Genomic DNA, 99,041 nt, shown 5'->3' with positions numbered 1-99,041 from the left:
TCCGTTACCGAAAGCCCCCCAACCTTGTTGGGGGGCTTTYGGCATTCCTGGGGACATTCGCCGACCGCATTTGATAACGCTGCGGTAACGTCCCCCCGGTTCCCCTATGGCAGGTCCTTCGCCTGCGTAACGTGGCCCGGGCAGATCCGTTGGGATCGTGCCGTGCGGTGCGCGTCCTCCCGGATCACCCGAGGTGACGAAGGGAATCTGTGGTGACGAGCACGATGTCGAAACAACGTCCGGTAGTCAGGGCGGCTGTCGCCTTCGCGGGCATGATGGTGGCCGCCGGCTCCCTGGCGGGGTGCACGAAGACCGACACGACCAGCGGCGGATCACTCCTCCAGCAGCTGCAGGACAGCGGAACGGTGACCGTCGGCTTCGCCGGCGAGGCCCCGTACAGCTTCGAGCAGGACGGCCAGCTGACCGGCGCCACCGTGGCTCTGCACCGCGAGATCTTCAAGAACCTGGGCATCGACAACGTCGAGGGCGTGAGTACCGACTTCGGGGCACTCATTCCCGGGCTGCAGGCCCGCCGCTTCGACGTCGTCAGCGCCGGAATGTCGATCCTGCCGCAGCGGTGCGAGCAGGCAGCGTTCAGCGAGCCGGAATTCAACTACACGACCGCGCTGATGGTGCCCAAGGGGAATCCCGCGAAGCTCACCGACATGCAGTCGGTGCAGCAGAGCGGGGTGCGGATGGCCGCGATGACCGGGGCGATCGAATCGGACTACGCGCAGCAACTCGGGATCGATGCGATGCAGGTGGCGTCGCCGCAGGACGGAATGGACGCCGTCGCCAACGGGCGAGCCGATGTCTTTGCGCTCACCGGAATCTCACTGAACTGGCTGGCGCAGAACAACCCGCAGGCCCCGGTGGAAGTGACCAGCTCGTTCGTCGCCGAGATCGACGGGGTACCTCAGGTCGGTGCCGGAGGCACGGTCTTCCGCAAGGAAGACACCGAGTTGCGCGACGCGTACAACGCCGAGCTGGCCAAGATCACCTCCGACAAGGACAAGTACCTGTCCATCGTCGGACCGTTCGGATTCACCGCGGAGGAACTGCCCGATCCGAACCTGACCACCGCCAAACTCTGCGGCGGGGCCRGCTGATCGTCGGAGAGGTCTGCTGCCTGTGAAGGAGAACATCGACGCCTTTCTGGACGCGTGGCCGAGCATCCAGGAAGGGATCGTTGTCACGCTCCAACTGACGGCGGGCGGTGCCCTCCTCGCGTTCGTCCTCGCGCTCGCGCTCGGGCTGGCCGCCCGTGCGCACAACATCGTGATCAGGGGATCGGCGCGCGCGTTCATCGAATTCTTCCGGGGCACTTCGCTGTTGGTGCAGCTGTTCTGGTTGTTCTACGTGGTTCCGCTGTTCGGCTACCTCATCGACCCGGTGCTCTGCGGGATCCTCGCGCTCGGGCTGAACTACGGCGCCTACGGAGCCGAGGTGGTTCGGGGCGCGATCAACTCGGTGCCGCAATCGCAATGGGAGGCGGCGACAGCGCTGGACTTCAGTCACTGGCAGCGGTTGCGCCGGGTGGTCTTCCCGCAGGCCTGGGCCGAGATGATTCCTCCGTTGACCAACCTCCTGATCCAGCTCCTCAAGGGCACAGCGCTCGCGAGCTATATCCTTCTGCAGGACTTGACCTTCGAGATCGACCAACTCCGGCAGACGACCGGAAACACGCTCTTCGCGTTCGGCGTCGGGCTCGTCATCTACTTCGTCATCGGCTACGTGCTGACACTGGTGATGAACGCGCTGGAGGTGCGGGCGAAGAATCGCCTCGGCACTGGACCGTCGCTGCGTGAGATCTTCAGCCTCGCACCCACCGATCCGCGGGGACTGGAGGCCGCGAAGCAATGAGCGTCCAGTGGAGTTGGGACCGAGCGTTCGAGGCTCTGCCCGTGCTGCTCGAGGGTTTCAAGATCACCCTCATCGCCACCGTTCTCGGGTTCCTGATCTCCGTCGTTCTCGGTCTCGTCATCGCCTTGATCCGGCAGGCCGCGCCGCGATGGGTGAGTGTCCCGGTCCGCGCGATCAGTGAATTCATCCGGCTGACCCCGCTCGTCGTGCAACTGCTGTTCGTGTACTACACGTTCACGGGACTGTCGCCGCTGCAGATCGGTGTCGTCGTACTCGGAATCCACTATTCGACGTACATGGCCGAGGTGTACCGGGCGGGAATTGAAGCGGTGCCCGTCGGCCAGTGGGAGGCGGCGCGGGCGTTGTCCATCGCGCCCACCCGGACGTGGCGTGCGATCATCCTGCCGCAGGCCATCCGTCGCGTCGTCCCGGCGCTGGGCAACTACGCGGTGTCGATGTTCAAGGACACCCCGTTCCTCTTCGCCATCACGGTGGTGGAGATGGTGACGGCCGCGCAGCAGTTCGGCGCCCGACATTTCCAGTACCTCGAACCGTTGACGCTGGCGGGTGTGATCTTCCTGGTCGCCAGCTACCCGACGTCCCTGCTCATACGGCGATTGGAGAGACGTCTTGCCCGATGACGCGAGCACAGCAACCCCGATGATCCGATTCGACGACGTAGTGAAGCAGTTCGGCGACCACGTCGTGCTCGACCACCTGGACTTCCAGGTCGCGCGCGGTGACCGGGTGACCCTGATCGGTCCGAGCGGATCGGGGAAGACGACCATCCTGCGACTACTCATGACCCTCGAGAAGGTGAACGAAGGCGTCATCTGGGTGGACGGGGTACCTCTGACGCACGAGGAGAAGGGAAGCAAACTCGTGCCGGCGTCGGAGAAGTACGTGCGCCGGATACGACGCCGGATCGGCATGGTCTTCCAGCAGTTCAACCTGTTCCCCAACATGAACGTGATCGAGAACATCACCGAAGCGCCGATCCACGTGCTCGGGCTGGACAAGGCCGCGGCCGTGACGAGGGCACGCGAGTTGCTCGAGACGGTCGGTCTGTCGGACAAGGAAACCGCGCACCCGACGCAACTGTCCGGTGGCCAGCAGCAGCGAGTGGCGATCGCGAGAGCGCTCGCCATGGACCCCGACATTCTGCTGCTCGACGAGGTCACGTCGGCGCTGGATCCCGAGTTGGTGGCGGACGTCCTCGACGTGCTGAGGAACGTCGCGCGCACCACCGACATCACGATGCTGATCGTCACGCACGAGATGCAGTTCGCGCGGGACGTGTCGAACCGGGTGATGATGTTCGACGCCGGGCGGGTCGTGGAAGAAGGCGACCCGGCGACGATCTTCACCGCGCCGAAGAACGAGCGCACCAAAACCTTCCTGAAGGCCGTACTGGCCGAATGATTCCCGGCTAGCTCGAACTGGTCGCGAGTTCGGTCTCCTCGGTGGCGGCGCGTCGGGCCAGCCGGCCCGCCATCCACGCGCACACCAGCAACTGCAGTTGGTGGAACAGCATGAGCGGCAGCACGATCAGGCCGATCGGCTGGCTCGCGAACAGGACGGTGGCCATCGGAAGTCCGGTGGCGAGGCTCTTCTTCGACCCGCAGAACGTGATCGTGATCTGGTCGGCGCGGTCGAAGCCGAGTCGCTTCGACCCGAACCACGTGACGGACAGGACCACGGCGAGCAGCACCGCGCACACCGCGAGCAGAGCCAGGAGTCGCCCGACGGACAGTGTGCCCCAGATGCCCTCGTTCATTCCCTCACTGAATGCGACGTAGACGACCAGCAGGATCGATCCCCGGTCGACGAGCTTGAGCGGTGCGCCGTGCTTCTTCACCCAGGGACCGATCCACCGCCGCACCGCCTGGCCGGCGATGAACGGGAGCAGGAGCATGACGAGGATGCCGATCGCGGAGGACCCGTCGAAGCCTGCCCCCTCGCTCGTCATCAGCAATGCCACGAGGAGCGGTGTCACGAAGATGCCGAGGATGTTGGAGAACGAGGCGCTGACGATGGCGCCGGGCACGTTGCCCCGGGCGATCGACACGAAGGCGATCGACGACTGGACGGTCGACGGCAGCAGGCAGACGTAGAGGAGGCCCAGGTACAGCGGTTGGGTCAGGATCGTCGGGACCAGCACGCGCGCAGCGATTCCGAGTAGTGGGAAGATCACGAACGTCGCGGCGAGGATGGTGATGTGGAGACGCCAGTGACGCAGGCCGTGCAGCGCCTCCTGCGTGGACAGTCGGGCGCCGTAGAGGAAGAACAGAATTCCGACGGCAACCTTCGTGGCCCACGTGAACGCGGTCAGGGCCGTGCCGTCCGCGGGGATCAGGCTGGCGATCCCGACGGTGATCAGGATGCCGAGAATGAACGGATCGAGTCTTCTGAGCAGCGGGATCTTCGTCAGCATGGTTCGACCGTAAGGAACGCGCGGATATTTCGAAAGACGATAGTCGCGTTTACTGTAATGCCGAACCGTGATAACAATGGGTGATGTTCGATCCCGTTCATCTGCGGAGCTTTCTCGCGGTCGCGCGCACCCGCAGTTTCACGGCCGCGGCCCGGCGCCTGAACCTGCGGCAGTCGACGGTCAGCCAGCACGTGGGAAAGCTGGAACTGGCCGCCGGGCGCCGCCTGTTTCTGCGGGACACACATTCGGTCGAACTGACCGCGGACGGCTCGGTGATGGTCGGTTTCGCGACGTCGATACTCGAGCGGCACTCGGACGCCGAGCGCTACTTCACCCAGTCCGGTGTGCGGGGACGCGTCCGGTTCGGGGCGTCCGAAGATCTGGTTCTGCACGAGCTACCTCATATTCTGGGCGAGTTCCGCCGCAGCCATCCGCTCGTCGATCTCGAACTCACAGTGGCGTTGAGTGAAGTGTTGTTCCGGCAACTGCACGAAGGCCGGCTGGACCTGGTGTTCGGGAAGCGGCGCAGAGGAGACCGGCACGGCGAACTGGTGTGGACCGACCGGTTGGCGTTCTTCGCGGCCCCCGACTTCGTTCCGGATGCAGAGGGGCCGGTGCCGCTGGTGACGTATCCGCCGCCGTCGATCACGAGGGAAGCGGCGCTCGACGTCCTGGAGAAGTCCGGGCGCGGTGCGCGGGTGGCCTGTGTGACGGACAGTTTGAACGGGTTGCGGGCCGCGTGTCTTGCGGGTCTCGGCGTCGTGTTTCACGCGGAGACCCTGCCGCCCGCGGGACTGGCGCCGGTGTGGATGCGTTCGCGCGACGAGTGGGGACCCGCCGTCGACGTCGAATTCGTGCTGGAGGCCCGCCGGAGTGTTCTCAGCGAACCGGAGCAGGCGCTGCGCGCCGCCATCCTCGAGAATGCGGATCGACTGCGCGCGTGACCTCGGCGGGAAAATCGCCCCCACCGAGGCCGTCGAACTGTCAGAAGATGAGCACGGACAGCGCGGTGGACAGCACCAGGCCGGACACCACGGGCACGAAACACTTCCTGGCGAGTTCGAGGACGGGCACACGGGCGAAGCCGGCCACCGCGATCAACGACGACCAGACGACGAGCGTTCCACCGCCGGACCAGATGTTCCCCATCTGACCGATCGCGGCCAGAGTTGCGGGGTCCATCCCGACGGCAGGCCCGAGCGCGCCCGCGAGTGAACCGGTGAGCGGCAGCCCGGTGAATCCGGAGCCCTCGAGGCCCGCGATCATGCCGATGGCGAGGATGCCGAACGACGTGACGAACGCGTTCTGCGGCAGGTGGGACTGCGCGGCGTTCACCAGGTCGAAGAGCAGCGTCGGGCCGGTCGCATCCGCAGGAAGCCCGAGAATGGCGGCGGAGAAGTCACCGTTGCCGATGAAGAAGAATCCGGCGATCGGGATCACGATGCCCATGGCCTTGAATGCGAAGACCAGACCGTCGATCAGGTGCTCGGACGTCGTCTCGAGGAAACCCTTCTTGTCGTTGGTCGCGGCCGCGGCGAAGAGGATGAGCGCGGCGATGCCGCCGACCATCGCCGCCGCGTCGCCGCCCTTGAGGTCGGGCACCAGATCGGTGAACTTGCCGACCATGAGGTAGACGATGAACGCCAGATACGCGGTGGGCACCAGTACTGCGAAAGTCTTTGCGGCGCGGATGCTCTTGAACGTGTCGTCGATGACCTGCCGGGCGGAGGCCGTGACGGGTTCGGCGAGGACCGCCGTCGACGTCGGGGGAGCGGCACTCGTCGCCGCTTCGGCCGGTGCACGATCGATCGCGCCGCCGCCGGTGGGGGTAGCACCGGCCTCGGGGGCGTCGCCGCCGGGCTTGCCGAAGTCGCTCTCCGCGCGTGCCTCCCAGTCGGTGAGCAGTTCCGGTGCGGGGCGGCGCATGTGCCTGCGCTGCGTGAAGTAGGCGATGAGGAGTGCGGTGAGACCGACTATCAGGGACATCACCAGGGCGCGGTCCGCGACGACGTCCGGATCGACTCCTGCCGACTTTGCCGACAGGCCCGGCGCCACCTTGATGATGTAGTCGGACGACAGCGCCATGCCCTGCCCGCAGATCGCGATCGCCATGCCGACCGCCATCGGGGGAAGGCCGGCGCGGATGGCGACGGGGATGAGGACGGCTCCGATCAACGGAMCCGCGGGGGTTGGCCAGAAGAACAGCGAGATCGTGTAGGTGACGACGGCCAGGACGATGAAGCTGCTGGTGCCGCCGCGCATGACGCGCCGGAACGGGGCGACCATCAACCGGTCGGCTCCCATCTGCCGGAGGGCGCCGAGCATCGCCGTCACCAGCGAGATGATGAGGAAGATGTTGAACAGCTCGCGGGCGGCGACGAGGCTCGCGTTGAAAATCGACGCGAGACCGGTGACGAGGCTGTCGGAGAACACGAAGGCGGTCAGGAACGTGCCGATGACGGCGGGGACGACGATGTTCTTCCGCATGAGCATCGTCCCGAGGATGACGATGATTCCTCCGAGATACACCCAATGTGCGGCGGTGAGACTTACATCCACGGTGCGCCCCTTCGAAATAGGTACAGACTAGTGGCACTAGTCACAGTGCAGTGATACTGCGCGGGGCGTTTTCCAGGGTCAACGTCCAGAGTGCACATCGATAACCAGCGTATTTGTGCATTGTGCCCGGCATTTTTCGCCGGGATTGCTTGTTGTCACGCGCAAGTAAAGGAATGCTCGGCAGAAGCCGTTTCACGGAATCCTGTGTTCATAATTAGGCTTGCCTAACCAAATTTGGCGAGCGGGGCGCGGCAAGGGATCCCGGCGAGAACGGGCATCGCCGGAACGCGAATTCTCGGATGAAAGTGGACTCTATGAACACGGCGGTCGGTCAGGCTCAGAGTGCAACCGCGGGTGACGAACGCGGACCCGGCACGTCGCCCGCGCTGGCGGCGCTGCTCGCCGGAACGTTCGTCGGCACGGTCAGCAACAACATCGTCAACGTTCCGTTGAACGCGATCCTCACGGACTTCGACGCCGGTCTGGGCAGCGGCATCTTCGTCGTCGTCGGATTCCTCCTCACGTTCGCGGCGACGATGCCGCTGGCCGGGTGGATCGGAGACCGGTTCGGGCGCAGGCGCGTGTACTGCGCCGCCCTATTGGGAACCGCGGTCTGTTCGCTCGGCGCGGCGCTCGCGCCGTCCCTGCCCGTGCTCGTGCTGTGGCGGTCGCTCGGCGGGATCGCCGCGGCCGCGTTCGCGCCCGCGGTCATGGGCCTGATCGCGTGGTTGTTCGGGCCCGCACGGCGAGCGCGCGCCGTCGGCGCCTGGGCTGCGGTGAACGGGATCGGGCAGGCCGTGGGCCCGTCCATGGGTGGAATCGTCAGCGACTGGTGGGGCTGGCGGTGGGCGTTCGTGTTACTGGTGCCGGTCGCCCTGATCGGGTACGCCGCGACCCTCCGCTACATCCCGCGCTACCCCGGCAAGGAGATGCGGCTCGACGTGATCGGAGCGTCCACCGTCACACTCGGCGCGGTCCTGCTGATCCTCGGCCTCACGACCGTCTCGATGGAGCAGGTGCCCGCCTGGGTCAGCATCACGACCATCGGCGGCGGAGTCGTCGTCACGGCCGGGTTCGTGCTCCACTGCCGGCGGGCGGCGAACCCGTTCGTGCCCATCGACCTGGTGATCGAATCGCGGTTCCTGCGTAGTGCGCTCGCTGCCTTCACCCAGATGTTCGCGCTGGGTGCCCTGCTGCTCGCGCTTCCGCTCTACCTGACGGGCACGGGCAGTTCGACCACGCAGGCGGGGCTGATGCTCTTCGTGCTACCGGTCGTCATGACGTGCGTGGCGCCCGTCGTCGGGCGTCTCGTCGACAGGATCGGGGCCCGGGTGGTGATGCGAACCGGTCTGGCGGTGTTGGTCAGTAGTCAAGTGGCCCTGGCGATCACGTTGTCCGCGGACGTCCGGAACCCGGTCGCCGTCGGCGCCGTGCTCCTCGTCGCCGGAGTGGGGATCGGCATGGTCCAGACACCCGCCGCGGCCGGTTCGACCCGATCGCCCGCCGGGGCCGTCGGAACCGGCCTGGGACTGTTCAACCTCATCCGCTTCGGTGGCTCGGCCGTGGGCGCCGCCTGGGTGGGCGTGGCCGCGCACCTGTCGGCCGATCCGTACGGACTGCTGTTCGCCGTGGCGGCCGTCGTCGTGCTCGCCGGACTGGCCGGGACGTTCGCCGGCGAGAACCCGGTGGCCGGCTGAGGGCTAGCGGGTCACGATCTCGTGGTTGACGGTGTCCTGCACCTGGGAGAGCAGATCGAGACGGAGAGCCAGCCACAGCGTGAACTGGTTCTCGGGTTCCCGGATATCCATGCCGATGAGCCGAGACGTGCGATCGAGCTTGGCGATCATCGTGTTCCGGTGGATCCGGAGGCGCCGTGCGGCGGCGTTGATGTTGCCGCCCTCCTCGAGGTAGGCGAACAGCAACTCCTCGGTGTCGGCATGCGAACTCGACGCCCGAAGGGGACCGAGAACGTCACGGATGAGCCGTCGGCTCTCGTCGGTGTCGGTGGCGCGGGCGAGCACACTGAACCCGCGAAGGTCGTTGTAGGCCACCGAACCGGACAGTCCGAGCCGCTGGGCGATGCCCAGGGTGATGCGGGCCTCGCGGTAGCTTTCCCCGACATCGCGGGCACCCGCCGCGGGACGTCCGTGGGCCACCGGAATCCGCTGACCCAAACGGGTTTCGAGATCGAGCGACATGGCGTGGGCGTACTCGCTGATCTCGGATTCGACACCCGGCGTGTCGACGGAGCTCAACGATCGGATCACCACGAGCACGTCGCCGATGACGGTGACGTGCGAACGTACGCCCGGACGCGGCAGGACGCCGGCGGCGTACCGTGCCAGCCGGACCATGCTCGCGCCGGGTCGTCCCGACGCCCGGTCGACGAGACCGGGGGCGACGAACACGATGTAGTGCAGGTCCAGATCGATCTCGTGCAGCGCGGCCCGGGTGCGCAGGTCGTGGTCGTTGGCGAAGTTTCCGTGCACGAGGGCCTGGACGAAGTCTCCGCGCGCCCGCTCCTCGGCCTCGTCCACGCTCCGCTGCCGGAGCATCTCGGTGCCGATGATCGTTCCGGCCTGTTCGACGACCACCCGGTGCTGTGCGATGTCGTGTCTGCGGGGGTTCGCCCCGGGGACGACGACCACGATCCAGCCCTCGTAGCGGCCGGCGAGTTGCATGGCCCCGGCGACTGCCGTCGTGGGCGCGAACAGTCCCTCCGGATGCTCCAGGCGGAACACGTGAACGTTGTGCATCCGTGCCGGTGGTGATTCCTCGAGGCGCGGCAGGGCGTCCGCGAGAGCCTCCAGCAGGGCGACGGTGCCCGCGTCCTCGACGTCCGGGAGGCCGGCGTGCGCGAGGAGGCGTCCGCGGACGTCCAGGGCGACGGCGACGTCCGAGGTCAGCGTCGCGACCTCACGGATCAGCATCGGCAGGCCCGCGCCGCGGTGCAGCAACCCCGCAAGCGACTGGTGCACGGTGAGGGCGTAGCGCATCACGTGCGCTTCCTGGGTGAGTGCGCGCTCGGCGAGGAGCCGGTTGAGTGCGGTGAACCCGACGGGAAAACCCAGCTCCACGACCGTGAGTCCGGTCGGCCAGACCGTGCCCACGGGCGCCGACCCGTCGACGAGAAGGACCCCGGCGCCCCGCGCCACCAGCGACTCGAGTTCACGTCCGTGCGCGGACAGCGTCTCGGGCCGGGTGTACACAGCGACCTCGGCGAGGGAATCGGGCCTGCTCAGCACCTCACCCCACGGCAGGCACCACGTCACCGGACCGCTCAGGGCGTCCGTGCCGGACAGCAGCCGGGCCGACGCGAGCAGGGGCTCTTCCAGCAGGCCGCGTAACGACAGTCGCTCGTCCTCTGCGGCCGGTGTCGTGGTGTCGTCCACTGCGGACCCTCCTCGGGTGGTCGAGAAGTGCAGTATGGCGGAGCGCACGCCTGCACTGCCTATGCACTATGCCCTGATTTCGCCGAGAGTGCCGGATAGTTTGACCATGGTTCCTCCGGCGATGCCGGTGATAGAAATCGGTGYATCACTTCCTCCCGAATACGCAACGGAGAAGACAATGCATCAGGTTCACCGAATCACCCTCGACGACGCACTCCCACTGCTCGCCGCGGGACGCGCGAAGGCCGAGGAAATCGGCGTCAAGCAGACCCTGTGCGTCTGCGACGACGGCGGCAACGTGCTGGCTCTGCACCGACTGCCGGGAGCGCGCCTCACCGGCGTCGACATCGCGATCGCCAAAGCGTTCACCGCCGCCGGCCACGAGCGGGCAACGCACCTGTTCAACGAGGCTCCCGACGGTCCCGCGTTGCCCGGGAACGAGGCATTCGGCATCAGCCAGATGCTGCCGGGCAAGTTCGCGGTGTTCGTCGGCGGATTTCCCCTCGTCTTCGACGGCCAGATCGTCGGCGGCATCGGCATCAGCGGCGGAAACGGCAAGCAGGACAAGGCGGTCGGTGCGGCGATGCTGGCCGAGTTCGAAGCCCTCGCCGCAGTACCCAGCTGAACGTCCACGATGTGCCGACAACGTGCACATCGAAACCCTTCCAACGCAGTCACTTCGACCGTGGTCGGGCAGACCGGGAGTCGATAACGTCGAGTTCACTCCAGTCGGAGCATCCCCAACCAATCTCATACTCGAGGAAGACGAGGCACATCATGACCGAACTTCTAGGCAGGGACGATTTCCGCGCAGCTCTGGAGAACGCGATCAAGGGCCGCGAGGCGAAGAACGCGTCGTTCAGCAAGGCGTGGGCCGAGGGCAAGCTCGAGAAGCACCATTTCGCGCGGTGGGCGGAGAACCACTACCACTACGTCGGACCCTTCGCCGACTACCTCGCGAACATCTACTCGAACACCCCCGACACCTTCACCAATGCAAAGGATTTCACCCTCCAGAACATGTACGAGGAGGAACTGGCCGACATCCGGCACACCGACCTCCTCATCAAGTTCGCCGAGGCGTGCGGCACCACGAAGGAACGCGTCGAGGACCCGTCGAACATGAACGCGATCACCCGCGGTCTGCAGTCCTGGTGCTACGCGGTGTCGCAGCGTGAGCACTTCGTCGTGGCCACCGCCGCACTCGTCGTCGGACTCGAGTCGCAGGTACCGAGCATCTACAAGAAGCAGATCGTTCCTCTGCGTGAGGTGTACGGGTTCACCGAGGACGAGATCGAATTCTTCGACCTGCACATCACGTCGGACGTCGTGCACGGTGAGCGTGGATACCAGATCGTGCTCGACCACGCAGATACCCCGCAGCTGCAGCAGCGTTGCCTGCAACTCGTGCAGTGGGGAGCCGAGATGCGCTTCTCGTACACGAAGGGGCTCTACGACACGTACGTGGCAACCGACCTCGAGCTCGCGACCGCCTGACCGTGCGCAGGGAGGGGCCCGCATCGGGCCCCTCCCGACGCAGGCATCTCGCCCGACAGGAGAGAACGATGGAGACGAACTGGACCCGGCTGGTCACCGTCCGTGAGCTCGGCCGCCGCCGAAAGCTTCGCGTCGAGGTCGGCGACACCGCGGTCGCCCTGTTCCAGGCCGACGACCGGATCTACGCCTTTCGTGATCTGTGCATCCATCAGGATCGGTCACTGGCGAAAGGCACCCTGCTGCACGGGCGGGTCATCTGCCCAGGCCACCAGTGGGCGTTCGACCTCGACACCGGCTACGAGGAAGACCAGGACCTGTGCCAGCCGACCTACGCGGTGAAGGTCGAGGACGACGTCGTCTACGTGGATCTCACCCGCAGCCCCGATTACGCCGAGACCGCGACTTCGCCGGCCGAAGTCGACTGAGAGAGCGAGTGACCCCATGACGTTGAACACCATCGTCACCATCGGCGCCGGCCAGACCGCTGCCGTCGCGGCGCGCACCCTGCGACGCCGAGGATTCGACGGCAGGATCCTCCTCGTCGGCGACGAGTCGCACGCGCCGTATCAGCGGCCACCGCTGTCCAAGGAATTCCTTGCCGGGCAAGAGGATCGCGAATCGTTGATGCTGCTTCCCGACGCGTGGCGAGACAAACAGAACGTCGAACTCCTCACCGGCACGACGGTGACCCGGATCGACGCGAGCGGTGGTTCGGTCGAACTGTCCGACGGGCGAAGCATCGCGGCCGACGCGGTACTGATCGCGACCGGCGGCAGACCGCGCACGATGCCGGTGAACGGGCCTGCGCCCGAACGGGTGCACTACCTGAGGACGATCGACGACGCCGAACGGCTCGCCGCCCACCTTCGTCCCGGCGTCGGTCTGGTGCTGATCGGCGGAGGCTTCGTCGGACTCGAAATTGCCGCCACTGCGACAGCCCTGGGCGCCGAGGTGACCGTCTTCGAAGCGGACCAGGTGCCACTCGCTCGAATCCTCGGACCCGAGATGGGCGACGTCTGCACTCGATTGCAACGGGAGAACGGAGTCACCGTCCGCGGCGGCGTCCGGGTCGACACCGTGACGACCCAGCCGGACGGCGTGCTCATCGCGCTCGAGGGCGGAGAGGTGATTTCGGCCGACGTCGTGGTGGTGGGCATCGGGATCGTCCCCAACGTCGAGGTCGCGCGGGCCTCCGGACTTGCCGTCGACGGCGGAATCCTCGTGGACGCGCAGGGGCGGACCTCGACTCCACACGTCTACGCCGCCGGCGACGTGGCAGCGCGATTCTCCGACGCGGCAGGCAGGCACGTTCGCGTCGAACACTTCGACAACGCGAGCAAGCAGGGGGCGGCGACCGCGAACCTCATGCTCGGACGCGTCGGGGTGGTGGACCCCGCGCACTGGTTCTGGTCCGATCAGTTCGGCAAGAACATCCAGTTCACCGGCGCGGCCCGCTACACCGACCTGGTATTTCGCGGCAGCGCCGACGACGGCGAGTTCACCGCCTTCTATCTGGACAGCGGTGTTCTGCGCGGCGCCTTCACGCTCGACCGCGGCGACGAGATCAGCGCGGCCCGAGAACTGATCGGCCGGTCGATCGCGCCTGCCCGGTTGGCGGACGAGGACGTCGACCTGTTCGACCTGATGGACGATGACGAGGAATTGGTGACGGTGTCATGATCGAGGGACTCAATCTCATTGACGGGCAGTGGGTCCCGTCGTCTTCCGGCGCGACGTTCGAGCGGCGCAATCCCGCGGATCACGACGACGTGATCGGCGTGTTCCCGGATTCCACGGAGGCCGACGTGGATGCCGCCGTCAGCGCGGTGGCCAAGGCGGCGCCGCAGTGGGCCGCGACGCCCCCGGAACGCCGCGCGGCAATCCTGGAAGCGGCGGCCGCGCACCTCGAGGCGCGGGCAGGCGACCTCGTCGACGAACTCGTCCGCGAGGAGGGCAAGACCCGGACGGAGGCGACCATGGAAGTCGGTCGCACACCGATGAACCTGCGCTTTTACGCGGGCGAGGCGCTCCGCACCACCGGCAGCACGTACCCCACCCCGGGGGAGGGACTCGTCATCACCCTGCGCGAACCTGTSGGAATCGTCGGGGCGATCACCCCCTGGAATTTCCCGCTCAACATTCCGTCGCGCAAACTCGGACCGGCGCTGGCCGCCGGAAACGTCGTGGTGTTCAAACCATCCGAACTCACCCCGCTGATGGGACAGCGGCTGGTCGAGGCGCTGCTGGCCGGGGGGCTTCCGGCCGGTGCCCTCGCCCTGGTCCAGGGTTCCGGTCGCGCCGGCGGCGCGGTCGCGGCGGACGAGCGCGTCGATGCCGTGACGTTCACCGGCTCCACCCACGTGGGCCGTGCGATCCACGCGGCGGTGGGTCCGTCTCGCCGCAGCCAGCTCGAGATGGGCGGCAAGAACCCCGTCGTGGTCCTCGGCGACGCCGACGTGGACAAGGCGGCCGCACTGATCGTCAAGGGCGCCTTCGGATTGTCCGGGCAGGCGTGCACGGGCACCAGCCGGGTGATCGCGGTGGACGAGATCCACGACCGGTTGCTGGACCGCGTGGTGGAACTCGCCGAAGGGATCACCGTCGGCCCGGGCGCCGAACCGGGTGTGGGCATGGGAGCTCTCGCGAGCAAGGCGCAGCTCGCCAAGTTCCTCGAGTACGTGCAGATCGGCCGCGACGAAGGAGCCGAACTGGTTTGCGGCGGAGCAAGTCTCGACAGGGGGAACGGCTATTTCGCTGCTCCGACCGTGTTCGCCGGTGGCAGCCCTGACATGCGGGTGGTCACGGACGAAGTGTTCGGACCACTGCTGGTCTTCCTGCGGGCGTCCGGCTTCGACGATGCCGTCGCGCTCGCGAACGACACCGAATTCGGGCTCAGCGCGGGAATCGTCACCAACGACGTAACGAAGGCGCTTGCGTTCGCGGGCCGTTCCGAATCGGGCCTGGTGAAGATCAACCAGCCCACCACCGGCATGAGCATGAACGCTCCGTTCGGCGGATACAAGGCCTCGAGCACGCAGACCCACAAGGAGCAGGCGGGTGACTCGATGATGCAGTTCTACCAAGCCGAAAAGACCGTCTACCTCAGCCCTTCGGCCTGAGACCTACCTGTCGACAGAGGGAGAAGACCATGGAATTCACTCGCGTTGCGCGCTCCGGACAGGTTTCCGAAGGCATCGTGCGCCGCTTCTTCGCCGGTGAACACGAGTTCGCCGTGGCCCGCCTGAACGGGAAGGCCTACGCCACGTCCAACTACTGCACACACCTGGACTGCCTGCTCTCGTCCGGGAAACTCGTCGACGACGGTATCGGATGCTCCTGCCACGGAAGCGTGTTCGATCTGGAGACCGGGGAACCCGTGTGCCCACCGGCGACGGTGGCCATCAAGACCTACCCGGTCGAGGAACGTGACGGCGAGATCTTCGTCGGCGTCGACCCCGACGACACCAGTTCCATCCCGCGCCGGCGGGCCGCGCGGGGGTGCATGAAGTGAACCCCCGACCGTCCACTCTCTCCGCCGACGGCATGGTCTCGTCCAGTCATCCCGCGGCGAGCACGGTAGGTGCCCGCGTTCTGGCCGACGGAGGCAACGCCATCGACGCGACGCTGGCCATGGCCGCGATGACCTGGCTGACGTTGCCGGGGCAATGCGGAATCGGCGGTGACGCGTTCGCCGTCGTCCGCGAACCGGACGGATCGGTGTGGACGGTCGGGGGCAGCGGCTTCGGGCCCGACGGCGGTGACGTGGACTTCTACACCGAACGTGGGCTGCGGTCGATTCCCCTCGACGGGGCGCTGGCGGTGGCGGTTCCCGGGGCGCCGGCCGCCCTCGGCGCGTTGCACGCGGGTGGCGCCACCCGCTCGCTGATGGACCTCTGGGCACCGGCGGTGTGCGCGGCGGAGAAGGGGCTTCCCTGCTCGGCCAAGACCCGCGACGACGTGCGAGAGGCGCAGACCGCGATCGCCGCCGACCCCGGACTGCGTGCGGTGTACCTCCCGGACGGCCGGTTGCCGCAGGTCGGGGAGCGGCTGCCGCAGCGCGACCTGGCCCGGACCATCGAGGCACTGGCGCGCGACGTGCACGGTTTCTACACCGGCCCGTTCGCTCAGCAGGCGGTTGAGGCGCTCCGCGCCGGTGGGGCGCCGTTCGGCGGGGACGAGTGGGCGGCAGGCGCCGACGTGCGACGGGAGTTCGCGATCAGCGGGCACTACGCCGGCGCGGTCGTTCACCAGACGCCCCTGCCCACCCCCGGATGGATGGTGCTGCAGCAGGCGGCGCTGAACGACGGCGTCGTCGGCTTCTCGCCGTGGCTCACCGCTCCGGCCGTCGATCGCATGGCGCGAGCGGCCCGTCTGGCCTTCGAGGATCGGTTCGCGACCTGCGGCGCCGGCAACGACGGGTGGCGGGCCGTGCTCGAGCCGACCGCGATCGGGGCGGCGAGAGACAGGCTGGACGGCCGCCGGGCGTCGTCGGGCGCCTTCAGCGTGAGCGCCGGTGACACCACCTCGACCGTCGCGGTGGACTCCGACGGCCGCGCGGTCAGTTTCATCCACTCGCTCGCCTTCACGTTCGGCGCCAAGATGACCGTCCCCGGCACCGGAGTGGTGCTGAACAACCGATTCGGCCGCGGGGCCTATCTGATCCCGGGGCATCCCAACGCCGCGGCGCCGCGGCGTAAACCGCTGCACACCCTCAACGCGTGGGTGATCACCGATACGTCCGGGAATCTCCTGCACGTCGGGAACACCCCGGGCGGGGACGGGCAGGTGCAATGGAACATGCAACTGATCTCGCACCTGCTCGATCACGGACTCGACCCGGCGGAGGCCGTCGCGGCGCCCCGCTTCACGGTCTTCCCGGGCAGTGACGCCGATGTGGTCGGCCGCCCGGCGGAACTGCGGTGCGAGTCCCGCATTCCGGAGGAGGTGCGCACGGAGTTGGAGAGCCTGGGTCACGACGTCGCACTGCAGGGTCCGTGGGCCGCCGGTGGGAGCGCGCAGATCATCTCCCTCGACGCAGCGCGCGGCCTGCTGTCCGGCGCCGCCGACCCCCGCCAGGAAGGAATAGCACTCGGTGTCTGAGCAGGAATCCGTCGCCGCCGCCCCACGGCCCCAGGGCCGCTACATTCCCGCGGTCGTGCACGACGGGATCGCGTACAGCGCCGGGATGACGCCACGCCGCGACGGTGTGCTCACGGTTACCGGCGTCGTCGGACGGGACCTGGACATCCCGCGGGCCCGGGAGGCGGCCGGGTTGGCGGCGAGGAACGCGATCACCGCGATAGCCTCGGCCGTCGGCGGCACGGCGGCGATCTCCCGGTGCCTGCGCATGAGCGTCTTCGTCGCCTGTACCCCGGACTTCCGTGAGCTGTCCGCGGTGGCCGACGGCGCGTCGGACGTGCTGGTCGAATGCCTGGGGGCCGACGCTCTGCCGGTGCGCAGCGCGATCGGCGTGTACGCCCTGCCGTCCGGCGCACCCGTGGAGATAGAGCTCACAGTGGCTGTCCGTGCATAGACCCGCACCCGGCTCCAGGTGTTAAATACTTCTTGTGTCTATGTTGTATTCCGCCGCGGAGCAGGCCTATCGCGAGGTCAAGGAGCTCATCCTGTCGGGCGGTCTGCCCGGCGGTGAGCTGATCAGCGAGGGCGAGATCGCCGGGCGCATGGGGCTCAGTCGTACCCCGGTGCGCGAAGCCTTCCTCCGGCTCGAGTCCGAGGGCTGGATGCGGCTGTACCCGAAGCGGGGCGCGCTCATCGTGCCCGTCGCGGACGGCGAGGCGGAGCACGTGGTCGACGCCCGGCAACTCGTCGAGACGCACAGCGTCCGGGTGCTGGCCGACCAGCCACACGCCCGCGAACTCCTCGTCGCCCGCCTGCGCGAGAACCTCGTCGAGCAGCGGGAGATCGCCGAGCGCGGCGACGTCGCCGCCTTCAGCGCCGCCGACGCCGACTTCCATCGGATGATCGTCGAGGCGGGCGAGAATCCGCTGCTCGCGACGTTCTACTCCAGCATCCGCGAGCGTCAGCGACGCATGACGGCACACTCGATCACCCGTGACCCGGGACAGCTGCCCAGGATCATCGCCGACCACGAGCAGCTGACCGAACTCGTCGAAGCGGGTGACGCCGCCGGGTTCGACGCCGCGGTGCTCGTCCACATGCGCCAGGTCCACGCCCTCAACCCGAGAGGAGTTGCGCGATGACCGTCGTCCGCGAATCCCCGATCGAGGTGCCGGAGACCCTCGCGTCGCCGCGCGCCTGGCTGCTGGTGGCCGCGACCATGTTCGCGGTCGCGTGGGGCGGCAACGAATTCACGCCGCTCCTCGGCATGTACCGCGCCGATCACGGTTTCTCGCCGGTCACGGTCGATCTGTTCCTGTTTGCCTACGTTGTCGGAATCGTGCCCGCCCTCCTCCTCGGCGGACCACTGTCCGACCGGCTGGGCAGACGGCCGATCCTGCTCCCGGCACCGTTCCTGACGATCGCCGGCTCCGCGCTCCTGGCCCTCGGCGCCGACTCTGCGGCCATGCTCATCGTCGGCCGCGTCCTGTGCGGGGTCGCGCTCGGCCTCGGCATGGCCGTCGGCGGCAGCTGGGTGAAGGAACTGTCGACCGCGCCGTGGGATCCCGCGGCCACGGACGGTGCCGGTGCGCGACGGGCAGCGATGAGCCTGACCGGCGGATTCGGTCTCGGCGCGGGCGTCGCCGGCGTCCTCGCGCAGTGGGCGCCGCTGCCGAGTGTCCTGTCGTACGTTGTGCACAGCGCGATCGCCGTCGCCGCTGCCGTCGCACTGTGGCGAGCCCCGGAGACCCGCGCGGCCCAGCCGGTCTCCGAACGAGTCTCGCTCGCCCGCGACCTCGCGATCCCGTCCGCCGCCCACAAGCGATTCCTGTTCGTGATCGCGCCGCTCGCACCCTGGGTGTTCGGCACTGCGGCCGCCGCCTACGCGGTCCTGCCGTCGCTGATGTCCGGGAACACCGGTGGGCTGCCGCTCGCGTTCTCGGCGCTCATGTGCATGGTCGGCCTCGGGGCGGGATTCGCGATCCAGGCGCTCGGACGCAAGATCGACACCCCCCGCAACGCGCGTGCCGTCGTGGTGTCACTCGTCGTCGTCCTCGTCGGAATGGGCGTCGCCGCCGTCGCCGCGTCGGCGCTGACCGTTCCGCTCGCGCTCGCCGCCGCCGTCGTGCTCGGCTGCGGATACGGCATGGCCATGGTGTCGGGACTGCAGGAGATTCAGCGGATCGCGGGCCCGAACGACCTCGCCGGACTGACCGCCGTCTTCTACTCGCTCACGTACCTGGGATTCGGGACGCCGGCCGTGATGGCCTACCTGTCCGAGACGTTCCCAGCGGTGACGTACCCGAGAATGTTCCTCTTCGGGACGATGCCGCCGGCTGTCTTGCGCTCGCACTCACCAAGTGGCGCGCGCACCTGCCGAACCCGGAGTGACCGCAACTCACATCGGCGGCAGAGTCTTCTCGCCGAGCCAGGAATCCCACAGCAGGCGCAGCGGCTCGTCGGTGTAGTGGGTGGCCAGGTCGGTGAACTGCTCGCTCGTGACGGTGGAGTGGCGATGGGCCAGGGTCCACTGCCGCAGCAGCCCGAAGAACTTGTCGTCGCCGAGCCGTCGTCGCAACGCGTGGAGCGTCAGCGCGCCGCGCTTGTAGACGCGGTCGTCGAACATCAGCTGCGGTCCCGGATCGGCGATCACCAGGTCCTGCGGCTTGCGGGCCAGGCCCTGATGCGCCTGCTGTGCGAGCTGGTGCGCCGAAGGGCCGCCCGAGTTCTCCGACCAGATCCACTCCGCGTAACAGGCGAAACCTTCGTGCAGCCAGATGTCCCGCCACTGACCGAGTGTCAGGCTGTTGCCGAACCACTGGTGGGCGAGTTCGTGCGCCACCAGACGTTCGTATCCGCGCCGGCCCGTGCAATGGTTGGCACCGAAAATCGACAGTCCCTGCGCCTCGAGCGGGATCTCCAGCTCGTCGTCCGTCACGACCACCGTGTAGTCGGCGAACGGGTACGGGCCGAACAGTCGGGAGAACACGTCCATCATCTGAGGCTGCCGGCCGAAGTCCACGTCGAACGTCGGACGCAGCCGCGGCGGGTGGACGGCGAACATGGGGACTCCGGCGGAACCGAGGCTTCGGCGTTCGTACGGCCCGATCTGGATGGTGGCCAGATAACTCGCCATCGGCTCGGTCTGCTCGTACACCCACGTCGTCTGGCTGGCCCGCGTCTGCCTGCTCACCAGCGCACCGTTGGCCACCGTGTAGTACGGCGAATCGGTCGTGATCGCGATGCGGTAACTGGCCTTCGAACTCGGGTGGTCGTCGCACGGGAACCAGGACGCCGCCCCGTTGGGCTGGCTGGCAACCAGCGCGCCCTCGGACAACTCCTCCCAGCCGACCTCACCCCACACACTGCGGATCGGTTTCGGCGAACCCCCGTACTGGACGGTGAGCACGAGGGCGCCGCCCGCGGGGATCGCCTGCGCGGGCGTGACGACCAGCTTGCCGTTCCGATGCAACCACTTCGTGTTGCGGGAACCGTTGGTCGCGACCTTCGTGACGTGCAGATTGGACGCCAGATCCAGGGCGAACCGGGAGCGGGCCTCGGTGGTGACCGCGGTGATCGTGGCCTTGCCTGCCAGCCGGTTGCTGTGAACCTTGTAGGTGAGGTCGAGTTCGTACCGGGACACCCGGTATCCGCGGTTTCCGTTCTGGGGGAGATACGGGTCGACCGGCTCGTCGATCCCCTTGTCAGCCTTCACGTGGCCGCCCAGGGGGCGATCGGATTTCCCTGCCACCGCGTGGACGGCGGCACGGTGTCGCCGCGCATGACGAGCGAGGCCGGGCCGACCGTGGCGCCTTCGCCGATCCGGGCGGCGGGCAGCGCGACACAGTGCGGGCCGAGGGTGGCGCCGGCTCCGAGGATGACGGTGTCCATGGACATGATCCGATCATGGAACAGGTGAGTCTGCACGACACACCCCCGTTCCACGGTCGCGCCGTCGCCCAGCGTCACGAGATCCGCCTCGGGCAGCCAATAGGTTTCACACCACACACCCTTGCCGATGGTGGCTCCGAGGCCCCGCAACCAGACGTTGAGGACGGCGGTGCCGGTGGCGGCACGGGCGAACCAGGGTGCGGCGACCGTTTCCACGAAGGCGTCCGACACCTCGTTCCGCCACACGAACGAACTCCACAACGGGTGCTCGATCTTCCCGATCCGACCCACCACCAGCCACTTCGCGATCACGGAGATCAGCCCGGCGACCGCGCCCGCGACGAGGAGGACGACACCGCTCGCCAGCGCCGCGAGCCAGAAGCCGATGTGGTGAGCCAGCACCTGCAGCGCGAACAGCACGCCGAGGCCGATTCCGAACGTCACCGTCACCGGGATGAGGCGGCACGTCTCCACGACCGCGCGGGCGATCTTGAGCCGGACCGGGGGACGGAACGTGCGGGAGGCGTCGGTGTCGCCGGGCGCCCTGCGGAGGCGGACCGGGGGACTGCCCAGCCAGGAGGAACCGGATTTCGCCTTCGACGGCGTGGCCGAGAGCACCGCGACGAGACCGTTCTTGGGCACGCGCCGACCCGGACCGGTCATCCCGGAGTTGCCGAGGAAGGCGCGCTTGCCGACCTTCGCGTGTTCGATGTGCATCCAGCCGCCGCCGAGTTCGTAACTCGCGATCATCGTGTCGTCGGCGAGGAATGCGCCGTCCGCCACGGTGGTGAACTTCGGCAGCATGAGCACGGTCGACGCTTCCACGTTCTTGCCGATCCGGGCGCCGAGCAACCGCAGCCATCCCGGCGTCAGGAGACTCGCATACAGCGGGAACAGGAACGTGCGGGCGGAGTCCATGAGTCGTTCGGTGGCCCACACCTGCCAGCCGATGCGACTGCGGACCGGGTGGTAGCCCTCACGCAGCCCGATGGACAGCAGCCGGACGGACACGACCGTGAGGACGGCGAATACGGCGAGGCTGACGAGCGTCGCGACGGGAAGGATCACCAGCGACTGGAGTACGGCGGATCCGATCGTGCCGGCGTCGCGGATCCACCAGCCGATGACCACGATGCCGGCGACGAGGGCGAAGATCGGCAGTCCGGCGATGAGCATCGACGTCACGCCGAACGCGGGAACCCAGTAGGCCGCGCGGCGTGGAGTCTCCTCGGGCCACGGGTGGACGGCCTTGCCGACCTTGACCGCCGGTGAACCCGCCCAGTGCTGATTGGCCTTGACGCGTCCGAACACGGCGGAACCGGCCTCGACCTCGGCGTTGCGCCCGATGGTGGCGCCGGGAACCAGCGTGGACCGGGCGCCCACCGACGCACCCGGACCGATCTTGATGGCGCCGATGTGGACGACGTCGCCGTCCACCCAGTGCCCGGACAGGTCGACCTCGGGTTCGATGGAGCACCCGTCGCCGAGCTCGAGCATGCCGGTGACCGGCGGGAGCGTGTGCAGGTCGACGCCCTTGCCGACCTTCGCGCCGAGCGCCCGCGCGTAGTAGAGCATCCACGGCGCGCCCGACAGGTTCGCGGCACCGCTGGCCTCGGTCAGGCGCAGCGCCACCCACAGCCGCAGGTGTTCGCTGCCGCCTCGGGGATACGTTCCCGGCTCGAGTCCGCGCAGCAGGATCCGCGAACCGATCACCGAGATCGCCATCCGGCCGACCGGGCTGATGAACGCGAAGAACGCGAGCAGAATCCACCACCACGACACCGTGGGCGCCCACGGCACCGTCGTGAACCAGGAGAAGACGTTGTTCGCGATGGCCAGCCACGTGACCCACTGCAGGCCCGTGAGCGTCGTCAGGGGAACGGTCGCCGCGATCTGCGCGAGCTGGCTCCGACGCGGAGTCGGCGTGACGAGGCGGGGTTCGGCGGCGTCGATCGGCGCCAGCTCGTCGAGGTATTCCGCGAGCGAACCGAGCCGCGGATGGTCGTACAGTTGCGCGACCGTCACCTCGGGGAACCGTTCGCGCAGCGCCGTGACCAGCTGGGCCGCCGAGAGCGATCCACCGCCGAGCTCGAAGAAGTCGTCGTCGGGGCCCGTGATCTCGGCACCGAGAATCGCCGTCCACAGCCCCGCGACCCAGGCCTGCGTGCCCTCGAGACCCAGTTTCTCCGCGGCGTCGTCGACACCCGGCGGGGGCCAGGGCAGGGCGTTCCGGTCGACCTTGCCCGACGTGCGGGTGGGCAGTTCGTCGACCAGGACCAACCGGGGAACCAGCGCCGCCGGCAGCTGCTCGGTGAGCGCCGCGTGCGCCGCCTTGAGGTCGAAGTCGGGGTTGGTGCTGACAAGGTAGCCGACGAGTACCTGGTGACCGGCTCCGGTCCGGCGGACGGCAGCGGCGGCGCCGCCGACGCCGGGAAGGTTCTGCAGGGCGTTGTCGACCTCGCCCAGTTCGATCCGCCTGCCACCGAGTTTCACCTGATCGTCTGCGCGACCCTGGAACAGAAGTCCGCGGCGGTCGAGGCGGACGAGGTCGCCACTGCGGTATGCGCGATCCCAGCCGAGTGTCGGCATCGGTGCGTACTTCTCGGCGTCTTTCTGCGGGTCGAGGTACCGGGCCAGGCCGACACCGCCGATGACCAGTTCGCCCACCTCGCCCTCGGGGACGGGTTCACCGGTCGCGTCGACCACTGCGAGGTCCCAGCCGTCGAGCGGGAGGCCGATACTGACCGGACTCTTGCCGTCCATCAGGGCGCCGCACGCCACGACGGTCGCCTCGGTGGGCCCGTACGTATTCCATACCTCGCGTCCGTCGACGGCGAGACGCTCCGCCAGTTCGGGTGGGCAGGCCTCGCCGCCGAAGATCAGCAGGCGCACGGCCTCGAGGGCCTCGGCAGGCCACAGCGACGCGAGGGTCGGCACCGTCGAGACGATGCTGACGTCGCGCGCGACGAGCCACGGGCCGAGGTCCATGCCGCTGCGCACCAGGGATCGGGGCGCGGGAACGAGGCAGGCGCCGTGACGCCACGCGAGCCACATCTCCTCGCAGGACGCGTCGAACGCGACGGACAGTCCGGCCAGCACCCGATCGCCGGGCCGGATCGGGTCTTCCTGCAGAAACATCCGGGCTTCGGCATCCACGAACGCCGCCGCATTGCGATGGTTCACCGCGACACCCTTGGGGGTGCCGGTGGAACCGGAGGTGAAGATGATCCACGCGTCGTCGTCGACGGTCGGCGGACGGGCGCTCGGCGACTCGGCCCTGTCGGGGGCGGTACCTGCGGTGATCCCGGTGCCGGTGATCACGCACCGGACCTGCGCCTCACCGAACACGAGTTCGGCGCGTTCCTCGGGGTCGTCCGCGTCGACCGGCACGTAGGCGGCGCCGACGGCGAGCGTCGCCAGGATTGCGACGTAGAGCGAGCAGGATCCGGACGGCATTCGGATTCCGACGCGATCGCCGGCCCCGACTCCCGATTCGGCCAGGACCTCCGCGGTCTGCCGGATCTCCTCGAGCAGTTCCTGGTAGGTGAGCGACGTCGAGCCGTCGTCGATCGCCGGGGCTTCGGGGTTCGCCTCGGCCGTCGCGAACAGGATGTCGACGAGTGTGCGCGGCGCCGGTGCGAATTCACGGCGGAGGAATTCCCGGGGTATACGGAGCGACAGGTCCGAATCCGTCGGCGACTGGAGAGACAATCCAGAATTCCTTCTCTGAGCGGGTGGTGGTGCGTACGGCTCGTTATCTCACGATCAAGTGGCCAGATGGTGAACAGTTGGTGGTTCGTAGGGCTTCGTCGTCCATTCTTCACCCGCAGGTGCCGGTTCTCTCACCGCACGTGTCGAAGTTCGTCCCTCTTCTTCGTCGTCTGGTCAGAAGGAGCACCCGAGTTCCTTCTTTTCGAGGAAGGATGACCCCATGTACTACCTGGCATTGCTGGCGGACGAGAAGAACGCCACCGAATGGGCACCGGACAGTCCGGAGTTTGCGGTGGCCGTTGCGCGCCACCAGGCGTTCACGGAGAGAGCGGGCTCCGCGATCGTCGGAGGGGGTGCCTTGTATCCGAGCGCGGAGGCGGCGACCATCCGGAACGAGGGCGGCCGGGCGCTGATCACGGACGGTCCGTTCGCGGAGACCGCGGAGGTGATCGGTGGTTTCTACGTCCTCGAGGGACCGGACCTGGACGAGGTGCTGAATGTGGCGCGGCACATCCCGGAGGCGATCATCGAGCTGTGGCCGATGTTCGAGTGGATGCCCGTGACCGATCAGACAGGCTGCTGGATGGCGCTGCTCCGCGAACCGGTGGCGGCGGCGGTGGCGCCGGGCACACCCCAGTGGGACGAGGGAATGGCCGAGCACGAGAAGTTCGGTCGGCTCGCCGGGTCCGCGGTGCGTGGCGGCGGGGCCCTCTATCCGCCGGACTCCGCGACGACGATCCGCGTTCGCGACGGGGAACTCCTTCTCACCGACGGCCCCTTCGCCGAGACAGCCGAGGTCGCGAACGGCCTGTACGTGCTCGCAGCCGAGGACCGGGAGAGTGCGATCGCGTTGTCGGCGAAGATCCCGGTGACGCCGAAGGGCTGCGTCGAACTCCGGCAGATCGTCGCCTACGCCGAGTAATGGACGGCGACACGCTGAGCCGCGTCTTCCGGGAGGAGTCCGGTCGGGCGCTGGCGACCGTGGCACGGATGGTCGGCGACCTGTCCCTCGCGGAAGATGCGGTGCAGGAGGCGTTCGCCGAGGCGATCCGCAGCTGGCCGGAGGCGGGACTGCCCAAGAACCCGGGAGCCTGGATCACGACCGTCGCCCGCAACCGGGCACTGGACCGGTTGCGCCGGGAGTCGTTGCGCGGCGACAAGGAGCACGATGCGGCGCGGCTCGTTCCCCCTCCGGACGAGGAAGAGGTGTGGCCGGTGCGTGACGACCAGTTGCGGCTCATGTTCACGTGCTGCCATCCTGCGCTGTCCCCGGAGTCGCAGGTCGCGTTGACTCTCCGCCTGGTGGCCGGGCTGAGGCCGGCGGAGATCGCCCGGTTGTTCCTCGCCCCGGAACCGACCGTGTCCCAACGGCTCAGCCGAGCGAAGTCGAAGATCCGGACGGCCGGTATCCCCTTCCGGGTCCCGCCCGACCATCTGCTGCCCGAGCGCACCCCGCAGGTACTCGCCTGCATCTATCTGGTGTTCACCGAGGGCTATTCGGCGACGTCGGGCGACACCGCGATCCGCGACGAACTCTGCGAGGAGGCGCTGCGGCTCGGCCGGTTGCTGTGCGAGCTGATGCCGGACGAGGGTGAGGCGTGGGCGCTGATGGCGCTCATGCTGTTTCACGACAGCAGGCGTGCTCAGCGAACGGACGACGCGGGTGATCTCGTCTCACTCGAGGAGCAGGACCGTCGGCGTTGGGACCGGGCGAAGATCGCGGAAGGCGTCGTGTGCCTGCGGGCCGCACGGCGCAGGGGAAGCGGTCCGTACAGCGCGCAGGCCGCGATCGCGGCCGCCCACGCGACGGCGCCGAACTGGACGGCGACCGACTGGAACGCCGTCGTCGCCGGATACGACGAACTCGGCACGTACGGTGACTCGCCCGCCGCCCGTCTCAATCGCGCTGTCGCAGTGAGCTTCCGGGACGGCCCCGACGCCGGCCTCGCCGAGTTGGACGCACTCGCCGGGGAGCCGAGGCTGGCGCGGACGCACACCGTGCACGCGACCCGCGCCGACCTGCTGCGCCGAGCGGGCAGGCCCGCCGAGGCGAGCGCGGAGTACCGCGCCGCGATCGGTCTGGCGGCGAACGACCCGACCCGGCGATTCCTGGCGAGGCGGCTCGCGGAAGTGGACAGCGAGAACAGTGCCCGCTAGATCCGCCCGCGAGGCTGGTGCTGGGTGATGCAGTGGATGCCGCCGCCCCGCGCGAAGATCTGCCGGGCATCGACCGTGACGACGCGGCGACCGGGGTAGACGCTCGACAGGATGTCGCGGGCGAGGGCATCGTGAGGGTCGTCGAAGCCGCATGCGATGACGCCGCCGTTGACGACGAGATGATTGATGTAGCTGTAGTCGACCCAGCCCTCCTCGTCACGCAGGACCGTCGGGGCAGGCACCTCGACGATCCGCCACGGCGCACCTGAACGGTCACGGCTGTCGGACAGAACTTTCAGGATCTCGGCGGACACCTCGTGGTCGGGGTGGGATCGGTCGCGCTGGGAGTGCACGAGAGCCACCCCGGGTGCGGGTAGCGCCGCGACGATGTCGACGTGCCCCTTGGTGCCGAACTTCTCGGAATCTCGCGTGAGGCCGCGGGGGAGCCAGACGACGTGCTCGGCGCCGATCGTGCGCGCGAGTTCCGCCTCGACTCCCGCCGCGTCCAGGCCGGGGTTGCGCAGCGGGTCCAGTTGCACGGTCTCGGTGACGAGCACGGTTCCGCGACCGTCGACCTGGATCCCGCCGCCCTCGTTGACCATCGACGACGGGACCGGCTGCGCACCGGACCACCGGGTGACGGCCGCGCCGATCGACCGGTCGCGATCCCAGGTCGCCCACTCCTGTTGTCCCCAGCCGTTGAACGTCCAGTCGACGGCACCGAGGCGGTCGTCCTCGTCGAGGACGAACGTGGGTCCGATGTCGCGCATCCAGGCGTCGTCGAGGGGAACCTCGACCACATCGATGTCCGCGGACAAGTACTGCCGGGCGACATCCCGATCCGCCGGATCGACGACCATGGTGACCGGCTCGAATTCGGCGATCGTGTGGGCGACGGCCGTCCACGCGGTTCGCGCCTCGTGCGCGTCGTCCGCGGTCGCGGTCATCGAGGCCCCGAGGGGCGGGAACGCCATCCACACCCGTTCCTGCGGTTCGGTCTCGCTCGGCATCCGCCAGGTCATGACCGGGTCTCCGCGGCCGATACCGTCGTCGGAAGTCCGTAGGGGTGCTCGTGGTCCACGGGATCCGTCAGCCGGGTGTACGTGTCCGGCCTGCGGGTGGTCAGGAACGGGAAGAGATCGAGCCAGTCCTTCCGCTGATCGAGGTCGAGATCGGCCACCAGGACCGCCTCCTCGTCGCGGGGAGCAGACACGAGCACGCGGCCGTACGGGTCGGAGATGAACGAGGAACCGTAGAAGTCGATGCCGCCCTCGTTGCCGCAGCGGTTCGGGACCACCATGAATGTGCCACTGGTGATGCCGTTTCCGACGATCACGTGCTGCCAGATCGGCTGGGTGTCGAAGGACGGGGCGCTCGGCTCCGACCCGATAGCGGTGGGGTAGACGAGGATCTCGGCGCCGCCGAGCGAATACATCCGCGCGACTTCGGGGAACCATTCGTCCCAGCACGTCGGCAAACCGAGTGCGGCACCGTCCAGTTCGCCCGGGCGGTAGACGGGGTAGGCGTCGTCGGCGGGACCGCCGCGGAAGTAGGTGTCCTCGTAGTAGCCGGCGCTGACCGGGATGTGCAGCTTGCGGGTCCGGGAGAGCAATTCACCGGACGGGGCGACGAGGATCGCGGTGTTGAAACCGAGACCGTCGGGGCCGTCGGCTCGTTCGTAGAGGGAAGCGTGGACGCAGACCCCGTGCCGGGCAGCGGCGGCGGCCGCGAAACTGTACGTGGGGCCGGTCGTGAGGTGCTCGGCGTCGCGGCCGGGGGCCCCGGTCGCGCGGGTGTCGGCGGGGTACTTCGACAACGTGAGTTCCGGCAGGAACACCACCGCAGCGCCGAGTGCGGCTGCCTCGCCGATCGCGTCGGTCAACGCGGTGCGCAGTGCGTCCGCATCGGGTCGCCAGCGGTGCTGTACCAGTCCGACCCGCAGCGGTGTGCGGGCGGATTCGGTGAAGCGCGCCGGTGAGGACGGTGCTGGCAGTGCGGTGATCGTGCGAATGGTCATGGTTATTCCTTCGGTGTGGGTGTGACGGGGGTGTCGGCAATGTGGTGGGTGGGCTCGGACATCACGACGTCGATCGCGCCGAGCAGATGGGAGCGGGCGTCCTCGGTGGAGATCTCCTTGCAGAGCCACCGCCCGGACAGACCCTCGACGAGGGCCGTCATCGTGATCGCGGTGGGCTGGGGGTCGAGCGAGCGGGAGATCTCGCCGGTGACCTGCGCCTGGGCGATCGCGTCGGCGATCTCCGACACCCACGCCGCGGTGGTCCGCGCGAGGGGCTCCCGCAGCGCCTCCTCGTACACAGCGGAGGCGCGTAACTCGTTCCAGGCCAACGAGTTCTCTACGACCTCGGGACGGTCCTGGATCTCCCCGAGGAGGGAGCGGGTGAGGCGGTCGCGAGCGGAGTCGCCGGATCCCTCACCCTCGCTGCGGTAGGCGCGGGCACGGTCGTTGATGTAGTTCAGGGCGGCCTCGAGGAGGCCGATGCGATCCTTGAAGTGGTAGTACAGCAGTCCCGGCGACACGCCCGCGACCTCCGCGACATCGTTGACGCGAAGCCCGCGAATGCCTCGTTGGGCAATGGCCGTCGCGCTGGCCTTCAGAATCGCATCGCGTCGCTCGCTCATCGGTGAATCTCCTTCGGTTCGTGCCGCCCTAGGACCTCGGCGCCTCGACCGGGGCCACATGTTCGGGCCACAGTCGCAGCGCGGCGAGGTAGCCGGCCACGGCGATGGCCGACGATCCGACAAGACTGACATCGACACCGTGCGCGATGTCGGCAAGGGGCCCGGAGTACAGCGACGTGTCGACGGCGAGGACGCCGAACACGGATCCGGCCGCCCACGGGATGACGGCGCGCAGGTTCCAGCCGCCGGTGAACCAGTAGCGCCCACCCCTGCGGCCCAGATTGAAGACCTGGAGGTCGACGGCGTCGTACTGCCCTCGCCGCGCAACCAGGAAGCCGGCGACGTTGATCGCCACCCACGGCGCGGCGAAACCGTTGAGCACCAAGGTCATCGCGGTGATCGAATCGACGGCGTCGACGACGAACACGCCGATGTAGAGCAGGGCGACCGCGAGCGCCGACGTGATCAGCGTGGTGTGGACGCGGCGCAACCGGGGGATCAGCGCTTCCAGATCGAGACCGCTGGCGTAGACGTTGAGGACGCCCTGGCCGAGTCCTCCTGCGAGGGCGACGAGGACGATCGGCAGCACGTACCAACCGGGCGCCTCCGCCACCAGGTCGGCAACGTAGGAGTCGCTCAGCGTGGTGAACGTCGACGCGGTGAACGATCCGAAAGCCGCGGTCAGGAACAGCCCGAAGAAGATGCCTGCCATGGTGGCCGCGACGATCGTACGGTCGCTGAACCGCACCCGGGAGATCCGCCTGCTGTAGTCGCCGAGTGTCGGGGCGTACGACAGCGGACCGCCGACGGCGAGCACCACGGCCAGAATCCAGGTGGGCCAGAACCCGCCGAGGAGATAGTCGCCGCTGCCCGACCCGCCGTCGAAGCGACCCCCGAACGCGAACACACCGAGCAGGAGCAGCGCGGCAACGACGGGCAGCACGAACTTCTGGAGCGCGACCACCGTGCCGTGGCCGAACAGCGCGACGGCCACGATCTCGGCGGCGATGATGCCGTAGCCGAGGGCGAGCATGCCGTTGTCGACCGGTGTGCCGAGCAGGCGGTGGGCGGCGGCGATCAGCGCGTCACCCGAGGTCCAGACCGCGATCGCGGCGTACGCGAGGGCGAAGAGCAGGGTGAGCCCCGAGCCGATCATCCGTCCGCTCACTCCGAAGTGCRCACCACTCGACACGGTGTTGTTCGTGCCGGTGCGCGGGCCCAGGAGTGACAGGGGAGCGATGAGGAGCGTGCCGAGTCCGATGCCGACCGCGCTGGCCGCGATCGCGCTGCCGAACCCGAGTCCGAACGTGATGGGGAGCCAGCCGAACACGATCACCGAGAACGCCAGGTTGCCGCCGAAGAACACGGCGAGCATGTTGAGCGGTCGCGAATCGCGTTCCGATTCGGGGATGTATTCCACGCCGATCGTCTCGACGTGTCCGAAGCGGTCCTCCGGCGGGGAGGGGGCGGTGTCGTCGAGGGGCGTCGTCGGGTCGAGATTCGTGGACACTGCGGACCTCACATTTCGGGGCGGAGGTGACTGTCATCACGTCCTGTTGGGAACCGAAGATATTCCAAACTGAAAATTCAGTCAAGACCGTCGAGTGACGTGCGCCACCGAGGGTGGTTCGGAGTTTGCGCTGCTACGGCGACCGGACTAGATATATGTGTGACCGCTTGTCTCACGTATCCCACTGTCATCGGAGTGCCTGTGTCTGCCGCCGCCATCAACAGTCATTTCGCGAACCGGTGCCTGCCAGCCGCAGCGGGGACGGCGTTCGGGCGACGCGACATCGAGGGTCGACGGTGAGGTCGCCGCTCGTCCGGTGGCAGCTGATCGGCTTCGTTCTCGTGGCTCTCACGGGCCTCGTCTACGTGGGTGCCAACTATGTGCGCCTGGGCAATCTCCTCGGGTTCGGCGAATACACCGTGCACCTCGAATCGGAGACGTCGGGCGGCATCTTCACCAATGCGGAAGTCGCCTACCGCGGCGTGCCGGTCGGCCGCGTCGGGGACATGTCCCTGACCCCGGACGGCGTCGTCGTCGAACTGAGGATCGACACGAGCGCGCCCGACATTCCCGCCTCCGCGAAAGCCGTCGTGGCCAACAGGTCGGCGATCGGCGAGCAGTACGTCGACCTTCGGCCCGCCACCGATCGGGGGCCGTTCCTCGCGGACGGGTCCCGAATCGCCGCCGCCGACACGTCGACGCCGGTGCCCGTCGAAGAATTGCTCGCCAGCACACGGGGATTGACGGAATCCGTGCCGATCGACGCGCTCCACACCGTCGTGACGGAACTCGGTGCGGCATTCGACGGCAAGGACGAAGACCTTCAGTCGCTCGCGGATTCGTTGTCCGGGCTGTCGGGGTCGGGCTCCGAATCGCTCGATCGGACAATGGCTTTGGTGCGCGACGGTCGCACTGTACTGGATACGCAGTCCGAACAGTCCTCGGCGATCAAGGATTTCAGTGCCGACCTGGACTCGCTCGCGGATCGTCTGCGCAGCAGCGACCCGGACGTCCAGCGGCTGATCGACAACGGAAATCCGGCGAGCGATCTACTGGGGCAACTCGTCTCGGAGGCCGGACCCGGTGCCACGACGAACCTCGCCAACCTGTCCGTCACGGCGAAGGCGATCTCGGTGCAAGCCACCGCCCTGCAGACCCTGTTCGTGTACCTGCCGGGGGTGGCGGCAGCGTCGTCGACCATTGCGCCCGACGACGGAACCGTGCACCTGGGCCTGGTGGCCGAGACCAACAATCCGCCGTCGTGCACCGTCGGCTACGAGGGCACCCAGGCGATCCTCCAGGAGATGAAGCGGAACGACCCGAACTTCGACGACACGCAGCAGGACTTCCCGCAGAACACCGCCGCGTCCTGCGAAGCCCCACAGGGCAGTCTCACCGGCGTCCGCAGTGCGAACCGGATCGTGTTCGGCGACCCCGCCACCGTTCAGCCGTGGGACTCCACGCCCAAGAAGGACCCGAACAGGCTGGACCTCAACCCGATTGCGAATCAGCTCGCCCCGCTCCTCGGGGTGACTCCCAACTGACGCGAGTTCTCGGTCCCGGATCCGGGACCCTCCGGGTTTCGGGTTGACAACAGCGCGTCGATCCTGCAATCTTCGAAACAGGTCACGAGTACCAGCGTCAAGCCCCGGCTAGCTGGTCGGCAACCCTCCACCGCGGCGGGGTGCTCCGGGTGACGACCAGGCTGAGGTCCATACCGGACCCGGCAAGCGCGGACTCCGAGAGGGCACCGACCCTGCGACGAGTCCCTGACTACGAGGGATGTCGTGATGACTGCTGTACTGACCGCTGACGTGTGTGTTGCCCCCTTGGCCCAGGTTTCGGGCTCCGACCTGCGGGTTCCGCTCGTTCAGGGCGGCGACTGCGCCTACGTCAACTTCGACTACGCCGCCAGTGCGCCGGCGTTGGCGCAGGTGACCGACCGGATCGGGGCACTGCTACCGACGTACTCCAGCGTGCACCGCGGCGCCGGCTACGCGTCGCGGGTCTCGACCGAGTGCTACGAGAACGCCCGCGACTCTGTCGCCCGGTTCGTCGGAGCGGGGGAGGACCAGGTGGTGGTCTTCACCCGGAACACGACCGACTCGCTGAATCTGCTGGCCGGCTGCGTCCCCGGCAGCACCGTCGTCCTCGACATCGAGCATCATGCGAACCTGCTGCCGTGGAAGAACTCTCGCGTCGTGAGGGCGGCGGACACGCTGGAGGAGACGGTCCGCCTGCTCGTCGCAGAACTGTGCTCCAAGCCCACCGCCCTGCTCGCGGTGACGGGTGCATCCAACGTGACCGGCGAGGTTCTGCCGATCGCCGCCCTCGCCGAGGTGGCGCATCGTTGCGGCGCACGGATTCTCGTCGACGCCGCTCAGCTCGCGCCGCACCGGCGCATCGACGTCGAGGAGTGGGGCGTCGACTACCTCGCGTTCTCCGGGCACAAGCTGTATGCCCCCTTCGGCGCCGGTGTGCTGGTGGGCCGCCGGGACTGGCTGGACGCCGCCGAGCCCTATCTCGCAGGCGGCGGGGCGGTCCGGAACGTGACCGTCGAATCGACCCAGTGGGCGCCCGCCCCTGCCCGGCACGAGGCCGGAACCCCCAACGTGCTCGGCGCGGCGGCGCTCGCCGCCGCGTGCGATGCACTGTCCGAGCTGGACTTCGGCACGGTGGCCGCACACGAGGCGGCACTCACCGGCCGGCTCCTCGACGGCCTCGGCTCCGTCGACGGCCTGGAGTTCCTGCGGCTGTGGTCGGACGCCCCCGACACCGTGGGGATCGTGACGTTCACGATCGACGGGTTCGAGCCGGGAGAGATCGCCGCCTACCTCTCCGCCGAACATGGAATCGGAGTTCGCGACGGGCGGTTCTGCGCCCATCCTCTGCTGGGCCGCCTCGGCAGGCCCGACGGCGCCGTGCGGGTGAGTGTGGGTCTCGGAAGCTGCTCCGAGGACGTGGATCGGCTGGTCGACGCGGTGCGCACCCTGGTGGCGGGCCGCCGGAGCTGGACCTACGCCAAGGAGAGCGGCCAGTGGAATCCGGTGCCGGAGACGCGTTTTTCGCGGGACGCGCTAGTATGACCGCATGGCATCGCAGGCTGGGAGCACAATGATTGCTCACTGGTGCCGTCGGCATGTCGATCTGTGCCGAACCGCCTCGGGTATGTGTTCGAGCTGACCGTTCTTCCAGCTCCGTTTCATTCACACGTCATTCCCGAGGAACCCCTATGTCTCGAGACAATGCCTTCGTATCCCGTCCACTTCGCGTCGCCGTCGAACTGACCGGCTCCGGCCACCACCCGGCGGCCGAGGGTGCCACCGGCACGCGGCCGATCAACGGCGCGGACTACTGGGTGGACCTGACCGCCGATTCGACGGATCAGCTCGACCTCACGTCGTTCCCGCCGAACGTCGTCCGGATCCGGGCGTCCGATCTGCGTGAGGCGCAGCAGGAACGCGCACGGATCCGCGCCGAACTCGTCGCCGACGGTCGCGACCCCGACAGCGTCACCGTCCTGGTGGACCTCGAGGTGCTCATCGCCGTGGAGGCCCGCGCCGCCCGCAAGGAGCTGGCCCTCCTCGACAGCGCCCTGGCGACGCCCCGTGCTCCGGTGTCGTTGCAGTACATCGGAACTCCGGTCGGCCTCGCCGGACTCATCGCCGACATCCAGGCGGCAGGCGTCGCCGACGGTGTGACCGTGCTGCCGCTGTCGCTGCCCAGGGTTCTGGAGCAGCTCGTCGACGGCACCCTCCCGTGGCTGGAGGAGCGAGGTCTCGTCACCTCCGCCGACGCCGTCGACGAGGCGCTGCGTCGCTTCGACCTCCCCCTCCGCGAGCGGGTACTGGCGTCCTGACCTGGTCAGTTGCCGTTGTTCGCTGAACCGAGCGGAGTGGGCCGGTAGTACCGGCCCTCGTGATACAGCAGGGGAGCCGAAGCGGAGTCGTCGTCTGCCTCGGCATGAACGCGGGTGACGAGGCCGATGACGAGCGTGTGATCGCCGACGGGAATCAGCTGGTCCACGATCACCCGCAACCAGCTGGGAGTTCCGTGGAGGACCGGTTCGCCGGTGTCGAGTCGCGCCCAGAGCGACTCGTCGGAGAACCGCTGGTCGGCGCTTCGGGAGAATCGCTGAGCCAGGTGCTGCTGGTGCTCGCCGAGGAGGTGAATCACCAGCGAATCCGCGGAATGAAGTGCATCGATGCTGGACGACGTGTTCGCGATGTTGAACGACACCAACGGCGGGTCCAGTGAAACCGAGGAGAACGAGGACGCGGTGAAGCCGACCGGGCCGGACCCCGAATCGAGGGTCACGATGGTGACGCCCGCCGGGTGCCGACGCAGGGCTGCGCGGTAATCCTCGGCGCAGATTCCGGGGGCGAGTCGATGGTCGCGGGGGAGGTCCGAACCATCGACGGTTTCGGCGTTCTCGGCTCTGTCGGACAAATCATTCTCCGGGTCGGCCCGTGCGGGCACTGTGTCATTCTCGTTCACGAGATCTGACGTCAACTATAGGGGCGTCAACCGCCCGGGATTCAGTCGACGTCGATCGCCAGGCCCGCGGTGATCCGCACCAACTCGGAGAACGACGTGCGGAAGACCGTGTCCGGGTGCCCGGCGGCCGCCCACAGTTCCGCGTACTCCGACAGGGCGTTGTCGACGTACGTCGGAAGGTTCGTGGGATGTCCGAGCGGGGCAATACCCCCGATCGGCTGTCCGGTCGCGATCCGCACCATGTCGAGGGGTGCCCGGGTCAGATTTCCCTGCAGTCGTTTGCCCGTGTTCGCCAGATCCACCTCGTGCGCCCCCGACACGAGGAGCAGGATCGGATCGTCGTCCAGGAGGAATACCAGCGACTTGGTGATGGCGCCGATATCGACCCCCAGAGACTCCGCCGCCTCGGCCGCGGAGTGGGTGGAGTCGGGCTGGGTCACGATCACCCCATGGTGTCCTCGCGCGATCAGAGTCTCGGCGACATGCGCGGCGTGGGGGTGCAGGGGCGTCGGCATGAACCAAGAGTAGGTCCATTCCTCCGGTACGACATCAAGAAGCGTCGTCCGACACGACATCGGAACGGGGCGTAGTCGATTCCGGCTTCCGGAGGCGCCGGGCGGTGAACCCGAACAGCAGTCCGAGCCCGACCACGGAATAGAGCGCGAGGGCGAGCGCGGGCTGTCCGAGCCCCACGTCGTCGAAGTACACGATGCTTCGAATTCCCTCGGTGCCGGCGCCCGGGGTGATCCAGCGTCCGATGGCCGCGTAGAAGGCGGGAATGACGTTCGAACCGAACGCACCGCCGGCGCTGGGATTGCCGAGGATGACGAAGACGGCGATCGCGAGGGGCACCGCAAGGATGCCGACCGAGGCGCGCAACCCCAGCGTGAACACGGCGGTGCCGAAGACGACACCTGTTCCGAGTAGCCACAGCGGGAACCAATGGCCTGCGAACGTGCCGAGCACGTGAGTGGTGATCAGGGCGCCGAGGGCGCCGGACACCACGGCGTAGCCGAACAGGACAGCCGTGTGCACGGTCGCCTGACGGAGGCTTCGCGGGGCGCCGATGAACAGGCCGATCGCCGCCGCGAGCAGGTAGCCGCCGACCACCCACCCGACCGCGAGATAGAAGCCGGACAGTCCGCGGTTGTCGTGTGCGCCGACCGGAATTTCGTCGCGGACCGTGAACTGGCGACCCTGGCTGTTCTCCACCTGGGCGAAGACCGATTCGAGCGCGCTGGAGATGGAGCTGCCGCCCGCGCTCGCCGTGATCAGGGTGTCGGGGCCGACGGGGTTCATGACGAACGCACCCTGGATCTCGCGGTCGTGGAGGAGCCGCCGGGCTTCCGCGGTGTCCGAGACGACACGGGCGCGCAGCGGCCTGGCGTCGATCGCATCGAGCCGGTCGGCGACCTGCTGGTCCGTTCCTGCGGGCAGTCCCTCCGCCGCGACGACGCCGATCTCGATGTCGCGGGGCGTGGGCTGATGGAACGCGGCCACGTAGCTGAGGATGAAGCCGAGCTGGAGGAGGAGAACGCCGAAGACCAGCGCGACCATCACCTTGGGTGCGCCGTACTTCGACACCGGGCTGTCGTGGTGCACGGGAGCCGGGGTGGTGGATTCGCTGTCGGTCATGGTCATCGGACGTCCTCGATCCTTGTCGATACCGTGGGTATTGAATACCCTAGGTATCGTGACTGCAGATCGTCAACCGGACAGTCGTCACACCGAATGGGCGCCCACGACGCGTCCCGGTCGTGACGTCGTGCGTCAGCGCCTCCTCGACGCCGCGGCGGAGGAATTCGCCGAGCGCGGCTTCAGTGCGGCCAGGCTCGCCGAGGTGGCCCGCCGGGCCGGATTCACCAAGGGGGCGGTCTACTCGAACTTCGAGTCGAAGCAGGACCTGTTCGCCGAACTCTTCGCCGCGCGCTCACTCGAACTGGCGGGACGGGTCCTCGCCGAGATCGCCGGCATGAACCCCTCGGATGCCGCGGGCAAAGGCGGCGAGGCGATCGCGTCGTGGATGGTGCGCGAGCCGGGGTGGTCGCTGCTGGTACTCGAATTCGGCGTACTCGCGGCACGTGACCCGCAGATCGCCCAGGCCTACCTGCGGGAGCGGCGGCAACTGCGGGGAAAGCTCGTCGAATTGATCGGTGAACGCGCGCGGGAGTGGGGGGTCGACGACACGTTCGACGTCCGCACCACGGCCATCTCGCTGATGGCCCTCATCTCCGGTCTCGTGCTCGAGCACTCCGTGGACCCCGAAGAAGTGGATCAGGTGACGATGGGCGCCGCGGTCACCGCACTGTTCGCGGGCGCCGTCGCGAGGGCCGGGCTGACCTGATCTCAGGCGGTGTGCGCGACGACCCCGTCGAGGAATCCGTCGATGTGGGCCCACGTGGAGTCCCTGGCCTTCGGGCCCGCGACGAGCCCGAGGTGGCTGCCCGGCGCGGACTCGAACCGCACCGACGGAGAACCGGTGAACACGTCCGTCGCCGCCCGGACCGACGGGATCGGGGCGATGACGTCCTCGGTGCCGCCGATCGCGAGAACCGGCACCGCGAGATCGGCCAGCGCGATCGCGCCGTTCCGGGTCTGGAAACTTCCCGCGGCGAGCGCGTTCCCGAGGATCAGCTGGGTGCAGACCTGGCGGAAGAACCGGGCCGGATAACCCGGCATGTCGGCCATGAACCGGTCGATGGACTCCATGCGCGCGAGGGTCTCGGTGTCGTGCAGGTTCCGAGCGATGAACCACGGCTTGGTGAGCTCGCGCTGAAGCGCGGTGAAGCGGTAGCTCGCCTGGACCAGCGGCGCGGGGAGTCCGCCCATCGCCGAAGTCGCGGTGGTGAGGGGGCGATCGCCGGTGAACCGGCCGACCATCCGCAGCGGCGCGATCATGGTCACCGACTCGTAGTCGATCGGCGTGCCGATCGCCGTCACGGAACCGATCGGCAGATAGTTCCGGCTCGCCGCCGTGAGCAGCGACATCGTTCCCCCGAGGCTCCAGCCGATCAGGTCGACGGGTGCACCGCCGTGGAGTCGGGACACCCGCTCGACCGCCGCCGGGATGAAGTCGTCGATCCAGTCCTCGAACCCGAGGCCGCGGTCGGAATAGCCCATGGTGCCGTAGTCGACGAGATACGCCGCCTTGCCGGAACCGGCCAGGTGCGCGGCAAGGCTCTGGCCCGGCCGGAGGTCGAAGCAGTGTGCGGGCGCCGCGAGCGGGGGCACGAGAAGGACGGGCCGGCCGCCGTCGGTCTCGGTGGTGTCGAACCGGTAGAGGTCTTGATGGGGCGCCTCGTGGATGCGCGTCGACGGGGTTCGCTGGACCGGCGCGATTCCGCCGCCGAAGGACAGCCGCCAGGCGTTGCGGGTCAGAGTGTTCAGCGTCGGGTTCCAGGCGATGTCGAGCACGGATTTCCTCTCGTGGCGGCGCAGATCCTCCAAGTATCTGTGACGTCAACATACAGGTAATCTCGCGGTCGCCCGTCAGCGGGAGGCGAGCAGAACCCGCAACACCGTCGCCGGCCGGAGCAGCGTCCCCGGACGGTCGAGAAGATGCGTCACCCGGAGGAACGCGGACCCCACGGCCGGGTCGACGGACGCCGCCCGATCGAGCCGGGAGGTGTACGCATTGACCAACCGCACTCGCGCCGACCGTCGACCGGGCACGGCCGGGATCCGCAGGTCGTTGTCGACGGTGAGCGTCCACGCGGCATCGATACACCGGTTCGCCCCACGGAGGAACCGGCGACCGAGATGCGTCCGCTCCGACCGCAGGCAGTCCCGCAGGATCGTCGCCTCCACCGCGGCGACGCTCATGCCCTGACCGTAGATCGGGTTGAACGAGCAGATGGCGTCCGCGAACGGCAGGTAATTCGACGGTAGATCGTCTGCGGAATAGTGCCGCCGGACGGTCGTCGGGATCCGGTAGCGCACGCCGTCGTCCACCGGCTCGGCCGTGCGCAGTGCGTCGTACATGTCGGGGGCGGGAAACGACTTCACGAAGTCGAGGAAGCCGTCCGGATCCAGTGGCGGCACGTCGTCCCCGTACCCGGCGAGAGTGACGATCCAGGTGCCGTCCTCCTGCACGCCCATGAATCCGCTGCGCGGACTCGACGGTCCCGGCGCCATCCCGATGCCGGAATCCCCGTCCAGATGCGGCGGGTCGAGCCGGAAGTGCCGCGTCGCGTAGCTGACGTCCACGGCCAGCTGCGTCTCGGCCGGCGGCGCGAACCCCAGCTCGCCGAGCCGGGCGACAGTCTGCGAACTGCGGCCGGACGAGTCCACGACGAGATCGGTCTCGACGACCTCCGGCGGGACGCCGCCCCGGTGCTGCACGGTCACGCCGGTCACCTGTCCGCCGTCGACGGTGAGACCCGTGACGTCGGAGCGGTCCCGTATCCGCACGTTCGGCAGGGCCTCGACCCGGTTGCGCATCTGCCACTCGACGAGCGGTCTGCTCGCGAGAATACCGGGGACGCCACTGATCTCGCGCGCCATCCGATGCCCGTCGACGATCCACCGGATGTCGCCCAGTGCGTCACCCGCGGTGGCGCCGAGGGCCAGGAGCTCGGACACGAACCCCGGCAGGAGGTCCTCCATCGCGGCCTGCCCGCCTGCGAGCAGCGCGTGCACGTGCCGGGCCTGCGGCACGCACCTGCGCGCGACGGCTGTGTCGGGCAGGATGTCGCGGTCGAGGACGACGACGCTCCTGAACGAGCCGGCGAGAGCCGCCGCGGCAAGCAGTCCCCCCATTCCGGCGCCGACGACTACGGCGTTGCCGGCCGGGGTCGTCCGGTGCGTCATGGCGGCTGTCCGTTCACAAGACGGTGCAGAGACCTCCAGGGTATTTCTCCTGACCTCGAAGAGCGGTGGTTACTCTGGAGTAATGACCGAACAGAAGACCTGGAATGCGTTCACCGTCGAGCGCAAGGATCACGTCGCGCAGGTGACGCTCATCGGACCCGGAAAGGGCAACGCGATGGGCCCGGATTTCTGGAGCGAGCTCCCCGAGATCTTCGGGGAACTCGACACCGATCCGGACGTGCGGGCCGTGGTGATCGCCGGCTCCGGCAAGAACTTCTCCTTCGGTCTGGATCTGCCCGCCATGAGCGGCAGCTTCGGGTCCGTCCTCGCCGACAAGGCGCAGGCCGGCCCGCGTACCGCGTTCCACGACATGATCAAGCGGATGCAGTCCGGCATCAACGCGGTCGCCGACTGCCGCAAGCCGGTGGTCGCGGCCGTCCAGGGCTGGTGCATCGGCGGCGGCGTCGACCTGATCTCCGCGTGCGACATTCGCTACGCCAGCACCGACGCGAAGTTCAGCATCCGTGAGGTCAAAGTCGCGATCGTCGCGGACATGGGCAGCTTCGCCAGGCTGCCCGCCATCATCGGCGACGGCCACCTGCGGGAACTCGCGCTCACCGGTAAGGACATCGACTCCGGGCGCGCCGAGAAGATCGGTCTCGTCAACGGTGTCTTCGCGGACGTCGACGCCGTCCTCGCCGCCGCGCACGCGACCGCGGCCGAGATCGCGGCGAACCCGCCGCTCGTCGTGCACGGCATCAAGGACGTCCTCGACCACTCCCGCGCGGCCGCCGTCGACGACAGCCTCCGCTACGTCGCCGCGTGGAACGCCGCGTTCCTGCCGTCGCAGGACCTGACCGAGGCGATCACCGCCGTCTTCGAGAAGCGCGCCCCCGAATTCACGGGCGAATAGTCCGTCCGCCGACGCGGCCGCACCTCCGGGACGGGGTGCGGCCGCGTCGTAGTCGCTTATCCGCAGGTAAAGCCCAGTTCATCAGTTGCCCGAAACCTCGCCGCCCTCGCATACTTGCGGACTACAAGTAAACGACAGCGCAGCGAGGAAACAGTGTCGAATTCGGTCGAAACGCCGGTGGCCTACACCCACCGGCAGATCCTGGCTGTACTCAGTGGGTTGATGCTCGGCATGTTCCTCGCCGCGCTCGACCAGACGATCGTGGCGACGGCGATCCGGACCATCGCCGACGACCTCGACGGGTATTCGCTGCAGGCGTGGGCCACCACCGCATACCTCGTCACCGCCACCCTGGCGACGCCGCTCTACGGCAAACTGTCCGACATCTACGGCCGCAAACCGTTCTTCATGTTCGCGATCACGGTGTTCGTGATCGGCTCGGTCATGTGCACCTTCTCGACGTCGATGTACATGCTCGCGGCCTTCCGTGCAGTGCAGGGGCTCGGCGCGGGCGGTCTGTTCTCGTTGGCGCTCACCATCATCGGCGACATCGTCTCCCCGCGTGAACGGGCCAAATATCAGGGCTACTTCCTGGCCGTGTTCGGCACCTCCAGCGTCCTCGGCCCAGTCCTCGGCGGAGTGTTCGCCGGGCAGGATGTGATCCTCGGAATCGACGGCTGGCGTTGGGTTTTCCTCGTCAACGTGCCGGTGGGACTGGTCGCGCTCACGGTCGTCTCCCGCGTGCTGCACCTGCCGCGGCGACCGAGCGGAAGCCGGCGGATCGACTGGTGGGGCGCGATCGCCCTCGCGGTGGGTGTGGTGCCGCTGCTCGTGGTCGCCGAACAGGGGCACAGCTGGGGGTGGGGCAGCTCGAAGTCGTTGGCGTGCTACGTGATCGGCGTCATCGGTGTGCTCGCCTTCGTGTCGGTGGAATTGGCGATGAAGGACGACGCACTCATCCCGATGCGCTTCTTCCGTAACAGCACCTTCGCGCTCGGTGTCGTGATCAGCCTAGTCGTGGGCGCCGTCATGTTCGGCGGTATCACCTTGCTGCCGCAGTACTTACAGGTGGTGAAGGGCTCGAGCCCCACCCTGGCCGGGTTCCAGATTCTGCCGATGGTCCTCGGCCTCATGGCCGGCTCGGTGGTCAGCGGTCAGATGATCTCGCGGACCGGGCGGTACCGGTACTTCCCGATCCTGGGCACCGCTCTGATCGGGATTGGCGCGTTCCTGCTGCACACGCTGGCCGCCGACACCCCGATGCCCGTCGTGATGGTGTTCATGCTGATCCTCGGACTCGGTCTCGGAAACCTGATGCAGCCCCTCACCCTCGCCATTCAGAACGCACTGCCCCCGCAGGACATGGGGGTGTCGACCGGAGCGGCCACGTTCTTCCGGCAGATCGGCGGCACCGCAGGCGTCGCAATCTTCCTGTCGATCCTCTTCTCCCGCCTCACCCCGGCCATCGGCGAACGCGTGACAGCCGCCGCCGGCACAGCCGACTTCCGTCGAGCCGTGGCCGCGGCCGCACAGAGCAACGACCCCGCGGAGGCCGCCATGGGCCAAGGGATCCTCAGCCCCGACCACGCCGGCGTCAGCGGAGTCCTCACGGACAGCTCGGTGATCGGAAAACTCGACGACGTGCTGGCCCTGCCCTTCCGCGAAGGATTCGCCGACGCAATCGGATCCGTCTTCCTCAGCGTGTCGATGCTCGCCGTCGTCGCCTTCGTCCTCACTCTGCTGTGGAAGGAAGTGCCACTCCGCAGCGAGTCCGGCCTCCAGGCCGCGGCGCGGGGAGACGCGCAGGAGTGAGACGCCAACGGCGCCCACCCCCGCGGGGGTGGGCGCCGTTGCCGTAAATATCGGGAGGCTCAGTGCCAGACGATTCGCCGCCGGCTCAGTGCCCGCCGTTGTCCTTCAGACGCTTGAACGAGGCCTCGACCTCGGCCTTCGCCTCGGCCACCCCGACCCAGTCGGCGGCCTCGACGTGCTTGCCCGGCTCGAGGTCCTTGTAGTGGACGAAGAAGTGCTTGATGGCATCCAGTTCGAACTGCGGAACGTCGCCGATGTCCTGGATGTGATCCCAGCGCGGGTCGCCGGCCGGCACACACAGCACCTTGTCGTCGCCGCCGGCCTCGTCGACCATCTTGAACATGCCGACCGGACGTGCCTCGACGATGACGCCGGGGAACACGGACTCGGGGAGCAGGACCAGCGCGTCCAGCGGGTCGCCGTCCTCGCCGAGCGTGTTCTCGATGAAGCCGTAGTCGGCCGGGTATCCGAACGCGGTGTAGAGGTAGCGGTCCAGCTTCACGCGACCGGTCACGTGGTCGACCTCGTACTTGTTTCGCTGACCCTTGGGGATCTCGATGGTGACGTCGAACTCCACGCCGATTCCTCGCTGTCGTGTCGATGATGATTCGGGGAGAGGATATCGGGTCGAGGATAAGGTTGGTTGTCTGACCACCCACGAATCACAGTGAAGACGGAGGCGCGTTGCCGAGCCAGGGAAAGAAGAAGATGGGCTCGTTGGCGGGACGCCACCGTCGGAACATGCGAATTCTGTTCGCGTCGGTCGTCGTCGTGGTGCTCGCGATGGCGGCTGTTCTGGTGGTCGCGGTGACCGCGCACAACGCGTCGGCGGGGCGCGGGGAACTGACGATCGCGCCCGAACCGGCACCGATCACGGCGGCCCCGCAGGTCACGCCGGTGCCGGACGACGCCCCGATGCCGACGGCGCAGGGGATCGCCGCCGCAGTCGGTCCGGCCGCCGCCAACCCCGACCTCGGCAAGTTCAGCGGAACGGTCGCCGACGCGGTCACCGGTCAGGTCCTGTGGAGCGTCAACCCGCAGACCCCGATGACCCCGGCGTCGACCACCAAGGTCCTCACCGCGGGATCCGCGTTGCTGGCGTTGCCGTCCGACCGTCGCGTGACGACGAAGGTGGTGCAGGGGGCGACTCCCGGCGAGATCGTCCTCGTTGCCGGCGGTGATCCCACACTCACCGCGAAACCGGTCGGGGAGAACGGCTATTACCCGGGTGCGGCGCACATCTCGCAACTGGTCGATCAGATCCGGAACGCGGGCATCCAGGTGACGAGCATCGTGGTCGACACCAGCATCTACTCGGGCGACACCATGGCGCAGGGGTGGTTCCCGACGGACGTCGGCGCCGGATTCATCACCCCCACCGAACCGATCATGATCGACGGCGGACGGGCCGACCCGCTCGTGGACGAGTCGCCGCGCAGTGCGACACCCGCGCTCGACGCCGGGCGGACGCTCGCCGGTGCGCTCGGCGTCGCCCCGTCGGCGGTCACGTCGGGGGTCGCGGCGCCCGGTGCGGCTACCGTGGCGAGCGTGCAGTCCGCGCCGCTGCGCGACCGGTTGAGGCAGATGATGGAACACTCGGACAATGTGCTTGCCGAAGCGATCGGGCGGGAGGTTGCCATGAATGCCGGCGCGGAAGCATCGTTCGACGGCGCCGTCGCGACCATCGGCCAGACCCTGACCGCGGCCGGCTTCGATCTGTCGGGGTTCACCCTGCACGACGCCAGCGGGTTGTCCGTCGACGACCGCATCGCCCCGCACACGCTCGACCAGGTCCTCACGGCCGCCGCGGGCGACGGCAATCCGGCCCTGCGCCCGATGCTCGACTACCTGCCGGTGGCCGGTGCCACGGGCAGCCTGTCGGACCGGTACGCGTCGGGGAACCGCACGGGCGCCGGATGGGTGCGGGCGAAGACCGGCACCCTGTCCACGGCCAGCGCGCTCGCCGGCTACGTGGTGGACCAGAACGGGCGTGTCCTCACGTTCGCGCTGATGTCCAACGACCGCCCGCCGGAGGTCAGCCGTCCCGCACTCGACGCACTGGCGGCCGCGCTCCGCACGTGCGGGTGCCAGTGATGGCCGCCGAGGGAAATGCCTTCAGCGGCGCCGTCGACTGGAAGCTGGCAGCCAGGACGGGGGTGAAACTCGCGCGCAGCGGACCGGTGACGTCGCGGTACACCGCCGAAACCGTGGTCGCGGAACTGGCCGACGCGTCGATGCGCGCGGAACTGCCCGTCCGGGAAGTCACCGGCCTCGCCGACGGACTTCCGGTGCCGACCGCCCAGATCCTCGACCGGGCCGGGTGGATCCACGCCGCCGCGCACTCGATGTCGCAACTTACGGGCGGCGACGCCGCTCCCGGCACGCTGGTCGGCAAGCCGGCAGGCATTCAGGCCGGGGCGATGCTCGCGTACCTGTCGTCGGCGATCCTCGGCCAGTACGACCCGTTCACCGGCGACAACGGAACCCTGCTGCTCGTGGCGCCCAACGTGGTGTCCGTCGAGCGCACGTTGCGGGTGCGGCCCAGCGACTTCCGGCTCTGGGTGTGCCTCCACGAGGTGACGCACCGGGTGCAGTTCTCGTCCTCACCGTGGCTCACCGGATACATGCAGGAGTCGGTGGAGACCCTCGGATCCGCCGAAGACGAGTCCCTCACCGACATGGTCGGCCGGTTGTCCTCCGCGCTGCGCGCCCGCGGGCGCACGGAGCCGGACGACTCGGGCGCACCGGGCGGCATCGTCGGACTGCTGCGCGCGACGCAGGCCGAGCCGCAACGTGAGGCGCTCGACCGCCTGCTGGTGCTCGGCACCCTCCTCGAGGGACATGCGGACCACGTGATGGACGCCGTCGGCCCCGCGGTCGTGCCGTCGGTGGCCGCGATCCGGGCAGCGTTCGATCAGCGGCGCCGCCGCAAGAGCAACCCGGTGCAGCGTCTCATCCGTGCACTGCTCGGAATGGACGCCAAGATGGCGCAGTACGTGCGCGGCAAGGCGTTCGTCGACGCCGTCGTGGACAAGGTCGGGATGGACCGGTTCAACGTCGTGTGGACCGGCCCCGACACGTTGCCCCGGCTCGCGGAGATCGACGCGCCGGACGTCTGGGTGTCCCGGGTACTGGGCTGATTCGAGAAGGGCTGAGCCGGTGATGGTGCTTCCCGAGGAGCCGGCGATCCTCGAGGTTCGTCACGCCGTGCGGCGCTGGATCGCGGCGCACGCCCCGGACGGTGAGATCGCGGTCGCGTTGTCGGGTGGCGCCGACTCACTGGCACTGACCGCGGCGGCCGCCGCCGAGGCACGGTCGGTGTGTGCCCTCGTCGTCGATCATCGGCTGCAGCCGGGTTCCGCCGACGTGGCCGACGAGGCGGCCGCCCGTGCCCGAGCGCTCGGCTGCGCGTCCGCCGAGGTGCTTCCCGTCGATGTGACCGGGTCGGGCGGGCTCGAGGCGGCCGCCCGCCAGGCCCGTTACCGCGCCCTCGACTCGGCGCGCGGAACCCGCCCGGTGCTGCTGGGGCACACCCTCGACGACCAGGCCGAAACGGTGTTGCTGGGGTTGTCGCGCGGTTCGGGCGGTCGATCCATCTGGGGGATGAGCGCGTACGACAGCCCGTGGGGGCGTCCGCTGCTGGACGTGCGCCGCGCGGTGACCCGGCAGGCCTGCGCGGAACTGGGACTGAGCCCGTACGAGGACCCGCACAACGCCTCACCCGACTTCGTGCGGGTGCGGCTGCGCACCGAGGTGCTGCCGCTGCTCGAGGACGTGCTGGGCGGCGGCGTCGCCGGAGCCCTCGCCCGCACCGGGGAACACCTGCGCGAGGAAGGAGCGGTCCTCGACACGCTGGCCGCCGACGCCCAAGCAAAAGTCGTGGTGGACGGCGAAATCGACACCGCCCTGCTCGCACTGTCGGCGCCACCCGTCCGCCGGCGGGTGCTGCGTAGCTGGCTCCTCGCGGCCGGTGCGCGCGGTCTCGGAGACACCCAGCTGCGGGCCGTGGACGACCTCGTCGCACGGTGGCGGGGACAGGGGCAGGTGGCGATCGGGGGCGGAACACCGGACGCGAGGTTGGTGGTCCGCCGACGACGTGGCAGGCTGAACGTCGGATTGGACGACCGACGAAGGGTTTGATCGCGTGTACGAAGGCGACATCGCATCGGTACTGATCTCCGAGGACGAGATCCGTCGACGTACCGTCGAACTGGCCGAGGAGATCGCCAAGCGCTACCCGGAGGGCGCCCCGGAAGGGGATCTGCTCCTGGTGGGTGTCCTCAAGGGCGCCATCTTCTTCATGACCGACTTCGCGCGGGCCCTCCCCATCCCCACCCAGATGGAGTTCATGGCCGTCAGCTCCTACGGGTCGTCCACGTCGTCCTCCGGCGTCGTGCGCATCCTCAAGGACCTCGACAAGGACATCGCGGGCCGGCACGTGCTGATCGTCGAGGACATCATCGACTCCGGTCTGACGCTGTCCTGGCTGATGCGCAACCTGTCGAGCCGCAACCCCGCGTCGCTCGAGGTCGTCACGCTGCTGCGCAAGCCCGACGCCATCAAGGTCGACGTCAACGTCGCGAACGTCGGCTTCGACATCCCCAACGAATTCGTCGTCGGGTACGGCCTCGACTACGCCGAGCGCTACCGCGACCTGCCGTACATCGGGACCCTCGAGCCTTCCGTCTACGGCGGCTGATCTCCGCGCCGCCCGTCAGCGGACGGATTCGTGGGACACGGCGAGCTCCAGCGCCCGCAGGTCCTGTTCCAGTTGCCGGAACAGCCAGTACACGCCGACGAACGCGAAGATGCCGCCGACGCACAGGATGCGGACCGCGATGATCACCAGCGTGATCTCGTCGGGCGACAGGAACGTCACCCCGGCCACACCGGCCAGCGGAACCGAGGCGGCCACCGCGAGATACAGCGTGCTCCGGCGGTCGAGACCCCGCAGTTTGTGCGCGTCGGCGCTGCTGGCGATGTCCTGAGGCAGCAGGGTCGGGTAGATGCAGCGCACCGCGAAGAACGCCACCACGAAGAACGGGTACGCCACCGACACGGCACCGCACACGATCAGTGATGCGATGAAGTGCACGTACGCGCCCGGCGGCACGTTCCCCGCCGCGAGTTGCAGGGAAATCGGATAGGCGATGCCCGCGATGACCCACAACCCGAACACCACCAGCACGACGCGGTCGCCGAGCAGCAGCGTGTCGGTGCGGGCCCGGGCCAGCGTCTGGCGGTCGTACGTTTTCCCCTTGCGCAGACCCCGCGGAACGAGCAGCGGATATCGGCACCAGTAGAGCAGCATGATCGCGCCCAACGGGAACGCGATCGAATTGATCACCAATTGGATCGATTCGAACGAGTGCTGGGCCTCCGGCGTCAGATTGCTGATGATCAGCATCTTGTTGTGGTGATAGTTGTAGGCGCCCGCGAGGGCATTCGGCACCGCGATACCGATCACCAGGATCGGGAGGGCGAATCGGCGCAGCCGCATGCGCCAACTGTTCGGCGGCGGATCGACGAGGTCCCGGGCCCGCGGATTCAGGCACAGGTCGAATTGCTGGGCCAGTTCGGCACCGGACGACCACCGGTCCTCCGGCTTCGGTGCCAGACACGTCAGCAGCACTCGTCTCAGCGACGGCGGGCAGTCGTAGGGCAACTGGTCGAGGAACTCCGGGTCGATGTCGCGGCTGCGGCGGTCCAGCATCGCTTCGAGTGCGACGAGCGACTCGCTCGACACGTCCTCGTCCTCGAACGGCCGCCGCCCGCACATCAGCTCCCACAACATCACGCCGAGCGCGAAGATGTCGCTGCGGGTGTCGAGGTCCGCCGCCGTCCCCGGCATACCGCGGTGACACGCCTCGAGTTGCTCGGGCGACATGTACGCCAGGGACCCGCCGAAGTAGGCGAGCGGTGACGCCCCGGTGACGGTGTCGCTGAAACTGATGTTGAAATCGGCGAGCTTCGGCACCCCCTCTGCGGTCAGCAGGATGTTCGCGGGTTTGATGTCGCGGTGCAGGACACCGCGCTTACCGGCGTAGTCGAGGGCGTCCGCCAGTCGCCGCCCCAGCCACGCGATCGTCTCCGGCCAGGTCAGCGACGCGATCTCGTCCCGCACACTCGAGTCGGTGGGCCTGATCTCGCCCTTCTCCCGCATCTCCTCGTCGACCACGTCCAGCAGCAGGCTGCCCGTCCGGTCCTGTTCCGGGGTCACACGCACGCGCCGCAGCACCCGCAGCAGGGTGCCACCCGGCAGGTACTGCATGTAGAGCAGGCGCAGCTGGCGGTCTTCGAGCAACCGCTGGTCGAACACACGCACGATGTAGTTGTGGTCGAGCTGCGCGAGGGTCTGCGGCTCGTTCCCCTTGTCGTGCGAGATCTTCACCGCGACGAGTCGCTGCATCGACCGCTGTCGTGCCAGGAACACGCGGCCGAACGCGCCACTGCCCAGGCCCATCAGTAGATCGAAGTCGTCGACCTGCTGACCGACCTCCACATCGTCGAGAGCCGCATTGCTCGGCGGCTTGGTGATGAGCGTGTCCGGCTGCCTGGCGGTCATGGTCGGACCGGCGGCCGCGGTCTGTTCGGCGGCGGCGGTTTGTTCGGCGGCGGCGGTTTGTTCGGCGGCGGCGGTTTGTTCGGCGGCGGCGGTTTGTTCGGCGGTCATCGTCCGTGCGGACACGGTGTGCGCAGCAACCACCGTCGACGGTCCGGCCGCGACCGTCGCTTCGCTGCTCTCGTGTTCGGAGTTCGTGACTCCGACGGTCCGTTCGGCAGAGTCCGATCCAGCGGCCGATCCGTCTCTGCCCGACCCGTTTCCTCTGGTCATTGCACATCGAGGGTTCTACTGGGCGGGTTCTCTGGGCACATCGAGGTTGTCTGGAGCGGTGTGAAGAGTCCCATCCAGGGACAAGCGAATGGTAACCCCACAGACCTACCGTATCCAGCGCGAATACTCGAAATGACTGCTTCTCTGCACCATATACTCGGGTAATGGGGGACTCCCCGTTCACCTCAGCCGTCGTCGTCGCCGAGCAGGTTCGCTCGGGCGTCTCGAGCCCGATGGAGCATGTCGAGGCCGCGCTCGCGGCCATCGAAGAGCGTGAACCGAAGATTCAGGCGTTCGTCACCGTCCTCGCCGAACAGGCCCGAGCCGACGCGCTCGCCCTCTCCCGCCGGCCGGATCTGTCCACACTTCCGCTGGCAGGAGTGCCCGTCGCGATCAAAGACGTCATTTCGGTGGCCGGACTGCCGATGCGCGAGGGATCGGGTGCGACCAGTGCGGAACCGAAGATTGCCGATCACCCGGTCGTCGCGCGACTGCGGGCGGCGGGAGCGGTGGTCGTGGGCCTGACCACCCTCCCCGAACTGGCGGTGTGGGGAACCACCGACGCGCCCGGCCACATCACCCGCAATCCGTGGAATCCTTCCCTGACCTGTGGGGGTTCATCCGGGGGAGCGGCCGCCGCCGTTGCCGCGGGGATGGTGCCCCTGGCACACGGGACCGACGGTCTGGGGTCGATCCGCATCCCTTCGGCGAACTGCGGAGTGTTCGGTATCAAACCGGGCAGGGGAGTCGTGCCGTCCGAACTCGGCGCCACCTCGTGGTTCGGCATGGCCGAGAACGGGCCCATCGCCACGACCGTCGACGACGCCGCCCTGATGCTGTCCGTCCTCGCCGACCGACCCGAACTCGCGCGGATCGGCGCATCGGAACCGTTGCGGATCGCGGTGGCGGCAGGGTCGCCGACGTTCCTGGCCACGGTCGATCCGCAGTGGCGGGACGCGGCCGTGCGCGCGGGCACGGAACTGACCGGCTCGGGTCACGACGTCGAGCCTGCGACGTTGCCGTACCCGGTCAACCTGCTTCCCGTTCTCGCCCGCTGGACCGCGGGAACGGCCGCCGACGCGAAGGGACTCGATCTGCGGCGACTGCAGCCGCGGACCCGCAGACACGTCGCGGTGGGCCGCGCGCTGGGCCGGTTCGTCCGCCCGGAGCAGGTGGGCAGGCTCGAAGAGTCGCTACGCGCATTCTTCGAGAACTACGACGTGGTGATCACACCCGCTCTCGCGCAGCCGCCGCTCGCGGCGACGACGTGGAGCGAGCGGTCGTGGCTGTCGAACATCGTGGCCAACGTGCGGTATGCCCCGCTCAGCGCGCTGTGGAATCTCGTCGGGTGGCCTGCGGCGAGTGTGCCCGTCGGCACGCACTCGCATTCGGGCACCCCGCTGGCCGTGCAGATCGCGGCGCCGCCCGGGGGAGAGGCCAGGATCCTGGCCCTGGCCGCTCACATCGAGCGGGTGGGCGGCGGCTGGCCGAGGGTCGCGCCCGTGCGGTGAACTCCCGCACATTCGGACCCGGATCGAGTCCGAGGGAACCGATGGGCAACCGCATGCGTTGAAAGAAAAGAGACCGCTCCCAACGGCGGTTGGCTGCTACCTGGAGTCGCCGGGGTGCCTTCGCGGTAACCTGGTTTGTCCGGTTGGCAGCCGGAAGGCGCACCCGGAAGACCCGCACTCTCGAAAGGACCGGCCATATCGGCCGACCTGTATGAACCGTAAGACTGTGTTTCGAAACCTGGCGATAGTTGCCGGCATCCTGCTGGTGATCTACGCCTTCAGCTACTTCGGCAACGACACGCGCGGATTCCAGGGTGTCGACACCTCCGTGGCGATCGCGCAGCTCGACGCGAACAACGTCGACAAGGCGCAGATCGACGACCGGGAGCAGCAGGTGCGCCTGTGGCTGAAGGACGGCAACGACGCCACCGACGGCAAGACCGAGATCCTCGCGAAGTATCCGGCGTCGGCGTCCGAGCAGATCTTCAACGAGATCTCCGACAAGGGCCTGCAGAGCTACAACACCACGGTCACGCAGGAGAGCTGGCTCACGTCCATCCTGCTGTTCGTCCTGCCGATGGTGATCCTGCTCGGCATCTTCTTCTTCGTGATGAGTCGCATGCAGGGCGGCGGTCGCGGCGGCGTCATGGGCTTCGGGAAGTCGAAGGCCAAGCAGCTCAACAAGGACATGCCGAAGACCACGTTCGCCGACGTCGCGGGTGCGGACGAGGCCGTCGAAGAGCTGTACGAGATCAAGGACTTCCTGCAGAACCCGATGCGCTACCAGTCGCTGGGCGCGAAGATCCCGCGCGGCGTGCTGCTGTACGGGCCGCCCGGAACCGGTAAGACCCTTCTCGCCCGCGCGGTGGCAGGCGAGGCCGGCGTCCCGTTCTTCACGATCTCCGGTTCGGACTTCGTCGAGATGTTCGTCGGTGTGGGTGCGTCCCGCGTACGCGACATGTTCGACCAGGCCAAGCAGAACAGCCCCTGCATCATCTTCGTCGACGAGATCGACGCCGTCGGACGCCAGCGTGGCGCCGGCCTCGGCGGCGGTCACGACGAGCGTGAGCAGACCCTCAACCAGTTGCTGGTCGAGATGGACGGTTTCGGTGACCGCACCGGCGTCATCCTCATCGCCGCCACCAACCGCCCCGACATCCTCGACCCGGCGTTGCTGCGCCCGGGCCGCTTCGACCGGCAGATCCCGGTCGGCGCCCCCGACCTCGCCGGTCGTCGCGCCATCCTGAAGGTCCACTCGCAGGGCAAGCCGATCGATCAGCACGCCGACCTCGAGGGCCTGGCCAAGCGCACCGTCGGAATGTCGGGTGCCGATCTGGCCAACGTCATCAACGAGGCCGCGCTGCTCACGGCTCGCGAGAACGGCACCGTCATCACGGAGGCCGCGCTCGAGGAGTCCGTCGACCGTGTTGTCGGCGGTCCCCGCCGCAAGAGCCGCATCATCAGCGAGCACGAGAAGAAGATCACCGCGTACCACGAGGGCGGGCACACGCTCGCCGCGTGGGCGATGCCCGACATCGAGCCCGTCTACAAGGTCACCATCCTCGCCCGTGGCCGCACCGGCGGTCACGCGATGACGGTGCCCGAGGACGACAAGGGCCTGATGACGCGGTCCGAGATGATCGCCCGACTCGTCATGGCGATGGGTGGCCGCGCGGCCGAGGAACTCGTGTTCCACGAGCCGACCACCGGTGCGTCCTCCGACATCGACATGGCGACGAAGATCGCCCGGTCGATGGTCACCGAGTACGGCATGAGCGCCAAGCTGGGTGCGGTGCGGTACGGCCAGGAGGGTGGAGATCCGTTCCTGGGCCGGTCGATGGGTCAGCAGTCCGACTACTCCCACGAGGTCGCGCGCGAGATCGATGAAGAGGTCCGCAACCTCATCGAGGCCGCGCACACCGAGGCGTGGGCGATCCTCAACGAGTACCGCGACGTGCTGGACATCCTGGCTACCGAGCTGCTCGAACGCGAGACGCTCACCCGCAAGGATCTCGAGAAGATCTTCCACAGTGTCGAGAAGCGCCCGCGCATCACCGCGTTCAACGACTTCGGCCACCGGACCCCGTCCGACAAGCCGCCGGTCAAGACGCCGCGAGAACTCGCCGTCGAGCGCGGCGAGCCGTGGCCTCAGCAGCCCGAGCCGGTGTTCGCGCAGCAGCAGTCGCAGCAGGCTCCGCCGCAGCAGCAGTACCCGCAGCCGGCACCCGCCAACGGTTACTCGCAGCCGGCACCGGCCCGGCCGCAGGGTGGGATGACGCAGCCGCGTCCGGACTACGGCGCCCCCGCGGGTTGGTCGGCTCCGGGCTGGCCGCCTCGCGACCCGGGGAACCAGAACAACCCCGAGGGTCAGTACCCCGGTAACCAGGGTCCGGGGAACCAGTGGAACCCGCCGCACGAGCAGCGTGGCACCGGCGACGACGACGCGCAGACGAGGGCCTGGAAAGGACCGGACGGATCGAACTGATCCGCCCGACACTAGGCTGTTGCTTCGGGACGATCGGTCCCGGTACTGGAGGAGTTTCGGTTGTCGGTGAATCATCTCGGTAGTGAGCCCGTGGCACTCGAGACAGGCCGGGTGTTCGATCAGCCGCGTGCCGAAGCCGCGGTGCGCGAACTGCTGATCGCGATCGGTGAAAACCCGGACCGTCCCGGACTCCGGGATACGCCCGCCCGCGTGGCGCGGTCGTACCGTGAGGTCTTCGCGGGCCTCTACACCGACCCGGACACCGTGCTGAACACGACGTTCGACGAGGGGCACCAGGAGCTGGTGCTCGTTCGCGACATTCCGCTGTACTCCACGTGTGAGCACCATCTCGTGTCGTTCCACGGGGTCGCCCACGTCGGGTACATCCCCGGTAAGACGGGCAAGGTGACCGGACTGTCGAAGTTGGCGCGCGTGGTCGACCTCTACGCCAAGCGTCCGCAGGTGCAGGAACGTCTGACCAGCCAGATCGCCGACGCCGTCATGCGCAAGCTCGACCCGCGCGGTGCGATCGTGGTCATCGAGGCCGAGCACCTGTGCATGGCGATGCGGGGGATCCGCAAGCCTGGTGCGAGTACCACCACCTCCGCGGTGCGTGGTCTGCTCCAGTCCAGCGCGGCCTCACGTTCCGAGGCTCTGGACCTTATTCTGCGGAAGTGACCGTGATCGAGTTGCCCGCGCCAGGCCGAACCGTGGTGATGGGCGTCCTGAACGTCACCACCGATTCCTTTTCCGACGGCGGACGTTTCTTCGATCGTGACGCGGCGCTCGCGCGCGGTCTGGAACTGAAGCGTCTCGGCGTCGACATCGTCGACGTCGGTGGCGAGTCCACCCGGCCGGGCGCGGCGCGGGTCGATCCCGACGTCGAAGCCGGTCGCGTCGCACCCGTGATTTCGGATCTGGTGGGCGAGGGCATCTGCGTCAGCGTGGACACGATGCGGGCGTCGGTCGCGGAGGCCGCGATCGAGGCGGGGGCGTCGATCATCAACGACGTCGCCGGTGGCCGTGCGGATGCCGCGATGGCCTCGGTGGTCGCGGACGCCGGAGTGCCGTGGATCCTGATGCACTGGCGTTCGGCTGCCGACTACGTGCACCGCGGCACCGCCGATCACTACGACGACGTGGTCCGTGAGGTTCGGGACGAACTGATGACCCAGGTCGACCTGGCCGTGAAGGCCGGGGTGGATCCGGGTTCCCTGGTGCTGGATCCGGGTCTCGGTTTCGCGAAGACCGCCGACCACAACTGGGCTCTGCTGAAGGCGCTGCCCGAGTTCAACGAGCTGGGATTCCCCGTCCTCATCGGCGCGTCCCGCAAGCGGTTCCTGGGTTCGCTGCTGGCGGATGCGGACGGGGAACCGCGGCCGCCCGCCGGACGGGAGATCGCGACCGCCGTCGTTTCGGCGCTCGCCGCGACCCACGGGGCGTGGGGAGTGCGCGTGCACGACGCGCAGGGTTCCCTCGACGCCATTGCGGTCGCCGAGGCCTGGGCAAAGGGTGCAGCCGGACGTGAGTGATCGAATCGAGTTGCGCGGCTTGAAGGTTCGTGGCAATCACGGCGTCTTCGAACACGAGAAGCGGGACGGTCAGGACTTCTACGTCGACATCACCGTGTGGATGGACCTCGCCCCGGCGGCCGCATCGGACGACCTCGACGACACCCTCGACTACGGCGGACTGGCCGAGCGCGCGGCCGCGATCGTCGCGGGACCCCCACGGGACCTCATCGAGACCGTTGCCGCGGAGATCGCGGACGGGGTGATGACCGACCCTCGCGTCCGGCGCACCGAGGTGGTGTTGCACAAGCCGTCCGCGCCGATCCCGTTGACGTTCGCGGACGTCGCGGTGGTCGCGCACAGGTCACGACCATGAGTCGCGCGGTGTTGTCGATCGGATCGAACGTCGGCGACAGTCTTGCCCATCTGCAGTCCGTTCTCGACGGGCTGGGTGACGCGGTCGTGGCGGTCTCTCCGGTGTATTCGACGGCGCCGTGGGGCGGTGTGGAGCAGCAGGACTTCCTCAACGCGGTTCTCGTCGTCGACGATCCCGCCCTCGACGGTTACGGCTGGTTGCGGCGCGGGCAGGAACTCGAGGCCGCCGCCGACCGGGTACGGATCGAACGGTGGGGCCCGCGCACGCTCGACGTCGACGTCGTCACGTGCGACGACGTCCGCAGCGACGACCCCGAACTGACGTTGCCGCACCCGAGAGCACACGAGCGTGCGTTCGTGCTGATTCCGTGGCTGGACGTCGAACCCGACGCCGTGTTGCCGGTCGACGGGAGGACGACCCGAGTGGACGCGCTGCTGCCACTGCTGGACGACGAGGAACGGGCCGGTGTGCACCGGACGCAGTTCGTTCTGGACCGGCGGTCGCGATGAAGCCGGAACCGACGGGCACGATGAAACCCACCCGGATCTGGGATCTGCTGTTCCTGGCCGCTCTCGCCGTCGCCGCCACCTGGATCCTGGTCCGCGTGTTCTACGGCTCGTTTCCGCCGATTCCCGTATACGCCGGGGCGTCGCTGTACCCGGTCGCGCTGATCGAGGTCGTGCTCGCGTTCATGGTGCGATCCCGGGTCAGCAATCATCAGGTGGGCGACGGACCGCGTCAGCTTCACCCGATCACCGCCGCCCGAGTGGCGGCGCTCGCCAAGGCGTCCGCGCTCGTAGGTGCCGCGACGGCGGGAGTGTGGGGCGGCTTCCTGCTGTACCTGCTTCCGCAGCGGTCGGTGCTCCGGGCCGCGGTCTCGGACACCCCCGGCGCGTGGGTGGGTCTCGTCGCTGCGCTCGCCCTCGTCGGCGCGGCGCTGTGGTTGGAACACTGCTGCCGCACCCCCGACGACCCCTCGGACGAGCCGGCGCATTAGGGACATGGGGGATCGCCGCAGGTCCGATGGAATGCGCGGCGCACCCTTCACGGCCAAGTACCCTGGCACCATGACGAATCCTGGTCGCCTCAAGTCTGCGCGCCGCAACAGGCGCAGCGCGAGCCAGATGATCGTTGCGGGGTTGCTCGCCCTCGCGGTGATCGCGTCCCTCTTCCTGATCTTCAGCGACAGCGTCCAACTCCTGCGGGTGGGCCTGGTGGCCGCACTGTGGGCCGCCACAGTCGGTGCCATCGCCATGACGAAGTACCGGCGCGAGTCGGCGCTCGACAAGGCGAAGGTCAACGACCTGCAGACCGTCTACGAGTTGCAGCTCGAGCGGGAGATCTCGGCACGGCGCGAATACGAGCTCACCGTCGAGAAGCGGGTACGCAGCGAGGTGCGCGCCGACGCCGAAGAACTCGCCGCGCTGCGTGCCGAACTCTCGTCGCTCCGCAAGAATCTCGAGGCCCTGTTCGACGGCGCGATGCCGACCGAACGGATCGCGCTGCGGGCGGATTCGACGCGCGTGCAGGAACTTGCCGGCGGGTCGTACAGCAGCTACCAGCCTGCTGCGTCGGGCCTGTACATCCCGGGAGCGGGACATGCCGCCGGGGCGGGGCATCAGAGCGGCTCCGCCCAGTCGTCGCACCATTTCGCGAATCCGGACGACGACCCGGTCACCGCCGAGACGTCCATCGTCGAGCCCGCCTATGCCGGATCCACCGAACCCGAGATCGAGGTCGAGCCGGAACCGGAGCCCGAGCAGGGTGCCGAGACCCGGCAGGCACCCGAGCCGGAGCCGGTCGCGGAGGTCGAGCCCGAACCTGTCGCGAAGCCCGAGCCCGAGCCTGACTCCGAGGCAGAGGCAGAGGCCGAGGCTGAGCCCGAAGCGCGGCCGGGCCGCCGACGGGCGCCCGAGGACGACGAACCGTCTGGTGCACACTCCAACGGGCGGTCCGTCGCCGAGATCATGGCCAACATGCAGTCGGCATCCGGGGCCGCCCAGAGCACCGGAGGCAGGCGCCGCCGGGCCGAATAAGGCCGGACGCGCCCGAGGATCAACCCGCATCGTGTGAGGCATATATCACTCTGCCAGCGCATGGCGGGGTGTGTTCGAGCCGGGCTATCCTCACCGTGGAACGTCTGGTACCCGCCGAGCGGGACTGGAACGAACGAGAGGACGAAGGTGACCTCTTTCGGGATCACTAATGGCCCTGCGCCTGCGAGGTTGACGGTAGGAATCGTCTCCGCCGGCCGGGTCGGTACAGCAATCGGTGCCGCGTTGGAGCGGGCAGGTCACGTCGTCGTCGCCTGCTCGGCCGTTTCCGACGCGTCACGTCACCGGGCACGGACCCGGCTTCCCGAGACCGAGATTCTGCCGGTGGCAGAGGTCGCGGCCCGCTCCGAACTGCTCGTTCTCGCCGTCCCCGACGCCGAACTGCCGTCGCTGATCGCGGGGCTGGCCTCCACCCGTGCGGTGCCGAGTCGCGCGATCGTGGCCCACACGTCCGGCGCGAACGGCATCGGGATCCTCGACCCCCTCACCGAGCAGGGCGTCGTACCGCTCGCGATTCACCCCGCGATGACGTTCACCGGGCACGACGAGGACACCGTCCGTCTCGCGTCCGCCTGTTTCGGCATCACCGCCGCCGACGACATCGGTTACGCCATCGCGCAGTCGCTGGTCCTCGAGATCGGCGGCGAGCCCGTCCGGGTCCGCGAGGACATGCGACCGCTGTACCACGCCGCTCTCGCCCACGGCAGCAACCACCTGGTGACGCTCGTCGTCGACGCCGTGGCCGCGCTGCGCGTCGCCCTCGAAGGCCAGGAACTGCTCGGCCAGGAGTTGATCGGCGACGATCCGAACGGCCTGGCCGAACGGGTACTCCAGCCGCTGCTGTCCGCGGCGCTCGACAACGCCCTGCGGCGCGGGCCGTCGGCGCTGACCGGGCCGGTCGCGCGGGGCGATTCGGAAGCGGTCGCCACGCATCTGCGGGTACTCGAAGAGGTCGATCCGCGGATCGCGGCCGGCTACCGCGCCCTGTCCCTGAGGTCGGCGCAACGCGCCGGTGCGACACCTGAACTGCTGGAAATCTTGGAAGACCGGAGGTGAGTTCCGTGAGCGATCTGCAGGGCGGATACAAGCGCGGCGAACTGACCGTGCACCACGACCCGAGCGTGCTGACCCGGGTCTCGAAGGCGCTGCGCGGTGTCGGCCGCCAGGTCGCGCTCGTGCCGACGATGGGGGCCCTCCACACGGGTCACCTGGAGCTGGTGCGGCAGGCCAAGCTCACCGGCGCGGTGGTGATCGTCTCGATCTTCGTCAACCCGCTGCAGTTCGGCGCCGGCGAAGACCTCGACGCCTACCCGCGCACCCTCGACGCCGATCTCGAACTGCTGCGCGAGGCCGGAGTCGAGCTGGCGTTCGTGCCCACCGCAGCCACCATGTACCCGGCAGGACCGCGGACCACGATCCATCCCGGACCGCTGGGCGCCGAGCTGGAGGGCGCGTCCAGGCCGACGCACTTCGCGGGCATGCTCACCGTCGTCGCCAAGCTGCTGCAGATCGCGGCGCCCAACGTCGCGTATTTCGGTGAGAAGGACTACCAGCAGCTGACGTTGATCCGGCAGATGGTGACCGACCTGAATTTCGACGTCCGGATCTTCGGCGTGCCCACGGTGCGTGAGCACGACGGACTGGCACTGTCTTCGCGCAACCGCTACCTCGACGAGGCGCAGCGCGGCGCGGCGACGGCACTGTCCGCGGCTCTGATCGCCGGCGCCCACGCCGCCGCCGGTGGCGCCGAGGCGATCCTCGCCACTGCGCGCGAGGTGCTGGCGTCCGTCCCGGAGGTCGAGGTCGACTACCTCGAAGTGCGAGGCGTCGATCTCGGCCCCGCCCCCGAGCGCGGCGACGGCAGGCTGCTCGTCGCCGCCAAGCTCGGGACCACCCGCCTGATCGACAACGTCGGTGTCGCCGTCGGCACCGGTTTCCTCGAACGCGACGCCGAACCACCGTCGGACGCGTCGGCCGCAGACGAACTTCTTTCCCGCTAGAAGAGTAAGGACCACAACATGTTTCGCACCATGATGAAGTCGAAGATCCATCGCGCCACCGTCACGCACGCCGACCTGCACTACGTGGGCTCGGTGACGGTCGACCAGGATCTGATGGACGCCGCCGACCTTCTCGAGGGCGAGCAGGTGTGCATCGTCGACATCGACAACGGCGCGCGGCTCGAAACCTATGTGATCGCAGGCGAGCGGGGAAGTGGCGTCATCGGGATCAACGGTGCGGCAGCACATCTGGTCAAGCCCGGTGACCTCGTCATCCTCATCGCGTACGGCGTCATGAACGAGCAGGAGGTGCGCGACTACGAGCCGCGTGTCGTGTTCGTCGACGCCGCCAACTCGCCGATCGAGCTCGGCGCCGACCCGGCGCACGCGCCGGAGGGCTCCGGTCTCATCACCCCGCGCATGCTGTCGACGCTCGACGCCGAGCGCGAATCCAGTTTGGTGTAACCCATGCTCCTCACCGTCGACGTCCGGAACACGAACATCGTTCTCGGACTGTTCACCGGTTCCGGTGAACACTCGAAGTTGGTGCAGGACTGGCGGATGCGCACCGATGCGAGGATGACGGCGGACGAACTGGCCCTCATCTTCCGGGGGCTCCTCGGCACGCACACCGATCAGATCACCGGTGTGTCCGCGCTGTCGACGGTGCCGTCGGTGCTGCGGGAGATCCGCGTGATGCTGACGCGGTACTGGGGGCACGTCCCGCACGTGCTGGTGGAACCCGGGGTGCGAACCGGTGTTCCGCTGCTCGTCGACAACCCCAAGGAGGTGGGCGCCGACCGGATCGTGAACAGTCTTGCGGCGCATCACCTCTACGACGCACCGTGCATCGTGGTCGACTTCGGGACGTCCACGTGTGTCGACGTCGTGTCCGCCAAGGGCGAGTTTCTCGGCGGCGCCATCGCGCCCGGCCTCGAGATCTCCTCGGACGCACTCGCGTCGCAGTCGGCGGCGCTGCGCAAGGTCGAACTGGTGCGGCCCCGCTCCGTCGTCGGCAAGAACACCGTCGAGTGCATGCAGTCGGGTGCGGTGTTCGGTTTCGCCGGCCTCGTCGACGGGCTGGTCCGCCGCGTGCGCAAGGAACTGCCCGCCTTCTCCGGTTCCGACGTGGTGGTGATCGCGACCGGTGACCGCGCGCCGCTGATCATGCCCGAGACGGAAACCGTCGACGAGCACGAACCGGATCTCACGCTCGAAGGGCTGCGCCTGGTCTACGAGCGAAATCAGGCTCGCCGGGGTGCGCGTCGCAGCCCGCTCGAGTGACGGGTTCCCTCTTCGCGGAAGTTATGTCAGAATGGTCCCCGTGAATCTCTGCACGAGTGCTCAGGAGTGTTGTCGAGGCTGAACGCTGCCTTGACCAATTCACACTTCTGGGAGTCTCTCTCGTGCTCGCAACGTATTCTTCTGCATCTGTACCTACCCGTCTTCGCCCGGCTGACCTGCTGCGCATCACCGATCAGGGTGCATCCGAGGTACTCGACGGCCGCCACGACGTCCTGCTCCCGCAGAGCTGGCCCACCGACGAGCGCTGGTCGACCCGGCTCTACTCGGACGACGACGTCGACGTCTGGCTGATCAGCTGGGTTCCCGACCGGAACACCGAATTGCACGACCACGCAGGCTCTTTCGGCGCGCTCACTGTTCTCAGCGGCGCACTGTCCGAGTTCCGTTGGGCGGGTGACCGACTGCGTCACCGCATCCTCGACGCCGGCGATCAGGCCTCGTTCCCGCTCGGCTGGGTCCACGACGTCGCGCGGGCGCCGGACGCACCCGGGGCGGAGGTGGTGACGCCGACGCTGAGCGTGCACGCCTACTCACCGCCACTATCGGCCATGTCCTATTACGAGGTCACCGACCACGGCACTCTGCGCCGTACCCGGACCGAGCTCACCGATCTCCCCGAGGGTGGTTCGAAGTGAACATCGACCAGATGCTCGAAGAGGCCCGCACCCAGATCGACCGCATGTACGCATTCGAGCTGCCCGAGGCCGTGGCGCGTGGCGCGATCGTCGTGGACATCCGCCCGCAGGCGCAGCGGGCAATCGAGGGAACGCTGCCCGGCGCACTCGCCATCGAACGCAACGTCCTCGAGTGGCGTTGCGATCCCACCAGCTCGGCGCACCTGGCACTCGCGGTGGACCACGACGTCGAGTGGATCATCGTCTGCTCCGAGGGCTACACGTCGAGCCTCGCCGCGGCGGCGCTGCAGCAGCTGGGTCTGCACAAAGCGACCGATCTCGTCGGCGGGTACAAGGCGATCAAGGCTGCGGGTTTGCTGGGCTCGCTCATCGCCACGCAGCACTGCGTGCGGGAGCTGGCCACCGTCTCGGCTCACTGACCTCTGAATAGGGGCACGCGCGGGCGTCGATTAGGCTGGTGACCCGTGAGTGAAGTAGCAGCCCAGCCAGTCGACGACACCCCCGAGCAGCTTCGCATCCGCCAGGAGAAGCGTGAGCGCATCCTCGCGGAGGGACGTGAGGCGTACCCGGTGTCGGTGGCGCGCACCCACTCGCTGGCGGAGATCCGGGCCAAGTACCCGGAACTCGAGCCCGACACGGCCACCGGTGACCAGGTCGGTGTCGTCGGCCGGGTGATCTTCGTGCGCAACACGGGCAAGTTGTGCTTCGCGACGCTGCAGGAAGGCGACGGCACCCAGCTGCAGGCGATGATCAGTCTCGCCGCTGTCGGCGAGGATGCTCTCGCGTTGTGGAAGGCCGATGTCGACCTCGGTGACTTCGTGTTCGTGCACGGCGAGGTGATCAGTTCCCGCCGCGGTGAGCTGAGTGTGATGGCCGATTCGTGGCAGATCGCGTCCAAGTCGCTCCGGCCCCTGCCCGTTGCGCACAAGGAGATGAACGAGGAGTCGCGGGTCCGGCAGCGCTACGCCGATCTGATCGTGCGCTCCGAGGCGCGGGAGAACGCGCGTAAGCGGGTGGCTGTCGTCCGTGAGCTCCGGAACGCGCTCGAGCGTCGCGGGTTCCTCGAGGTCGAGACGCCGATGCTGCAGACGGTGGCGGGTGGCGCCGCGGCCCGCCCGTTCATCACTCATTCCAATGCCCTCGATATCGACCTCTATCTCCGTATCGCGCCCGAACTGTTCCTGAAGCGGTGCGTCGTCGGCGGTATCGAGAAGGTCTTCGAGATCAACCGGAATTTCCGCAACGAGGGTGTCGATTCGACGCACTCGCCGGAATTCGCGATGCTCGAGACATATGAGGCGTACGGCACGTACGACGATTCCGCCGTGATGATCCGCGAACTCGTCCAGGAAGTGGCGCAGGCCGCTTTCGGTTCGCAGGTCGTCACTCTCGCCGACGGCACCGAATACGACCTCAGTGGTGAATGGAAGACCCTCGAGATGTACCCGTCGCTGTCGCAGGCGATCGGTGTCGAGGTCACTCCGGAGACCACCGTCGAGGAATTACTGGCGCTCGCCGAGAAGGTGGGCCTGGAGGTCCCCAAGGACAAGGGTTACGGGCACGGGAAGCTCGTCGAGGAACTGTGGGAGCACCAGTGCGGCGACCAGTTGTTCGAGCCGACGTTCGTCCGTGATTTCCCGGTCGAGACGTCACCGCTGACTCGTGACCACCGCAGCAAGGCCGGGGTGACCGAGAAGTGGGACCTCTACATCCGCGGCTTCGAGTTGGCTACGGGCTATTCGGAATTGGTCGATCCGGTCATCCAGCGTGAGCGGTTCGTCGATCAGGCGCGTCTCGCGTCGGCCGGTGACGACGAGGCGATGGCTCTCGACGAAGAATTCCTCGCCGCAATGGAGCAGGGAATGCCGCCGACCACCGGTACCGGAATGGGAATCGACCGTCTGCTGATGGCTTTGACGGGATTGGGAATCCGCGAAACAATCCTCTTTCCCATTGTTCGGCCTTCTTCTCGCTGATTCACCAGGGTGAATTCGCGCGGATAAATTCGATCCATTCCTCGTATTCCGAATCGGAAGAACAGGGGTATGGTTACCTCCGGGTCGTAGCTCACGTTGACGATGAGACGTCGCTTCATTCGAGAGGAATTTCATCCCATGGCTAAGAAGGTCACTGTCACCCTGATCGACGATGTCGATCAAGAGGCGTCTGCCGACGAGACGGTCGAGTTCGGACTCGACGGTGTTCAGTACGAGATCGACCTTTCCTCGGAGAATGCGGCGAAATTGCGCGAGCAGCTCGACGTGTGGGTTTCCCACGCGCGCAAGGTGAGCTCGCGCAAGCGCGGCAAGGCCGTGGCGGCTCCGGCCGCCACCAAGTCCCGAGTTTCGGTCGATCGGGAACAGAGCGCCGCGATCCGGGAATGGGCGCGCAAGAACAACAAAAAGGTTTCTGCGCGCGGACGTATCTCCGCGGAAATTATCGACGCCTACAACAAGGCGAACTGAAAGTTAGCTGGGGACAGAATTCGCTGATTCGCTCCGCGACGTGACCTGGACTGTTACCGTCCCGCACTGATCCGTTAATCGGGAAGTTCGGGGGGTAGCTGTGCGGCGCTGCGTGACCGTTTCAGGGATTCTGTTCCTGGCGTTCGTGATGTGGTCCGGGGTGGCGTCCGCAGCGCCGACCTATCCGGTGCCGGATTCCTTCCTCGCCGGAGTGCCCCTCGAATTGGGAAATCCGGGCGGTTCGGCCCCGGGTTCGAACGACTGGTCCTGCGTGCCGAGTGACGCGCATCCCGAACCGGTGGTCCTCGTCCACGGCACGGGAGGCGCACGCCAGACCAACTGGGCGGTGTACGCACCGCTCCTCGCCAACGAGGGCTACTGCGTGTATTCCCTCACCTACGGTAACTTCCCCGAACTGCCGTGGCCGCTCGATGCTATCGGCGGGATGACTCCCATCGACACCGGCACCGCTCAGATCGCCACGTTCGTCGATCAGGTGCTGTCGAGCACGGGGGCCTCGAAAGTCGATCTCGTCGGACATTCCCAGGGCACCCTGCAGGCGAACAACTACGTGAAGTTCTTCGGCGGCGCAGACAAGGTCTCGAAGATCGTGTCACTGGCACCGCCGTGGCACGGCACGTACGGCACCGATCAGATCAGCGTCGGGCGGTCCATGCGGGCGCTCGGTATCGACGACGAGGTGGCGGCAGGTTTCCCCGTCTGTGGGGCCTGTCCCGAGATGTTCCAGGGGTCCGCGTTCATCGACCGCATGCGGGCGGACGGGGTCTACGTTCCCGGCATCGAGTACACGAACATCGCCACCCGCTACGACGAACTGGTCGTCCCGTACACGAGCGGCATCGAGCCGGGCCCGAACACCACGAACATCGTCGTCCAGGACGGTTGCGAGCAGGACTACTCCGACCACGTCGCCGTCGCCGGTTCGGCRCGGGCTGCCGGATTCGTGCTCAATGCGCTCGATCCCGCCCACCCGCGAGACGTGCCGTGCCGTTTCGTCGCCCCCGTCGCGGGGTAGCCCTTTCTCGCCTCGTCGCCGGTTACCGGGGGGAGACCTGAGCAACCCGCTGGGTATCGCCGCCGACGCCGGCGGAAAGGTATGGGTGGCGAACTCACAGCTCATCGACATACCCTGTCCGGACACGCAGGTCTCGCTTCCTTCGGGGAACGGGTCGCGAACTACGCGGGCAAGAGGTTGTCGCATTTCTGCGACACCGCGGTCACGACGTGCCCGCAGGGTCCCGTCCAGGAACGTCTGGATGGTGAACAACTGGAAAGAAGTGTCCATTCGAGCCAGTCCCGGTGGCTACGAAATGGTGGTCCACATCGGCATCGCGGAACCTGTTCGCTCCAGGCGTACAGCGAAGGGGAAACGATTGCCGGAGCTGGGGCGTTAAATACGGGTAAGCAGGCCTGCTCTTCCACCTAAAGGGGTGGAGGGGCAGCAGGTCGATCGGCAGCCAACTAGAGTAATAGCTGGGGTCGTGGAACCTTCGTCGGTTCGGGGCTTCTGCCCTCCGAGCAGGCGCTGGCGATCTGCTTGTAGTGCCGGAGCGAAACGCGGCGAACAGGGACGAGACACCCGGTCTCGTGACTGCACGTCGGAAAGTGTGAGGGAGAGCGATGTTCGAGAGGTTCACCGATCGCGCACGGCGCGTTGTTGTCCTGGCTCAAGAAGAAGCCAGGATGCTCAACCACAACTACATCGGTACGGAGCACATCCTGCTCGGCCTCATTCATGAGGGCGAAGGTGTCGCTGCCAAGTCGCTGGAGTCGTTGGGCATCTCCCTCGAAGGAGTGCGCAGCCAGGTCGAGGAGATCATCGGCCAGGGCCAGCAGGCCCCGTCCGGCCACATCCCCTTCACCCCGCGTGCCAAAAAAGTCCTGGAGCTCAGCCTGCGCGAGGCACTGCAGCTCGGACACAACTACATCGGCACGGAGCACATCCTGCTCGGCCTCATCCGCGAGGGTGAAGGCGTCGCAGCGCAGGTGCTGGTCAAGCTCGGTGCCGACCTCAACCGGGTGCGTCAGCAGGTCATCCAGCTGCTCTCCGGCTACCAGGGCAAGGAGCCGGCCGAGGCCGGCGGCACTCGCGGCGAGGCGGGCACTCCGTCCACGTCGCTGGTGCTCGACCAGTTCGGTCGCAACCTCACCCAGGCCGCCCTCGAAGGCAAGCTCGACCCCGTCATCGGCCGCTCGAAGGAAATCGAGCGCGTCATGCAGGTGCTGTCGCGCCGTACCAAGAACAACCCGGTGCTGATCGGCGAGCCCGGTGTCGGTAAGACCGCCGTCGTCGAGGGTCTCGCTCAGGCCATCGTCAACGGCGAGGTCCCCGAGACGCTCAAGGACAAGCAGCTGTACACGCTCGACCTCGGGTCGCTCGTGGCAGGCAGCCGCTACCGCGGTGACTTCGAAGAGCGCCTGAAGAAGGTCCTCAAGGAGATCAACACCCGCGGCGACATCATCCTGTTCATCGACGAGCTGCACACCCTCGTGGGTGCAGGCGCGGCCGAGGGCGCCATCGACGCGGCCTCGATCCTCAAGCCGAAGCTCGCCCGCGGTGAGCTGCAGACCATCGGTGCCACCACCCTCGACGAGTACCGCAAGTACATCGAGAAGGACGCCGCACTCGAGCGCCGCTTCCAGCCGGTGCAGGTCGGCGAGCCGACGGTGGAACACACCATCGAGATCCTCAAGGGTCTTCGCGACCGTTACGAGGCGCACCACCGCGTGTCCATCACGGACGGTGCACTCGTCGCCGCGGCCACCCTGGCCGATCGCTACATCAACGACCGCTTCCTGCCGGACAAGGCCATCGACCTCATCGACGAGGCCGGAGCCCGGATGCGCATCCGCCGGATGACCGCACCGCCGGACCTCCGGGAGTTCGACGACAAGATCGCCGACGCCCGCCGCGAGAAGGAGTCCGCGATCGACGCGCAGGACTTCGAGAAGGCCGCGAACCTGCGCGACAAGGAGAAGACCCTCGTCGCTCAGCGTGCGGAGCGGGAGAAGCAGTGGCGTTCCGGTGACCTGGACGTCATCGCCGAGGTCGACGACGAGCAGATCGCCGAGGTCCTGGGTAACTGGACCGGCATCCCCGTGTTCAAGCTCACCGAGGAGGAGACCACGCGTCTGCTCCGCATGGAGGAGGAGCTGCACAAGCGGATCATCGGTCAGGAAGACGCGGTCAAGGCTGTCGCCAAGGCCATCCGTCGTACCCGTGCCGGCCTGAAGGACCCGAAGCGTCCGTCCGGTTCGTTCATCTTCGCCGGCCCGTCCGGTGTCGGTAAGACCGAGCTGGCCAAGTCGCTCGCCAACTTCCTGTTCGGTGAGGACGACGCTCTCATCCAGATCGACATGGGTGAGTTCCACGACCGCTTCACCGCGTCGCGGCTGTTCGGTGCCCCTCCCGGCTACGTCGGCTACGAAGAGGGCGGCCAGCTCACCGAGAAGGTGCGCCGCAAGCCGTTCAGCGTGGTGCTGTTCGACGAGATCGAGAAGGCACACCAGGAGATCTACAACACCCTCCTGCAGGTGCTGGAAGACGGCCGTCTCACCGACGGTCAGGGCCGGACCGTGGACTTCAAGAACACGGTGCTCATCTTCACCTCGAACCTCGGTACCTCGGACATCTCCAAGGCTGTGGGTCTCGGCTTCACGTCCGGTAAGGGCGACGAGTCGAACTACGAGCGGATGAAGCTCAAGGTGCACGACGAGCTGAAGAAGCACTTCCGTCCCGAGTTCCTCAACCGCATCGACGACATCGTCGTGTTCCACCAGCTCACCACCGAGCAGATCGTTCAGATGGTGGACCTGATGGTGGCACGCGTCGAGGTGGCCTTGAAGAACAAGGACATGACGATGGAGGTCACGGACAAGGCCAAGTCGCTGCTGGCCAAGCGTGGCTTCGATCCGGTCCTGGGTGCGCGGCCGCTGCGTCGCACCATCCAGCGCGAGATCGAGGACCAGCTGTCGGAGAAGATCCTCTTCGGCGAGGTCGGCCCCGGTCAGATCGTGTACGTCGACGTCGAGAACTGGGACGGCGAAGGCGCGGGCGAGGATGCGAAGTTCACGTTCCGTGGCGAGACGAAGCCGGTCACGGTGCCCGACGAGGTTCCGGTCGACCTGGCGAAGTCCGGCGCAGCCGACTCGGAGTAGACAGGCAGTAACCGAACGACAACGGGCCGCCGGTGGTTTTCCACCGGCGGCCCGTTCGTGTGTGCGGGTCAGATGCTCTTGCGTCCCGACCAGTTGGCGAGGCGCTCGGTGGGTCCGGCGGTGGGGTGCGGTTCGACTACGTCCGCGAACGGCACGTGGCCGCCGCGCGTCTCCGCCGGGATCGCGTGCCGTGCGACGGCGAGCATGGCCTCGGCGAGTTCCGGGTGGGTTTCGGAGGGTTGGCCGGTGGCGACGGCGAGGTCCCACCCGTGCACGAGGGTCTCGTTGATGTAGCCCCAGATCGCGGCGCGGCCGGGGACGGTGCCCCACGGCGCGGTTACCGTCGCGTCGAGCCGGCTGTCGTCGGTCCAGACGGGCCACATGCGGTCCGCGGCGGAGCGGTAGGCGTGTGCGTAGCCATCGTCGGGGGTGTCGGTGACTACGAGCGGAACGGTGCCCGGGTCGCCGCCCTCACCGATCACGCGGGCACGCTCCACGGTGGCGACGAGGTGGCCGAGCAGGGTGCGGACGTCGAAGTCGGCGCAGGGAGTGGATGCCGTCAGCTGGTCGTCGCGGACCTTCTCGATGAGGGCGGTGGTCCAGGAGAGGGCTTCGCGGTACAGGGGCCGGGGGTCGGTCGTGTTGTGTGTCATGAGGCAACTATCGCCGTGAAACATGACATCTCCTGTCATGTATTTCTGCCAGACTTTCCGCATGCGCGCCGACCGCCTGCTCTCGCTCGTCCTCCTGCTTCGTAACCGCGGGCGTATGTCGGCGTCGGCGCTGGCCCGCGAACTCGAGGTGTCCCCGCGCACCGTGCTGCGGGACATCGACGCACTGTCGACGGCGGGGATACCGGTGTATGCCGAACGCGGTCGTGACGGCGGCTTCGAGTTGCTGCCGGGCTTCACCACCGACCTCACAGGCCTGACCGTCGACGAGGCCAAGGCTCTGCTGGCGGCAGGGTCGGCGATGACGTCGGAATCGCTGGGCATGGCGCCGGCGTTCGCGTCGGCGATGCGCAAGGTGGTGGCGGCGATGCCGGACGCGCACCGGGCGGCGGCGACCAAGGTGGCGGAGCGGGTGTTCGTCACCCAGGGATCGTGGCTGACCGATCCGGAACCGGTGGACGATCATCTCGGGCTGATCCAGCAGGCGGTGTTCGTGGGCCGGCGGCTGAGCATCCTGTACCCGTCGCGGGGCAACGATGCGGTGTGGCGCGTCATCGACCCACAGGGGCTCATCCATGCGGCGGGACGGTGGTATCTGGTGGCGACGGACGCCGGCCGCGATCGGACGTACCGGCTCGAGCGCATCGAGGACGTCCGCGAACTCGACGAGCCGGCGCAGCGATCGGCCGACATCGACCTCGCCGCGATCTGGGAGCGTCGCCGTTCTGAGTTCCGGGCGCGCGGGACGCCGGTGGTCGCCGACGTTCTCGTGCGCCGTGAGCGACGCGACGACCTGGTGGAGCGTGCCTACGCCGTCCGCTCCGAGCAGTCGGTCGACGACGACCGGGTGCGCCTGGAAGTGGTGTTCGGCGACGACTCCCACGCACGCGGGGTTCTGTGGGCGTTCGGTGAGGACGCGGAAGTGCTGGCACCGGACGCTCTGCGGGCGGCCCTGCGTTCCCGCGCGCTGCGGATGGCCGCCCGGTACGAGTAGGTTCGACACGTAAACCGAAGAACCACGAGAGGATGTGGCATGCCGACACGTACCGCACGGACCGCTTGGAACGGATCGCTCGAACAGGGAAGCGGCCAGGTGGAACTCACCAGTTCCGGTGTCGCGACCTTCGACGTCTCGTTCCCGAAGCGGGCGGCCGAAGAGGCTGGTGGAACCACCAGCCCGGAGGAGCTGATCGCCGCGGCGCATTCCTCCTGCTATGCGATGCAGCTGTCCGCGCTCATCGCGGAGGCAGGCGGCACCCCGCAGAGCCTCGAGGTGAAGGCGGATGTCTCACTCGGACCGGACAACCCGGGGTTCAAGCTCACCGGCATCAAGCTGACGGTCCGCGGCGAGGTGGACGGTCTCGACGCCGACGGGTTCGCGAAGGCAGCTCAGGCCGCCAAGGAGTCGTGCCCCGTGAGCAAGGCGCTCACCGGAGTCGAGATCACGCTGGACGCGGCACTCGAATCCTGAGTGCAGCCGGCTACTGACGGTTGAACCGTGCCCGCACTTCCTCCATCTTCGCCTCGAGTTCGTCCGGGCTGATGACGCCCTTGTCCATCAACGCGTGAGCGGTGGCGACGACGGACCGGGAGCGGACGGGGAAGTCGCGGTAGATGGTTTCGCCCAGTTGGTCCTCGGTGTGGCGCCTGTCGAGATTGTCCCAGGCGCCACGCCAGGACAGGCATTCCACGGTGGCCTGCATGCTCGATTCCCACGGGTCGGGTTTGCGGTCGAGGTCCGGTAGCGTGACGTCGTCGCGGGTCGTCTCCGGCGTCAGCGTGTTCAGGATGACGTCGTAGGCCTTGTCCGTCATCATCGCGCGGTTCCTCCGTTGTCCGAGGGTGGTGTGGTCGCGGTCCAGTCGACCTGCGGTACGGCGACACCGATCATCGTGTCGCGGGTGACGATCGACGCCAGTTGTTCCTCACTCCACCCCTCGGTGCCCTCCGGGCGCATCGGCATCACCATGAATCGTGATTTCTGGTTCGAATCATGCACGCGCACTTCGACATCCGACGGGAAGTGCAAGCCGAATTCGGCGATCACCTCGCGGGGCCAGCGCACCAACCGGCGGCGATAGTTGGGGGTGCGGTACCAGTCCGGAGACATACCGAGAACGGGCCGCGGATAGCACGAACACAATGTGCAGACGATGACGTTGTGGACTTTCGGGGTGTTCTCCAGCACGTAGAAGTACGTGTAGTCGCTCGGGGTGCCCGATCCGGTCGGATCGCGCCAGTCGATCCCCACTTCCTTGCAGGTTTCGGTGCCGTCGGCCAGCAGTCGCTTCTTGAACTCCGGGTCGACCCACGCCTTCGCGACCAATTTCGAACCACCCGACGGCCCTACCGATTCGGCCCATTCGGAGAAGCGGCGGTGATCCTCGCGGGAGAACAGGCCGTGCTCGATGGACAGTTCCCGAATGGCGGTCTCCAGGATCTCGAACTCGCTGACCTCCTCCGAGGCCTGGATCGGGGCGTGATCGTCGTGCGAATGCGTCATGTGTCCGCCTCTCCTGCCGGCTCGAGCCAGCGCTCGGAGCACTCGGTTTCCAACGTGTCGATCTCGAATCCGGTGTAGCGGGGCCACAGGTCGGTCTGCCGGAAGCGGACGACGTAGAACGGCTCGGTCCGGCCGTCTTCCACGCGTCCCCACGCCTCGTCCTCGGGAATCACCCACTCCGGGCGGTGTTCGACGACCACGCCGGTGTGCCCGCGGATGAATGCCTGGGTTCGGGTGTGGAACATCGACGTCGCGTCCTTGACGGTGACCCGGTCGCCGATCTCGAACTTCGTCATGACTGGCCTCCAGTCGCGTTCCCGCCACCCGAACGGGCTCGGACCTCGTCGATTTTGGCGGACAGTTCGTCGGGCGTGATCAGGCCCTTGTTGATGAGCGTCTTGGCGGCCACCGTGATCCACCGCGCGTAGTACGGCAACCCGAAGTAGAGCGTGGCGCCCAGGTCGTTCTCGGCGCGGCGGCGCTCCTCGGAGTTCCACACACCACGCCACCCGAGGCATTCGCACGTGACGTATGTGCTCATCTCCCAGTCCTCTTCGACCTTCTCCTCGTACTTGACTGGAAGGGCGTTCTGGCCGCCGACGTCGTGGAGAACGTGCCGCAACGCGTCGAACGCGGAATTGGACAGGTAATACGGCGAATCCATCTCGACGTGATGGACCGGGCCGTACTCCGCGACCCTGTTCGCCTGTGCTTCGAAATCTGCTGGAGAGTTCATCGCGTGCTCCGTCGTGGTGGAACTAGTGACAGGGAACTCCCAGGAGGTGGCGGCCGTCGTGCATCAATTCGTGCAGGTACATGCCACTTCGGGAGATCGCACCCTGGTCGAATCCGACCAGGTAGAGGGTGAGCAGGGCGAGCAGGACGACTCCGACGGCGATCAACACGATTCCGAGTGACTCGACGGACTTGCTCGGTGAGGAGACGTAAACCATGGCTACTCCTGGAGGAGTTCGGGTTCCACGATCTTCGGGTTTTACGATCATCGAACCGCCGATTGTCCGGGCATCGCGACGAGCGCCCCTTGCTCAGCGGCACGATCGATACGACGTTACTCCCGCCGTGTCGATCCCATCACCGTACCGTTCGGTCGAATCCGGCGTGCGGAAATGCAGCGCGGCGAACCAAGACAAACACCTGTCGAACCTGGCGGAACAGAATGCGCCAGCGATTCGTTCCACTGAACTGTGACGACACAGCAGAACACCGACGGCGACATCGAGATCGAGATCTGGTCCGACGTCGCCTGCCCCTGGTGCTACATCGGCAAGCACCGTTTCCTGTCGGCCCTCGCGGAGTTCGAGGGGCGCGACCGGGTGAACGTGGTGTGGCGGTCGTATCAGCTGTCGCCGGAGACGCCGGTGGGGGAACGGCGCAGTGAACTCGACGCCCTGGTGGAGAGCAAGGGTATGCCTGCCGAGCAGGTCCGTCAGATGTTCGGTCACGTTGCGCGCACGGCGGCCGACGAAGGCCTGAGTCTCGACTTCGACACCGTGATCGCCGCAAATACCTTCGACGCCCACCGGTTGATCCACTTGGCGGGAGATCAGCGAGATACCGTGGTGGAGGCACTGTTCCGCGCCCACTTCGGTGAGGGGGCCGTGATCGACGACCGTGAGGTGCTCGTCGACATCGGGTCGCGTGCCGGGCTCGACGCTCACACCGTGCGCGCCGAACTCGAGTCCGATGCCGGTGCGGACGCTGTCCGCGCCGACCTCGAGGTCGCCCGTCGCCTGCAGGTGTCGGCGGTGCCGTTCTTCGTCGCCAACCGCCGCGTCGCCGTGTCCGGCGCGCAACCGAAGGACGTGTTCCTGCAGCTTCTGACGCAGGCGAGCGCGGCGCCGGTGAACTAGCGGCGCGTGAAGTACGGGTTGGCGTCGGGCCGGAACATGAGTGCCACCGCCGCGATCACCGCCACGAGGTGGGTGAGCCGGGCGGTCGCGATCACCGCGACGTCGAGGGTCAGGCCGGAGACGGCGGACATCGAGTCGTTGCCGGCCCACATCCAGGCGATCGGTTCCATCACGAGCGAAGCGACACCGAACACGCCGAGACCGATCGCGAGGGTGTTCCGCGCCCACGCCCGGCCACTGCGGAATCGGGTCATGACGAACAGCACCGCGCCGTAGACGACGACGCGGACCACGAGTTGCCGGGCGAGGCTGCCGACGTCGGCGTCGGGGCCCTCCAATGCCGTCGACGTGTGTGCGATGGCCTCGACCACGCCGGCGAACAGGGCGAGGCCGAGCAGCCAGTACGCGTGCTCGACCGGCTGCGGGACCGAGGGTGCAGTACGAGTGGTCATGTCCCCATGCTGGTATCGGCGACGTCGCGGCACATCACCCCGGAGAGTGGAGTCCACCCCTACCCGGGTATCGGTGCGACACGCTTGCCATCACCCCGCACCAGGGGCACATTGAAATGCACGTCGTCGGCAGGGAGGCACTGTGCGTGAGCAGACACGATCAGGAGATGCGTGGCCGGCGTTGAAGGTGGACGACTGGACGTCGACGCGGAACACCCTGCACATGTGGACGCAGATCGTCGGGAAGATCCGCTTGGCCCACGCACCGCTGATCAACCACTGGTGGCAGGTCCCGCTGTACGTGAGCCCCCGCGGTCTCACGACGTCGACGATTCCGTACGGCACCGACTGTTTCGACATCGAATTCGACTTCGCCGATCATCGACTGGTGATCCGCACCAGCACGGGCGGTACCGGGACGGTTGCCCTCGAACCGAAGTCGGTGGCCGAATTCTATGCCGAGACGATGGACACGCTGGCCGAGCTGGGTGTGGCGACGACCATTCTGGCCCGGCCCAACGAGGTGGACCCCGCCGTCCCGTTCGCGGAGGACACGCAGCACTGTTCGTACGACGGTGAGTCGGTGCACCAGTTCTGGCGGCAGCTTGTGCAGGCCGACCGCGTCCTGCACGAGTTCCGTTCCCATTTCATCGGGAAGGTCAGTCCCGTGCACTTCTTCTGGGGTGCGCTCGACCTGGCCTGTACGCGGTTCTCCGGACGAACAGCACCGACTCACCCTGGGGGAGCGCCGAACTGCGGGGACTGGGTGATGGTCGAGGGCTACTCGCACGAGCTGAGCAGTTGCGGTTTCTGGCCCGGCGGTGGCGTCGAAGGCGCGTTCTACGCGTACGCCTACCCGGAGCCGGACGGGTTCGCCGACTACCCGGTCGGGCCCGACGGAGCCTTCTACAGCAAGGAGAACGGGCAGTTCCTGCTGCCGTACGAGACCGTCCGCACCGCAGACGATCCCGATGCCGCACTGCTGAAGTTCCTGCACAGCACGTACGACGCGGCCGCCGAGCGGGGTGCCTGGGACCGGGCCGCCCTGGAGGCGGACCCGGCCCGATGGGACAAATCCCGCTGACGCCCTGTGGGTCAGGCGGCGTTCGCCGGCGCGGGCGCCGTGGCCCGGGTGGCGCGCTCCGTGAGGAACGCGAATGCCAGTCCGAGAACCAGCCACAACGTGGCCTGCGTCGCGAGGGACGACAGCCGGAACTGCCACAGCAGCACTGCGGGGAAGTCGTCGCCCACTTCGTTGACGGTGGGCAGCACGAGGTAGCCGATGGTCACCACCACGAGGAAGGCGAGAACCGGCGCCGCGATTCGCACCGACAGGAATTCCTGCGCTGCGACGGCCTTCGCCGCGAAGACGGAGGCCACCACCGCGAGCAGACCCAGGACGACGGCGGCGAGCCACAGCCAGGTGCGCTGAGTGATCGTTTCGGGGTCTCCGACAGCCGGCGGGTTGGCGGGGTACTTGAAGAACGGCACCGCCTCGATTGCCAACCAGCCCAATGTGGCCAATGTCAGACCGAGCAGCGGTCCGGACAGCGTCGTCACTCGACGTGCGTAATTCGCGACGACGGCGAAGATCGCTCCCAGAGCCAGGCCCGCGAGGGACGTGGCGAGGAACAGCCCGAAGCGCTGTCCGTCACGGCTGACCAGTGCGTCTTCCTCGTCGTGCGAGTGCCCGGCCGGCTCGGCTGCCTGAGTGGCGTCGTGCGAGTGGACTTCGGCTTCGGCAGCGCTGTTCGACTCTTCGATCGCGATGGCCGCATCGATGTGCGACTCACCGAGGACGAACGCGACGCCACCGGCCAGGATGCCTGCGATCAGGCCGGCCAGCAGACCGCGGATGAGGAGTTTCGCGAAGGAATCGGTCAGTGGCATGGCAGACCCAGGAGGTGGCGGCCGTCGTGCATCAGTTCATGCATGTACATGCCACTGCGCGAAATCGCGCCCTGGTCGAAACCAACGAGGTAAAGAGCGAGCATCGCGAACAGAACGATCGCGAAAGAGATGACGGCGAGACGGGTCGTGTCGACCGACGAGCCGGGTGCGTAGGCGAGTGCCATAGTTCCTCCTGGGATTTCGCGTCCCCTAGGTCCAGGCGATGGCCGCAGTATCTGGCTGTCGAGGTGGCTCCCGTGAAGGACTACTCCGATTTACAGTGGCGCGACCGCTCCGGGATTGCACCGGATTCCTGCCGAACCATCGCTTTGTCCTGCGAACTTTTGCACCCGGCGGGCCGTCGTGTCAATCCTCCCGCTCGGCCCCGTCTCTCAGCCCTTGTTCGCTGCCGCGACGTCGAGAACGACCTCGAACTCGAGCAGCGAAGCTCCGGACGCCACCGGCTTCTTCTGCTCACCCGCGTGCGCTTCTCTGGCCGGACCGTCGCGCCACGCCGCGAATGCCTCTTCGCTCTCCCACTGGGTGACGACGAAGTAGCGGTTCTCGCCCTTGACGGGGCGCAGAAGCTGGAATCCGAGGAAGCCGGGGGAGTTCTCCACGGCGTGCGCGCGCGCTGCGAAGCGCTTCTCGAGTTCGGGGCCTGCACCCTCGGGGATTTCGATTGCGTTGATCTTCACCACTGCCATGCGGGCGAGATTACTCCGCTAGCGTCGGAGGGGTGGCAGGTGAGAGTGCGGTGCACGACGAGGGTGGGACGGGACAGCCGATTCTGCTGCTGCACGGGCTGATGGGCAGCGCGCGGACCTGGGGGCGGCACGTGCCGTGGTTGCGTGAGCACGGCCACGTCTTCACGTTCGACGCCGCAGGTCACGGCAGGCCCGAACCGTCGCGGTTGACGACGGAAGCGTTCGTGGAAGACCTGGCCGCCGCACTCGCGCCCTTCGCCGAGCCGTGGGTGGTGATCGGCCATTCGATGGGCGCCCTGCACGCGTGGTGCCTTGCGGCCGAACACCCCGAGAAGGTATCGGCGCTCGTGCTCGAAGACATGGCCCCCGACTTCCGGGGCCGGACCGCCGCGGACTGGGCGGCGATGATCTCGAACTGGCCGCAGCCGTTCGCGACCCGGGAAGACCTGTTCGAGTTCTTCGGTCCGGTTGCCGGACAGTACTTCCTGGATTCTTTCGAGAAGCGCGCCGACGGCTGGTACCTGCACGGGGATGTCGACACGTTCCGCGACATCTCCGAGGAGTGGGGCGACAGGCACTTCTGGGACCAGTGGGCGTCGATCACGGTTCCGGCCCTGCTGATCGAGGGGGAGTTCACGATCACCCCAGACGGTCAGATGCGGACCATGGCCGAGCGGCATCCCGGCGCCGAGTACGTCCGCATCGAGCAGGCCGGGCACCTCGTCCACGACGACCAGCCGGAGCAGTACCGGAATGTGGTCGAGGAGTTCCTCGACGGGCTCGGCTGAGCCGCCCGGCCGCTAACTCCCCTCTCCCGCCAGGGCGAAGAGTCCGTCGTCGGTCTGCTCGACGAGTCCGTCGATCAGCAGGGAGTGGAGGGCGCGGTCGCGTTGGCCCGGATCGCCCGGCCACACCTGGTCGAGCCGCACGCGTTCGACCGGGGCGGAGCTTTCACGGAGCACGGCCATGAGCTTGCCGCGCACCTGACGGTCGGTGCCGGCGAATTTCTGGACCTTCCGGCGCTCACCGGTGTGCGCGGGACGTCCGGCATCCACCCAGGCGCAGCTGGGGAGCGGGCAGCGGGCGCATTCGGGGGAGCGTGCGGTGCACACGGTGGCCCCGAGTTCCATCAGGGCCGCGGAGAACGTGGCGGCCCGCGCGCGGGTGCGGGGGAGCAGCGCGGACACGTCGGCGAGGTCACGCGTCGTCGAGGGATTTCCCGGCTCGGCGCGTCCGTGCACTGCCCTGGCGACCACTCGCCGGACGTTCGTGTCGACGACGGGGACCCGCTGTCCGTAGGCGAAGCAGGCGACGGCGCGCGCTGTGTAGGGGCCGATACCCGGCAGGCCGAGGAGAGTGTCGACGTCGCCGGGAACCACGTCGCCGTGTTCGGAGGCCAGCACGCCTGCGCACTCGTGGAGCCTCAGCGCGCGACGCGGGTAGCCGAGTTTGCCCCATGCGCGCAGTACGTCGGCCTGGCTCGACGCGGCCATGCGGGACGGGACGGGCCAGCGCCGCACCCATTCCTCCCAGATCGGGGCCACTCGGACGACGGGCGTCTGCTGCAGCATGATTTCGCTCATCAGGATGTGCCAGGCGGTGACGCCGTCGCGGCGCCACGGCAGATCCCGGGCCTGTACGTCGTACCAGTTGATCAGCGCGGAGGAGTCAACGGCCACTTCGTCCTCACAAGTCCCTTCGTTCACGGGGGAAACAGATTTTCCGCGGTCGTCACACTCCCGTCGCGACGGTGCGACACGCCCGGTGCACAATGATCCCATGCCTAATTCCAACCCCGTGTCCGCGTGGAAGGCCCTGCGTCAGGGTAACGACAGATTCGTGAGCGGTACCTCGCTCCATCCCAGCCAGGGCATCGCCGATCGCGCGAAGCTCGTGGGCGGCCAGCACCCCACGGCCGTCCTGTTCGGATGCGGAGACTCCCGCGTCGCCGCCGAGATCATCTTCGACCAGGGTCTGGGCGACATGTTCGTCGTCCGCACCGCCGGTCACGTGATCGACGACGCCGTGCTCGGGTCCATCGAGTACGCAGTCGGCGTGCTGAACGTGCCGCTCATCGTCGTGCTCGGTCACGACAGCTGCGGTGCCGTCAAGGCGACGCTCGACGCCCTCGACGACGGCAACGTGCCGCCCGGATTCATCCGCAGCATCGTGGAACGGGTCGCGCCGTCGATCCTCATGGGACGCCGAGAGGGACTCAGCACCGTCGACGAACTCGAGGGCCGCCACGTGGTGGAGACCGGGGCCCTGCTCATGCAGCGGTCGCGCATCATCGCGGAGAAGGTGGAGAGCGGCGCGTGCGCCATCGCGGGTGTCACGTACAAGCTGTCCGACGGTCGCACCCACCTGCAGGGCGCCGTCGGTGACATCGGTGAGCTCACGGACTGACCGCGACACGCCGCACCCGCTGAGCCGTTGCCGCGCGACGCCGAACTACCGTTGACGTCGTGCTGGAACCGAATGGACCGTTGCCCCCCGAGATTTACTGGCGCCGCAGGGCGCTGGCGATCGGCGGCGCCATCGTCGTGTTGCTGCTCGTGGTGTGGTTGATCAACTCACTTCGTGGTGGCAGTGACTCCGAGACGGATCCGGCGGCAGCGAGTTCCTCGTTGACCACTCCTGTGTCGATTTCCCCGACAGCCTCGGGTTCGTCCACGTCCAGTGGCGGATCAGGCGGTTCCGGTGGCGGCGGCGGTGGCGCCGCTGCCGCCGGCGGGGAGGCCTCCTCGGGCACGTCCGGTTCGTCCGGGGCGTCGAGCAGCGGTGCCTCGAGCAGCGCTGCTCCGAGCGGTCAGCCGGTCGCTGCGGGACAGTGCCCGGACCAGTCGCTGGCCATCAAGGTGGCCGCCGACAAGCCGACGTACCTGGCGGGTGAGGAGCCGAGCTTCACGACGGTCGTCACCAACATCGGCACCACACCGTGCGAACGTGATCTGGGCAGCAGCCTCCAGCAGGTGCTCGTCTACACGATCGACGGTGCCGTGCGGCTGTGGTCCAACATCGATTGCTTCCCGCAGTCCGCGGCCGACGTTCGGACCCTCGCGCCCGGCGAGCAAGCTCAGTTCACCGTGAAGTGGTCGGCCAAGACGTCCGCTCCCGACTGCCTGACGCAACCGGAACCCCAGCGCGATCCGGTGGGGCCCGGTGCGTACACCGTGGTCGGCCAGCTCGGTCAGCTCCGCAGCGCGCCGGAGCCGTTCAACCTCAGCTGATCCTCGGTGCGGGGTCGATGCGTGAGCGTCGATCGAATTCCTTGTCGAGGTCGGTGTGCTCGGGGTCGGTGAGCAGCGCCGCGAGGAGGATGCGGGCCTGACCTGCTCTGAGGTCGGTGGAGAACAGTGCACCCGCCGAGACGAGGTCGTGCCCGCCGCCCCCACCGCCGTACGTGGCGGAGGTCGGGCCGTTCGGCACGCGGGTGGTGACCACGACCGGGATCCCGGCGGACGCGCAGTCCCGCACCGCCTCGACGATCGCCGGGTTCGCATTTCCGGATCCGAGCCCGTCGAGCACCAGCCCCTGGGCACCGGCGGCTCGGCACGCGTCGATCTGGACGCGGTCGGCCCCTGGATAGGCGGCGACGATGTCGACGCGGGTTCCGGAGATCGGATGCCACGGCAGTGGATCGAGACTTCGCTGCGGGGTGGCACCGGCGGGGTGGACGGATCGGAACGCGTCGAGGGATGTCGTGTCGACCTTCCGCGTACCCGACGCCCGGTGCAGGGCGCCTCCGAACGCGATGATCACACCCGCTCCGCGCAGAGCGGGGTCCGATCCCGCGGCGACCGCGTCGGCCAGATTGGCCTGGGCATCGGATTCCGGGTGGTCGAACGTGCGTTGCGCACCCGTGAACACCACCGGCCGCGGGTCGGCGTGGTGAAGGTCGACCAGGAAAGCGGTCTCCTCCATGGTGTCGGTTCCGTGGAGCACGACTACCGCGTCGAGATCGGGATCGCGCAGTTCCGCGGTGACGGCGTCGCGCACCCGGTCCATATCGGCGAATGTGATGCTCGAACTGTCCTTCGACATCACGTCGACGACACGGAGTTCCGTCCCGGTCCACGCACTGCCCAGCAGGTCCGGGCCGGTGACCACCGGCCTGCTGACACCCTGCCCGTCCCGCCTGCTGGCGATGGTGCCTCCGGTGGTGACGATGGCGACTTTCGGCACTGTTGTCCTCTCTCGCTATCCGGTCGGGCGGTCCGAGGCCAGGGTGCGGATGCGGTTCCGCGCGCCGAACCAGCCGATCACCAACAGTGGAGCGATGATCGCGATGGACCCGACGGTCCAGGTTCCGACGGGGTGATCGAACGCCATCAGTATGACGACGCACGCGAGGAAGGCCAGCGTCAGGAGCCCGGTGTAGGGGGCGCCGAACATCCGGAAACCGGGCCGGGTGAGTTTCCCTTCCTTGGCGAATTTCCACAGTTTCAACTGGCACAGCACGATCACGGCCCAGGCGCTGATGATCCCGAGCGCGGCGAGGTTCAGCACGATCTCGAACGCCTGCGCGGGGACGACGGCGTTGAGTCCGACGCCGAGCAGGATGACGAATCCGGTGAGGGCGATGCCGCCGTACGGCACTCCTGCCTTGTTCATCCGGGCGGCGAACGAGGGTGCGGATCCGGCCATGGCCATCGAGTGCAGAATTCGGCCGGTGGAATACAGGCCCGCGTTGAGCGAGGACAGCGCGGCCGTGAGCACCACGAGGTTCATGATCGCGTCGGCGCCCTGCACGTTGATGGAGCCGAAGAACGTGACGAACGGGCTCTCGCCGGCGTGGTACTCGGTATAGGGGAGCAGCAGCGACAGCAGCAGGACGGACCCGACGTAGAAGACCAGGATCCGGATGATGACCGTGTTGATCGCCTTGGGGATGACCTTCTGTGGGTTCTTCGTCTCGCCCGCAGTGGTTCCCACGAGTTCGATCGAGGCATAGGCGAAGACGACGCCCTGGATCACCACGACGGCGGGCAGGATTCCGTTGGGGAAGAGTCCGCCGTTGTCGGTGATCATGCTGAAGCCCGACGAATGTCCTTCGAGCGGCGTTCCGAACAGTACGAAGTAGATGCCGAAGCCGAGGAACGCGGCGAGAGCGACGACCTTGATGAGGGCGAACCAGAACTCCAGTTCACCGAACACCTTGACGGAGACGAGATTCAGCCCGAGGACCAGTACGACTGCGGCGAGGGCGAAGACCCATTGGTCGACGTTCCCGAGCGGTGCCCAGTACTTCTTGAAGAAGTTCATGTACAGCGCGACGGCGGTGACGTCGACGACTGCCGTCATCGCCCAGTTCATCCAGTACAGCCAGCCTGCGGCGAAGGCCATCTTCTCGCCGAAGAATTCGCGCGAGTACGACACGAACGACCCGGAGGTGGGGCGGTGCATGACGAGTTCGCCCAGCGCCCGCAGGATCAGGAAGGCGAAGAAGCCGCAGAGGGCGTAGACGAGCACGAGTGCGGGGCCGGCCTGCTGGAGGCGTCCGCCCGCGCCCATGAACAGGCCGGTACCGATCGCTCCGCCGATCGCGATCATCTGGATCTGTCTGGGGCCGAGCGCTTTCCGGTAGCCGAGGTCTTCCTCGACGAAGATGTCGGCGCCGGAGGTGTCGTCCTTCTCGATCGTCACGAGACCACCTCCGCGGCAGCGGCGACGGGTGTCTGCCGTGGCGAACCGGTCGCTCTCAAGTTGGCGAGATGCTCGGGGCTGAGGAGGCGGTCGAGTTCTTCACGGTCGAGCAGACCGGCCTCGATCACGAGGTCGGCGACCCGGCGGCCGGAGACCAGCGCTTCCTGCGCGATCCGGGTCGAGGCGGTGTAGCCGATGTACGGGTTGAGCGCGGTGACGAGTCCGATGGAGTCCTCGACCCGGGCACGCAGCAGATCGGTGTTGGCCGTGATGCCGAGAACGCAGCGGTCGGCCAGGATCCGGCAGGCGGCGCCGAGGTGGCGCATCCCCTCGGACAGGGAGTGCACGATGATCGGTTCGAACGCATTGAGCTGGAGCTGCCCGGATTCGGCGGCCATCGTGATGGTGACGTCGTTGCCGATGACCTCGTAGGCCACCTGGTTGAGGACTTCCGGGATCACCGGATTGACCTTGCCTGGCATGATCGACGAACCGGCCTGTACCGGTGGAAGATTGATCTCGTTCAGGCCCGCGCGCGGCCCCGACGACAGCAGGCGGAGGTCGTTGCACACCTTCGACAACTTGACCGCGATCCGCTTGAGCACCCCCGAGAGGTGGACGAACTGACCGACGTCCTGGGTTGCCTCGACCAGGTCCGTGGCCAGGACGAGGGGGAATCCGGTGAGTTCCCGCAGCGTGTCGCACGCTGCCTCGGCGTAGCCGGCGGGTGCGTTCAGGCCTGTGCCGATCGCGGTGGCGCCGAGGTTGATCTCGTGGACGAGGAGAGCGGCCTCGTCGAGGCGGGTGCGGTCCTCGTCGATCATCACCGAGTAGGTGGCGAACTCCTGGCCGAGCGTCATCGGCACCGCGTCCTGGAGTTGGGTGCGCCCCATCTTCACGGTGTCGGTGAACTCGACCGCCTTGGTCGCGAAGGCCTCCTGCAGGACGCGCATCGCGTCGAGCAGGTCGTCGATCGCGAAGATCGTCGCGATGTTGACCGCGGTGGGGTAGACGTCGTTGGTCGACTGGCTGAGGTTCACGTGCTCGTTGGGATGGAGCTCCGCGTATTCCCCGCGCCCGTGGCCGAGGATCTCGAGTGCCCGGTTGGCGATCACCTCGTTGGCGTTCATGTTGGTCGACGTCCCGGCGCCGCCCTGGATGACGTCGACGACGAACTGCTCGTGCCAGCGGCCGTCGACGATCTCCCGGCACGCCTGCCCGATCGCGTCGGCCCGGCGGTGGTCGAGGATCCCGAGCTTCTCGTTCGCCGTTGCCGCGGCCCATTTGACGTAGGCGAGCCCGCGGATCAGATACGGGTTGGTGGAGATCGGCCGGCCGGTGATGGGGAAGTTCTCCACGGCCCGCAGCGTGTGGATTCCCCAGTAGGAATCCGCAGGCACTTGGCGGTCGCCGAGCAGATCGTGTTCTGTTCGCGTTTCGAGCACTTGATCATTCCTCACGGGGATTCGCGCGAGCCGTTGCTCTGCACGGATGCGGTGGACGGAGTCTGCTGCTCGAAGAGGTAGATTTCTCGGTCGAGCCACCCGGCTATCCACCTGCCAGGCTGTCAGACAGGTGTAATTGTTACCTCGCTCACTTGCAGGCGTCAACCCCGGGGTGTCCCGTATTGACGCTGCGGGTGGGGCGTGAGCAGAATATCCCCATGAACCTGTCAGACAGCTGGGCAGCCAGGCGTCCTGTGACGGCGCGGGTCAGCGCCGCGGAGGCGGTGCTCGCGGATCTTCGTGACGCGATCACGTCGGGTGAGCTGTCGGTCGGTGAACGACTTCCGTCCGAGGCGTCCCTCGCGGCGCGGCACGGGGTCAGCCGGTCGGTGATCCGGGAGGCGTTGCGGTCGTGCCATGCGCTCGGGCTCACGGAGACGAAGTCGGGCCTCGGGACGTTCGTCGTCAGCGATTCGATCGCTCGCGACCTCGACTTCGGGAACTACGCGGCCAACGAACTCGTCGAGGCGCGCCCGCACGTGGAGATTCCCGCCGCCGGATGGGCGGCGCAGCGGCACACCGCCGAAGACCTGGCCGCCCTGCGCGGCCTGGTGGATCAGATGCGGGACGAGGACGATCCCCTCGTGTGGGTGTCCCTGGATGCGCAGTTCCACGCGTTCATCGCCCGGACGAGCCGGAACCGGGTGTTCGAATCCGTGATCGTCGATATTCGCGAGGCCCTCACCCGGCAGTCCGAGACGCTGAATCTCGTTGCGGGGCGGCAGCAGAAGTCGAACGACGAGCACGACCGGATCGTGGAGGGCATCGCCTCCGGAAGCTACGACAAGGCCGCCCGCGCCATGGCCGAACACCTGGACGCCGTCCGGGTCGCACTGGAATCCGTGGTCGGAGAAGCAGGCCCGGACCGCCGGTAAGGACGAAGACAAGCCCTAGTCGTACGGCCCCGAGATCGACGTCTCGGCGAGCCGGGACAGGCCCTCGCGGATGTGCCGGGCCCACAGCCCGCCGATCCCCTCCACCGACTGCAGGTCGGCGGCGGTTGCGGCGAGAAGTGACTGCAGCGTCCCGAACGAGCCGACGAGCCGGTGAATCTGGTTGAACTGCAGTCGGGGAACGCGGGTGAGGACGCGGTAGCCGCGAGGACTCATCGGCGCCTCGAGCGCTTCGATGGTGCCCGGATAGCCGAACGCCCGGGCCAGCGTCGTGAGGTCGAGAAGGTCTGCGTCCGTGATCCTGTCGAGCGCGGAGAGCGACTTCGCGACATCCTCGGCGGGCGCCGGGCCGGTGCCGGCCAGGTAGTCGCGCACGATGAGTTCCCTCGCCACGTCGTTGTCGCCGACGAGTTCCTCGAGTTGCAGGGCGAGCTGACGCCCGTCCGTGCCGAGTTCKAGCACGTCCTGCTCGATCTCGACGGACACCCGCCGCACCATCTCCAGTCGCTGCACCACGGTCAGGGCGTCGCGGAGCGTGACGAAATCCTCGATCTCGACCACCGACAGCTGGCGGGTCACCTCGTCGAGCCGCGCCTTGTACCGCTCGAGGGTGGCCACCGCCTGATTGGCACGGGACAGGATCGTGGCGGACCCGTCGATGACGTGCCGGATGCCACCGACGTACACGCTGACGATGCTCATCGACTGGCTGACCGACACCACGGGGTACCCGGTCTGCATGGCAGTCCGCTCGGCGGCGCGGTGACGCGTGCCGGACTCGACGGTCGGGATCTTGTGGTCGGGGACCAGCTGGACGTTGGCGCGCACGATGCGGGACCCGTCGGTGGACAGGACCACGGCGCCGTCCATCTTCGACAGCTCACGCAGGCGGGTCGGCGCGAACTCCACGTCGAGCTCGAAGCCGCCGTCGCAGATCTCTTCCATCTGCTCGTCGTAGCCGAGGACGATCAGTGCGCCCGTGCGACCGCGCAGAATGCGCTCCAGGCCGTCGCGAAGTGCTGTTCCGGGAGCCAGCCGGGCTATCGTTTCGCGCAGCGCAGACGACGACTCGGCATCGTTCATCGCGCAATACTCCCGCTGAGGTAGACGTCACTTGTCGGGGACCGCCGCGGAAACACGTCCGGACCCGCGTTTAGATTACCTATCCATGAGTAGTACCTGGACTTTGCCCGACGACCTGACCCTGCCCGCACCGGTCGGCAGCTTCCCCGCCGCAGGTCAGCCCGTGCCGCAGCACTGGTCACGGTGCTTCGGGTGYGGCGACCAGTCGCCTGCCGGGATGTCGATGAGCTTCACGGCCGGGGAGGGGCTCGACGTGTGGGGCCGGCTCGAGGTGGCACCCCGCTACCAGGGCGGTCCGGGAGTGATCCACGGGGGCATCCTCTCGACCGCGTTCGACGAGGCGCTGGGCATGGTGTGCCGATCGATCGTCGACGGTCCGGTGGTCACGGGTCATCTCGAGATCGACTTCGCCAGGCCCATCCCGCTGGGTTCKGTCCTCGAATTCCACGCGCGCATCGACGGATCGATCCGCCGCAAGGTGTATGCGAGCGCCGAGGCGCGCATCGTCGAGGGGCCGACGGCCGACCCCGACGTGGTGGTGGCGACGTCGCGGGGGCTGTTCCTCACCGTCACCGCCGAGCACTTCGAGAAGACCAAGGATTTCGTGGACGGCGTGCCGGAGCGCCCGTTCGGCACGTCGTCGATCTGAACGACACCTCGATCCGACCGTCACCGCAGTGACGCGATGGCGGCCCCCAGGTTCCCGACCTCGGTGACCTTCATGCCCTTCGGGGCCGCCCCGGAGTCGAGGGGAACGATGGCGCGGGTGAATCCGAGGCGGAATGCCTCCGCGAGCCTGCGCCCGACGCCGGGTACCCGGCGGACCTCGCCGGCCAGTCCCACTTCGCCGAGGATCACCAGTCCATCCGGAACGGGCTTGTCCTTCACCGCGGACGCGACGGCGAGGGCCAGCGCGAGATCGGCGGACGGTTCGGTCATCCGCATTCCGCCGACGGTGGCCGCGTAGACGTCGTTCTTCGCGATCGGCACCCCGCACCGGCGGTCGAGCACGGCCAGGACCATGGCCACGCGGGCGCTGTCGAGCCCGCTCACGGCACGCCGGGGTGCGGGCATGGACGTGGCGGCCACGAGGGCCTGCACCTCGCCGAGGAGGGGCCGTTTGCCGTCCATCATGACGGTGACGGCGGTTCCGGGAACGGCCTCGGCGCGGTGGTGGAGGAACAGTCCGGACGGGTCGCTGATGCCGGCGATGCCGTCTTCCCGCAGTTCGAAGCAACCGACCTCGTCGGCGGCGCCGAAACGGTTCTTGACGCCGCGCACCATCCGCAGCGTGGAGTGCTTGTCGCCCTCGAAGTGCAGCACCACGTCGACGAGATGCTCGAGCGACCGTGGTCCGGCGACCGCGCCGTCCTTGGTGACGTGGCCGATGAGGAGCACCGGCACGCCGCTGGCCTTCGCGAGGGAGGTGAGGGCGCTGGTGACCGCCTTCACCTGGGTGACTCCGCCGACCACGCCGTCGACGTCCGCGGCCAGCATGGTCTGCACGGAGTCGACGATCAGCAGGGTGGGACGCACCTGCTCCACGTGGCCGAGGATGGTCGCGAGGTCGGATTCGGCGGCGAGGTAGACCCGCTCGTGGACGGCGCCGGTGCGGTCGGCGCGCAGTCGCACCTGTCCGGCGGATTCCTCACCGGTGACGTAGAGGGACCGGTCGTCCGGGCCGCGGCGTGCCCACTGGTGGACTACCTCGAGGAGGAGGGTGGACTTGCCGACGCCGGGTTCGCCGGCGAGGAGAACGACGGAACCGGGCACCACGCCGCCGCCGAGAACACGATCCAGTTCGTCGATGCCCGTGGGCTTGGCGCGGGTGGACGTGCTGTCGATCCGCGTGATCGGAGTGGCCGGGGTGGACGGAAGTACCGCTCCGGCCCCGGCTTTCGCGAGCGAGGCGCCGGGGCGGCTCGCGACGGACGCGACGATCGGGGCCTCGTCCATCGATCCCCAGCTACCGCACTCGGGGCACCGGCCGACCCATTTGGGAACCGTGCACTGGCACGACGAGCAGCGGAAGCTGGTTTTGAGTTTGGCCACCGGGCCAGCCTAGGTATCGGGTCCGACAGCGGACCCGATACGGCTGCTAGTGTCCGCCGCCCTCGGCTTCGGATCCGGGCGACGTGTCGGAGACGTGGCGCTCGGTCTCGTGGCCCGCGTCGACGGGAACGGACACGGTGACGTCGCCGGCCTTCTCGAACGCGAACGTGACGGGGAAGGTGAGGCCCGGGCGGACGCCCTCCTTCAGACCGTCCAGGGTGACGAGGACGACGTCGGCCGGTGCGTCGGCACTGGCGTCCTTCTGGCCCGCGGCCTCGGCGCCCTCAGCGGCTTCCTCGCCCGGCAGTCCGGCGACGAGCGCGGTCTGCGGAGCGATCTCCAGGCCGCCCGCCTTGTCGCCGAGGGTGACGGACCGCGCGAAGTCGGTGCTGATCCGGGTCAGCTTGTCCGGGGTGTCCTCGTTGTTGTTGATCGCGGTGAACGCGAGGACGGCATTGCCGCCCGGCTCGAGGCTGTACTCGGCGGAGTTGGGGTAGACCACGTGCACGTTCCGCAGGGCGATCGAGCCGACGTTCGCGCTGTTGCCGTTGACCGCGGCGACCTGACTCGACGTCTGAGTGATCTGGCCCGCGCTGCAGGCGGACAGCACGAGTGCTGCGCCGGCAGCGAGAGCGACGGCGGTAGCGACTCGGCGAGTCGACTTGTCGAGAGCAGTCACGAGTTGTCCTCCGGTGTCAGGTTCGCACTTCAACTAGGCAGAGTAGTAGTTCGTCCGCGTGGCCTGCTCGCTGGGTACTCACAATGGTTGTCTGCGTGCGGTTTCGGCGCTGGAGAACCGCCCGATCGGGGTGTCCGGAATGCACGTATCGGGGACCCTGTCAACCCCTACGGTCAGGCCATGATGCCCCTGACCTGCACCGTTGATGCGACCAGCTTCCGGACACGTGTTAAACTCGAATGATCGAAAGGGGCACGGGACAGATGATTTTTAAGGTCGGAGACACCGTCGTATACCCCCATCACGGTGCGGCGCTGATCGAAGCAATTGAAACCCGCACCATCAAGGGTGAGCAGAAGGAATATCTCGTTCTCAAGGTTGCTCAGGGCGATCTCACCGTACGGGTTCCCGCAGACAACGCAGAGTACGTGGGCGTACGCGACGTCGTCGGCCAGGAAGGTCTCGACAAGGTCTTCCAGGTACTGCGGGCACCGCACACCGAAGAACCCACCAACTGGTCACGCCGCTACAAGGCGAATCTCGAAAAGCTCGCGTCAGGTGACGTCAACAAGGTCGCCGAGGTCGTTCGGGACCTGTGGCGTCGTGAGCAGGATCGCGGCCTGTCCGCAGGAGAGAAGCGCATGCTCGCGAAGGCGCGGCAGATTCTTGTCGGCGAGCTTGCACTGGCCGAAGGCACCGACAGCGACAAGGCCGAGACCATCCTCGACGAGGTCCTCGCGGCCGCGTCCTAGACAGTCGCGATACACGCAGTGGCCGACGGAAAAGGTCCTGTAGTCGCGCTGGTTCCCGCCGCAGGTCAGGGAGTGCGTTTGGGCGAGAACAAGCCTAAGGCATTCGTTGATCTGGGTGGGACGACCATGCTGACACGCGCGGTCGACGGGCTCCTGCAGTCGGGGGCTGTCGACCGCGTCGTCGTGATCGTTCCGGAGGAGCTCGTCGAGTCGACGCGAACCCTCCTTCCCGGTGAGGTCACCGTCGTGGCCGGCGGCAGTGAGCGGACCGATTCGGTTCGCGCCGGACTCGCCGTCGCGGACGACGCAGAATATGTGCTCGTCCACGACGCCGCCCGTGCGCTCACGCCACCGTCGCTCATCGCGCGGGTGGTCGCGGAGCTGCGGTGCGGCCGCAACGCGGTCATCCCCGTCCTGCCGGTGACGGACACCATCAAGACCGTCGACGTTCTCGGCGCGGTCACCGGCACCCCCGAACGGTCCGAACTGCGGGCCGTGCAGACGCCGCAGGGTTTCACCGCGGAACTGCTCCGGCGCGCCTACGCCGCCGCCGACGGCATCGCCACCGACGACGCCGGCCTGGTGGAGCGCCTCGGGGAACGGGTGCGCAGCATCGTCGGAGAACCCACAGCATTCAAGATCACCACGCCGCTGGACCTCGTGCTGGCCCGCGCGCTGGTGGAAGAGGGAGCGCACTAGTGCGAGTCGGAATCGGGACGGACGTCCACCCGATCGAGCAGGGACGGCCGTGCTGGATGGCCGGCCTGCTGTTCGAGGACGAGAACGGCTGCGCGGGTCACTCCGACGGCGACGTGGCCGTTCACGCACTCTGCGACGCCCTGCTCTCCGCCGCCGGACTCGGCGATCTCGGCTCCGTCTTCGGAACCGGGCGGCCCGAGTGGTCCGGGGTGAGCGGTGCCGCGATGCTCGCCGAGGTACGCCGTCTCCTCGACGAGGACGACTTCGACGTCGCCAACGCCGCGGTCCAGGTGATCGGGAACCGGCCGAAGATCGGCCCACGCCGAAACGAGGCGCAGAAGGTGCTGAGCGACATTCTGGGCGCGCCGGTTTCGGTGTCCGCGACCACCACGGACGGGCTCGGGCTCACCGGGCGCGGCGAGGGGATCGCCGCCATGGCCACCGCGTTGGTCATTCCCGGTCGAAGCGCCAGGTAGGATCGCTGGTCGTGACCCTGCGCCTATTCGACACCGAGACGCGGGCCTTGCGTGACTTCGTTCCGCTGGCCCCTGGACACGCATCGGTGTACCTGTGTGGCGCCACGGTGCAGGGCGACCCCCATATCGGCCACGTACGCAGCGGCGTCGCATTCGACGTGCTGCGGCGGTGGCTGCTCGCCCACGACTACGACGTGGCGTTCGTCCGCAACGTCACGGACATCGAAGACAAGATCCTGAACAAGGCTGCGGAGGCGGGCAGGCCGTGGTGGGAGTGGGCCGCCACGTTCGAGCGGTCCTTCACCTGGGCTTATCAGCAGCTGGGCGTGCTGCCGCCGTCCATCGAGCCGCGGGCCACCGGGCACGTCACGCAGATGGTCGAGATGATGCAGCGCCTCATCGACAACGGCCATGCGTACGCGGCGGGCGGGGACGTCTACTTCGACGTCCGCAGCTACCCCCGGTACGGCAGCCTGTCGGGGCACAAGCTCGACGACGTCCACCAGGGCGAGAGCGCAGGCGAATGCAAGCGCGATCCCCGCGACTTCACGCTGTGGAAGGCGGAGAAGCCGGGCGAGCCGTCGTGGCCGACGCCGTGGGGCCGGGGCCGTCCGGGTTGGCACCTCGAATGCTCCGCGATGGCCGAGTTCTACCTCGGCGCCGCGTTCGACATCCACTGCGGTGGTCTGGACCTGGTGTTCCCGCACCACGAGAACGAGATCGCGCAGGCCAAGTGCGCCGGCGACGACTTCGCGCAGTACTGGCTGCACAACGGCTGGGTCACCATGGGTGGCGAGAAGATGTCGAAGTCGCTCGGCAACGTTCTCTCGGTGCCGAACGTGCTGAAAAAGGTTCGCCCGCAAGAGCTTCGCTACTACCTGGGCAGTGCCCACTACCGGTCGATGCTCGAATACTCCGACACCGCGCTCGACGAGGGGGCCGCGGCGTTCCGTCGGATCGAGTCGTTCGTCCTGCGTACGCAGGAGCGTGCCGGGGAGGTTCCGGTCGGCCTGTGGACCGAGGCGTTCGCTCGCGCGCTCGACGACGACCTCGCCGTCCCCGCCGCGCTCGCCGAGGTGCACGGCAAGGTCCGCGAGGGCAACATCGCGCTCGATGGTGGAGACCTCGAGGGTGCGCGCGAGATCGCGTCGCAGGTCCGGGCCATGCTCGGAATCCTCGGCGTCGACCCGCTGGACGAGCACTGGACTCAGGAGACCGCGGACGCGTCCGCGGCAACCGATGCCCTGGACGTTCTGGTCCGGGCCGAACTCGAGCGCAGGCAGAGTGCCCGCGCCGAGAAGAACTGGGCTGTGGCCGACGAGGTGCGTGACCGTCTCATCCGGGCGGGCATCGAGGTCACCGATACCCCCAACGGGCCCGAGTGGTCTCTCAAGGCAGGACAGTAGTAATGGCTGGAAATTCGAGTAGGCGCGGAGCCATCCGCAAGGCCGGTACCAAGAAGGGGCAGGTCGCCGGTTCCGGTGGCCAGCGCCGCAAGGGGCTGGAAGGTCGCGGCGCCACCCCGCCCGCGGAGGCCCGCACCAAGCATCCCGCCGCCAAGCGCGCCGCCCGCGCAGCCAGGGACGCCGACAAGCAGCCCGGCCGCGGTCGTCAGACCGCCGGGCGCAAGGTGCTCGACGGCCCGGAGAACGTGCTGGGCCGCAACCCCGTCGTCGAGTGCCTGCGCGCCGGCGTCCCCGCGACCGCGCTGTACGTCGCGGTCGGGACCGAGAGCGACGATCGCCTGAAGGAATCCGTTCAGCGGGCGGCCGACGCGGGCATCTCCATCCTCGAGGTTCCCCGGACCGATCTCGACAGGCTCAGTGCCAACGGCATGCACCAGGGCATCGCGTTGCAGGTGCCGCCGTACCGCTACGCGCACCCCGACGACCTGATCGCGGAAGCGCGCAAGCACCAGGAGGCGCCGCTGCTCGTGGCCCTCGACAACATCACCGATCCCCGCAACCTCGGTGCCGTCGTGCGCTCGGTGGCCGCGTTCGGCGGTCACGGTGTCGTGATCCCGGAGCGTCGCAGTGCGTCGGTCACCGCGGTCGCGTGGCGGACGAGTGCCGGTGCGGCAGCCCGCCTGCCGATCGCCCGCGCCACCAATCTCACTCGCACGCTGAAGGATTGGGCGTCCAAGGGCGTTCAGGTGGTCGGTCTCGATGCGGGTGGCGACACCACACTCGACGAGTTCGACGGCAGCGGCCCCGTGGTGGTCGTGGTCGGCTCCGAGGGCAAGGGGTTGTCGCGTCTCGTCCGCGAGAATTGCGACGCCATCCTCAGCATCCCGATGGCAGGGCCCGTCGAATCGCTCAACGCGTCCGTCGCCGCGGGTGTCGTGCTCGCCGACATCGCCCGCCGTCGCCGCGGCTAGGCTGCGGAACCGCGAACAGCACGGCGTCCTCGGGGAAGCCCGCACAACCGGTAGCGGTCCGAGAGCGTCGCTGTCGACGCTGTCGGCACCTACCGTAGACCTACAGTGTTGACAGGCTGGTACCAGCGGCGTTCACTGAGATCATCAGTGGCCGCGAGGTTGGAGGCCGGTCATGGCAATCACCGATATCAAGGAGTACGCGCACCTCACCCAGCAGGACGTCGAGGCGCTCGGATTCGAACTCGACGCACTTCGCCGCGACGTCGCGGAGTCCCTCGGGGAGAAAGACGCGACGTACATCCGCCGCACCATCGCGTTCCAGCGCGTGCTCGACGGACTCGCGCGACTGGTCATCCACGGAAGCCGGACGACCACGGGCGTGGTTCTCGGTACGACGGCACTGGGTACGGCCAAGAGCATCGAGAACATGGAGATCAGCCACAACGTCTCGCACGGCCAGTGGGACTGGATGAACGATCCCGAGATCCACTCGAGCACCTGGGAGTGGGATCAGGTGGGGCCGTCGTCGCAGTGGAAGTATGCGCACAACTTCCGTCATCACAAGTACACCAACGTGCTCGGAATGGACGAGGACGTCGGGTTCGGCGTCATGCGGGTCACTCGTGATCAGGAATGGCGTCCGATCCACCTGCTGCAGCCGATCCAGAATCTCCTGCTCGCGGCGTCGTTCGAATGGGGCATCGCGCTCCACGATCTGCTTCCGCCCAGTGCCGAAGACAGGGCGAGTCGGCGTCTGCGTCCACCGGTGCGAGATCTGCTCGGCAAGATCGCGCGGCAGATGTGCAAGGACTACGTGCTGTTCCCCGTTCTCAGTGGGCGGCGGTGGCGACGAACGCTGAAGGCGAATCTCGTCGCCAACCTCCTGCGGAACGTGTGGTCGTACGTCGTGATCTTCTGCGGGCACTTCCCCGACGGAGCGGAGAAGTTCACGCTCGCGGAACTCGAGCACGAAAGCCGGGCCGAGTGGTATCTCCGCCAGATGCTCGGCACCGCGAACTTCCGGGCCGGCGCCGTCATGGCCTTCATGAGCGGCAACCTGTGCTATCAGATCGAGCACCACCTCTTCCCCGACCTTCCCAGCAATCGGTACGCCGAGATCTCGACCGCGGTGCGCGGCCTGTGCGAGAAGTACGACTTGCCGTACACCACTGGTTCGCTTGCGCGGCAGTACCTTCTGACGCTGCGCACCATTCACAAACTGGCGCTGCCCAACCGGTTCCTCCGGGCGACGTCCGACGACGCGCCGGAGACGGCCTCGGAAGTGAAGTTCCGTGGGCGGTCGGCGCTCGGCGCCGATCCCGTGACCGGACGCCTTCGTGGGCTCCGGACCGCCCTGGCCGCAAGATAGACCGTCACCGCGGAATGGTCGACGCCACCGTTCGGTGGAAGCGGACCCGGTGCCCGGGCCGCAACTGCGCGGCCACCGGCAGATCGGCCTCGGCCACCACGGCGATCACCGGATAGCCGCCGGTCACCGGATGATCGGCCAGGAACAGGATGGGCCGACCGTTGGGCGGCACCTGCAACGCCCCCGCCACCATCGCCTCGCTCGGCATCTCTTCCGTCACGGCGCGGTGTAGCGGTCCCGGACCCTCGAGCCGCGCTCCCACACGATTGGTGTCGGAGCTGACCGTCCACGTCTCGCGGAGAAGGGCTGCGACGGACGCTGGTGTGAACCAGTCGTCCCGCGGTCCGAGCCGGACACGCATCATCAGGGGATCCTCGGGAGCGACGGGTGGGGGGATGATCTCGTCCGCAGGCCAGTCGCCGGCATCTGCACCGACCAGCAGCCGATCACCGTCGGCGACGGGATCGGGGCCGATCCCCGACAGAGTGTCGGTGGACCGGCTCCCCATCACCGCGGGCACGTCGAAACCTCCGCGCACCGCCACGTAGCTGCGAAGTCCCTCCGACGCGAACGCGATCTCCAGCAGGTCGCCGGTAGCCAGGTGCAGCATCGTGTAGTCGGGCCGGGGTTCGGAGTTGACGGTGACGGGGCTGCGGGCGCCCGTAACGGCGACGGAGACGGTCCCGGCCGCACGCACCGCGAGCCCGCCCAGCGTGACCTCCAGCGTGGCTGCGCCGGAGTGGTTGCCCACCAACCTGTTTGCGCTGTCGTGCGCGTCTCGGTCGGCGGCACCCGACTCGCCGACCCCAATCGACGCGTAACCGGGGCGGCCCCGATCCTGCACGGTGGTGAAGGGTCCGGTGCGCACGACCTCGAGCCAAGCCATCGTTCGATTGTCCCGCATCCGCAGGTCTGCTGGATACGCTCTCGTCGGATCAGTCGCTCAGGAGACTGCGGTGTAGCCGTGCGCGGCAGCGACTTCGGTGGACAGCAGCTGTCCGTCGTGGGTGGACAGTCCCTCGGCGAGTCCGGGCACGGTCGCGGTGGCTTCCTTCCAGCCCTTGTCGGCGAGCGCGACGACGTAGGGGAGGGTGGCGTTGGTGAGGGCGTAGGTGGAGGTGCGGGGGACGGCGCCGGGCATGTTGGCGACGCAGTAGAAGACGGAGTCGTGGACCTGGTAGGTGGGTTCGGCGTGGGTGGTGGGTCGTGAGTCCTCGAAGCARCCGCCCTGGTCGATGGCGAYGTCGACSAGCACCGAGCCGGGCTTCATCCGCGAGACGAGGTTGTTGGAGACGAGGGTGGGGGCCTTGGCACCGGGGACGAGGACGGCGCCGATGACCAGGTCGGCGTCGAGGACGGCCTGCTCGAGTTCGAGGCTGTTGGACGTGATGGTCTTGACCTGGCCCTGGTAGAGCGCGTCGATCTCGCGGAGGCGGGCGATGGACAGGTCCAGGACGGTGACGTCGGCCTGCATGCCGTAGGCGATCGCGATCGCGTTCTTGCCGGAGACGCCGGCGCCGATGACGACGACCTTGGCGGGGCGCACACCGGGGACGCCGCCCATCAGGACGCCGCGGCCGCCGCCGTGGCGCATGAGGTGGTAGGCGCCGGCCTGCGGGGCGAGGCGTCCGGCGACCTCGCTCATCGGGGCGAGCAGCGGGAGGGAGCCGTCGGCGCCGACGACGGTCTCGTAGGCGATGGAGGTGGTCTTCGACGCGAGCAGGGCGTCGGTGCACTCCTTCGACGCCGCCAGGTGCAGGTAGGTGAACAGCACCTGGTCCTGGCGCAGGCGGGCGTATTCCTCGGCGATGGGCTCCTTGACCTTCAGCAGGAGGTCGGCAGTGTCCCATACCTGGTCGGCGGCCTGAAGGATCTGGGCGCCTGCGGCTTTGAAATCTTCGTCGGCGAAGGACGAGCCGATGCCTGCGCCGGATTCGATGACGACTTCGTGGCCGCGTTCGCTGAGTTCGTGGACACCGGCGGGGCTGATGGCCACGCGGTATTCGTGGTTCTTGATTTCGCGGGGGATGCCGATCTTCATGAGAGCTCCGTGCTGTCGAAAATTCGATTGGTAGGTGCCAATAGTGAAGAAAACGACCATTCATGCCAAGAGTTGTGAAGATAATTCTCAAAACGGCGGTGCTGGCTCGCGACTATTCGAATGCGGGCACCCTGAGTCGGTCCTCGTCGAACGATGTTCGGAGTGTGGCTCCGCCCCGTGAGTACTTATTAACCGCCCGACGTTAAGAAGTACTCACGGGTGGCGGAGCCGCAGGATCAGCATGGCCGTGTGCAGCGACGTCCGGGACTCGGCGTCGTCGAGGTCGACACCGAGCAGGCGCTGGATGGTAGCGAGTTTCGCGTAGAGCGTGGGGCGAGAGAGGTGGAGCTGTTTCGCGAGTTCCGTCTTGTTGCCACCGAGTTCGAGGAAGCTGCGCAGGACGTCGACGCTGTCGCCGCCGTGCCGCGCCTGATGCTCCAGCAGGCCGCGGAGTTCGGTCTCTGCGAAGGCCTGCACCCGCGGATCGGTCCGGATGAGGGCGAGGAGACCGCGCAACCGGATGTCGGCTGCACGGTGAAAGACCTTGTCGCCCGGTGGCAACGACAGCGCGACCTCGGCGATGTGAGCGGATTCCGTCAGGCCGCCCGCGGCGTCCAGGAGCCGGGTCGACTCGGGACCGACGCCGATCGTGCACTGCAGGACGCCGTCGAGCCGGGCGAGCGCGGCACGGATCGCCGTGCAGAGTTCGGGCAGCGCGTCGGGTGTGGACGCCGGTGGATGGGACAGGAGCACGTCGATCTGTCCGGCGCGGGTGTTCGCGGTGAGTGCGGTTTGCCGCGACGTCCGGACCGCGTGGCGGACGGCGTCCAGCATGTTCACTCGGCGTCGCTGCGCGAGAACCTGGTCGGCGCTGAGGGTTTCGCTGACCCGGACGGTCATCGGCAGGTAGGTTAGTGCCGGCCGGAGGCCGAGCGCATGGGCGCGCGCGGTCGCCTCGGCCTCGTCCTGGATGCGTCCGCGGCGGAGTTCGTCGACGAGTCCGCTCTGGGCCTGCTGCTCGAGTGCGGTCCGGTCCTGCTCGACCATGCGGTTCAGTGCGAGCGCCTGCGCGGCACGCTCGAGGGTCATCCGCGCCCGACCTTCGGCGGCGACGGGTCGGGGGGCGACGAGTCGTCCCCATCCCTGCCGATGTGCGCCGACGGGCGTCGTCGTCCACGACTCCGGACCGTCGACCGCGGTCTGGTGCGACACGGGCGTCAGCCGCGACCGACGTTCCCACTCGGCGAGGAGGTCCGCCGCCGTGGTCCCCTCCGCGGCGAACGCCAGTACCTGCCGGTTGAGGTCCTCGAGGACGATCGGGGCGCCGAGCATGCCGGCTGCGGCGTCGACGATCTCACCGAGCGACGCCCGTTTCATGCTCAGGTCGGTGAAGACCTCGTGCGCGTGCCGTGCGAAGGCGACCTCGTCGTACTGCTCCGCGACGATCGAGCGGTGTACTTCCTCGGTGACCTCGACGAACCGGATCTGACGGTGCAGTGCGATGACCGGAAACGACAGTCTGTCGGCGGCGCGCGCAACCCCGTCCGGCACGGTGTCGACGTGGACGCCGAGTTCGACGACGAGTCCGGCTGCGCCCGCCGCGGCCAGTCCCTCCAGGTACGCCACGCTCGACGAGTCGTCCGCGAGCGGCTGGCCGGTGGTGAGGACGAGTTCGCCACCCTGGAGGAGGTTCGACAGATCGGGTAGATCGCTGACGTGCACCCATCGGACCGGTCTGTCGAGCGGTCCGCCGCCGATCACCTCGGGTGTTCCCGCCTGCACGACCGGGAGCGCCAGGATGTCGACGATGGTGGGCTGCATTTACGCAGTGTAAATCAGAAGTCGGGATTCCTTACAGATCGTCGGGCTCCAGTGCCTGGTTGACGGACCAGAGTGAAGACATCGCACTTCGCGCGGAGTTTCCGCGTATCGGCTCTCTCGGTAAGGACACCCATGACACACAGCGACGGCGCAGCGCAGGCCCGGACCATCCAGCACTGGTTCGACAACAAGAGTTTCACGGGCACGAGCGGTAGCACCGCTCCGGTGACGAATCCGGCGACCGGTGCCGTCACCGGTCAGGTCGCCCTCGCCAGCGTCGAGGACGCCCGCGCCGTCATCGACGCCGCCGCCGCCGCGTTCCCCGCCTGGCGCGACACCTCCCTCGCCAAGCGCACCCAGGTGATCTTCACATTCCGGGAACTGCTCAACGCCCGCAAGSGCGAACTCGCCGAAATCATCACCGCCGAGCACGGCAAGGTCGTCTCCGACGCCCTCGGCGAAGTSTCCCGCGGCCAGGAAGTCGTCGAATTCGCCTGCGGCATCGCCCACCTGCTCAAAGGCGGCATGACCGAAAACGCCTCCACCAACATCGACGTCTCCTCCCTCCGCCAACCCGTCGGCCCGGTCGGSATCATCTCCCCGTTCAACTTCCCCGCCATGGTCCCGATGTGGTTCTTCCCCATCGCCATCGCCGCCGGCAACACCGTCGTCCTCAAACCGTCCGAGAAGGACCCGACCGCCGCGATCTGGATGGCCGAACTCTGGGCCGAGGCCGGACTCCCGGCCGGGGTGTTCAACGTGCTGCAGGGCGACAAGACCGCCGTCGACGAACTGCTCACCAACCCCGCGATCAAGGCGATCAGTTTCGTCGGCTCCACCCCCATCGCCCAGTACGTGTACGCCACCGGCACCGCCCACGGCAAACGCGTCCAGGCGTTGGGTGGGGCGAAGAACCACGCCATCGTCCTCCCGGACGCCGACCTGGACCTCGCCGCCGACGCCATGGTCAACGCCGGCTTCGGCTCCGCCGGGGAACGCTGCATGGCCATCAGTGCCCTGGTCGCGGTCGGCGACATCGCCGACGAGTTGGTCGCCAAGATCAAGGACCGCACCGACACGTTGAAGATCGGCGACGGCACCCACGAYTCCGACATGGGACCGCTGGTGACCAAGGTGCACCGCGACAAGGTCGCCTCCTACATCGACGCCGGCGAGAAGGACGGGGCCACGATCGTGGTCGACGGCCGACAGGTGCAGGCAAACGGCGGCAAGGACGGATTCTGGCTCGGCCCGACCCTGATCGACCACGTCACCACCGACATGTCCGTGTACACCGACGAAATCTTCGGGCCCGTCCTGTCCGTCATCCGCGTCGACTCCTACGACGAGGCCCTGGAACTGGTGAACTCGAGCCAGTTCGGCAACGGCACCGCCATCTTCACCAACGACGGCGGCGCCGCCCGGCGGCGGCGG

The 99,041-nt window shown here is 67.8% G+C and carries 99 protein-coding genes, 1 pseudogene and 2 riboswitches; of the genes and pseudogenes, 63 read left to right on the top strand and 37 right to left on the bottom strand.

Annotated features, from left to right (window positions below):
* The first annotated feature begins 224 nt into the window (after positions 1-224).
* Genes ehuB through ehuA form a run of 4 tightly spaced genes read left to right on the top strand, consistent with a single transcriptional unit; the run spans position 225 to position 3,285 of the window.
* On the top strand, positions 225-1,109 hold the full coding sequence (gene ehuB, locus AC1D1G_RS07515; RefSeq protein ID WP_477951607.1) for an ectoine/hydroxyectoine ABC transporter substrate-binding protein EhuB: 885 nt from the start codon (positions 225-227) through the stop codon (positions 1,107-1,109).
* 22 nt (positions 1,110-1,131) lie between these two features.
* Positions 1,132-1,863 (top strand): ectoine/hydroxyectoine ABC transporter permease subunit EhuC, encoded by a 732-nt coding sequence (ehuC, locus tag AC1D1G_RS07510; RefSeq protein WP_005262075.1) that lies wholly within the window; start codon positions 1,132-1,134, stop codon positions 1,861-1,863.
* Positions 1,860-2,504 (top strand): ectoine/hydroxyectoine ABC transporter permease subunit EhuD, encoded by a 645-nt coding sequence (ehuD, locus tag AC1D1G_RS07505; RefSeq protein WP_005262076.1) that lies wholly within the window; start codon positions 1,860-1,862, stop codon positions 2,502-2,504. Before ehuC ends, ehuD begins: the two co-directional genes overlap by 4 nt.
* Positions 2,505-2,523: 19 nt before the next feature.
* The gene (gene ehuA / locus AC1D1G_RS07500) at positions 2,524-3,285 is read left to right on the top strand and encodes an ectoine/hydroxyectoine ABC transporter ATP-binding protein EhuA (RefSeq protein ID WP_011596790.1); all 762 of its coding nucleotides are present in this window, start codon (positions 2,524-2,526) and stop codon (positions 3,283-3,285) included.
* A gap of 7 nt (positions 3,286-3,292) precedes the next feature.
* On the opposite strand, the gene AC1D1G_RS07495 is transcribed toward ehuA, so the two are convergent.
* Positions 3,293-4,297, bottom strand: coding sequence for a bile acid:sodium symporter family protein (locus AC1D1G_RS07495; protein WP_317570742.1), 1,005 nt, complete (start codon positions 4,295-4,297; stop codon positions 3,293-3,295).
* 83 nt (positions 4,298-4,380) lie between these two features.
* On the opposite strand from AC1D1G_RS07495, the gene AC1D1G_RS07490 reads away from it, so the two are divergent.
* Positions 4,381-5,241 (top strand): LysR family transcriptional regulator, encoded by an 861-nt coding sequence (locus tag AC1D1G_RS07490; RefSeq protein WP_477951606.1) that lies wholly within the window; start codon positions 4,381-4,383, stop codon positions 5,239-5,241.
* 40 nt (positions 5,242-5,281) lie between these two features.
* On the opposite strand, the gene AC1D1G_RS07485 is transcribed toward AC1D1G_RS07490, so the two are convergent.
* Entirely contained in the window at positions 5,282-6,856 is a 1,575-nt protein-coding gene (locus AC1D1G_RS07485; protein ID WP_477951605.1) for a hypothetical protein, read from the bottom strand.
* Positions 6,857-7,170: 314 nt separating this feature from the next.
* Between AC1D1G_RS07485 and AC1D1G_RS07480 the strand changes: the two genes are divergently transcribed.
* Complete coding sequence (locus AC1D1G_RS07480; protein ID WP_477951604.1) at positions 7,171-8,553, top strand: MFS transporter; 1,383 nt, start codon at positions 7,171-7,173, stop codon at positions 8,551-8,553.
* A 3-nt stretch (positions 8,554-8,556) separates the two neighbouring features.
* Here the strand turns inward: AC1D1G_RS07480 and AC1D1G_RS07475 are convergent, their stop codons facing one another.
* A complete protein-coding gene (locus AC1D1G_RS07475; protein ID WP_283354155.1) occupies positions 8,557-10,248 on the bottom strand; it encodes a PucR family transcriptional regulator in 1,692 nt (563 codons plus the stop codon).
* A gap of 178 nt (positions 10,249-10,426) precedes the next feature.
* Here AC1D1G_RS07475 and AC1D1G_RS07470 point away from each other — a divergent pair, with 178 nt between their 5' ends.
* The 9 genes from AC1D1G_RS07470 to AC1D1G_RS07430 all read left to right on the top strand — a co-directional run bounded on the left by AC1D1G_RS07470 (position 10,427) and on the right by AC1D1G_RS07430 (position 17,966).
* Positions 10,427-10,873, top strand: coding sequence for a GlcG/HbpS family heme-binding protein (locus tag AC1D1G_RS07470; protein ID WP_005262083.1), 447 nt, complete (start codon positions 10,427-10,429; stop codon positions 10,871-10,873).
* Positions 10,874-11,025: 152 nt separating this feature from the next.
* The gene (locus AC1D1G_RS07465; RefSeq protein WP_009477440.1) at positions 11,026-11,745 is read left to right on the top strand and encodes an iron-containing redox enzyme family protein; all 720 of its coding nucleotides are present in this window, start codon (positions 11,026-11,028) and stop codon (positions 11,743-11,745) included.
* Between the two features lie 68 nt (positions 11,746-11,813).
* A complete protein-coding gene (locus tag AC1D1G_RS07460) occupies positions 11,814-12,170 on the top strand; it encodes a Rieske (2Fe-2S) protein (RefSeq protein ID WP_005245022.1) in 357 nt (118 codons plus the stop codon).
* 16 nt (positions 12,171-12,186) lie between these two features.
* Positions 12,187-13,425, top strand: a complete 1,239-nt coding sequence (locus tag AC1D1G_RS07455) for an NAD(P)/FAD-dependent oxidoreductase (protein WP_477951603.1) — start codon at positions 12,187-12,189, stop codon at positions 13,423-13,425.
* Entirely contained in the window at positions 13,422-14,864 is a 1,443-nt protein-coding gene (locus AC1D1G_RS07450) for an aldehyde dehydrogenase family protein (RefSeq protein ID WP_283354153.1), read from the top strand. The genes AC1D1G_RS07455 and AC1D1G_RS07450 overlap by 4 nt, the downstream gene beginning before the upstream one ends.
* Positions 14,865-14,893: 29 nt before the next feature.
* A complete protein-coding gene (locus AC1D1G_RS07445; protein WP_283336384.1) occupies positions 14,894-15,256 on the top strand; it encodes a Rieske (2Fe-2S) protein in 363 nt (120 codons plus the stop codon).
* Positions 15,253-16,845: a gamma-glutamyltransferase family protein gene (locus AC1D1G_RS07440; protein WP_477951602.1), complete on the top strand. Its 1,593-nt coding sequence runs from the start codon at positions 15,253-15,255 to the stop codon at positions 16,843-16,845. The genes AC1D1G_RS07445 and AC1D1G_RS07440 overlap by 4 nt, the downstream gene beginning before the upstream one ends.
* On the top strand, positions 16,838-17,278 hold the full coding sequence (locus AC1D1G_RS07435) for a RidA family protein (RefSeq protein WP_283336382.1): 441 nt from the start codon (positions 16,838-16,840) through the stop codon (positions 17,276-17,278). Before AC1D1G_RS07440 ends, AC1D1G_RS07435 begins: the two co-directional genes overlap by 8 nt.
* A 40-nt stretch (positions 17,279-17,318) precedes the next feature.
* The gene (locus AC1D1G_RS07430; RefSeq protein ID WP_005262092.1) at positions 17,319-17,966 is read left to right on the top strand and encodes a GntR family transcriptional regulator; all 648 of its coding nucleotides are present in this window, start codon (positions 17,319-17,321) and stop codon (positions 17,964-17,966) included.
* Here AC1D1G_RS07430 and AC1D1G_RS07425 read toward each other — a convergent pair.
* On the bottom strand, positions 17,941-18,078 hold the full coding sequence (locus AC1D1G_RS07425) for a hypothetical protein (protein ID WP_477951609.1): 138 nt from the start codon (positions 18,076-18,078) through the stop codon (positions 17,941-17,943). The two genes, AC1D1G_RS07430 and AC1D1G_RS07425, sit on opposite strands and share 26 nt — an antisense overlap.
* On the opposite strand from AC1D1G_RS07425, the pseudogene AC1D1G_RS07420 reads away from it, so the two are divergent.
* Positions 18,032-19,215, top strand: a pseudogene (locus AC1D1G_RS07420) (MFS transporter). The gene AC1D1G_RS07425 and the pseudogene AC1D1G_RS07420 sit on opposite strands and share 47 nt — an antisense overlap.
* 7 nt (positions 19,216-19,222) lie before the next feature.
* Here AC1D1G_RS07420 and AC1D1G_RS07415 read toward each other — a convergent pair.
* Together AC1D1G_RS07415 and AC1D1G_RS07410 are read right to left on the bottom strand one after the other, a co-directional pair.
* Entirely contained in the window at positions 19,223-20,539 is a 1,317-nt protein-coding gene (locus AC1D1G_RS07415) for a M1 family metallopeptidase (protein WP_283354149.1), read from the bottom strand.
* A complete protein-coding gene (locus AC1D1G_RS07410; protein ID WP_283354148.1) occupies positions 20,536-24,426 on the bottom strand; it encodes a Pls/PosA family non-ribosomal peptide synthetase in 3,891 nt (1,296 codons plus the stop codon). The genes AC1D1G_RS07415 and AC1D1G_RS07410 overlap by 4 nt, the downstream gene beginning before the upstream one ends.
* Positions 24,427-24,646: 220 nt before the next feature.
* Between AC1D1G_RS07410 and AC1D1G_RS07405 the strand changes: the two genes are divergently transcribed.
* Together AC1D1G_RS07405 and AC1D1G_RS07400 are read left to right on the top strand one after the other, a co-directional pair.
* A complete protein-coding gene (locus AC1D1G_RS07405; RefSeq protein ID WP_283354147.1) occupies positions 24,647-25,348 on the top strand; it encodes a YciI family protein in 702 nt (233 codons plus the stop codon).
* Positions 25,348-26,583: an RNA polymerase sigma factor gene (locus AC1D1G_RS07400; RefSeq protein WP_477951601.1), complete on the top strand. Its 1,236-nt coding sequence runs from the start codon at positions 25,348-25,350 to the stop codon at positions 26,581-26,583. Before AC1D1G_RS07405 ends, AC1D1G_RS07400 begins: the two co-directional genes overlap by 1 nt.
* Here the strand turns inward: AC1D1G_RS07400 and AC1D1G_RS07395 are convergent.
* Genes AC1D1G_RS07395 through AC1D1G_RS07380 form a run of 4 tightly spaced genes read right to left on the bottom strand, consistent with a single transcriptional unit; the run spans position 26,580 to position 30,733 of the window.
* A complete protein-coding gene (locus AC1D1G_RS07395; RefSeq protein WP_477951600.1) occupies positions 26,580-27,605 on the bottom strand; it encodes an agmatine deiminase family protein in 1,026 nt (341 codons plus the stop codon). The two genes, AC1D1G_RS07400 and AC1D1G_RS07395, sit on opposite strands and share 4 nt — an antisense overlap.
* Entirely contained in the window at positions 27,602-28,600 is a 999-nt protein-coding gene (locus AC1D1G_RS07390; RefSeq protein WP_283336372.1) for a nitrilase-related carbon-nitrogen hydrolase, read from the bottom strand. The genes AC1D1G_RS07395 and AC1D1G_RS07390 overlap by 4 nt, the downstream gene beginning before the upstream one ends.
* Before the next feature lie 2 nt (positions 28,601-28,602).
* Positions 28,603-29,223: a TetR/AcrR family transcriptional regulator gene (locus AC1D1G_RS07385; protein WP_283336371.1), complete on the bottom strand. Its 621-nt coding sequence runs from the start codon at positions 29,221-29,223 to the stop codon at positions 28,603-28,605.
* A gap of 28 nt (positions 29,224-29,251) precedes the next feature.
* Positions 29,252-30,733, bottom strand: a complete 1,482-nt coding sequence (locus tag AC1D1G_RS07380; protein WP_477951599.1) for a purine-cytosine permease family protein — start codon at positions 30,731-30,733, stop codon at positions 29,252-29,254.
* A 296-nt stretch (positions 30,734-31,029) separates the two neighbouring features.
* Between AC1D1G_RS07380 and AC1D1G_RS07375 the strand changes: the two genes are divergently transcribed.
* The 4 genes from AC1D1G_RS07375 (at position 31,030) to AC1D1G_RS07360 (ending at position 34,592) form a co-directional block, all read left to right on the top strand.
* Complete coding sequence (locus AC1D1G_RS07375) at positions 31,030-32,277, top strand: MlaD family protein (protein WP_477951598.1); 1,248 nt, start codon at positions 31,030-31,032, stop codon at positions 32,275-32,277.
* An 80-nt stretch (positions 32,278-32,357) separates the two neighbouring features.
* Positions 32,358-32,472: riboswitch (SAM riboswitch) on the top strand.
* Between the two features lie 51 nt (positions 32,473-32,523).
* A complete protein-coding gene (locus tag AC1D1G_RS07370) occupies positions 32,524-33,819 on the top strand; it encodes an aminotransferase class V-fold PLP-dependent enzyme (RefSeq protein ID WP_283354144.1) in 1,296 nt (431 codons plus the stop codon).
* Between the two features lie 4 nt (positions 33,820-33,823).
* Positions 33,824-33,916 (top strand): putative leader peptide, encoded by a 93-nt coding sequence (locus AC1D1G_RS07365; protein WP_368680942.1) that lies wholly within the window; start codon positions 33,824-33,826, stop codon positions 33,914-33,916.
* A 49-nt stretch (positions 33,917-33,965) separates the two neighbouring features.
* Positions 33,966-34,592, top strand: coding sequence for an LLM class oxidoreductase (locus tag AC1D1G_RS07360; protein ID WP_283336367.1), 627 nt, complete (start codon positions 33,966-33,968; stop codon positions 34,590-34,592).
* Between the two features lie 5 nt (positions 34,593-34,597).
* Here AC1D1G_RS07360 and AC1D1G_RS07355 read toward each other — a convergent pair whose 3' ends face one another.
* From AC1D1G_RS07355 to AC1D1G_RS07345, 3 genes are all read right to left on the bottom strand, one after another.
* The gene (locus AC1D1G_RS07355; RefSeq protein WP_342365522.1) at positions 34,598-35,107 is read right to left on the bottom strand and encodes a flavin reductase family protein; all 510 of its coding nucleotides are present in this window, start codon (positions 35,105-35,107) and stop codon (positions 34,598-34,600) included.
* Between the two features lie 164 nt (positions 35,108-35,271).
* Positions 35,272-35,745 (bottom strand): YbaK/EbsC family protein, encoded by a 474-nt coding sequence (locus AC1D1G_RS07350; protein WP_005244991.1) that lies wholly within the window; start codon positions 35,743-35,745, stop codon positions 35,272-35,274.
* A gap of 34 nt (positions 35,746-35,779) precedes the next feature.
* Complete coding sequence (locus AC1D1G_RS07345) at positions 35,780-36,871, bottom strand: ABC-2 transporter permease (protein WP_477951597.1); 1,092 nt, start codon at positions 36,869-36,871, stop codon at positions 35,780-35,782.
* Between AC1D1G_RS07345 and AC1D1G_RS07340 the strand changes: the two genes are divergently transcribed.
* Positions 36,864-37,574 (top strand): TetR/AcrR family transcriptional regulator, encoded by a 711-nt coding sequence (locus AC1D1G_RS07340; protein WP_477951608.1) that lies wholly within the window; start codon positions 36,864-36,866, stop codon positions 37,572-37,574. The two genes, AC1D1G_RS07345 and AC1D1G_RS07340, sit on opposite strands and share 8 nt — an antisense overlap.
* 2 nt (positions 37,575-37,576) lie before the next feature.
* Here AC1D1G_RS07340 and AC1D1G_RS07335 read toward each other — a convergent pair whose 3' ends face one another.
* Positions 37,577-38,644, bottom strand: coding sequence for an alpha/beta fold hydrolase (locus AC1D1G_RS07335; protein WP_477951596.1), 1,068 nt, complete (start codon positions 38,642-38,644; stop codon positions 37,577-37,579).
* A gap of 75 nt (positions 38,645-38,719) precedes the next feature.
* The gene (locus AC1D1G_RS07330) at positions 38,720-40,039 is read right to left on the bottom strand and encodes a monooxygenase (protein WP_280779130.1); all 1,320 of its coding nucleotides are present in this window, start codon (positions 40,037-40,039) and stop codon (positions 38,720-38,722) included.
* Between the two features lie 82 nt (positions 40,040-40,121).
* Here AC1D1G_RS07330 and AC1D1G_RS07325 point away from each other — a divergent pair, with 82 nt between their 5' ends.
* Positions 40,122-40,952 (top strand): crotonase/enoyl-CoA hydratase family protein, encoded by an 831-nt coding sequence (locus AC1D1G_RS07325; RefSeq protein ID WP_280779129.1) that lies wholly within the window; start codon positions 40,122-40,124, stop codon positions 40,950-40,952.
* Positions 40,953-41,066: 114 nt separating this feature from the next.
* On the top strand, positions 41,067-42,764 hold the full coding sequence (locus tag AC1D1G_RS07320) for an MDR family MFS transporter (RefSeq protein ID WP_283354141.1): 1,698 nt from the start codon (positions 41,067-41,069) through the stop codon (positions 42,762-42,764).
* 85 nt (positions 42,765-42,849) lie between these two features.
* Here the strand turns inward: AC1D1G_RS07320 and AC1D1G_RS07315 are convergent, their stop codons facing one another.
* Positions 42,850-43,341, bottom strand: a complete 492-nt coding sequence (locus AC1D1G_RS07315) for an inorganic diphosphatase (protein WP_009477470.1) — start codon at positions 43,339-43,341, stop codon at positions 42,850-42,852.
* A 131-nt stretch (positions 43,342-43,472) separates the two neighbouring features.
* Between AC1D1G_RS07315 and dacB the strand changes: the two genes are divergently transcribed.
* Genes dacB through hpt form a run of 4 tightly spaced genes read left to right on the top strand, consistent with a single transcriptional unit; the run spans position 43,473 to position 47,463 of the window.
* Positions 43,473-44,858 carry a D-alanyl-D-alanine carboxypeptidase/D-alanyl-D-alanine endopeptidase gene (gene dacB, locus AC1D1G_RS07310; RefSeq protein ID WP_283336393.1) on the top strand — a complete coding sequence of 462 codons (1,386 nt, stop codon included), beginning with the start codon at positions 43,473-43,475 and terminating at the stop codon, positions 44,856-44,858.
* Positions 44,858-45,904 carry a zinc-dependent metalloprotease gene (locus tag AC1D1G_RS07305; RefSeq protein ID WP_280779126.1) on the top strand — a complete coding sequence of 349 codons (1,047 nt, stop codon included), beginning with the start codon at positions 44,858-44,860 and terminating at the stop codon, positions 45,902-45,904. Before dacB ends, AC1D1G_RS07305 begins: the two co-directional genes overlap by 1 nt.
* Positions 45,905-45,926: 22 nt before the next feature.
* Positions 45,927-46,904, top strand: a complete 978-nt coding sequence (gene tilS / locus AC1D1G_RS07300; RefSeq protein ID WP_477951595.1) for a tRNA lysidine(34) synthetase TilS — start codon at positions 45,927-45,929, stop codon at positions 46,902-46,904.
* A 4-nt stretch (positions 46,905-46,908) separates the two neighbouring features.
* Positions 46,909-47,463 carry a hypoxanthine phosphoribosyltransferase gene (gene hpt, locus AC1D1G_RS07295; RefSeq protein WP_005244976.1) on the top strand — a complete coding sequence of 185 codons (555 nt, stop codon included), beginning with the start codon at positions 46,909-46,911 and terminating at the stop codon, positions 47,461-47,463.
* A gap of 15 nt (positions 47,464-47,478) precedes the next feature.
* Here the strand turns inward: hpt and AC1D1G_RS07290 are convergent, their stop codons facing one another.
* A complete protein-coding gene (locus AC1D1G_RS07290) occupies positions 47,479-49,599 on the bottom strand; it encodes a serine/threonine-protein kinase (RefSeq protein WP_477951594.1) in 2,121 nt (706 codons plus the stop codon).
* A gap of 164 nt (positions 49,600-49,763) precedes the next feature.
* On the opposite strand from AC1D1G_RS07290, the gene AC1D1G_RS07285 reads away from it, so the two are divergent.
* The 18 genes from AC1D1G_RS07285 to AC1D1G_RS07200 all read left to right on the top strand — a co-directional run bounded on the left by AC1D1G_RS07285 (position 49,764) and on the right by AC1D1G_RS07200 (position 68,120).
* The gene (locus AC1D1G_RS07285; protein ID WP_280779123.1) at positions 49,764-51,110 is read left to right on the top strand and encodes an amidase; all 1,347 of its coding nucleotides are present in this window, start codon (positions 49,764-49,766) and stop codon (positions 51,108-51,110) included.
* A 211-nt stretch (positions 51,111-51,321) separates the two neighbouring features.
* Positions 51,322-53,595: an ATP-dependent zinc metalloprotease FtsH gene (gene ftsH, locus AC1D1G_RS07280; protein WP_105419490.1), complete on the top strand. Its 2,274-nt coding sequence runs from the start codon at positions 51,322-51,324 to the stop codon at positions 53,593-53,595.
* A gap of 60 nt (positions 53,596-53,655) precedes the next feature.
* Positions 53,656-54,273, top strand: coding sequence for a GTP cyclohydrolase I FolE (folE, locus tag AC1D1G_RS07275; RefSeq protein WP_025431746.1), 618 nt, complete (start codon positions 53,656-53,658; stop codon positions 54,271-54,273).
* Positions 54,270-55,127, top strand: a complete 858-nt coding sequence (gene folP, locus AC1D1G_RS07270) for a dihydropteroate synthase (RefSeq protein WP_283336359.1) — start codon at positions 54,270-54,272, stop codon at positions 55,125-55,127. Before folE ends, folP begins: the two co-directional genes overlap by 4 nt.
* A complete protein-coding gene (gene folB / locus AC1D1G_RS07265; RefSeq protein WP_280779122.1) occupies positions 55,120-55,482 on the top strand; it encodes a dihydroneopterin aldolase in 363 nt (120 codons plus the stop codon). The genes folP and folB overlap by 8 nt, the downstream gene beginning before the upstream one ends.
* Positions 55,479-55,991 carry a 2-amino-4-hydroxy-6-hydroxymethyldihydropteridine diphosphokinase gene (gene folK, locus AC1D1G_RS07260; protein ID WP_317570764.1) on the top strand — a complete coding sequence of 171 codons (513 nt, stop codon included), beginning with the start codon at positions 55,479-55,481 and terminating at the stop codon, positions 55,989-55,991. The genes folB and folK overlap by 4 nt, the downstream gene beginning before the upstream one ends.
* A 20-nt stretch (positions 55,992-56,011) precedes the next feature.
* A complete protein-coding gene (locus AC1D1G_RS07255) occupies positions 56,012-56,479 on the top strand; it encodes a DUF3180 domain-containing protein (protein ID WP_192817860.1) in 468 nt (155 codons plus the stop codon).
* A 70-nt stretch (positions 56,480-56,549) separates the two neighbouring features.
* On the top strand, positions 56,550-57,518 hold the full coding sequence (locus tag AC1D1G_RS07250) for a DUF6779 domain-containing protein (protein WP_283336356.1): 969 nt from the start codon (positions 56,550-56,552) through the stop codon (positions 57,516-57,518).
* A gap of 147 nt (positions 57,519-57,665) precedes the next feature.
* Entirely contained in the window at positions 57,666-58,592 is a 927-nt protein-coding gene (locus AC1D1G_RS07245; RefSeq protein ID WP_011596825.1) for a Rossmann-like and DUF2520 domain-containing protein, read from the top strand.
* A 5-nt stretch (positions 58,593-58,597) separates the two neighbouring features.
* Positions 58,598-59,536, top strand: a complete 939-nt coding sequence (gene panC / locus AC1D1G_RS07240) for a pantoate--beta-alanine ligase (RefSeq protein WP_477951593.1) — start codon at positions 58,598-58,600, stop codon at positions 59,534-59,536.
* Between the two features lie 18 nt (positions 59,537-59,554).
* Complete coding sequence (gene panD / locus AC1D1G_RS07235) at positions 59,555-60,001, top strand: aspartate 1-decarboxylase (RefSeq protein ID WP_005262154.1); 447 nt, start codon at positions 59,555-59,557, stop codon at positions 59,999-60,001.
* 3 nt (positions 60,002-60,004) lie between these two features.
* Positions 60,005-60,820 carry a type III pantothenate kinase gene (locus tag AC1D1G_RS07230; protein ID WP_009477485.1) on the top strand — a complete coding sequence of 272 codons (816 nt, stop codon included), beginning with the start codon at positions 60,005-60,007 and terminating at the stop codon, positions 60,818-60,820.
* A gap of 122 nt (positions 60,821-60,942) precedes the next feature.
* Complete coding sequence (locus AC1D1G_RS07225) at positions 60,943-61,476, top strand: cysteine dioxygenase (RefSeq protein ID WP_280779119.1); 534 nt, start codon at positions 60,943-60,945, stop codon at positions 61,474-61,476.
* On the top strand, positions 61,473-61,895 hold the full coding sequence (locus AC1D1G_RS07220; protein ID WP_005244960.1) for a rhodanese-like domain-containing protein: 423 nt from the start codon (positions 61,473-61,475) through the stop codon (positions 61,893-61,895). The genes AC1D1G_RS07225 and AC1D1G_RS07220 overlap by 4 nt, the downstream gene beginning before the upstream one ends.
* Positions 61,896-61,940: 45 nt before the next feature.
* Positions 61,941-63,452 (top strand): lysine--tRNA ligase, encoded by a 1,512-nt coding sequence (gene lysS, locus AC1D1G_RS07215; RefSeq protein WP_280779118.1) that lies wholly within the window; start codon positions 61,941-61,943, stop codon positions 63,450-63,452.
* Positions 63,453-63,590: 138 nt separating this feature from the next.
* Complete coding sequence (locus AC1D1G_RS07210) at positions 63,591-63,941, top strand: histone-like nucleoid-structuring protein Lsr2 (RefSeq protein WP_005244957.1); 351 nt, start codon at positions 63,591-63,593, stop codon at positions 63,939-63,941.
* Between the two features lie 100 nt (positions 63,942-64,041).
* Positions 64,042-64,977 carry an esterase/lipase family protein gene (locus AC1D1G_RS07205; RefSeq protein ID WP_271209511.1) on the top strand — a complete coding sequence of 312 codons (936 nt, stop codon included), beginning with the start codon at positions 64,042-64,044 and terminating at the stop codon, positions 64,975-64,977.
* Positions 64,978-65,582: 605 nt separating this feature from the next.
* Positions 65,583-68,120 carry an ATP-dependent Clp protease ATP-binding subunit gene (locus AC1D1G_RS07200; RefSeq protein ID WP_005244954.1) on the top strand — a complete coding sequence of 846 codons (2,538 nt, stop codon included), beginning with the start codon at positions 65,583-65,585 and terminating at the stop codon, positions 68,118-68,120.
* A gap of 68 nt (positions 68,121-68,188) precedes the next feature.
* Here the strand turns inward: AC1D1G_RS07200 and AC1D1G_RS07195 are convergent, their stop codons facing one another.
* Positions 68,189-68,797 carry a TIGR03086 family metal-binding protein gene (locus AC1D1G_RS07195; RefSeq protein ID WP_411194636.1) on the bottom strand — a complete coding sequence of 203 codons (609 nt, stop codon included), beginning with the start codon at positions 68,795-68,797 and terminating at the stop codon, positions 68,189-68,191.
* 37 nt (positions 68,798-68,834) lie between these two features.
* Here AC1D1G_RS07195 and AC1D1G_RS07190 point away from each other — a divergent pair, with 37 nt between their 5' ends.
* Positions 68,835-69,785, top strand: a complete 951-nt coding sequence (locus tag AC1D1G_RS07190; RefSeq protein WP_280779116.1) for a helix-turn-helix transcriptional regulator — start codon at positions 68,835-68,837, stop codon at positions 69,783-69,785.
* Between the two features lie 39 nt (positions 69,786-69,824).
* Entirely contained in the window at positions 69,825-70,262 is a 438-nt protein-coding gene (locus AC1D1G_RS07185; RefSeq protein ID WP_005244949.1) for an OsmC family protein, read from the top strand.
* A 10-nt stretch (positions 70,263-70,272) separates the two neighbouring features.
* On the opposite strand, the gene AC1D1G_RS07180 is transcribed toward AC1D1G_RS07185, so the two are convergent.
* The 5 genes from AC1D1G_RS07180 to AC1D1G_RS07160 are packed head-to-tail and all read right to left on the bottom strand — an operon-like array spanning position 70,273 to position 72,247.
* Positions 70,273-70,608, bottom strand: a complete 336-nt coding sequence (locus tag AC1D1G_RS07180) for a ScnB (protein WP_477951592.1) — start codon at positions 70,606-70,608, stop codon at positions 70,273-70,275.
* Positions 70,605-71,294 (bottom strand): thiocyanate hydrolase subunit gamma, encoded by a 690-nt coding sequence (gene scnC, locus AC1D1G_RS07175; RefSeq protein WP_005244945.1) that lies wholly within the window; start codon positions 71,292-71,294, stop codon positions 70,605-70,607. Before scnC ends, AC1D1G_RS07180 begins: the two co-directional genes overlap by 4 nt.
* Positions 71,291-71,590, bottom strand: a complete 300-nt coding sequence (locus AC1D1G_RS07170; protein ID WP_009477495.1) for an SH3-like domain-containing protein — start codon at positions 71,588-71,590, stop codon at positions 71,291-71,293. The genes scnC and AC1D1G_RS07170 overlap by 4 nt, the downstream gene beginning before the upstream one ends.
* Positions 71,587-72,030, bottom strand: a complete 444-nt coding sequence (locus AC1D1G_RS07165) for an SH3-like domain-containing protein (protein WP_105419464.1) — start codon at positions 72,028-72,030, stop codon at positions 71,587-71,589. Before AC1D1G_RS07165 ends, AC1D1G_RS07170 begins: the two co-directional genes overlap by 4 nt.
* A 22-nt stretch (positions 72,031-72,052) precedes the next feature.
* Complete coding sequence (locus AC1D1G_RS07160; RefSeq protein WP_005244942.1) at positions 72,053-72,247, bottom strand: CbtB domain-containing protein; 195 nt, start codon at positions 72,245-72,247, stop codon at positions 72,053-72,055.
* A gap of 252 nt (positions 72,248-72,499) precedes the next feature.
* On the opposite strand from AC1D1G_RS07160, the gene AC1D1G_RS07155 reads away from it, so the two are divergent.
* Positions 72,500-73,165: a DsbA family oxidoreductase gene (locus AC1D1G_RS07155; RefSeq protein ID WP_283334961.1), complete on the top strand. Its 666-nt coding sequence runs from the start codon at positions 72,500-72,502 to the stop codon at positions 73,163-73,165.
* Here AC1D1G_RS07155 and AC1D1G_RS07150 read toward each other — a convergent pair.
* Positions 73,162-73,617: a hypothetical protein gene (locus AC1D1G_RS07150; RefSeq protein ID WP_283354782.1), complete on the bottom strand. Its 456-nt coding sequence runs from the start codon at positions 73,615-73,617 to the stop codon at positions 73,162-73,164. The two genes, AC1D1G_RS07155 and AC1D1G_RS07150, sit on opposite strands and share 4 nt — an antisense overlap.
* A gap of 142 nt (positions 73,618-73,759) precedes the next feature.
* Between AC1D1G_RS07150 and AC1D1G_RS07145 the strand changes: the two genes are divergently transcribed.
* Positions 73,760-74,701: a DUF5996 family protein gene (locus AC1D1G_RS07145; RefSeq protein ID WP_283354781.1), complete on the top strand. Its 942-nt coding sequence runs from the start codon at positions 73,760-73,762 to the stop codon at positions 74,699-74,701.
* An 11-nt stretch (positions 74,702-74,712) separates the two neighbouring features.
* Here AC1D1G_RS07145 and AC1D1G_RS07140 read toward each other — a convergent pair whose 3' ends face one another.
* The 3 genes from AC1D1G_RS07140 to AC1D1G_RS07130 form a co-directional block, all read right to left on the bottom strand.
* A complete protein-coding gene (locus tag AC1D1G_RS07140) occupies positions 74,713-75,507 on the bottom strand; it encodes a CbtA family protein (protein WP_280779113.1) in 795 nt (264 codons plus the stop codon).
* Complete coding sequence (locus AC1D1G_RS07135) at positions 75,498-75,692, bottom strand: CbtB domain-containing protein (protein ID WP_005244930.1); 195 nt, start codon at positions 75,690-75,692, stop codon at positions 75,498-75,500. The genes AC1D1G_RS07140 and AC1D1G_RS07135 overlap by 10 nt, the downstream gene beginning before the upstream one ends.
* Before the next feature lie 23 nt (positions 75,693-75,715).
* Positions 75,716-75,848, bottom strand: a riboswitch (cobalamin riboswitch).
* 51 nt (positions 75,849-75,899) lie between these two features.
* Positions 75,900-76,214: an antibiotic biosynthesis monooxygenase family protein gene (locus AC1D1G_RS07130; RefSeq protein WP_005262175.1), complete on the bottom strand. Its 315-nt coding sequence runs from the start codon at positions 76,212-76,214 to the stop codon at positions 75,900-75,902.
* A 32-nt stretch (positions 76,215-76,246) separates the two neighbouring features.
* Between AC1D1G_RS07130 and AC1D1G_RS07125 the strand changes: the two genes are divergently transcribed.
* The gene (locus AC1D1G_RS07125; RefSeq protein ID WP_477951591.1) at positions 76,247-77,002 is read left to right on the top strand and encodes an alpha/beta fold hydrolase; all 756 of its coding nucleotides are present in this window, start codon (positions 76,247-76,249) and stop codon (positions 77,000-77,002) included.
* Positions 77,003-77,014: 12 nt separating this feature from the next.
* Here the strand turns inward: AC1D1G_RS07125 and AC1D1G_RS07120 are convergent, their stop codons facing one another.
* Positions 77,015-77,893 (bottom strand): HhH-GPD family protein, encoded by an 879-nt coding sequence (locus AC1D1G_RS07120; RefSeq protein ID WP_477951590.1) that lies wholly within the window; start codon positions 77,891-77,893, stop codon positions 77,015-77,017.
* Between the two features lie 100 nt (positions 77,894-77,993).
* Here AC1D1G_RS07120 and AC1D1G_RS07115 point away from each other — a divergent pair, with 100 nt between their 5' ends.
* The gene (locus AC1D1G_RS07115; protein WP_005244926.1) at positions 77,994-78,620 is read left to right on the top strand and encodes a carbonic anhydrase; all 627 of its coding nucleotides are present in this window, start codon (positions 77,994-77,996) and stop codon (positions 78,618-78,620) included.
* 59 nt (positions 78,621-78,679) lie between these two features.
* The gene (locus AC1D1G_RS07110) at positions 78,680-79,444 is read left to right on the top strand and encodes a hypothetical protein (protein ID WP_283334946.1); all 765 of its coding nucleotides are present in this window, start codon (positions 78,680-78,682) and stop codon (positions 79,442-79,444) included.
* On the opposite strand, the gene AC1D1G_RS07105 is transcribed toward AC1D1G_RS07110, so the two are convergent.
* From AC1D1G_RS07105 to AC1D1G_RS07095, 3 genes are read right to left on the bottom strand one after another with little or no spacing between them, the layout of a single operon-like run.
* Positions 79,437-80,399, bottom strand: coding sequence for an asparaginase (locus tag AC1D1G_RS07105; RefSeq protein WP_477951589.1), 963 nt, complete (start codon positions 80,397-80,399; stop codon positions 79,437-79,439). The two genes, AC1D1G_RS07110 and AC1D1G_RS07105, sit on opposite strands and share 8 nt — an antisense overlap.
* A gap of 15 nt (positions 80,400-80,414) precedes the next feature.
* A complete protein-coding gene (locus AC1D1G_RS07100; protein WP_280779097.1) occupies positions 80,415-81,860 on the bottom strand; it encodes an amino acid permease in 1,446 nt (481 codons plus the stop codon).
* The gene (locus tag AC1D1G_RS07095; protein WP_477951588.1) at positions 81,857-83,305 is read right to left on the bottom strand and encodes an aspartate ammonia-lyase; all 1,449 of its coding nucleotides are present in this window, start codon (positions 83,303-83,305) and stop codon (positions 81,857-81,859) included. The genes AC1D1G_RS07100 and AC1D1G_RS07095 overlap by 4 nt, the downstream gene beginning before the upstream one ends.
* 218 nt (positions 83,306-83,523) lie before the next feature.
* Here AC1D1G_RS07095 and AC1D1G_RS07090 point away from each other — a divergent pair, with 218 nt between their 5' ends.
* Positions 83,524-84,240, top strand: coding sequence for a FadR/GntR family transcriptional regulator (locus AC1D1G_RS07090; protein ID WP_280779095.1), 717 nt, complete (start codon positions 83,524-83,526; stop codon positions 84,238-84,240).
* 15 nt (positions 84,241-84,255) lie between these two features.
* Here the strand turns inward: AC1D1G_RS07090 and disA are convergent, their stop codons facing one another.
* The gene (disA, locus tag AC1D1G_RS07085; protein WP_009477522.1) at positions 84,256-85,341 is read right to left on the bottom strand and encodes a DNA integrity scanning diadenylate cyclase DisA; all 1,086 of its coding nucleotides are present in this window, start codon (positions 85,339-85,341) and stop codon (positions 84,256-84,258) included.
* An 85-nt stretch (positions 85,342-85,426) separates the two neighbouring features.
* Between disA and AC1D1G_RS07080 the strand changes: the two genes are divergently transcribed.
* A complete protein-coding gene (locus tag AC1D1G_RS07080; protein WP_317570778.1) occupies positions 85,427-85,990 on the top strand; it encodes a PaaI family thioesterase in 564 nt (187 codons plus the stop codon).
* Between the two features lie 20 nt (positions 85,991-86,010).
* Here the strand turns inward: AC1D1G_RS07080 and radA are convergent, their stop codons facing one another.
* Together radA and AC1D1G_RS07070 are read right to left on the bottom strand one after the other, a co-directional pair.
* Complete coding sequence (gene radA, locus AC1D1G_RS07075) at positions 86,011-87,393, bottom strand: DNA repair protein RadA (protein WP_280779094.1); 1,383 nt, start codon at positions 87,391-87,393, stop codon at positions 86,011-86,013.
* 46 nt (positions 87,394-87,439) lie between these two features.
* Positions 87,440-88,072, bottom strand: coding sequence for a copper chaperone PCu(A)C domain-containing protein (locus tag AC1D1G_RS07070; RefSeq protein WP_477951587.1), 633 nt, complete (start codon positions 88,070-88,072; stop codon positions 87,440-87,442).
* 263 nt (positions 88,073-88,335) lie between these two features.
* Here AC1D1G_RS07070 and carD point away from each other — a divergent pair, with 263 nt between their 5' ends.
* From carD to AC1D1G_RS07040, 6 genes are all read left to right on the top strand, one after another.
* Positions 88,336-88,824 carry an RNA polymerase-binding transcription factor CarD gene (gene carD, locus AC1D1G_RS07065; RefSeq protein WP_005262216.1) on the top strand — a complete coding sequence of 163 codons (489 nt, stop codon included), beginning with the start codon at positions 88,336-88,338 and terminating at the stop codon, positions 88,822-88,824.
* Positions 88,825-88,842: 18 nt separating this feature from the next.
* Positions 88,843-89,523 (top strand): 2-C-methyl-D-erythritol 4-phosphate cytidylyltransferase, encoded by a 681-nt coding sequence (gene ispD, locus AC1D1G_RS07060; protein ID WP_280779090.1) that lies wholly within the window; start codon positions 88,843-88,845, stop codon positions 89,521-89,523.
* On the top strand, positions 89,523-89,999 hold the full coding sequence (gene ispF / locus AC1D1G_RS07055; protein ID WP_105419436.1) for a 2-C-methyl-D-erythritol 2,4-cyclodiphosphate synthase: 477 nt from the start codon (positions 89,523-89,525) through the stop codon (positions 89,997-89,999). The genes ispD and ispF overlap by 1 nt, the downstream gene beginning before the upstream one ends.
* An 11-nt stretch (positions 90,000-90,010) precedes the next feature.
* Positions 90,011-91,405 carry a cysteine--tRNA ligase gene (gene cysS, locus AC1D1G_RS07050; protein ID WP_280779089.1) on the top strand — a complete coding sequence of 465 codons (1,395 nt, stop codon included), beginning with the start codon at positions 90,011-90,013 and terminating at the stop codon, positions 91,403-91,405.
* 2 nt (positions 91,406-91,407) lie between these two features.
* The gene (gene rlmB / locus AC1D1G_RS07045; protein ID WP_283334941.1) at positions 91,408-92,376 is read left to right on the top strand and encodes a 23S rRNA (guanosine(2251)-2'-O)-methyltransferase RlmB; all 969 of its coding nucleotides are present in this window, start codon (positions 91,408-91,410) and stop codon (positions 92,374-92,376) included.
* 172 nt (positions 92,377-92,548) lie between these two features.
* Positions 92,549-93,745 carry a fatty acid desaturase family protein gene (locus AC1D1G_RS07040; protein ID WP_477951586.1) on the top strand — a complete coding sequence of 399 codons (1,197 nt, stop codon included), beginning with the start codon at positions 92,549-92,551 and terminating at the stop codon, positions 93,743-93,745.
* A gap of 4 nt (positions 93,746-93,749) precedes the next feature.
* On the opposite strand, the gene AC1D1G_RS07035 is transcribed toward AC1D1G_RS07040, so the two are convergent.
* The 3 genes from AC1D1G_RS07035 to AC1D1G_RS07025 form a co-directional block, all read right to left on the bottom strand.
* Positions 93,750-94,631, bottom strand: a complete 882-nt coding sequence (locus tag AC1D1G_RS07035) for a 5-oxoprolinase subunit C family protein (protein ID WP_283334939.1) — start codon at positions 94,629-94,631, stop codon at positions 93,750-93,752.
* Positions 94,632-94,688: 57 nt separating this feature from the next.
* Complete coding sequence (gene ald, locus AC1D1G_RS07030; protein WP_477951585.1) at positions 94,689-95,786, bottom strand: alanine dehydrogenase; 1,098 nt, start codon at positions 95,784-95,786, stop codon at positions 94,689-94,691.
* Positions 95,787-95,999: 213 nt separating this feature from the next.
* Positions 96,000-97,607, bottom strand: coding sequence for a PucR family transcriptional regulator (locus AC1D1G_RS07025; RefSeq protein WP_477951584.1), 1,608 nt, complete (start codon positions 97,605-97,607; stop codon positions 96,000-96,002).
* Positions 97,608-97,739: 132 nt separating this feature from the next.
* Between AC1D1G_RS07025 and mmsA the strand changes: the two genes are divergently transcribed.
* Positions 97,740-99,041: CoA-acylating methylmalonate-semialdehyde dehydrogenase (gene mmsA / locus AC1D1G_RS07020; RefSeq protein ID WP_477951583.1), on the top strand; the 1,302-nt coding region annotated here is incomplete at its 3' end.

Source organism: Rhodococcus sp. P3_B8, assembly GCF_056402775.1.
Note: the sequence above shows the minus strand (reverse complement) of the source record. Positions and strands in the feature narration are given on the sequence as shown.

Bases quoted from the DNA above. Each gene is read 5' to 3' on its own strand.
- ehuD (WP_005262076.1), top strand. From the start codon at position 1,860: ATGAGCGTCCAGTGGAGTTGGGACCGAGCGTTCGAGGCTCTGCCCGTG.
- ehuA (WP_011596790.1), top strand. From the start codon at position 2,524: ATGATCCGATTCGACGACGTAGTGAAGCAGTTCGGCGACCACGTCGTG.
- AC1D1G_RS07495 (WP_317570742.1), bottom strand. From the start codon at position 4,297: ATGCTGACGAAGATCCCGCTGCTCAGAAGACTCGATCCGTTCATTCTC.
- AC1D1G_RS07490 (WP_477951606.1), top strand. From the start codon at position 4,381: ATGTTCGATCCCGTTCATCTGCGGAGCTTTCTCGCGGTCGCGCGCACC.
- AC1D1G_RS07480 (WP_477951604.1), top strand. From the start codon at position 7,171: ATGAACACGGCGGTCGGTCAGGCTCAGAGTGCAACCGCGGGTGACGAA.
- AC1D1G_RS07470 (WP_005262083.1), top strand. From the start codon at position 10,427: ATGCATCAGGTTCACCGAATCACCCTCGACGACGCACTCCCACTGCTC.
- AC1D1G_RS07465 (WP_009477440.1), top strand. From the start codon at position 11,026: ATGACCGAACTTCTAGGCAGGGACGATTTCCGCGCAGCTCTGGAGAAC.
- AC1D1G_RS07460 (WP_005245022.1), top strand. From the start codon at position 11,814: ATGGAGACGAACTGGACCCGGCTGGTCACCGTCCGTGAGCTCGGCCGC.
- AC1D1G_RS07455 (WP_477951603.1), top strand. From the start codon at position 12,187: ATGACGTTGAACACCATCGTCACCATCGGCGCCGGCCAGACCGCTGCC.
- AC1D1G_RS07445 (WP_283336384.1), top strand. From the start codon at position 14,894: ATGGAATTCACTCGCGTTGCGCGCTCCGGACAGGTTTCCGAAGGCATC.
- AC1D1G_RS07430 (WP_005262092.1), top strand. From the start codon at position 17,319: ATGTTGTATTCCGCCGCGGAGCAGGCCTATCGCGAGGTCAAGGAGCTC.
- AC1D1G_RS07405 (WP_283354147.1), top strand. From the start codon at position 24,647: ATGTACTACCTGGCATTGCTGGCGGACGAGAAGAACGCCACCGAATGG.
- AC1D1G_RS07400 (WP_477951601.1), top strand. From the start codon at position 25,348: ATGGACGGCGACACGCTGAGCCGCGTCTTCCGGGAGGAGTCCGGTCGG.
- AC1D1G_RS07395 (WP_477951600.1), bottom strand. From the start codon at position 27,605: ATGACCTGGCGGATGCCGAGCGAGACCGAACCGCAGGAACGGGTGTGG.
- AC1D1G_RS07390 (WP_283336372.1), bottom strand. From the start codon at position 28,600: ATGACCATTCGCACGATCACCGCACTGCCAGCACCGTCCTCACCGGCG.
- AC1D1G_RS07385 (WP_283336371.1), bottom strand. From the start codon at position 29,223: ATGAGCGAGCGACGCGATGCGATTCTGAAGGCCAGCGCGACGGCCATT.
- AC1D1G_RS07370 (WP_283354144.1), top strand. From the start codon at position 32,524: ATGACTGCTGTACTGACCGCTGACGTGTGTGTTGCCCCCTTGGCCCAG.
- AC1D1G_RS07365 (WP_368680942.1), top strand. From the start codon at position 33,824: ATGGCATCGCAGGCTGGGAGCACAATGATTGCTCACTGGTGCCGTCGG.
- AC1D1G_RS07360 (WP_283336367.1), top strand. From the start codon at position 33,966: ATGTCTCGAGACAATGCCTTCGTATCCCGTCCACTTCGCGTCGCCGTC.
- AC1D1G_RS07350 (WP_005244991.1), bottom strand. From the start codon at position 35,745: ATGCCGACGCCCCTGCACCCCCACGCCGCGCATGTCGCCGAGACTCTG.
- AC1D1G_RS07340 (WP_477951608.1), top strand. From the start codon at position 36,864: ATGGTCATCGGACGTCCTCGATCCTTGTCGATACCGTGGGTATTGAAT.
- AC1D1G_RS07345 (WP_477951597.1), bottom strand. From the start codon at position 36,871: ATGACCATGACCGACAGCGAATCCACCACCCCGGCTCCCGTGCACCAC.
- AC1D1G_RS07330 (WP_280779130.1), bottom strand. From the start codon at position 40,039: ATGACGCACCGGACGACCCCGGCCGGCAACGCCGTAGTCGTCGGCGCC.
- AC1D1G_RS07325 (WP_280779129.1), top strand. From the start codon at position 40,122: ATGACCGAACAGAAGACCTGGAATGCGTTCACCGTCGAGCGCAAGGAT.
- dacB (WP_283336393.1), top strand. From the start codon at position 43,473: ATGGGCTCGTTGGCGGGACGCCACCGTCGGAACATGCGAATTCTGTTC.
- AC1D1G_RS07305 (WP_280779126.1), top strand. From the start codon at position 44,858: ATGGCCGCCGAGGGAAATGCCTTCAGCGGCGCCGTCGACTGGAAGCTG.
- tilS (WP_477951595.1), top strand. From the start codon at position 45,927: ATGGTGCTTCCCGAGGAGCCGGCGATCCTCGAGGTTCGTCACGCCGTG.
- AC1D1G_RS07290 (WP_477951594.1), bottom strand. From the start codon at position 49,599: ATGACCAGAGGAAACGGGTCGGGCAGAGACGGATCGGCCGCTGGATCG.
- AC1D1G_RS07285 (WP_280779123.1), top strand. From the start codon at position 49,764: ATGGGGGACTCCCCGTTCACCTCAGCCGTCGTCGTCGCCGAGCAGGTT.
- ftsH (WP_105419490.1), top strand. From the start codon at position 51,322: ATGAACCGTAAGACTGTGTTTCGAAACCTGGCGATAGTTGCCGGCATC.
- folK (WP_317570764.1), top strand. From the start codon at position 55,479: ATGAGTCGCGCGGTGTTGTCGATCGGATCGAACGTCGGCGACAGTCTT.
- AC1D1G_RS07255 (WP_192817860.1), top strand. From the start codon at position 56,012: ATGAAACCCACCCGGATCTGGGATCTGCTGTTCCTGGCCGCTCTCGCC.
- AC1D1G_RS07250 (WP_283336356.1), top strand. From the start codon at position 56,550: ATGACGAATCCTGGTCGCCTCAAGTCTGCGCGCCGCAACAGGCGCAGC.
- panD (WP_005262154.1), top strand. From the start codon at position 59,555: ATGTTTCGCACCATGATGAAGTCGAAGATCCATCGCGCCACCGTCACG.
- AC1D1G_RS07230 (WP_009477485.1), top strand. From the start codon at position 60,005: ATGCTCCTCACCGTCGACGTCCGGAACACGAACATCGTTCTCGGACTG.
- AC1D1G_RS07210 (WP_005244957.1), top strand. From the start codon at position 63,591: ATGGCTAAGAAGGTCACTGTCACCCTGATCGACGATGTCGATCAAGAG.
- AC1D1G_RS07200 (WP_005244954.1), top strand. From the start codon at position 65,583: ATGTTCGAGAGGTTCACCGATCGCGCACGGCGCGTTGTTGTCCTGGCT.
- AC1D1G_RS07195 (WP_411194636.1), bottom strand. From the start codon at position 68,797: ATGTTTCACGGCGATAGTTGCCTCATGACACACAACACGACCGACCCC.
- AC1D1G_RS07190 (WP_280779116.1), top strand. From the start codon at position 68,835: ATGCGCGCCGACCGCCTGCTCTCGCTCGTCCTCCTGCTTCGTAACCGC.
- AC1D1G_RS07185 (WP_005244949.1), top strand. From the start codon at position 69,825: ATGCCGACACGTACCGCACGGACCGCTTGGAACGGATCGCTCGAACAG.
- AC1D1G_RS07180 (WP_477951592.1), bottom strand. From the start codon at position 70,608: ATGATGACGGACAAGGCCTACGACGTCATCCTGAACACGCTGACGCCG.
- scnC (WP_005244945.1), bottom strand. From the start codon at position 71,294: ATGACGCATTCGCACGACGATCACGCCCCGATCCAGGCCTCGGAGGAG.
- AC1D1G_RS07170 (WP_009477495.1), bottom strand. From the start codon at position 71,590: ATGACGAAGTTCGAGATCGGCGACCGGGTCACCGTCAAGGACGCGACG.
- AC1D1G_RS07165 (WP_105419464.1), bottom strand. From the start codon at position 72,030: ATGAACTCTCCAGCAGATTTCGAAGCACAGGCGAACAGGGTCGCGGAG.
- AC1D1G_RS07160 (WP_005244942.1), bottom strand. From the start codon at position 72,247: ATGGTTTACGTCTCCTCACCGAGCAAGTCCGTCGAGTCACTCGGAATC.
- AC1D1G_RS07150 (WP_283354782.1), bottom strand. From the start codon at position 73,617: ATGACCACTCGTACTGCACCCTCGGTCCCGCAGCCGGTCGAGCACGCG.
- AC1D1G_RS07140 (WP_280779113.1), bottom strand. From the start codon at position 75,507: ATGCCACTGACCGATTCCTTCGCGAAACTCCTCATCCGCGGTCTGCTG.
- AC1D1G_RS07135 (WP_005244930.1), bottom strand. From the start codon at position 75,692: ATGGCACTCGCCTACGCACCCGGCTCGTCGGTCGACACGACCCGTCTC.
- AC1D1G_RS07130 (WP_005262175.1), bottom strand. From the start codon at position 76,214: ATGGCAGTGGTGAAGATCAACGCAATCGAAATCCCCGAGGGTGCAGGC.
- AC1D1G_RS07115 (WP_005244926.1), top strand. From the start codon at position 77,994: ATGCCTAATTCCAACCCCGTGTCCGCGTGGAAGGCCCTGCGTCAGGGT.
- AC1D1G_RS07090 (WP_280779095.1), top strand. From the start codon at position 83,524: ATGAACCTGTCAGACAGCTGGGCAGCCAGGCGTCCTGTGACGGCGCGG.
- carD (WP_005262216.1), top strand. From the start codon at position 88,336: ATGATTTTTAAGGTCGGAGACACCGTCGTATACCCCCATCACGGTGCG.
- rlmB (WP_283334941.1), top strand. From the start codon at position 91,408: ATGGCTGGAAATTCGAGTAGGCGCGGAGCCATCCGCAAGGCCGGTACC.
- AC1D1G_RS07040 (WP_477951586.1), top strand. From the start codon at position 92,549: ATGGCAATCACCGATATCAAGGAGTACGCGCACCTCACCCAGCAGGAC.
- AC1D1G_RS07035 (WP_283334939.1), bottom strand. From the start codon at position 94,631: ATGGCTTGGCTCGAGGTCGTGCGCACCGGACCCTTCACCACCGTGCAG.
- AC1D1G_RS07025 (WP_477951584.1), bottom strand. From the start codon at position 97,607: ATGCAGCCCACCATCGTCGACATCCTGGCGCTCCCGGTCGTGCAGGCG.